Source organism: Streptomyces drozdowiczii (assembly GCF_026167665.1).
Lineage (GTDB): Bacteria > Actinomycetota > Actinomycetes > Streptomycetales > Streptomycetaceae > Streptomyces > Streptomyces drozdowiczii_A.
This window is the reverse complement of sequence record NZ_CP098740.1, coordinates 398,360-513,702: the sequence shown is the minus strand read 5'-3', so window position 1 is coordinate 513,702 and position 115,343 is coordinate 398,360. Positions and strand designations below refer to the sequence as shown.

Here is a 115,343-nt window from a genome sequence, read left to right as displayed (position 1 = left end):
ATGTTTCAGTAACGCCGCCTACAGCTGGGGCAGTTGGACGACTCACCTGGGTCGGTTCTCCAACAAGTGCCCCCACACCACCATTCGGTAGCGAGAGGTGAACTCGGGTGTGCAGGTGGTCAGGGTGAGGTAGCGCCCCGGCTCCCGGTAACCCGCCGAGCCAGGAGGGCGGACCGCGGCGCTGGTGGGGACAGGCTGGAGTACGGCGCTGTCGGCGGGAGAGGTCTGCGGCAGTACCGAGTCGATCTCGTACGTGAAGTCTTCTCCCGCGGTGGACAGGGTCACCACGTCCCCCGGTCGCACCCGGTCCAGATGACGAAAGGGTTCGCCGTGGGCGTTGCGGTGCCCGGCGAGCGCGACGTTGCCCATCTCGCCGGGCATCGCGGTACCCGGGTAGTGGCCGACGAACCCCCGGTCGAGGACACGGTGGTTGTCTATGCCCTCGGCGACGGGAACCGTCAGCCCGAGGCGGGGGATGCGGAGCACGGCGAACGACTGGGACGGCGCCGGGGGCCGCGCCCTGGCGGGGGAAGTGCCGCGTGGTTCTTCGGCGTGGCGCTCTCCGTCCCGCGCCGCAGGGGCAGCCGGGCTGTCTTCCGCCGGCGAACCGCGCGTCGCCTCACCTGGCCCGGGCCGCTCCCACCGCTGTTCCAGGCGGTGCACCTCGTCCCGCGCCTCGGCACGGGCGGTGTGGTTGGTCCACCACAGGAGGTGGACGGCGAAGAGCAGCATCACCGCGCCCAGAGTCGCCGTCAACTCGCACACCACAGCGAGAAGCCGCCGCATCCGGTTCACACCCCCGGTGACTGCTCGGCCGGAGCGGTGCCGCGAACGCTCCCGGGACGCCCGGACGCCTCGGCCTCCTGGTTCCGTTCCGCGAGCACATCACCGGAGCGCCTGCGCCACCGGGCCGTCACGAGACCGTGCCCGGGCGCGAACAGCCAGCACACCACGAACACGCCGGTGACCACGAGAACGATCAGACCGCCCGCGGCGAGGTTGTACGCGTACGAGAGGTACAGGCCCACGACCGCGCTGCCGGCGCCGATCGCCGGAGCGAGGAGCATCATGACGCCGATGCGGTCGGTCAGGAGGCGGGCGCAGGCGGCGGGGGTGATCAGCAGGGCCAGGACCAGGATGTTGCCGACCGCTTGCAGCGAGATGACCACGGTGACGGTCACCAGCGCATACAGGACTATGTCCAGGGCGAATACGGGCAGTCCGGCGGCTCTGGCCGTCTCCCGGTCCAGGCTGACGGTGACCAGCTCCTTGTGGACCGCGCCTGCGACGAGGAGCAGCAGCAGTCCCATCACGGCCACCGTGATCACGTCGCCGTCGCTGATGCCGAGGATCTGGCCGAAGAGGAAGGACTCGAGCGAGCCGCTGTAGCCGGGTGCGGTGCTGAGGACGACGATGCCCAGACCGAAGGCGGCGGCGAAGAAGACGCCGATGACGGTGTCCTCCTTGAGCCGCCTGTTCTGCGAGAACACCGCCACGGCCAGCGCGGTGAGGAGACCTGCGACGGCCCCGCCGAGGACGAGGTTGAACTGGAAGACGAAGGCGATCGCCACGCCGGGGAAGACCGAGTGCGAGACGGCGTCGCCGATGAAGGCCATGCCGCGCAGGACGACGTGGGCGCCGACCACCCCGGAGACCACACCGCACATCACGGCGACCGCGAAGGCCCGCTGCATGAACAGGTGCTCCCACGGGCCGGTGAGGAAGTCGAGGATCCCGCTCATCGGGTCACTCCCAGGGAGGTCAGCAGCTGGTCGGACCTGGCGACGCCGAACGCCCGCAGCCAGACGGCCGGGTCGCGCAGGGTCTCGGGCGGCCCGTCGGCGATGACCGTCCTGTTGAGGAGACAGATCCGGCCGGCCATGTCGGCGGCGGCGGGCAGGTCGTGCGTGGTCATCAGGAGGGCCCTGCCGTTGCCGCGCAGCTGAAGGAAGAGGGCGGTGAGCAGTTCCTGGGTGGGGACGTCGAGGCCGGTGAACGGTTCGTCCAGCAGCAGCAGGGTCGGGCGGAGGGCAAGGGCTCGGGCGACCAGGACACGCTGGCGCTGCCCGCCGGACAGCTCGCCGATGGGACGGTGGCGCAGCGCGGTCATGGCGACCAGTTCCAGTGCCTCTTCGACCGCCTCCCGGTCGGCCGCACCGGGGCGGCGTAGCCAGCCGATCCGGTGCGTACGGCCGGTGAGCACAGCGCTCTCGACGGAGAGGGGGAAGTCCCAGGCGAATTCATGGCGTTGTGGTACGTAGCCGATCGTGCCGCGCTGCCTGGCCGCCGGGCGGCCGTCCAGGAGGACAGTGCCGGTCTGCGGTGTCAGCAGGCCGAGGACGGCACGCAGCAGCGTGGTCTTGCCGGCGCCGTTCGGACCGATGAGGCCGACGAGTTCGCCGGTGCCGACGGTGAGGTCGATGTCGACGAGGGCGAGCCTGCCCCCGAGTTCGACCGTGAGCCCCCGCACGTCCAGCGCGGGTATCGGGGTGATGGACGCGGTCACTGCTCGGTCCCTTCCTGATGTGCGGTGGGTACGGGGGCGGGGCGACGGTTGCGGCGCCACAGCAGCGTGCCGCCGATGACCGCGACGGCGACGCCTGCGGCGGCTCCCCACCCCATGAGGGCGGAGCCGTCACGGGCGGTGGTGCTGGTGGCCGGGGCCTTCGCGGCGAATGCCTTCCGCGGGTCCTGCGGGCCGACCGAGAACCGCAGGGTGCGCTTGCTGTCGTGGCTCTTGCCGTCCTTGGTCCGCGCGCTCATCGAGACGTCGAGGAGGTAGGTGCCGGGTGCGGTGAACGCCCAGTTGCCGTGGACGTGGGTGTTCACCTCGATGCCGGTCTCCTGCGGGAGCTTCTTCCGCCCGTCGAAGAGCACGGTGGGGGTGCCGAAGCTGCCGTTGAGGAAGAGGACGAAGTCGCCCGGCCCCTTGACGTCGGTGAGCTTCCAGGTCACCTCCCGCTCCACCGCGGCGGCGACCTTCGGCTCCTGGCTGTTCCAGCCCGGCCAGAGCACGCCGTCCTGCTGGACCTGGGGGAGCAGCCACGCCTTGTCGCCGGGTTTCCCCAGAAAAGCGAAGGTCTTGTCCTCGGGGACCTCGATCTTCGCGGTGTCCCTCACCTGGAGGACGACGTCCTCGGTGTCGCGCCATACAGGCGGGCGGACCGTGTCGTCGCGGATCTGTACGGTCCACCCGCCGCCGCCGAAACGCGGTCCTATGTCGAGGTGACCGGCGCCGATGACGGTGTGGCCCCGGCCGGTCTCCGGGGCGGCGTCGGACTCGGCCCCGGGGGAGGGTGAGCTGTCGGCGGGGGCCGGGAGGGCGGAGGCCGTTGAAAGGAGGAGAGCGGCGAGGACCGTGGCGGAACCGCGCAGGAGTCTGCTGTTCACTTCTTCGTGCCTCCGAGGCAGGAGCGGAGCTCGTCGGCGTTGTGCCGCATCATGTCGGTGTAGTGCCGGGTGTCCTTGTCGAAGGCGTCGCCGTAGAGCATGCAGACATCCACGCCCTGGTCCTCGGCGACCTGGGTGAGCACGGTTGCGCGCTGGACCAGGTTCGGCTCCATGAAGACGGCTGGAACATCGAGGTTCTTGATGGTCCGCGAGAGCTTCTCCACGTCGTCGGCGCTCGGCTCCTGGGCAGGATTGGGTACGACGAAGCCGGCGACGGTCATGCCGTAGGCGTCCGCCAGGTACCCGAAGGCGTCATGGGTGGTGATCAACTGCCTTCTGTCCGCGAGTATCGCGGCGATCTGCTCGCGTACATAGGCGTCCACCTCGTCCAGCTCGTTCTCGTACTTCCGGCTGGATGCGTCGTACGACTCGGCACCCTCCGGGTCGGCCTTCTTCAAGGTGTCGCGGATCAACTGCACGTACGACTTGGCGTTCTGTACGTCCTGCCACAGGTGCGGGTCGATCTCACCGTGCACATGCTTGCCGAGGACCGCCTGGGGGAGCTGGTGGATGTCGGCGCCCGGTTTGCCGAGGAAGGAGAACCGCTTCTCCTTCGGTACCTTCACCAGCGCCCGGTTGGGCACATCGATGACGACGTCGCCCGGCGGTATCTCCTCCTGCCGCTCGCCCTTCGCGCGCAGGTCCGTGAAGGCGGACATCTTCCCGGAGTCGATGTTGACGGTCAGGTCGGTGTGCCCGTCGTCGAGGATCGTGTCCCCGGGGCCGGCGACGGTGTGGGGGTCGACGCCCACGGCGAAGGTGAAGGTGCCCTCGCCGACCGGCTGCGGGGCGGCGTCGCCGTTCTTCAGCTTCGCCGAGAGGCTGAGCCTGTACACACCGGGTTCGGTGAAGGCCCAGTTGAGGTGGGTGTGGGCTGCGGGCGGCAGACTCGTGGTGTCCTTGTCGGAGAAGCCGTCCGCCGAGTTGAAATAGATGTTCGGCCGGCCCAGCGACTCCGTGAGGTAGGCGACCAGTTCGCCGGGGCCTTCGACGCCCGTGGCGGAGAGGAGGATGTCCGAGGAGCGCGTCGCTCCCCGTGCCTCGCCCTCACCGCGGACCCGCAGGCCGAGCCAGAGAACGTCCAGGCCGATGTCCTCCACGAGCGGGATGACGTTCGCCCCGTACGTCTCCGACGCCTCTGCGAGGGAGACGTTCGGTGCCCCTTTGCGGGCGTTGGAGTCGACGGTCTTGATGAGGGCGTGCTCCTCCAGGAGCACGTGGTTGGTGAAGGTGACGTCGGCCTTGGACACCGCGTCGGCGTCCTTGGGGTGGGTTCGTAGGAGTGCGGGTCGCCGCCGGGCGGCACGATCGAGTCGACCTGAACGCGGTCGCCTCCGACCTGACGGACCAGATCGGCGAGGATCTCGGTGGTGGTCACCACCCGCAGCGCCGCGTCCGGATTCTCGGAGTCGGCTGCCGGGCGGGCATGCCCGGTGCAACCGGTGACGGCGGTGGCGAGGACGGCGGTCGCGGCCAGTGTCCGGAAGACGGTTCTGGGCACACGCATGAGGGGACTCCCAGGAGCAGGGGCGCGGCGCCGGACGAGAGAGCGTCCGGCGCCGCGCCGAGGAAGAGTTGAGGGCACCTACGGCTACAGGGAGGCGCCGGTCGGTACGGTGCGGCGCCTGCGCCGGCCGAGGACGACGGCGGCACCGCCCGCGACCACCAGCGCGCCCGCGCCGGCGGCCAGGGGCAGCGCCGGTCCGCCGCCGGTGTGCGCCAGGCTTCCGCCGGGCTTGTCGCCGCCTGAGGCCGAACCGCTGTCGTCGGATCCGGCGGCGCCACTCGCGGGGCTGCCGGAGCTGTCGTCGGACCCACCGCCGCTTCCCGCGCCACCGGTGGAGCCGCCGTCTCCCGAACCGCCGCCGGGCTTGACCGTGTCCGGGTCGACATCTCCCACCGCGAAGGTGTAGGTCCGGGTGTCCGATGCGGATCGACCGTTGGCCAGCACGCCGCTGAGCCTGAAGGTCACCTGGTAGACGCCCTGCTTGGTGAACCCCCAGTTGCCGTGCGCGTGCACACCGAGGTTCACCTTCTGGGAGTCGGGGAGGCCGTCGGCGCTGTTGTAGAGAACCTGAGCACCGCCCAGTCCCGCGGTCTCCCAGACGGCCAGGGAGCCGGGCCCGCTGACCTTGGTCAGCTTCATGTCGATCGGACCCTTGAGGTCGCCGGAGTCCAGCGCCTCGGTGTTCCAACCGGCCCAGACGACACCCGACTTCTGCACCTGCGGGATCAGCCAGAAGTCGCTGCCGGTCTTGCCCAGGAAGGAGTAGACGCTGCCGGACGGCACCTTCTCCTTGGCGTCCTGGTCGACGTGGAGGACAACGGACGAGGGCTCGCGCCAGACGATGTTCGCGGGGTTGCGACTGTCCTTGAACAGGGCGCGCAGCTTTCCGTCGACCATCTTGCCGGCGATGGCGTCGACGTGGCCGTCGTCGATGACGACCTTCTGGGTCGCGATGCCGTCTGCCGCCGCGGATGCGGCCGCGGGTGCCTGGACCGGGGCGGTCAGCACGCGGGCGGTCTCCGGCCCACTCGTGGGCTCCTCGGGGGAGGTGGCGGTCGGCGGCCGGGGGATTGGGGTGGGCACGACTGTCTCCGGGGGACCGTGTCCTCCACCCGGACGGTCCACTCGGTGTCGGCGACGGTGGTACGGCCCGTGGCCAGGTGTGCGGTCGCCCGAGACGTGAGCCGGTACTCTCCCGGCCGGGTGAAGGCCCAGGTGACCTCGCCGTTCTGAGCGGCCGGCAGTGAACGGGTGTCGGGGAGCCCGTCAGCGCTGTCGAAGAGCACGTCGGGCGTCGGCGGTCCCGTCTCCGTCGCGGCGGTCGCCTGCGAGGTCCGGAAGACCTTGACATCACCTGGACCGTCGATTCCGGTGAGTGCCCAGTCGACGGAGCCGTCGACGAGCTCGTGCGCAGATATGTCACTGGTGTCCCAGTGCGGCATCGGTGTGCCCGTCCGACGTCCGTCCAGAATCCAGACTCGGCTTCCCGGCTCACCCAGGAAGGCGTACTCCTGCCCGGCCGGAACAGTGGTGGCGGCTTCCGCACCGACCACGAGATCCGCGTCGGGAGCGGCGTTCTCCTGCGGGGGGCGCAGGTCCAGTGCCAGCTGACCGTCTCGCAGGCTCAGGACCACGTCGGCCTCGAGCGCCGTACGAACGGTCTCCTGTTGGGCACCGTTGTCACCGGTCTCGGCGAAAGCCGCTGGCGACAGTCCTGCGGCGAGGGCTACGGAGCCGACGGCTCCGGCCACCGCCCACCGTGCGTTGTGGTGTGAAGTCATGAGGTGGGTGATCCCTCTCCAGCGACAGCCCTCGGGTCGGACACCGGCTTGTTCGGCGTCCTACGCCGGTGCAGGTAGACGGCCGCTCCGGCGCCCGCGACGAGGAGAGCCGCGCCGGAAGCACCCAGGGGCAGTGCGACACCGGCACCGGTCTGCGCCAGCTCGCCGTGGGGTGAGGTGCCGCCGCCGGTGCCTGCGTCCGTGGCTGAGCCCGCGGTGTCTTGGCCTCCGCCGGTTTGGCCTCCGCCGGTGGTGCCTCCGTCGGTTTGGCCTCCGCCGGTGGTGCCTCCGTCGCTTTGGCCCCCGTCCGTGGTGCCTCCGTCGGTCTGGCCTTCCTCGTCTCCAGGCAAGGTGATGGAGTCGACATCGACGTCGCCCACGGCCATGGTGAAGGTCTGCGTGTCGGAGACGTCCTCGCCCGAGGCGAGGGTCGCCTTGAAAGTGAACCCGAGGCGGTAGACGCCTGGTTGGGTAAAGGCCCAGTTGGAGTGCTCGTGGGTGCGAGCCGGCACGGTGTACGCGTCGGGGAGGCCGTCACGCGAGTCGAACTTCATCTCGGGCTCGCCGAACGGCGACCACCCGAAGAGAAGCAGCGCCCCCGGCCCTCGACCGTACGCAGAGTCAGCTCGAACGGCCCCCGGAGGTCGCTCTCCCCGAAGGCCTCGGTGCTCCAACCCGCCCAGAGCACGTCCGGGTTCTGGGTCTGAGGGATCATATGCACCACGTCGCCAGGGGCTCCCAGGAAGTCGTAGCCCTCCTCCGGAATGGTCAGTGCGCCCTTGTCGGTGAGATGCATGATCACCGACGAAGGCTCGCGCCACACGACGTCGGTGGTCCTGCTGTCCTTGAACAGAGTGCGGAAGCTTCCGTCGACCATGCGTGGAGCGATGGCGTCCACATGTCCGTTGTCGATGACGATTCGCTCGCCGCGCACGTCGTCGGTGGCTGAATCGGCATCAACTCCCGCCGTGTAGGCCGCAGGAGCGGCGGTGGCCGTTGCGCCCGCACCGGATGCCGTGCCCAGGGAGACCACCCCGGTCAAGGACAGAGCGAGCACCCCCACTATGTGCACATAACGCCTATTCGATGTCATCGCCCCTCATTCGCTGATCGCGCTCGTTGCCGGGGAGGGGCGGCATGGGCGGGAAGCTTCCCCAGCTCCGCTCGGCCCGTCACTCGGCAGCCCCCTGGGCGCACTCGCCCCCTCCATGCGGCGGTGGTCCGGTACTTGCCGACCCGCATGGACGTGGCGAATCTACTGGATACGGTAATCATTTTCAACAAGATGCACCCCCGGTCAACCGGGGGTGCATCAAGGTGCTGCCGACTTTTGCTCGCAGGCGATCTGCTTATCGGCTGGAGTAGGGCAGCAGTGCCATTTCCCGGGCGTTCTTGATCGCCGTGGTGATCTGCCGCTGCTGCTGGGCGGTGACGCGGGTGACGCGGCGGCTGCGAATCTTGCCGCGGTCGGAAATGAACTTCCGCAGCAGATCGGTGTCCTTGTAGTCGATGTAGGTGATCCCGGCGGCGTCGAGCGGGTTGGGGCGGGGCTTCGGCGGCTTACGGGGGCCTTGGCGGGGAGGCATGGGTACTCCTTCGGTAAGGGCGGGCGGGCCGCATTACGCGGCGGGGTCGAGCAGGGCGTCGAAGGGGGCCGGGAGGTGCTTCCATGCCGCTGGACCCGCGGTGTACTCGGCATCGGTGAGCAGGCAGGATTCGAGGACCTGCTCGAGCCCGTGGTGGTCGAGGCCGGGCGAGGTGAAGACGAGGTGCTGGCAGCGGTCACCGTGCTCCGGGTGCCAGTCGAGGGCTGCGGCCGCTCGGCGGACGGGCGGCTCCAACTCCCAGGCGGCGTCCGGCAGTGCGGCGAGCCAGGGGCCGGCGCTCTCGACACACAGGGCTCCGCCCGCCGCGTCCCAGGAGAGCAGGGTGTCGGGGCGGTCGGCGAGCCAGAACCGTCCGCGGCTGCGGGCGGCGGCGCAGCAGAGGTCTTCCAGCGCCTGGTAGAGGCGCTCGGGATGGAACGGCCGGTGGCGGCGCCACACGAAGGTGGTCACGCCCGCTTCCTCGGCCTCCTGCGGGAGGAGGGCGCAGGCCGGGTGCTGGGCCGCCGCGGCGGCCTCGATGTCGAAGCCGTCGAAGGCCAGCACCGCCAGTTCGGGGGAGTCCGCCCGTACCCGGCGGGCGGTGGGGTGGAGCTGGGTGAGGATCGCGTGGTCCTCGTCGTCGGCGTCGGGACTCTCCGCAAGGGCGAGGACGGGGGCGTACTCCAACTGCCTGGCCCAGGTGTCACCGACGGTGCGCTGGTCACGCGCAGCGGCTGCGAGGCCCGCTTCGGCCAGATCGTCGCCGTTGGCGAGGGAAGGGAGTACGAGCGCCGGGTCCACCGCCGTGATCACGTTGGTGAGCCGGATCGCATCGCCACCGTGGTGGAAGACGACCTCGGCCATGCTCCTCGGTTCGACGGAGTCCCACAGTTCGACGACGGCCAGCCGCGTCGGACCGGCGTCGGCGAGCCGTCGCAGCTCGGGCACCAAGTCCTCGCGAAGGGCGCAGCAGGCGCAGTCGTTGACCAGGGGAACCTCATGCCGGGACCGCTCGCCCGATGCGTCGCGTACGTGACGCAGGACGGTGCCGTGTGCGGCGGCCGTGGACAGGTCGTGGTGCAGGACGACGCTGCCGGGGACCGAGCGCAGCAGGTGTTCCACGACCTGCCGGCGCGCCTCGGAGTGGAGCCCGCCGACGATGACCATGGGCAACCGGGCTTCCGCCGACATCACTTGGCCCCGTGTCGACCGTAACGGCGCTCGAAGCGCTCGACCCGTCCGGCCGTGTCCAGGACGCGGGCGGTGCCCGTGTAGAAGGGGTGGCTGACGTTGGAGATCTCGACGTCGACCACCGGGTAGGTGTTGCCGTCCTCCCAGTCGATGGTCTTCTCGCTGGTCATGGTGGAGCGGGTGAGGAACGCGTGGTTCGCGGCGCGGTCACGGAAGACGACGGGGCCGTAGGAGGGGTGGATTGCGGGCTTCATGGGGCTTTCCTCGGTGCTGAGTTCGGAAGGGGTGGCCGACGGCGGTGACGAATCAGCGTTCCTCGCGGAAGTCGACGTGGCGTCGGGCGACGGGGTCGAACTTGCGCAGGACCAGTCGGTCGGGATCGTTGCGGCGGTTCTTGCGGGTGACGTACGTGTAGCCGGTTCCCGCGGTGGAGCGGAGCTTGATGATCGGGCGGACCTCGTTGCGTGCCATGGGGGGTACTATATGCAAATGGTTTCCATTATCAAAAGGGACCATCGACGAGAGGAAGCAGAACCTTGTCCGCTCACTGCCAACTGACCGGCACCCAGCCGGGCTTCGGCAACTCCATCTCCCACTCGCACCGGCGCACCTCGCGCCGTTTCGACCCCAACATCCAGCGCAAGCGCTACTGGCTGCCGAGCGAGGGGCGGTTCGTCCGGCTGACGCTCAGCGCGAAGGCGATCAAGACCATCGACAGCATCGGTATCGAAGCCGCCGTCGTCCGTATCCGCGCCCGAGGAGGGAAGGTCTGATGGCCAAGAAGAGCAAGATCGCGCAGAACGAGAAGCGCAAGGTGATCGTCGCGAGGTACGCGGCCCGCCGTGCGGAGCTGAAGGAGGTCATCCGCCGGCCGTCCTCCACCGACGCCGAGCGGCAGGCCGCTTCGGAGGAGCTGCGGCGCCAGCCGCGCGACGCGAGCGCCACCCGGGTGCGCAACCGGGACAGCGTGGACGGGCGTCCGCGAGGACACCTGCGGAAGTTCGGTCTGTCACGGGTCAACCTGCGCCGGCAGGCGCACGCCGGTTTCCTGCCGGGGGTCACCAAGTCCTCCTGGTGAGACCGGAGTTCGCCAGGCAGCGTGAGTGTCGGCTGTGACCCGGGGCGGGTCGCGGCCGACACCGGCATACCGAAAGGTGTGCCGTATGGCGGGGGCGGCTATCGCCTTATTGCCCGTATATTGCAACTACTGTATATGTGCAAAAGGAGCCTGGAGTGAGCGCACCGATGGTGCTGGGGATCGAGTCGTCGTGCGACGAGACCGGCGCGGGCATCGTGCAGGACGGAAGACTGCTGGCCCACGTCGTGGCGTCGAGCATGGACGAGCACGCCCGCTTCGGCGGGGTCGTGCCCGAGATCGCCTCCCGTGCCCACCTCCAGGCGTTCGTCCCGGTTGTACGAGAGGCCCTTTCGCAGGCCGGGATTCGGCTCGGGCAGCTCGATGCGGTCGCCGTCACCACCGGGCCCGGCCTCTCGGGCGCCTTGCAGGTCGGCCTGGCCGGGGCCAAGACCCTTGCCTACACCGCCGGCGTTCCGCTGTACGGCGTGCACCACCTGGCCGGGCATGTCGCCGCGGACACCCTGGAGCACGGCCCCCTGCCCGAACCCTGCGTCGTCCTGATCGTCTCCGGCGGCCACACGTCCCTGCTTCTGGTCCGGGATCTGGTGCGCGAACCGATCCTGCACCTGGGCGACACCCTCGACGACGCCGCCGGAGAGTGCTTCGACAAGGTCGCCCGCATCCTCGGCCTGCCCTATCCGGGCGGGCCTGCCATCGACGGGGCCGCGAGGACGGGCAATCCGGACGCGATCGCCTTCCCCCGGCCGCTGACCAAGGGAGGTGACGACCCGTACGCGTTCTCCTTCTCCGGCCTCAAGACCGCCGCCGCCCGCTGGGTGGAGCAGCACCGCTTGCGCGGCGAAGAGCTTTTGATCGCCGACGGCGCGGCCGCGCTCCAGGAGGCTGTTGCCGACGTCCTCACACGCAAGGCGCTGCGCGCGTGCCGCGATCACGACGTGCGCACGCTGATCGTGGTCGGCGGTGTGGCCGCGAACTCCCGGGTGCGGGCGCTGGCGGAGCAGCGATGTGCCGCGGCCGGCATCGAACTTCGGGTGCCGTCGATGACGCTGTGCACGGACAACGGAGCCATGATCGCCGCCGTCGGCGACCTGCTGGTCCGCTCCGGCGCCGAACCGGCGCCGCTCGACGTGTCCATCGATCCCTCCGCACCGCTGGAGTACGCGTCGCTGACCCCGCTCCCCGCCACCGCTGCCCGGGCCGCCTGATGACCGCGGCGGGCGACGTACCGGTGGACGAGGTCGTGGAGGCGCTGCGCGACGTGGCACGGCTGGGAGGTTTCTTCGCCCTTGACACGGCCCCGGGCCCCGCGCGCGGCGGGGCGCGTCTCACGGGGGAGGGGTTCGCGGCGCGGGCCAGGACCGTCAACGAACGCTACGGGACCGGCGAAGCCCGTATCGGCGTCTCCATCGCCCATCTCGGGCTTGCGGCACGGCTGTGGTCGCCGGTCCTGGCCTGCGCGCTGGTCCACGGCATCGTGCCCGTGATGGCCACCGCGGAATGGGGCGGCGACGGCTCGGCCCTCCGGCTCGCCGGGCCGCGCGGCAGCCGCGCCCCGCGAGCGGCGTCGCCACTGGCGGACGCCGTGGCCGCCCAGGCCGACGGTGTCCTTCAGCGTCTGGAGAGCCACCTGCCCGTCAAGATGGCGCCGCGGCTCCTCGCCGGGAACTCCGCCTCCGCGCTGGTCGGCTCGGCGGCACAGCTGCTGAGGGTCCGGCCCGGTCTGCGGGCTCCGCTCACCGAGCTGACGCGCGAACTCCTGGAGACGGGACGGCTGCCCGGGACCGGCCGCATCACCGGCCCCGGGCTCACCTTCCGCCGCCGCAGCTGCTGCCTGTACTACCGGGCACCCAACGGCTCGAAGTGCGGGGACTGCTGCCTGGCCCGGTGACCGGGTCCGGTGCCGGTCACCCCGCCGCGCCGGGCAACGGCCCGTCCGCCGGCAGGAACGTCACCTGGGGACGGCCCGTGCGGGGGTGCACCGCCACCTCGGCGGCCACCTCGTAGACCTCCGCCAGCAGGCGCGGAGTGAGCACCTGGTGCGGTGGTCCGGACGCGACGACACCGCCGTCGCGCAGCACGTACAGGCGATCGCAGTAGTGCGCTGCCAGGTTGAGGTCGTGCAGGGCGACGAGAACCGTCGCGGGCAGTCGGCGCAGCACGGCCAGGACCTCCAACTGGTGCCGGATGTCCAGGTGGTTGGTCGGTTCGTCCAGGACGAGCAGCGACGGCTCCTGGGCCAGGGCGCGGGCGATCAGCACCCGCTGGCGCTCGCCGCCGGAGAGACGGTCGAAGGGGCGGTCGGCCAAGGGGACGGCGTCGACCGAGGCGAGTGCCGTCTCGATCGTCGCGGCGTCCTCGGTCGTGTCACCGGACAGGAGCCGCTTGTGCGGGGTCCGCCCCATCGCGACGACTTCCCGCACACTCAGCTCCAGGCCGGACGGGGCGTCCTGCACCACCGCCGCCAGCGTGCGCGCGAGCCGGCGCGGGGACAGGGACCAGGCGTCGGCACCGTCGACGCGGACGGTTCCGGCTTCCGGGCGCAGGACCCGGTAGACGGAGCGCAACAGACTGGATTTGCCACTGCCGTTCGGGCCGACGAGGCCGACCGTCTCGCCCGGACGGGCCGTGAGCGTGACGTCGTGGACCAGCCGCCGGGCACCGGCCGTGAGCGTGACGCCCTCGACGTGCAGTTCGGCCGCCGTCATGCCGTGCCTCCTGCCTTCTTGCGCGCGTCGTGCCGCATCAGCCACAGGAAGAACGGCCCGCCGCACAGGGCGGTGAGCACGCCGACCGGGATCTCCTCCGGCGCCGTCACGGTCCGCGCCACGATGTCCGAGAGGACCAGGAAGGACGCACCGCCCAGCGCGGCGGTCGGCAGCACGCGCCGGTGGTCGCCGCCGACGAGCAGCCGCACGATGTGCGGGAGCATCAGGCCCACGAAGCCGATCGGTCCGGCCGCGGCGACCAGCACACCGGTGACCAGCGACACGAGCACGAACATCCGGGCCCGGAACCGCGCGACGTCCAGGCCCATGGTGGCGGCGGCCTCCTCCCCGGCCAGCAGCAGGTTCAGATTCGGGGCCTGCACCATGAGGACCGCGATGCCGAGGAGCAGCGCCAGACCCGGCAGCCAGAGCGACCCCCAGGACACACCGCCGAGACCGCCCATGGTCCAGGCGAGGACCGTGCGCGCCTCGTTGCCGTTGTCCGTCGTCAGGAGGAGCAGGTTCAGCAGCGCGTTGAGCACCGACGCCACGGCGACCCCTGCCAGGACGAGTCGCATCGAGGTGATGCGGCCACCGGTGCGGGCGGCCGCGTAGACGAGGACGAGCGCGCCCAGTGCCCCCGCGAACGCGGCCGCCGACAGGGACACCGTCCCGAAGAGGCTCGACCCGAACACGATCACCGAGACCGCGCCGAGCGAGGCGCCGGAGGACGCGCCGAGGAGGTACGGCTCGGCGAGGGGGTTGCGCACCAGCGCCTGGAGCGCCGTACCGACGACGGCGAGGCCCGCGCCGGTGACCGCGCCGAGCAGGACGCGGGGGCCCCGCACGTCGAGCACGATCGTCTCCCGCGCCCGGGTCCAGGTGGGCTCCGTCCAGTCGGCGCCGAGCGCGTGCGTCACGATGTGCCACACCTGGGCGGGCGGCACCCGCACCGAGCCGAGGGCGAGCCCCGCGGTCATGCAGGCGGCCAGCAGCACGGTGAGCCCGACCAGGACGACGGCGAACGCGGCCCGGCGGCGCGGCTCGACCGCGGTGGTGTGCCCGGCGTCCGTGGCGAGCGCCGTCACTCGAAGCTGTCCGGGTGCAGCCCGCGCGCCAGGTCGCCCACGGCGTCCGCCGAGCGGACGCCGACGAGGGTGTCGGTCAGCGGCAGGACCACGAAGCGCTTGTTCCTGATCGCGGGCACGTCGGCGAGGGCGGGCTGGGAGAGCAGGAACTTCTTCTTCTGCGCGACGGTGGTGCCCGCGTAGTCGTAGATGGCGATGACTTCCGGCTTGCGGTCGACGACCTGTTCCCATGAGGCGTCGCCGAACACGTCGTCCAGGTCGGAGAAGACGTTCCTGCCGCCCGCCAGCTCGATCAGTTCGTTGCCCAGGCCCTTGCCCCCGGCCGTGAAGGCGGACTTGTCGCCGCTGTCGTAGACGAACACGGAGACATCACGCGCGCCCTTCACGGCCGCGCTCGCCTTGTCCACGCGGGTGCGCAGCTCGGAGACGAGAGCCGACGCGCGGTCGGGGACGCCGAAGATCTTGCCGATCGTGCGTATCTCGGCGTACGTGTCCTCCATCGTCACCCCCTCCTTCCCGGCGCAGTTCTCCCGGTTGAGGTAGGTGTCGATGCCCGCGTCCCGGAACGCCTTGCGCGAGCGCCCCTCCTTCTCCGCGAACGCGCTGGCGTACCCGCCGTAGACGAAGTCGGGATCGGTGTCGAGGACCTTCTCGAACGACGGCGCCTCCTTCGACAACTGCGGGATCGACGCGAAGTCCTTGCGCAGAGCGGGCAGCACCGCCGAGTCGGGGTACGACGTACCGGCCATACGGTCCTTCAGCCCCAGCGAGAGCATCAGTTCGGCCGGGTGCTGGTGGATGGTCACCGCGCGGGACGGCGGTTCGGTGTACGTCGTCCTGACCCCGCAGTTGTCGATGGTGACGGGGAAGCCCTTCGCCGCCGAGGCACTCGCCTTCGGGGAGTCGTCGGTGGTGCCGGACGAGCCGCAGCCGGCCGTCAGCAGGATCGCCGACAGCGCTGTGACGGCCGCGGCGAGGCGCGCCGGACCGCGCCGACGTGAAATCGCGGACACCACGGGCGACGGGGAGAACGAGAAAAGGGGACGGCTGTGACCGTCGTGCATGGGAAGCCTCCTGCGGAGTCCGCGCTCCTCGGATCGGGCCCGCGGCAGGTCAGTGACCTGACTTCCGCGGACACCCGTGGGGACGTGCGCGGTCACAGTGGCGGGACCGTGCCGGATTCGCACCGGCTTCCTGGCTCCTGCCGCGGCTTTGACCTGGTGATCGTACGTAATGACCGGGCGCACCCGGACACCGGGTCGGACGCGAGCCGGGCGTCCCGGCGCCGGCCGAGGAGAGGCCCCTGGAAGACTGTCCGCATGAGCACGGAACAGCGCGCGATCCTCGTCATCGGCATCGGGGCCGGCAACCCCGACCATCTGACCCTTCAGGCCGTGAAGGCGATCCGCCGCGCCGACGTCTTCTTCATCGTCGGCAAGGGCCCCGACAAGGCGTCGCTGACCGACCTGCGCCACCGGATGATCGAGGAGCACGCGCGGGGCCCGTACCGCGTGGTGGAGGTCGAGGACCCCAGCCGCGACCGGCGCCCGATGGACCGTTCCGATTACACGGCGGCCGTCCAGGACTGGCGTGAGCGGCGCGGCGAGATCTTCGAGCGGGCGATGCGCGACGAGATGACGGCCGGCGAGACGGGGGCCTTCCTCGTCTGGGGCGACCCGTCCCTGTACGACAGCACGCTCGGCATCCTCGGGGACATCGAGGACCGCGGCGCGCTCTCCGTGAGCGTCGAGGTCATCCCCGGAATCACGAGCGTCGCCGCCCTGACCGCCCGTCACCGCATCCCGCTCAACCAGGTGGGACGCCCGGTGCACATCACCCCGGCCCGCCGTCTCGCCGACGTCGGCCAGAACGACGACGGCGACATCGTCGTCATGCTCGACGCCCACGAGTCGTTCACCCAGGTCGCGGGCGACAGCGTATGGATCTACTGGGGCGCCTACCTCGGCACCCCGGACGAACTCCTCGTTGCCGGGCCGATCCGTGAAGTCTCCGACCGCATCCGACGGGTCCGCGCCGAGGCACGCGAGCGGCACGGCTGGATCATGGACACGTATCTGCTGCGCATCGCGGAAGGACCGTCGCGGGGGGCTGCGGACCTCCATCGCATGTGACGTAGGTCTCACCCTGGTGGTGGGAACTCGCGCGCCATTCGCTCCGACTCCTCTACGTGCACGTCACCGTCCCCACCGGTCCACGCACGAGGAGCAGCCGATGACCGAGACCACGCCTGCCGCGCCACCACCGCTCCGACCACACACGACCGAGGAGGCCGCCGCCACCGAGGACTTCGCCACGCCGACGACGAGGAGCGGTGGAGGCATGTGGAGCGGGCTGCGGCCCCTCCTTCTGCGCCTGCACTTCTACGCGGGCGTCCTCATCGGTCCGTTCCTGCTCGTCGCCGCCGTGACCGGACTGCTCTACACGGCGACGCCGCAGATCGAGTCCGTCGTCTACCACCACGAACTGAAGGTCACCCCGCACGGCGAACCGAAGCCGCTGGCCGCCCAGGTGGACTCGGCCCGCGAGGCGACACCCGGCGGGCGGCTCGTCTCCGTCACCAAGGGAGCGGGCGACGAGGACACCACGCGCGTCACCTTCGACGTGAAGGGGCTGCCCGAGGGATACACGCAGACCGCTTTCGTCGATCCCTACACGGCGGAGGTGCGCGGCTCGCTGCGTACGTTCGGCGAGTGGCTGCCCGTACGGGCGTGGTTCGACAGCCTGCACCGCACGCTGCATCTCGGGGAGTTCGGCCGCAACTACAGCGAGATCGCAGCGAGTTGGTTGTGGGTCGAGGTGCTGGGCGGGCTCGCCCTGTGGCTCGGGGCGCCGCGCGGGCGGGAGAGGATGCGTCGGCTGTTCGTACCGCGCCGGGGCGTGCAGGGGCGCAAGCGCACGCTGTCCTGGCACGGGGCCGTGGGCTTGTGGGTGTCGGCCGGTTTCCTCGCCCTCTCGGCAACCGGACTGACGTGGTCCGCGCACGCGGGCGTGAACATCGGCACGATCCAGGACGCGCTGGGCGGGGCGACGCCGTCCGTCTCCTCGACCCTGGGCGGGGCGGCGTCGAAGCAGCCCGCGCCCGGCACTTCCGCCGTCCAGACCGACCTGGACGAGGCCGTCCGCATCGCCCGTGCCGAAGGTCTGCGCGGCAAGCTCGTCATCACTCCACCCGCCGACAGCAGGAGCGGGTACGTCGTCAAGGAGAACACGCGGCACTGGCCGGAGCAGCAGGACTCGGTGGCCATCGACCCCGCCACCGGCAAGGTCACGGACAAGGTGGTCTTCGACGACTTCCCCGTCCTCGCCAAACTCACCCGCTGGGGCATCGACGCCCACATGGGCCTGCTCTTCGGCCTCGCCAACCAGATCGCCCTCGCGGCCATCGCCCTCGCGCTCATCGGCATGCTCTTCTGGGGCTACCGCATGTGGTGGCTCCGTAGGCCCACCCGGGGAGGCGGGACACGGCTCGGACGTCCGCCGGTCCGGGGGGCCTGGCGGCGGGTGCCGGGGAGGGCCATGGCCCCGCTCGTCGTCGTGACCGCCGTCCTCGCGTACTACCTGCCGCTGTTCGGGCTGCCCCTGGTCTGCTTCCTGCTCGCGGACCTGGCAGTCGCCGAAGTGCGCCGACGCGGGCGTACACACCCGGAAGCGCGATCCGAGAAGCCGAAGGAGATGGCCCGATGATCGCCGCCAACGGGCTGCGCTGGATTCTGACGCTGCTCTTCTGCGGACTTGCCGTCCACGGTCTTTGGCGTGCCTTCACGGCCCGCTCCCATCCGTGGGCCGTACGGCTGGCGCACGGACTGCACGCGGTGATGGCCCTCGCGATGTTCGCGATGGCCTGGTCCTGGGGCCTGGACCTGCCCGCCACCCCGCAGGTGATCTTCTTCTCGGCCGCGGCGGCCTGGTTCGTGGTGGCCGCCCTCGCTCTTCCCGTCGGCCCCGAGCCGCGGGGACGGGCTCTCGCGGGCGCGCTGCCGCACGCCCTGATGACCGGCGCGATGGCATGGATGGCCGCCGCGATGGCGTCGGGCATGTCCATGGGTGCGATGGGTGGCGGCCAGGCACACGACATGCCGGGGATGGACATGGCCGCGCCCGGAGCGCTCGCGACGATGACGCTCAGCGGCACCGGCGATCGCTGGGGCGCGGGTCTGCTCGCACTGCTTCTGCTCGCGCTCGCGCTGGTTTGGCTCGCGAGGGGCTTCGACACGGGCCGTCCGGCGCCGCGTGCTCCGGGCGACGCGGGCTCGGGCGGTGCGGTCCGGGCCGCGTGGGACCTGGGCTGTCACGGGCTGATGGCGCTGGGCATGGCGGTGATGTTCGCCGTCATGGTGTGAGACGTCGGGCGAATGTCTGATGCGTGACGCACGCCACCCGGGGGATGGGGAACTCGCGTCCCCGGGCGGCCGACCACTGGTGCGTACGACTCGCACTCTCGCCCGGAGCCTGCCCCATGGACCACTCGGTGACGCCCCGCACCCAACGGCGTCCGTCTCCTGCCCCGTACGCGCTGCTCGGAGGCTTCGTCCTCCTGCTCTCCGCGCTCTTCGCCGTGTCGTACGGGGCCGGCCGTCTCGCCGGACCCGTCGCCCCGGACATGCGCGGCGTCACGCATCCCGACGAGCCGGGTTCGCACGACATGGGCGGCATGAGCGGGATGGCCCACTGATGGGCCGGGAAGCCGCGCCGCGCACCCTCGCCACGACGGATCTGCTGGTCGCCTCCCTGCGCCGCCCTCCTCGCCCGAGGAGGGGGCGAGCGGGGAGACCGGACCCGCGCCTACGCAACGGCTCGTGGTGACCGCGCTCCTCGCCGCCCCCGTCGCGGCCTGGGGCGCGTGGCCCTTCCACGAACGGGCGTGGCGCGGGCTGCGGCACGGTACGGCCACGATGGACACGCTCATCTCGCTCGGCGTCCTCGCCTCCTTCGGCTGGTCCGCGTACGCGCTCTTCGTGCTCCTCGGCCGTCACTTGGAGGCCCGGGCCCGGCGAGGCACCTCGGCCGCCCTGCGGGCCCTCGCCCAACTCGGCGTGAGGGAAGTGACGGTGCGGGACGGGGAGACCGAACGGACCGTTCCGGCCGCGAGCCTGGTCGCCGGAGAGAACTTCCTCGTGAGGCCGGGGGAACGCGTCGCGACCGACGGGGAGGTCGTGGCGGGCACGTCCGCCGTGGATCTCTCCCTCGTGACCGGTGAGACGCGGCCCGTCGAGGTCGAGGCGGGCTCCGCTGTCACAGGGGGCTCGGTCAACGTCGGCGGACTGCTGGCCGTACGCGCGACGGCGATCGGCGCCGACACCCAACTGGCCCGCATCACGGCGCTCGTCACCGAGGCCCAGGCGGGGAAGGCCCGCGCCCAGCGGCTCGCGGACACCGTGGCCGGGGGTTAAGTGGTGTCGTTAACCCTCCACTTCCCACGGGAAGCCCTTGAGGGTCGACGCGGCCGTGGTGCGGCCCGGGGCCGAGCAGAACCGTCCCTTCCGCCCGTAGCGCCATGTCCGCACCACGACCCGCCTGCACGGCATATGCCGAAACCCCGCCCCGGCGATCACTTGTCGGGTATGGGCGGCAAGCCGGATACCCTCCCATGTCGTGCAGCCCTCCGCGATGGGAGGATGAGGCGCCATGGAGGCCGGACCGGTCGGGCGTGCGGTGAGGGCGGCGATGTTCGCCGTCGTCTCCGTCGCCCTTGCCGCGACCGGGCACGTCCTGATGTCCGAAACGCCGCTCCCCTTCTGGGTGCTGGCCACGGGTTTCCTCGTGCTCGCGGTTCCGGGCTGGTGGTTCGCCGCATGCGAGCGCGGGCCCTGGCTCGTCACCGCCGTAGCCGTCGTGACGCAGGGCGTGTTGCACAGCGCCTTTGCAGCCGCGCAGTCCGCACCGGGCACAGCCGGGGACGGAGCTTCGGCCGCGGCCACGAGCGGCATGGGCCGAATGACGGGCATGCGTCACGCGCCCCTGGGCGATGCGATGGCAGGCATGCACCACATGGCCGGTATGGATCACATGGCAGGCATGGAGCATGCCTCCGCCATGGCGGCGCTGAACTCTGGCCCGATGGCGCACGCGAGCCACGACATGGCCGGAATGTCCTCTACGGGCATGCTCGCCGCGCACTTCGTGGCCGCGTTCGTCTGTGGGATCTGGCTGGCCCGGGGCGAGCGCGCCGCCTTCCAGGTCCTGCGCGCCTTCGCGGCCCGGCTGCTGGCTCCGCTCCAACTCCCGCGTACGGCACCGCTGCCCGCCCCGCGCCGCCGCCTGCGACCCCGTCGGGGCCTGAGCGACCGGCCGACCCGTGGACTGCGGTGCGCACGAGCCCGGGACCGGCGGGGCCCGCCGGGGGTGGCCGCCGCGTCGTGAGGACGCGGCAGGCGATCCGGAGGACGTGAAAGCAGGCTTGCGACCGGTCGCCGACCGGTGCCCAGCCGTACCCGCATGCGGCGGAAGTCCTCCGGCACACCCGGCCCCGCAGGGCCCGGGTGCCCCATTCACCGGAACCCGGACTGTCCCGTCCGCGCCGCCGCGCGCCTTGGCCGCGGCGTGCGCGCGGACCGGACGCCCGGCGCCGGACCTCTCCGTGAAGGACATCCCTGGCGATGAACACCACCCTGCCCATCCCACGCGCGCCGCGGCGCGCCTCCGTCCCCCGCGACAGAACGGCCGAGGACGCCGTCGCGACCGCCTGGGCGCTGGCAGCCCGAAGCGGGGACCGCGAGGCCGCCGACGCCTTCATCCGGTGCCTGCACCGCGATGTCGTGCGGTACGTCGCCCACCTGTCCGCCGACCCGCAGTCGGCCGAGGACCTCGCACAGGACACGTTCCTGCGAGCGCTGCGCACGCTGCACCGCTTCGAAGGCCGCTCCTCGGCCCGCACCTGGCTCCTGACCATCGCCCGCCGCGCCGTCGTCGACGACTTCCGCCGGGCCGCGGCACGCCCGCTGCTCTCCGACACCGACGACTGGGGCGCGACCGTCGAGCGCGCTCAGCCGACCGGACTGCCCGGATTCGAGGACGGAGTCGTCGTCCGACAACTCCTGGCGGCACTTCCCCGCGAACGCCGCCAGGCGTTCGTCCTCACGCAGATGCTCGGGCTCTCCTACGCCGAGGCCGCCCGTCTCACGGGATGCCCGGTCGGCACCGTCCGCTCCCGGGTGGCGCGGGCGCGCACCGTCCTGACCGCGCAACTGCAAGGCGGTGAACCGCAGCCGCTCACTCGCGCTGCCTGACGCAGGGGCCGGGGCCACCCTGCCAGGGGCGGCCCCGGCACTCGGGGGGCGCGCAGGACACCGCGGTGCCCGAGGTCGGCGAGGACCCTCTCGGTGGGCTGGTTGAAGCCGGCGGTCACGGAGAGTGCTGCGGTGCCTGGTGGGCCTCGCGCGTGGCCGCCCAGGAGGCGAGGAGGCGTAGTCCTTCCTCCGAGGGAGAGCCGGGCTCCGCGGTGTAGACGGTGACGGTGAGGCCGGGTTCGGCGGTCATTTCCAGGTCCTCGAAGGCGAGGGTGAGCTCTCCGACGGCTTGGTGGTGGAAGCGCTTGGTGCCGGTTCCGTGGTGGCGGACGTTGTGGGCGCCCCAGCGGGTGCGGAATTCCTCGCTGCGGGTGGACAGCTCGCCCACCAGGTCGTGCAGGTCCTTGTCGTGGGGATTGCGGCCGGCCTCGGTCCGCAGTATCGGCACGCACATGTCGGCGAAGCGCTCCCAGTCGGGGTAGAAGCGCCGGGCGGCCGGGTCGAGGAACTGGAAGCGGGCGAGGTTGGCCTGGTTGCCGGGGTCCGCGTGGAGGTCGGCGTAGAACGCCCGGGCGAGCGGGTTGGCGGCCAGGACGTCCATGCGGCCGTTGCGGACGAGCGCGGGACCCGCGGTGACGGCGTCCAGCATCCACTGGAGGCTGCGGTGCGGCGTCCACTGGCCCTTGGCGCGTCGGCGCTTGGGGCGGGTCAGGACGTCGGAGCCGTCGGCGGCCCGGGCCAGGTTCAGCAGGTGCGCGCGCTCGGCGTCGTCCAGCTGGAGCGCGCGGGCGACGGCTTCCAGGACGGGCGGGGAGACGCCCGCGAGCTGGCCGCGTTCGAGTTTCGAGTAGTACTCCACGCTCACATCGGCCAGGGCGGCGACCTCGCTGCGCCGCAGCCCGGGGACCCGCCGGCGAGAGCCGGCGGGCAGGCCCGCCCGCTCGGGGCTGATCTTCGCGCGCCGCGAGGTCAGGAATTCGCGGACCTCTTCACGGTTGTCCATGCCTTCGACGGTACGGCCCGCGCGGGGCGGAAGGGATGTACTGCCGGTACACCCTTCATCGGTAACTCGCTACCCGCGCGAGATGGCGGTTACCTGGATGACGTGGCGCTCACCGCCCCCTCGGACCGGGGCGGGCACAGCGCCCGGCCCCGGTGGCACACCGTTCGTGTGCCGGCCGCCACCGTACGTAAGGAGTCATTCTCATGCGTGGAGCAGTGATCCATGCCCCCGGCGACATCCGCTTCGAGACCGTGGACGACGCCAGGGTCCTCAAGCCGACCGACGCCGTCATCCGTACGGCGGTCACCTGCGTCTGCGGCTCGGACCTGTGGCCCTACCGCGGCGCGGAGCCGACCGAGCAGGCCCACCCGATGGGCCACGAATACGTGGGCTTCGTGGAGGAGGTCGGCTCCGAGGTGACCGCGGTCGAGCCCGGCCAGTTCGTCGTCGGCTCGTTCGCCACTTCGGACAACGTCTGCGCGAACTGCCGGAACGGCTTCCAGTCGAGCTGCCTGAACCGCGAGTTCATGTCCACCTGCCAGGCCGAATACGTGCGCATCCCCAACGCCCAGGGCACGCTGGTCGCCACCGACGGCATACCGGACGAGAAGTTCTGGCCGGGCCTGCTCGCCGTCTCCGACGTCATGGGCACCGGCTGGTGGGCCGCCGACGCCGCCGAGGTGCGGCCCGGCTCGACGGCCGTGGTCGTCGGCGACGGCGCGGTGGGCCTGTGCGCGGTGATCGCCGCCAAGGAGATGGGCGCCGAGCGGATCATCGCCATGTCGCGGCACGAGTCCCGCCAGAAGCTGGCCCGCGCGTTCGGCGCGACCGACATCGTCACCGAGCGCGGCGAGGAGGGCGTGGCCCGGATCAAGGACCTGACGAACGGAATCGGCGCCGACTCGGTTCTGGAGTGCGTGGGCACCGCCCAGGCCATGAGCCAGGCCCTGCACTCCGCCCGGCCCGGCGGGAACGTCGGTTTCGTCGGCGTCCCGCACGAGGTCGCGCTCGACGGCCAGGAACTGTTCTTCTCCCACGTCGGCCTGCGCGGCGGCCCCGCCCCCGTACGCCGCTACCTGCCCGATCTGATCGACCGCGTCCTGACCGGCGCGATCGACCCGGGCAAGGTCTTCGACCTCACCCTCCCGCTGGACCAGGTCGCCGAGGGCTACAAGGCGATGGACGAGCGCCGCGCCATCAAGACCCTCCTGAAGCCCTGAACCGTCTCACCGCACAAGGAGCGACCATGCAGATCACCCGCAGTTCGATCGCCACCGCCAAGGGCCCCGCCGACTGGTTCACCGGCGACGTCTACATCGACGCCGTCGCCGCGGCCCCCGAACCGTCCCGGGTCACCGCCAACCTGGTGCACTTCATGCCCGGCGCCCGTACCCACTGGCACCGCCACCCGCTCGGCCAGACCGTCTTCGTCACCGAAGGCGTCGGCCTGTGCCAGCGGCGCGGCGGCCCGGTGGAGGTCATCCGGCCGGGCGACCGCGTCCTGTTCGAGGCCGGCGAGGAGCACTGGCACGGCGCCGCACCCGACCGGCTCATGGTCCACCTCGCCATCAACGAGGGCGACGCGGACCACGACGTCGTGCACTGGCTGACTCCCGTCACCGACGAGGAATACGCCGCCGCCCCGCCCACCGACTGACGCCCCGGCCCCACCGCCTCTCCGGTTGCCGGTGACCGCCGATATGATCCCTCCGACCGTCCCGCGAGCAGAGCGCCAGGATCGGCGGCGATTCCCGCTGCGACCTCTCCGAGAAGTCGCGGTGACGGGTCCATGTGGTGTGAGTGCCGCGTCTCTGGCATCGCGCCTTCTGACGTTGCCCGGGAACGAAGTGAGGTAGGGCAGTGATCTGCGTCGGCGGGATGATCGGGATCGGCAAGACGAGTGTGGCCGAACTGATCGCCAAGGAGCTGGGGAGCAAGGTCTTCTACGAGAGCGTGGAGGACAATCCGATCCTGCCGCTCTTCTACACCGCCGGCCCCGAGGAGATAGCGGCGAAGCGCTACCCCTTCCTCCTCCAGCTCTACTTCCTGCAGACGCGATTCGCTGCGATCAAGGAGGCGTACCTGCAGGACGACAACGTCCTCGACCGGTCGATCTACGAGGACTGGTACTTCGCCAAGGTCAACCACGACCTCGGCAGGATCAGCTCCCTGGAGATGCGGGTGTACGAGGGACTGCTCACCGAGATGATGCGCGAGATCGACGGCCTCCCGTACCGCAAGGCGCCGGATCTCATGGTGTACCTCCGTGCGGACTTCGAGACGGTGCTGCACCGCATCGGGCTGCGGGGGCGCGATTTCGAGCAGGACGAGGGCCTCGTGGAGTACTACCGGACGCTCTGGTCCGGCTACGACGACTGGGTACGCGAGCACTACTCCGCCAGCGACGTCCTGGTGATCGACATGAACCGGACCGATGTCGTGAACAACCCCGAGGACGCCGAGCGCGTCGTACGGGAAGTTGTGGACGCCCTGTCCCTCGCGAGGGTCCGGCGTCTCTGATCCGGCCCTCCGGCCGGCCGGGCCACGGGATGCAGGGCCGTGTGAGCGTAACCGCTCTCGCTTGTTCCTTAGATCGATCATTCGATCAATGAGCGGTTGTCTTGAACGAATCTATTGACCTGATCAATCGAGACCTCTAATTTCGGGCCACCCACCCCAGGAGGTTCTCGCATGAGCAGCAGAGCCAGTCGTGTGCTCTTCGCCGCGTCCGTCGCCCTCATCGGCACCGTTGTTCTGCCGAACCAGTCGGCGATGGCGGCCGGTTCCACCACCTACGTCGACTGCTCGCGGTCCACCGCGGGGACCGGCACCGAGGCCAGCCCCTTCAACAGCGTCGCCCAGGCCAACGCGAAGACGTACGGCGCGGGTGACACGCTCGCCTTCGCCTCCGGCACCACCTGCAAGGGTGCGCTGGCGCCCAAGGGCAGCGGCACCGCGAGCCTGCCCATCACGCTCACCCGCTACGGCTCGGGCGCACTGCCCGTCCTGAACGGCGACGGGGCCGCGGACACCGTCTCGCTGACCAACCAGGACCACTGGACGATCGGTTACCTGAAGATCACCAACCCGGCCGGCTCCCTCGCCCGGCGCACCGGCCTCCGCGTCTCCGCCACCGACGGCAAGGCCCACACCGGGTTCGACATCGGCAACCTCGTCATCGACCGGGTGGCCGGGCAGACCGACAAGACCGGCTCCCTCACCGAGGACTACGTCCAGTCGGGAAGCGTCGTCACGGGTGCCACCGGGGCGAACTCCACGCTCAACGACGTGCATGTGCACCACAACACTGTGAGCAACTCGGGCGGCGGCGGCCTGAAGATCCGTACCGGCTCCATGGCCACCAAGGGCGGCGGTGTTCTCGTGGAGCACAACACCGTCAAGGACGTCGGCGGGGACGGCATCATCGTCAGCTACGCCGACGCGCCGATGATCCAGTACAACGACGCGTCCGGCGTCGGCAACGGCGCATACCCGTTCTCCGGCGGCAACTTCGCCGGGATCTGGGTGCTCGGCGACCACAATCCGACCATCCAGAAGAACGCGGTGTACGACACCACCAGGATGTCCGTCGCCGACAGTCAGGCGTTCGACTGCGACTGGGGGAACACCGGCTACTGCACGATCCAGTACAACTACAGCCGTGACAACATCGGCGGCTTCTTCCTCGACTGCGACGGCTGCGGCACGATCGGCGGGGCCAAGCAGGTCATCCGCTACAACATTTCCGAGAACGACTGCCGGATGAGCAGCAACAGCGCGGGCCGGTCGGCGCTGCACCTGTACAACAACGTCCTCTACTGCACGGACAAGAAGTTCGACGTCACGCTCCCCGACGAAAGCGTGGTCGAGAACAACATCTTCGTCGGTACGGCCGACTCCCGGCTGCCCGCCAAGACCGGGATCCAGTGGTACTGGAACGTCTTCCAGGGCGTGCCCCGGCCCACCGCCAACGGCATCGCCGGCGACCCGAAGTTCGTCGCTCCCGGAACCGGCGGCAGCTCGATCCACGAGGTGGACGGCTACCGGCTGAAGTCCACCTCGCCCGCCCTCGGCAACGGCGCGGTCATCACCGACAACGGCGGCCGTGACTACTGGGGCAACGCAGTCCCGACGGCCACCAAGCCCAACCGGGGCGCCTACCAGGGCCCGGGTCTGTAGCCAACCGCCGTGTCAACCTTCAGGAGTGTCATGCGCAAGCCAAATCGACGTGACTTCATCGCTCTCACCGCGGCGACGGCGGCGGCAGCGGCCGGAGTGAGCGGCCCCCAGGCGGTCCGGGCGTCCGCCGCCGAGCCCCGGAAGGCCCCGGCCGGGAAGACGGCCGCGACCGGGACGCTCAAGGATGCGAAACACATCGTGATCCTCATGCAGGAGAACCGCAGCTTCGACCACTACTTCGGGCTCCTGAAGGGCGTACGGGGCTTCTCCGACCGCAGCACCGTCGAACTCGCGGGCGGCCACGGCGTCTTCGACCAGCCGAACGGCACCGGCCGCCACTACCCGTGGCAGCTCAGCGCGACGCAGGCGTCCGGCGGCGCCGACCCCGAGCGGCTGGCCCAGTGCAGCGGGGACCTCGCCCACGACTGGGCCAGCCAGCACGCGGCCTGGAACCACGGGAAGATGGACTCCTGGGTCGCGGCCAAGGGGCTGCGCTCCCTGGGCTACCTGACCCGCGAGGACATCCCCTTCCACTATGCCCTGGCCGACACCTGGACGGTCTGCGACGCCTACCACGCCTCCGGGATGAGCGCGACCGGCCCCAACCGCACCTACCTGTGGAGCGGGAAGATCAGCGAGTCGTCCAAGGACGGCGGCAGCGAGTCCGGGCTGACCTGGGAGACGTACGCGGAGGCGCTGGAGAAGGCCGCGGTCAGCTGGAAGGTCTACCAGTCGACCGACAACTACGGCGACAACGGGCTCGCGTACTTCGCGCAGTTCACCTCGGCACCGGCCAGTAGCCCCCTGCGGCGCAAGGGCATGTCCACGGTTCCCCGGGGCACCACCGAGCCCGGCGATGTGGCCGCCGACATCTGTGACGCGATCGCCGCCGACGTACGGGCGGGCACACTGCCGCAGGTGTCGTGGATCGTGCCCGACCAGAACTACTCCGAGCACCCCATGGCCACACCGGCCAACGGGGCGCACTTCGTGCACCAGGTCATCAACGCCCTCAACGCCGACCCGGACGTCTTCAACTCCACGATCCTCTTCCTCAACTACGACGAGAACGACGGCTACTTCGACCACGTACCGCCGCCCACCCCGCCGACCGGCACCGCCGACGAGTTCATCGGCGGGACGAGCATCGGCCTCGGCTTCCGCGTGCCCCTGATCGCGATATCCCCCTGGAGCCGCGGCGGTTACGTCAACTCCCAGACCAGCGACCACACATCGGTGCTGCGGTTCCTGGAGAAGTGGACGGCCGCGATCGGCAAGCCGGCCACCTGCCCCAACATCAGCGCCTGGCGGCGCGCGGTGTGCGGCGATCTCACCAGCATGTTCGACTTCACCAGCCCGGTCTACGGCCTGCCCGCCCTGCCGGCCACCGGAACCACGGTGGACATGGGCCAGTGCGCCGGGCTGCCCAACCCCACGCCGGTCGACAACAAACCGCCCACCCAGGAAGCGGGCACCCGTAAGGCGCGGCCCCTGCCCTACCAGCCCGCGGCCGACCTGACCGCGTTCACCACCTCCGGCACGTCCGTCCAGGCCAACATCAGGACGGCCAACGGCGGCAGCGCGGCCTGCCACTTCGCCGTCCACACCAACGGGACGCAGCGCGCGGGAGGTCCCTGGCCGTACACCGTCGCCGCCGGCGGCAGCGCCACCGACTTCTACAATTGCGGGCCCGGCTACGGCGACGGCGTGTACGACCTCACCGTGCTCGGCCCCAACCGGTTCATGCGCCGCTTCAAGGGCAACGCCACCCGGCCCGGCAAGGACCTCCTCGTGGCCGCGTCCGCCGTCACCGTCTCCGGGGCCGTCAAGCTCCGTTTCACCCTGACCAACAACAGCGCCGCCGCCGTGACGTTCACCATCAAGGCGAACGCGTACCGCACCGGCGGGCCCTGGACGTACACCGTGCCGGCCGGCAGGACCGTCACGGACGACTTCTCGGTGCAGACCTACGGTTCCGGCTGGTACGACCACACCGTCACCGTCTCCTCGGACACCACCTGGTCGCAGCGGTTCGTCGGCCACCTGGAGAACGGCCTGCCCAGCGTCAGCGGCTGACACCGGGCGGCGGCGCGGCGGGGAGGGCCCGAGCACTCCTCCGCCGCGGTTCCCAGTTCTTTCAGTCCCGGCGCTGGTCGTGGAGCCAGTCGAGTGCCGACTGCTTGATCTCCTTCTCCAGCTCGCTGTTCTTGGTGGCGAAGGTGCGTCCCACAGGAAATCCGCTGGCGTCGAGCAGGTACGCCAGGGCGGCGTATTCACGGGGGTGGCGGGCGACGGCCTGCTGATCGATGTCCACGATGCCGAGCGGGAAGGTGAAGGTCGCGAAGTCGTACACGCTCTTGCGGTCCGCGATCCGCCACTCGCCGTCGCGGCGCTCCAGACGGTCGATGAACCGGTTGTGTCCGTTGCAGCCGAGCCCCAGACGGACGTTCTCGCCGATGATGACCGCGTTCGTCTCGGCGACGGCGCGGCGCGCGTCCGAGGAGAACGTGATGCTCGGCGCGGTGATGAGGTGTTTTGTACGGAAGTCGGACGTACCCATCTGCGCGGACGCGTCCACGAAATCGGTGGCGAGGCCCTCGAACCAGGTGATCTCGATCCGGGCATCCGGGTGGAACAGATCGCGCAGCCGGTCCCATTCGCCCAGGTCACGGTGGATCCAGCCGGTCATCAGGGCGGAGATGTCGTAGCGGTCCTGAAGTGCTGTGGTCATGAATGCAGTGTCCGGCCTGGCTGATCAATCGGGCAAATCGACCGTTATGATGAATGAATTGCCCAAACCGGTCAGTCGGGCCTTACGTGCGGTCACCGGACCGGGCGAACGGCCCGGTCCGGTTCGCGCGTTCCCGGCCTGCCAAGGCTCCCTTGGATGATCAGGCCGGGAGCGGATACGCGTCGCTGCCCGCGAGCCGTTCGTAGGCGCGGCGTACCGCCGGTACCAGGCGGGCGGCGGCCTCGGGGTCCGCGCGTTCCGTCCGTAGGCGGAGGATGTCGCCGCTGCGGCGGTCCGCGGGGACCTGTTCGTCACGGGCGGTGACGAGCGCGTGGAAGTGCGGATGGTTCTCACCGAAGACCATCAAGTACGTCGCCGGCGCACCGGTCACCTCGGTGACCGCCGCGACGAGGTCGCGCGCCCGTCGGCCGAAGGACGCCAGCTCGGCGTCGTCCAGCCCGGTGATGCGCTCGGCGTGCCGCCGGGCCCGCAGGACGAACCAGCCGGGCACGTCGTAGCCGGGCACCAGCTCCCCCGACCACAGGGGGTCCTGGAAGACGACGGCGGTTTCCTCGCTCTGTTCCAGGCCGCACATGAAGCAGTCGGCGTGGAGGCTGGACGGGTTCAAGGGTTCCCCTCGGCGGTGGATACGGGCATCGTGCTCAGGCGGTCCCCGTGAGGACCAGCATCGGGTCGGGCATGGGGCTCCGCAGGGCCCAGGACCGGTGGATCAGTTCGTCCACCGCCGCTCCGGAACGGCGCGCCGCCAGCATGGCCTCCGGGTCGAAGGCGGGACCGACGGCGTCGGCGCCGTACTCCGGTCCCTCCATGTAGCCGGTGGCCTCGTCCGGGTCGGCGAAGTTGTCGATCTGCATCTCCACGAAACCGCCGTCGGGGTCCTGGTAGTACATGGAGGTAGTGACCCCGTGGGCGATGCACACCGCCGGCACCACGCCCTTGTCGCGCAGCAGTTCGTAGCGGGCGAGCAGGGAGTCGAGGTGGTCGAAGGTGTACGCGACATGGTGGGCCGAGGCCGTCGTGGGCTTCTTGCGCTCCAGCGGAACCGGGGGAGTGAGCAGTGCGACGCGGTGGTGCTCCTCGTCGTAGGTGATGAAGCACAGGCTGTCGTTCTGGAACACCACATGCCCGTCGAGAACGGCGCAGTACCAGTCCCGCATGGCGCTGGGGTTGCTGGTCTGGAACACGACGTGGGCGAATTTCGGTGTGGCGGTCATCCGAGCCTCCTCGATCGAACGTGCGGGGTGTGCATGTGCGGTCTCGCGGGGACGTGGTCGCCGGCGTGTCAGCTCTGCGCGACGAAGCGCTGGCGAAGCTCGCCGATGCCCTCGATGGTGCTGACCAGCTCGTCTCCGGGAGCGAGCCAGCGCTGCGGTTCACGGCCCAGGCCGACGCCGGCCGGGGTCCCGGTGAAGACGATGTCGCCGGGCAGCAGGGGGATCACCGAGGACAGCCGGGAGACCAGCTCCGGTACGGAGAAGATCAGGTCGCTGGTGCGGCTCTTCTGGACCTCCTCGCCGTTCACGGTGCAGCGCAGGCCCAGGTCGTCGGGGTTGTCGAGCGCGTCGGGAGTGACCACGTACGGCCCGATCGGGGCGAAGCCCGGGAAGGATTTGCCCAGGCTGAACTGCGGAGCTGGCCCTTCGAGTTGGGTGATGCGCTCCGAGATGTCCTGGCCCACGGTCAGCCCGGCCACATGGTCCCAGGCCGACTCGGCGGAGACGCGGTGGGCGCGGGTGCCGATGACGACGACGAGTTCGATCTCCCAGTCGGTGTGACCGCCCGGCGGAAGGGTGACCTCGGTGACGGGGCCCGTGATGCTGCTGGCGAACTTGGTGAAGACCGGCGGCATGGTCTCGGGGAGGGCGAAGCCCGACTCGGCCGCGTGGTCGCGGTAGTTGAGGCCGGCGGCGACGATCTGCCGAGGCGCCGGTACGGGCGCGCCCAGGAGGGAGGGGTCGAAGGGGCGCCCCTCGGGCAGATCGGCCCGCGCCGCCCACCGGCGGAACTCCTCCCACTGCTCGTAGACGGCCTGCGGGTCCGCGGCGAAACGGCCGCCGCTCGCCTCCTCGACGTCGACGGCGAGACCGTCCACGACGAGGACCAGGCGGCCGGAAAGGTTGGCGATGCGCACGGAGTTGCTCCTGAGTTCCTGGGGTTGTTCCGAGGGGTGTCCCTGGGGTGCGGGCGACGCCCGGCCCTCCGACGGGCCGGCATCGGGGGCTGCGGTGCTGGTCACACAGTAGGTCGCTATATGTGATAACAGCAAGGGCGCGAGGCCACCTTCTTCTTCACGGAACGACTCGGCGGGCGGCGGTCCGGCGCAGCAGCGGGGCGAGCCGGTAGGGGACCAGTTGGCGCATGACGAGCGATGTGGCGGTGCGTTCCACCCCGGGTATGCCGAGGATGTGGCCGGCCACCCGGTACAGGTCCTCGGCGTCCGTCGCCGCCACCTGGACCAGCAGGTCGGTGTCACCGGTCAGCCCGTGCACCTGGAGGACTTCGGGGATCGCCGCGAGCGCGTGGGCGACCTCGTCCAGCCTGCGCTGGGCCACCCGGGTGGTGACGAAGGCGGTGAGCGGATAGCCGAGGGCCGCCGGCTCGACACGCCGCTCGAAGGACGCCACGGCGCCGTCGCGGTCCAGGGCCGCCAGCCGTGCCTGGACGGTGTTGCGGCTCAGCCCGCTCGCCTCGGCGAGCGCCACCGCGGTGGCGCGGGGATGAGCGGCGAGGGCCAGCAGCAGGCGGGCGTCGGTGGGGTCGATCCGCTCGGAACTGGGCACGATGCACACCTTCTCGGGTTCAGGGGGCGGGTGATTGGGCATTCTGCGTGATTTCTCCGCTGGTTCTTGTGCGGCGTTCGGACCCGGTGGTGTGCTCCTGGCAACGATCCCGCCCCTGGCAGCACGCCGCCGACCGTGACCCGGTCGGGAGCCGGCCGATGTGCGCCGGGGCACACCCGGTGCGCTCCGCAGGCGCCCGTGGTACGTCCCACGTCACGGCCGCCGCACGTCCGCGCGCGCTCCGGCCGTGCCCAGCGCGAGGAGACCGTTTCCGCCATGACCACCGCACCGACCGCCCCCCGGCGGACCCCGGACACGACCCTCGACGTGCTGCACAGGATCGAGGACCGCGTGCTGTGGCTGTCCAGCGCGATCGTGCACCACGCCAACCGGGTGCGCCCCAACCCCTCCGGGCTCAAGGTGGGCGGCCACCAGGCGTCCTGCGCCTCGATGGTGTCCATCATGACCGCCCTCTGGTTCCGCCATCTGCGCCCCGAGGACCGCGTCTCCGTCAAACCGCACGCCTCGCCCGTGCTGCACGCCATCAACCACCTGCTCGGTGACCTGGACGCGTCCTACCTGCCCACGCTGCGCGCCTTCGGCGGCCTCCAGAGCTACCCGAGCCGCTCCAAGGACCCCGACACCGTCGACTACTCCACCGGCTCGGTCGGCATCGGCGCCACGGCGACGATCTGGGGTGCGCTGGCCCGCCGTTACGCGGACCGGAGCGCCGGCGAGGGCTTCAAGGGCCGCCAGTACGCGCTGGTCGGCGACGCCGAACTGGACGAGGGCGCGGTGTGGGAGGCGGTGCTCGACCCGCAGGTCGCCGACCTCGGCGAGCTGGTCTGGATCGTCGACCTCAACCGGCAGTCCCTCGACCGCGTGGTGCCGAACATGGCGGCCGGCCGGCTGCACGGCATGTTCGCAGCGGCCGGCTGGCAGGTCCTCACCCTCAAATACGGCCACCTGCTGGAGCGGCTGTTCGAGCGTCCGGGCGGCGCCGCGCTGCGGGCCCGTATCGACGGGATGGCCAACCCGGAGTACCAGCGGCTGCTGCGCTGCTCGGCCGGGCACCTGCGCGAACGGCTGCCCGGCACCGGCGCCGAGGCCCCCGCGATCGCCGCCCTGCTCGCGGAGACCGACGACGCCACCCTCATGGAGGCGGTCCGCAACCTCGGCGGCCACGACCTGACCGCCCTCGACGCCGCGCTCTCCGAGGTGGACGACCACCGGCCCACGGTCGTCTTCGCGTACACCGTGAAAGGCCACGGCCTGCCCACCCAGGGGCACCCGCAGAACCACTCCTCCCTGCTGACGGAGGGCCAGATGCGGCAGCTCGCCGCCGAAGTGGGCGCCGATCCCGACGACCCCTGGCAGGGCTTCCCCGCGGACTCGGCGGCCGCCCGCCTGTGCGCCGAGACCGGCGCGCGGCTGCGCCGGGACCCCGTCCGGATGACGGCGCCCCCGGCGATGCCCACCGACACGGGCCGGACCCCGACGGGCGTCGCGACCACCCAGGCGGCGCTCGGCCGTACGCTGCTCGACCTGACCCGCACCGCGCCCGAGGCGGCCCGCCGCGTGGTCACCGTCAGCCCCGACGTCAGCTCCTCGACCAATCTGGGCGGCTGGGTCAACAAGGTCGGCGTCTGGTCGCCCACGGAGCGCGTGGACTGGTTCGCCGACGACGCGGAGACCATCCTGCACTGGCGGGAACGGCCGACCGGCCAGCACATCGAGCTGGGTATCGCCGAGACCAACCTGGTCGGAATCCTGGGCGAGTTGGGCGCCACCTGGAGCCGCTGGGGCGAGCCGCTGCTGCCGATCGGGGTGATGTACGACCCCTTCGTGAACCGCGCCCTGGAGCCCTGGTCCTACGGCATCTACGCGGGCGGCCAGTCGATCCTGGTCGGAACCCCTTCCGGCGTCACCCTGGCGCCCGAGGGCGGGGCCCACCAGTCCATCACCACGCCCTCCCTCGGCATCGAGCAGCCCGGCTGCACGACCTGGGAGCCCGCCTTCGCCCTCGACACCGAGTGGACGCTGCTGGCGGCGCTGTCCCGCCTCGGCCGGCCCGACGGGGGCTCCGCCTACCTGCGGCTGTCCACCCGGCCCGTCGACCAGACCCTCGCCCGGGTGCCGTCCGACCCGGCGGCCCGGGAACGCCGCCGCCGCCAGGTCGTGGCCGGGGCGTATCCGCTGCGCAGGCGGAGCGGGGCGAAGGTGACCATCGCGGCCATGGGGGCCATGGTGCCCGAGGCCCTGGCCGCCGCCGACCGGTTGCAGGGCCTCGGCGTCCCGGCCGACGTGGTGTGCGTGGTCAGCCCGGGGCTGCTCTACCAGGCGATGGACGCCCGCGCGGGCAACGGCGAGGCGCCGGACTGGATCCTGGACCAGGTCTTCCCCGCGGAGCGGGCCACGCCCCTGGTCACCGTGCTGGACGGTCACCCGCACACGCTGGCGTTCCTGTCCGCCCTCCACGGCGTGCCCGCGCGCAGGCTGGGCGTCACCCGCTTCGGGCAGTCCGGCTCCCTGGAGGAGGTCTACCGCCACCACGGCATCGACACCGACGGCATCGTCGCCGCGGCCCTGGACCTGACGGAGTGACCCACCGTGAACGGCCGTGCGGGGACGACGTGTTGTCGCCCCCGCACGGCCCGGTCGGCCGAAGCCGGGGATCACGCGGCGGTGGGGGCGTACTCGACCCCACCGATCCAGACGCGCCGCACGGCGCGCGTCGCGGTGATGTCGGTGAGCGGATTCCCGTCGATCAGGACGAGGTCGGCGCGGTTCCCGACCCGGATGGTGCCGCGGTCCCACAGGCCGAACGCCTGCGCGGGGAGCTTCGTCGCCGCCCGCAGCGCCTCGCGGTGGGTGAGGCCCGCGTGGACCAGCAGCTCCAACTCGTGGTGCAGCGCGGCGCCGTACGGCGGGTGCACGGGAATGCCCGGCGTGAGGTTCGCGTCCGTGCCCGCCAGGATCCGTGCCCCGGCCCGGCGCAGCGCGGCGACGCTGCCTTCGGCGGCCGCGTAGTCCATGCCGGGTATCCCGAGGTTTCCGAAGCCCTCCATCATCGTCAAGGTGGGCACCGCGACGGTGCCCGACGAGACGTACCGGGCCGCGACCGCGGCCGACAGCGCGCTGTCCATGGGGACGTGGTGGATCATGTCGACCTTCGCGTCAAGTGCGCGTACCACCGCGGCCGTTGAGGTCGCGTGGGCCATGACGAGCCGGCCGGCGGAGTGCGCGGCCGACGTCACGGCCTTGATGGTCTCCGGCGAGAGCCCCGGCTCATCGATGATGATCTTGATGTAGTCCGAACCCTCGGCGATCCGGCTGCGTACGAAGGGGGCGGCCTGCTCGGGGCCGGTCAGCACCGCGTCCGCCGGGAAGGTGGGGATCTGGCTCTGCGGGCTCCCGGGTGCCACCGCGGGCGTGCCCGCGCTGCGGATGTCGGTCAGGCCGGGCAGTCCGCGCAGCGAGTCGACCAGCGACGGCGGGAACGAGGCCATGTCCAGGCCGGTGGTCACTCCGGCACCGGCCAGCGCGTGCAGCGTGTCGACATCCCGCAGATGGATGTGCGCGTCGGTCAGGCCGGGGAGCAGCACCGCCCCTCCGCAGTCGATCCGGCGCGCGCCGAGCGCGCTGATGCCGATGCGTCCGTTGTCGATGACCACGGTGCGGGGCGAGGTCACCTGGTCGCCGTCGAAGACCCGGACGTTCGTCAGGGCGATCCGTTCGCCGAGGAAGCCGGTGCGTTCCGGTGCGTGGGCGGAGGCGGGGCCGGCCAGGGCCGGCACTCCCGCGACGGCGATGCCGGCCGCTGCGGCCGTCTTGAAGAAGTCACGTCGGTTCGTGTCGCTGACACACATCGTTGTGCCTTTCTGCCGGGCGGGTCGGAAGGAGCGTCGTGCGAGACCCGGATTCCGCGGAGTGCCGGGGGTGGCCGGCAGTCGACGCGACGGGTCCGAAGAGGCGGCGGCCCGGGCCCCTGGGGCGCGCGCGGGCGGCCTGAATGGTGGCGGCGGGTGGGGCCGCTCACGGGAGAGCGGTTCGACCGTAGCCGCTATATGTGATAACAGCAACCCTCGCGGCATCCCCGGCTACGGCCCCGGCGCGCTTCCGGCGGCCGGATTCAGGACAGGGCGGAGAAGGCGATCTTCTCGTTACGGGCGAGGTGCTGCTCGACCGCGTCGCCGACGGTGCCCGGGTCCCGGGTACGGAAGGCGGCCACGAGGTCCGCATGGGCCTGGCCGCGCCGCTGGTGCTCGGCCGGGTCGGGGTCGAGCCTGCCGAAGCCGATCCGGATGTAGCGCTCGCCGGCCCGCCACAGGGTGGTCAGGACACGGATGTCCCAGGCGGTGGCGGCCGGCGCCAACAGGGCCAGGTGGAAGGCGTGGTGGTCGTCGTAGATATCGGCCATGCCCTGCTCCCGGGCGCCGAAATCGGTCGCCTGGAACTCCAGCCGGTCCAGGTCCTCGTCCCGCAGCAGGACGCAGGAACGCCGCGCGATGTCCGGTTCCAGAGCACGCCGCAGCCGGTAGATCCCGCGCAGGTCGTCCAGGTCGAGCGGGGCCACGACGGCGCTGCGGCCGGGCCGCATGATGACCAGGCCCTCGCTCTCCAGGCTGCGCAGCGCCTCCCGGATGGGGATGAAGCTGATGTCGAGCATTCCGGCCAGCTCGCGCAGCGAGTACTCGCCGCCGGGAGCCAGCTGTCCGGCCAGGATCGCGCGGCGCAGTTCCTCGGTGGCCTGCTCCACCACGGACCGCGACGTGATGGGCTGGAGAGCCCCTCGGGATGTCGCCACGCTCTGTCCCTCGTTTCGGCCGTCCGGTGGTTGATATCAACTATATCTACGCTCCGGGGCGGACCGGCCGGGGGATCAGAGCTTCAGGATGCGCTCGGCGTTGCCGGCGGCGATCTTCCGCCGGTGACCGGCCGAGAGGCTCGCGCCGCGCAGGAAGCCGACGGCCTGCTCACTCCTCTCGAAGGGGTAGTCGATGGCGAAGAGCACGTTGTCGATGCCCACCGACCGGATGGCGGCCTGGAGCATGTTGTCGTCCATCACACCCGACGTGGTGATGGCGATGTTCCGCGTCAGGTATTCGGAGGGCTTCCTCCTCAGCGGCACCTTGGTGTTGATGTTCCGGATCTGCACATCGAGCCGGGGGATCATGTACGGCAGGAACTCGCCCATGTGGCCCACGATGAGCCTGGCGCCCGGGAAGTCGTCGAAGACCCCGCCGAGCACGACGCGCAGGGCGTGCCCGCCGGTCTCCGCCGCCCAGCTGTACAGCGGGCCGACCAGCTCCGGACGGTCCTTCAGCAGACCCCAGTCGCCGGTGGGCGCCGGTGTCGGGTGCAGGTAGAGGGCGGCGCCCAGCTCCTCCAACTCCGCCCATACGGGCCGGAACTGCGGCTCGTCCAGATAGTGCCCGTTGGTGTGCCCGTTGACCAGGAACCCGGCCATCCCCAGGTCCCGGATCGCGCGCCGGGCCTCGCGCACGGCCGCCCGGGGGTCCTGGAGCGGCAGCGCGGCCAGCCCGCCGAACCGGGTCGGGTGTGCGGCGATGACGGCGGCCAGCGCGTCGTTGGCCACCTGCGCATCCCGTACGGCGATGGCCGCGTCGGGCTGCATCTGGACACCGGGCGGGGTGAGGGACAGCACCTGCATGGTTACCCCGTTGGCGTCCATGTCGGCGAGCCGGTACTCGGTGACGTCCGGCAGCCGCTTGAACCACTCGGCGGTGACCTCGGGCTTGAAGGGGATCGCGCCGTTCAGGGCCGTGCCCTGGGTGATGAGGCCGGGGAGGATGATGGCCTCCTCGATCGCGATGATCCGCAGCCGGTCGTGCGGGCCGGGCCTGCCGCCGTGGGCCTCGGCGACACCCGGGGCCGCCAGCGCCGACGCGCCGGCCAGTGCCGCCGTACCCGCCGCGGTGTTGAGGACCTTGCGTCTCGTCCACTGGGCAGCGTTCATACGTGGTGCTTCCTTTCCTGGGAGGTGTGCACCGGCCGGGGCGCGCCGCCGCCGACCGTGTCGATCAGGGAAACGGCATCCTCGGGAGCCTCGTCGCCCAGCCAGGCCACCACCTGGTCCGGACGGACCAGGACGAGGCGGGCGCCCAACTTCGCGGCGTACCCGGCGGCCAACGGCTCCGGCAGCCGGACCACGCCGAGCGGTACGCCCCGCAGCCGCGCGGCCTCCTCGACGGCCGCCACCGGCGCGTCCTCCGTGAGCGCGAGGAGCGTCAGGCCCGCACCGAGCACGTCGTACAGGGACCGGCCGTCCGCCAGGAACAAGTGGGGCAGCCGGGCCCCCGCCCACAGGGTGCGCGCGGCGGGGACGACGGGGGAGTCCGCGACGCGGAGACCGAGCACCAGGTCGAGGGAGTGGAACTCCGCCTTCTTGGTCTCCTGGATCCGGACGCCCGCCGCCCGCCGGGCCCGCGCGCCCGCCTCGTCGTCCGCGTCGAGGTCGTCCGCGTACAACTCGGTGGACAGCACCCGCATGTTGGCGGTCGCCTCGCGGATGACGCGCTCCTGCACGGGGCGGCGTTCGCTCTCGTAGCTGTCGAGGATGCCGGGCCCGCCCCAGCCGTCCAGCACGGCGGCGAGCTTCCAGCCCAGGTCCACCGCGTCCCCGATGCCCGTGTTGAGCCCGTGCCCGCCGAACGGCGGGTTGAGGTGCGCGGCGTCACCGGCGAGGAAGACCCGGCCGTCGCGCATCCGGTCGACGGTCATCATCCGGGCCGTCCACGGGTCGGTGGACAGCACCTTCGCCCGCACCGGCCGCCCCGCCACGCCGTCGATGATCCGGCGGGCCTCGCGCTCCCCGGTCTCCCGGTCGACGCCGAAGCCGATCGCCCACCAGGTGTCCGTCCGGTCCAGCGGCCCGACCAGCGCCGGAGCCGCCGCGTTGACCACCCAGTACTGCACCGCGGGCCCGTGCGCGACGTGCTCCCACAGGCCGGGGCTCTCGAAGACCATGCCGAAGTTGGGGCGCAGGGCCTCCCCGCCCACGTAACGCGCACCGATCTCGTCCCGCACCACGCTGCGCGGGCCGTCGCACCCGATCACGTAGTCGGCGGTCACGACGACGCGCCGGCCGGTGCCGTTATCGACGGTCACGGCCACCGACTCGTCGTCCTGGTACACACCGACGACCTTCGAGCCGAGGACGAGCCGCCCCGGGGCGATCTCCTCGACCGCCTCGCGCAGCACCTCCTCCAGCACGTACTGCGGGGCCTGCTGCCCGGTCTCCGGGAAGCGGTCGCCCTCCGGCACGAGGCCGAGGACACCGGTGAACCGCGACAGCTCCCGGCCGGACAGCGAGGTGCAGAACACCACGTCCTGCGACCAGGAAGGAGGCAGCGGGGCACGCGCGCGCAACCGCTCGGCGAGGCTCCAGCGGCGCAGGTGCTCCATCGTGCGCACATTGAGGGTCTTGCAGCGCGGGCGCGCGTGGGACACGGCGGCGCGCGGCTCGACCACCAGGACGTCGATGCCCCGTCGGCCCAGTTCGACGGCGGCGGCCAGGCCGACCGGCCCGCCACCGGCGACGAGCACCTGCACGCGCCCGGGGACGCGCATGGGGGAGACGGAAGGCATCAGCTCACGCTCTCGCTCTTCTGCCGCGCGGCCCAGTGCGCACACTCCTCGGCGAACGCGAGCTGCCGCAGCTGAGTGGCGAGGCCGAGGAGGTGGTGGTCGATGCAGTGGCCCGTCCCGCGGGCGACACTCGCGTCCACGAAGGGCGCCGCCGTGAAGAGCGCCGCGAACCTCGCGACGTTCTCCGCGCCGCTGCTCCACAGCGCGTCGTACTCGGCGAGCGCGTTGTGCACCGGCACGCGGACTTCGGGGGCCAGGGCGGGAAGGTGCTCCTTCGGCCACCGCGGTGCCTGGATCAACTCCCTTACCGGCGTGGGGGCGTACGACTCGTGCGCCTGGCGTATCCCCTCCGCCCGATAGGTGTGCTCGGGGCCGAACATCACCTGGTCGCGCTGGTCGTACGGCAGATCCACCGTCGAGTCCGCCGGCAGGGAGCCCAGGGCCTCGGCCGCGCCGCCGCTCGGGATGACGGCGCCCATGCCGGTCGCCGAGACACCGATCAGCGGGATCTCCGGCCGGCCGGCGGCGATCATCAGCGCGATCATGCCGCCGATCGAATGGCCGACGAGGAACACGCTGTCTGCCGCGAGCCGTTCGACAGCCTGCGTCAGGGCGGCGTCCAGCAACTCCCCATGCCGCGCGAAGGTGTTGGCGTCCGGGGTCAGCGCGGTGCTGCCGCCGTAGCCGGGGCGGTCGAAGGCCACCACCGTATGGCCGTGCGCGACGGCGACGTCCAGGAAGGACCCGGCGGGAGAACCCGCCACGTCCCAGTACCGCGCTGTGTACGTGCCGCCGTGGAGGGCGGCGATCAGGGGCTTGCCGGTGGGCTCGGCGGGTGCCGCGAGAAGCGCCGTGATCGTGTGTCCGTCGACCTCGAAGGTCAGAAGGTCGCGCTGCTTGGCCATGTATGGCCTCCTGCCAGGGGTGGGTTCCGGCGTGCGGGGGAGCGTGGGCGTTATATGTAATAACAGCAACGGTGCGCGAGAGGAAGGGGTGGCGCCCGAGCCCGTCAGTGCTGCTGCGGCGCGTAGTCCTGAGTGATCTGCTTGTACTCCAGGAAGTCCTCCATGGACGCCAGGCCGCCGAGCCGCCCCACGCCACTGGACTTGAAGCCGCCCTCCTCGAATTCGACGGTCAGGTTCGCCCAGCTGTTGATGGAGACGAGGCCGGCGTCGAGCTGCCGTGCGACCCGCATCGGACGGTCGGCGTCGCGGCTCCAGACACAGGCGCTCAGCCCGTACTCGGTGTCGTTGGCGAGGGCGATCGCCTCCTCCTCGGTGTCGAAGACCTGGACGGTCTGGACGGGGCCGAAGGTCTCCTCCTGGACGATCGGCAGCGAGGAGTCGGTGACCGCGAGCAGCGTCGGGTGGTAGAAGGCGCCCCCGGCCAGCTCGGGGCGGGTGCTCGGGCCACCCCGCACGACCGGCTTGGCACCGGTGGCGATGGCCGCCTCCACCGCCGCGTCGACACGGGCGACCGACGCCTTGTCGATCAGGGGGCCGATCCGGCTCCCGGGGTCGGCGGCGGGGCCGGGCCGTATCCCTTCCAGGCGGGCCGCCAGCGCGGCCGTGAACTCGTCCGCGATCTCCCGCTGGACCAGAACCCGGCTGCCCGTCATGCAGAACTGCCCGGCGAAGACGGTGCACGAGGCGACGGCCGTGGCGAGCGCGGCCTCCATGTCCGCGTCCGCGAAGACCAAGTGCGGGGTCTTGCCGCCGAGTTCGAGGCCGACCCGCTTGAAGCGGGCCGCCGCGCCCTGGGCGATGAGCCGTCCGGTGGCGCTGCTGCCCGTGAAGCTGATGACGGGCACCTGCGGGGAGTCCACCAGCAGGCGGGCGACCTCCGAGCCCGACTCGACGACGACGTTCACCACGCCCTTCGGCAACTCGGGTACGGAACCGAGGATCTCGCTCATCAGGGCGGCGGTACGGGCGGCCTGCCCCGGCATCTTCACCACGGGCGTACAGCCCGCGGCGAGAGCCGGGGCCAACGCGCGGATGCACAGGTAGGCGGGAGAGTTCCAGGGCACGACGATGCCGGCGACGCCGACCGGCTGCCGGATGGACATGGCCTGGCGGCCCGGCTGGGTGTCGGTGACCCGGCCGTGCGGCTGGACCGCGAGACCCGCCGCGAAGCGCAGCGCGCGCAGGATGAAGTGCGACTCGAAGCCCGCCTCCGGGCGGAGCTTGCCGTTCTCCAGGCACAGTGTGTCGACGACCTCGTCCATGCGTGCGGCGTACGCGTCGGCGAGGTGGCTGAGGGCGGTGGCGCGCACCATCGGGTCGAGCCGCCAGTCGCCCTCCTTGAAGGCGCGGCCGGCCGCGTCGATGGCCCGCTGCCCCGTCTCCGCGTCGCCGTCCGCGTATGTGCCGATCACCTCACCGGTGGCCGGGTTGATGCTGTCGGAGGTCCGGGCCGAACCGACCCACTCGCCGTCGATCCAGTGCCGTACGGAGGTCTCTTGTGCCATGTCGGGGCTCCATGTTCGGGAGGGAGGGGAAAGAAGGGGGCCTCAGAGGCCGAGGAGCCGTTCGGCGTTGCCGTGGGCGATCTTCGCGCGGTCGGCCTCGCTGATCGGGGCCGTACGCAGGAACTCGGTGGCCGCGCCCATCTCCTCGAAGGGATAGTCGGTGCCGAAGAGGATGTGATCCGCGCCCAGGGCCAGCAGCGCGCACAGCAGCGGCGCAGCCGAACACACGCCGCTCGTCGTGATGTACAGGTTGTGGCGGACGTACTCCGAGGGGTTCTTCCGGGCTAGCTCCACACCGTGGTGGTTGTGGTACTCCCAGCGGGAGTCCAGCCGCCACAGCGTGTACGGCAGCCCCTCACCCATGTGGCCCAGCAGCATCTTGGCGTCCGGGAAGTCGTCGAAGACGCCCCCGAACACGCACCGCAGGAAGTGCGTCGCGGTCTCCGAACCCCAGCTCCACATCGGGCCGATCAGCTCGGGATGGCCCTGGATGACGTCCGGGACGTCGACGCCGTTGGCCGGGTGGAGGTACAGCGGCACGTCCAGGCCCGCGGCGCGCTCCCAGACGACGCGCAGTTCCGGGTGGTCGAGGTAGCGGCCCTGGGTGTGCGCGTTCACCAGGGCGCCGTACATGCCCAACTCCGAGACGGCGCGCTCCAGTTCGTCGGCAGCCGCCTTCGGGTCCTGCAACGGCAGTGCGGCGAAACCGGCGAAGCGCTCGGGGTGGTCGGTGACCACGCCGGCCAGCAGGTTGTTCACCGCCTTCGCCCGGGCGACCGCGATGCCCGCGTCCTTCTCGGCCTGGATTCCGGGGGAGTTGAGGGACAGCACCTGCATGTCCAGGCCCGCCGCGTCCATCTCGGCCAGCCGCTCACCGGTGATGTCCAGGAGCCGCCGGGACGCCTCGCGCCACTTCTCCGGCTGAATGATGGCGGCCGCCGAGGCGCCGTAACCCTCCAACTCCGGGGTGACGAAGTGTTCCTCGAGACCGATGGTCCGCATCCCGCGCCTCATTTCACTTATATGCATTGACTTCAGCGATGGTGAAACGTACGTTCCGTCGGTGTCAACCCTTGGGAACGGCCGAGTAAAACGGAGGTGCTCGATGACGGGTACGGATGGCGCCGAGGGGAGCCGGGGCCCGGACGGGACCGCGGTGGACGTGATCGTGGTGGGATACGGCCCGGTCGGCATGGCCGCCGCCGCCCTGCTCGGCCGGGCGGGCCACCGGGTCCTGGTCCTGGAGCGCTACGCCGGCCTCTACAACCTCCCGCGCGCGGCCAGCTTCGACGACGAGACCATGCGCACCCTGGCGACGCTCGGCGTGGCGGAGACCTTGCTGCCCAAGGTGCGCGTACAGCCCACGTACGAGTGGCGCAACGGCAGCGGCGACCTGCTGATCGAGCAGACCTTCGCCGCGACCGGGCGCAGCGGCTGGCCGGAGTGGAACATGATGTACCAGCCCGACCTCGAAGAGGCGCTGGACGCCGTGTGCCGCTCCATGCCCCGGGTGGAGGTGCGGCACTCCAGCTCCGTCGTCGGCCTGGAGCAGCACGAGGACCGGGTCACGGTCACCGTCGAAGACCCCGGGGGAAGCCGCGCGATCGAGGCCCGCTACGTCGTGGGCTGCGACGGCGGCAACAGCTTCGTGCGGTCCGCGCTCGGCGTCGGGCTGCACGACTACGGCTTCTCCGAGCCGTGGATGGTGTGCGACTTCCGCTTCCGCCGCCCCACCGACGTCCCCCGCGCCCTCCAGCTCGGCGACCCCCTGGGCCCCACCTCGATCATCTCGCTCGGCCCGCGCACCACCGGTTCAGCTTCATGCTCGACTCGGCCGGCGACTTCGGAACCGAGAGCGACCCGATCCGCGTCTGGAAGCGCGTGGCCGCCTACCTCGGCCCCGACGACGCCGACCTCATCCGGGTCGCCACGTACACCTTCCGCTCCCTCATCGCGCACGAGTGGCGCCGAGGCGGTGTCCTGCTGGCCGGTGACGCCGCCCACCAGATGCCCCCGTTCCTCGGCCAGGGCATGTGCTCCGGCTTCCGCGACGCGCAGAACCTCGCGTTCAAGCTGGACCTGGTGCTCCGGGGCACCGCGCCGGACCGCATCCTCGACACGTACCAGACCGAACGCGAGCCGCATGTGCGCGCGGTGACCGAGAAGGGCATCGAGCTGGGCCACCTCCAGACCCTGCGCGACCCCGAACGCGCCGCCGAACGGGACCGCACGCTGCTCGCCCGCCGCGCCGAGTCCGCCGCACCCGAACCCATGCGCTTCCCGGACCTGGCCGACGGACTGCTCGCACGGGGCGCCGGGGCCGGCCGGGGCCACCTGTCGGTGCAGGGCGTCGTGGACGACGGCACCCACCGCGACCGCCTCGACCAGGTCGTGGGCGCGGGCTTCCACCTGCTCGTCGACGAAGGACACCTGGCCGCCCTCGAACACGGCCGGCTGCTCGACGACCTGGCCGAAGCCGGGGTCCGCGTCGTCGTCCCCGGCGAACGCGCCGCCGACCACGGGGGCGCGGCCGTCGTCCGGGACGTGGACGGCACCTACCGCGCGTGGATGGCCGAGCTGGGCTGCTCGGCCGTCGCGGTCCGCCCCGACTTCTACGTGTACGGGACGGCGCGCGGCTCCGACGCGGTGGCCGGGCTGGTGGCCGAACTCCTGGACGCGATCCGCGGCGGCGTGACCGCCCGGGACGCGGGGGCGGACGCCTGAGACGGCGGGGAGGACGGCTCAACGCCGGGGCGGAGGGGCCGGTCACTATGATCGCGTCCGTGAACACACAGCGCCCCTCCGACTCCGCGCCGCCCGGCGAGGCGCCGCCGGCCCGGCAGGGAATCCAGTCCGTCGAACTGGCGATGACGGTCCTGCAAGCCCTCGAGGAGGGGCGCGGCCCGATGACGCTGACGCAGATCTCCGCCGCCAGCGGCATGCAGCCCAGCAAGGCCCACCGCTATCTGGTCAGCCTCGCCCGGGTCGGCCTCGTGGCCCAGTCGCCCAGCTCCGGCCGGTACGACATGGGCCCCGCCATGCGCCGGCTCGGCGTCGAGTCGCTGCGCAGGATGGACGAGGTGGCGCTCGTGAGCGAGCATCTGCCCGCACTGCGGGACAGCACCTCGCACGCGGTCAACCTGTCGGTGTGGGGCGACCACGGACCGGTCGTGGTGCGCTGGGAGTACGGTGCTCACGCCCTCCCGATCACCGTCCGGGTCGGTGCCACCATGCCCCTGCTGACCTCGGCGATGGGAGGCGCGTTCCTCGCGCACCTGCCCGACCAGCTCACCGAGCCGGTGCTCCGCGGACAACTGGAGGTGGCGGCGCTGGACGCGGCCACCCGGGACCGTATCGACCGGATCAGGGCCGGAGTACGACGAGAAGGCGTGGCGTCCACCGTCGGGGGCGTCATCCCCGGCATCACCTCGGTGGCCGCCCCCGTCTTCACCGCCGGTGAGTCCTTCCCGCTCGTCGTCACCCTGGTGATGCCCGCGCGGGGCCTCACGGAGCAGGAGATCGCACGCGTCTCGGCCGAACTCCTGCGCTCGACCCGAGCCATGTCCGAAGTCCTGGGCCACGCCGTCGGCGGGCCCTAGGCCCCGTCAGGCGTGACGCAGGCAGAGGCTGCCCCACTGGAAGCCCGCGCCGATGGCGGACAGCACATAGACGTCCCCCGGACGCAGGGCGCCCTGGGCCGCCGTGGTGTGCAGCGCGGTGAACACGCCCGCCGAACCGGTGTTGCCCAGCCGGTCGATGGTGACGGCGGCGCGCTCGCGGGGGACGCCGAGGGTGGCCAGGGTCTCGTTGAGGATGTTCAGGTTGGCCTGGTGCAGGAAGAAGTGCCGGACCCGGTCGACGGGCACCCCGGCCCGGTGCGCGGCGCTGCGGATGCTCTCGGGGAGCCGTGTCGTCGCGGTGTTCCACACGGCACGCCCGTCCATGCGCAGGTAGTGCTCCCCGGCGGCGACGGTGGCGCTGCTCGCCGGCAGCCGGGAGCCCCCGGCGGGGATCTGGACGTCGTACGAGAGCCGGGAGCCCAGGTCGTAGGAGAGCAGCCCCGCCCCGGGCGTCTCGCTGCGGGTGAGGACGACGGCTGCCGCGGCGTCCCCGAAGAAGACGCGCGTCGTGCGGTCGGCGGGGTCGGTGATCCTGGACGCGCAGTCGGCCGCGAGGAGCAGGATCGTCCCGATGGACGGGTTCTGGAGGAGGTGCGCGGCAAGCAGCATGGCCTGGATTCCCGAGGCGCAGGCGGCCTGGGTGACGTCCAGCGACAGGGCGCGGTGGGCGCCGAGGGCGTCCTTGACGATCAGCGCGGTCGACACGAGCGGCTGGTCGCCCGTGTAACTGGCGACGATGACAGCGTCCAGCTCGGCCGGCTCCACCCCGGCCGACTCCAACGCCGGACGCGCGGCGGCGACGCACATGTCGGAGGTCGCCGAGTCCGGTGCCAGGCAGCGGCGTTCACGGATTCCGGTGCGGCTGGTGATCCACGCGTCGCTGGTGTCCAGGGTGCGCGTCAGCTCCTCGTTGGTGACGACCGTCGGAGGCAGGTGCAGCCCGGTCCCGGCGACCGCGAACGGCACGGACAGGCCGGCGCCGGTCTGATGGAACGGCCTCTGGTGGGGCAGGGTCTGGCCGGGCGCGAGAACTCCCATATTCCGTACCTTTCGAAAGCGGTTCGAGAAAGGCCCCGTCGCATTCCGAAGCCGCCGCATCGTCTCACGGAAAACACGCACGAATAGCGTGCGGTAATCCTTGAGCGTGAATGATCCGGCGGCTTGACATCGGAATGGCGGAAATTCGTCCCCGGCGGCGGTCAGGGGTTCTTTTCACCGGCCGGGGGAGTGCGCAGGACCGGTACGGATTCCAGGAGCGTCCGGGTGTACGGGTGCGCCGGTGCCCGCAGAAGCGTCCCGGTGGGCGCGCTCTCCACGATCCGGCCGTTCCGCATGACCGCCACCGTGTCGGAGACATGGCAGACCGCCGGCAGATTGTGGCCGATGAACAGCATGGACAGACCGAGCTCCTGCTGGAGCCGGCGGACCGTGTTCAGGACGGACGCCTGCACCGAGACGTCCAGCGCCGAGGTGATCTCGTCGGCGATCAGCAGGCCCGGCTCGACGGCCAGCGCCCGGGCCAGGGCGACCCGCTGACGCTGACCGCCGGACAGCTGCCGGGGCAGGCGGTCCGCGAGCCGGCCGTCCAGGCCGACCAGGTCCAGCAGCTCGGCGACACGCTCCGCGCGCCCCGCCCGGTCGAGCCGGCGGAACACCGTGGCTGCCTCGGCCAGTGCCTGACGGACGGTCATACGGGGATCGAGCGCGGTGTCCGGGTCCTGGAGGACCACCTGGACCCGGCGGCCCAGCCGGCGACGGTCCCGGACGGTGCGGGTGCGGACCTCCTCGCCGTCGACCAGGATCCGGCCGGCCCGCACCGGCACCAGGCCGACGATCGCACCCGCCAGAGTGGACTTCCCGGAGCCCGACTCCCCGACGAGACCCAGCGTCGTGCCCGGCGCGATCTCCAGCGAAACCCCGTCCACGGCGGCGAAGGAGCCGCGCGGGCCGGTGCGCCGGACGGTGAGGCCGTCCACCCGAAGGGCCGTCACGACGCGGTCACCGTCTCCGGGGCCGCCGTCACCGGCAGCGGGTACCAGCAGGCGACCCGGTGGCCGGTGCCCAGGTCGTCCAGCGGCGGGGCCTGCTCGGCGCAGCGGTCCCGGCGGCGCGGACAGCGGGCCTCGAACGCACAGCCGGTGGGGAGCGCGAGCGGATCGGGCGGGGCGCCCTCGATCGTCGGCAGCGGGCGGTCGCGGTCGGCGGTGAGGTCCGGGACCGACGCGACGAGCTGCCGGGTGTAGGGGTGCCGGGCGCTCGCGGCGAGCCGGCCGACGGGCAGGGCCTCGACCAGCGTGCCCGCGTACATGACCAGCACCCGTTCGCAGAACTCGGCGACCAGCGCGACATCGTGGCTGATGAACAGGATGGCGGCGGAGGTGTCCCGCCGGATGTCCACGAGCAGCCGTGTGATCTGCCGCTGCACGGTGACATCGAGCGCGGTCGTCGGCTCGTCCGCGATGATCAGCCCCGGCCGCACCATCAGCCCGGCGGCGATCATCACCCGTTGGCGCTGGCCGCCGGAGAGTTCGTACGGGCGTGAGCGCAGCAACGAAGGGGGGAGGCCGACGCGGCGCAGCGCCTCGGCGGCCTGCGCGGTGGCCTCGGCCCGGCTGGCGCCGCGATGGGCCCTCACCGCCTCGGTGAGCTGGGTGCCGATCCGCAGGGACGGGTTGAGCGCCGATGCCGGGTTCTGGAAGATCATCGACAGGCCCGTCGCGAGGTGCCGGTCCCGCTCCTTCCGCGTCAGCGCGCCGAGGTCGGTCCCGAGCAGCCGCAGCGTACGCCGGGAGACACGGGCGCCGTACGGGAGCAGGTCGGCGACGGCGAGCGCCGTCAGCGACTTGCCCGACCCCGACTCGCCGACCAGCCCGACGATCTCGCCCCGCCCCAGCGACAGGCTCACCCCGCGCACCGGGCGGACCGGCCCGGCCGGGGTCGGCAGCTCGACGGTGAGGCCGTCGACCTGGAGGACCTGCCCCTCCTCGGCGGGGCCGCCCGACCTCTCCTCGGCCGGGCCGCGCGACGCCGACCGCTGCCCCGGGATGTGCGCGAGCGGGCCGCGCCGGGCGGCGCTCCCGGCCAGGACCTCGCCCAGCAGCTGGAACGTCAGCGCCGCGTACAGCAGGGCCAGGCCGGGGGCGAGCGCGGGCAGCGGGGCGGCGTAGATCCGGTCGAGCCCCTGGCTGAGCAGCTGCCCCCAGTCGTATCCCGGCGGCTGGACGCCGAGCCCGAGGAAGCTCAGGCCGGAGAGCGCGACCAGGGCGGTGCCGGCCGCCGTGGTGACGCTCAGGAGCAGCGGCTCGGCGATGTTCGGCAGGACATGGCGCCCCAGCAGCCGGAGGCGGCCGAGACCGAGCACCCGCGCGGCGGCCAGGTGGTCGGTGCCCGCCACACCCGCCGCGAGCGTCTGGGCCAGCCGCGCGAACCCGGGCACACTCGCGGCGGCGAGCGCCGCCACCGCCCCTGCCGTGCCCGCGCCGAACACCACCGCGAGGAACATCGCGACCAGCAGCGCCGGGAACGCGAGCAGCAGGCTGATCAGCCCGGCGACCAGTCGGCGGACGCGCCGGCCGACGACCGCCGTGCAGGCCCCGAGGAGTACCCCTGCGGTCGCCCCGAGCAGGACCGCCGCCAGCGCGAGCAGCAGCGAGGGCCGGGCGGCTGTCAGGATGCGCGCCAGCAGGTCCCGGCCGAGGCCGTCCGTGCCGACCGGATGCGCCGCGGAAGGCCCCTGGAGCACGGCCGAGGGGTCCGGACGGTCGGCCGCCGCGCCGCAGAACAGCGGCCCGGCCACGGCGAGCACCACGAGCGACGCCAGCATGAACCCGGTGATCCAGGCCATGGGGGAGCGCCGGAGTCCGGCGGGAAGGCTCATGATCACATCTCCCGGATCGCCGAGCGGGGGTCGAGCAGGGCGAGCAGCACATCGACCAGGAGTCCGGCGAGCAGCACGGTGGTGCCGAGCACCAGCACCATGGCCTGGACCACCGGGTAGTCCTGCGCGACCACGGACTGGGCCATCGCGGCGCCGATGCCGGGCCAGGCGAAGACCTTCTCGACCAGGACCGTGCCCGCGATCAGGGCGGGCAGCAGGCTCCCCGCGACGGTGAGCGCGGCGGACGCCATGTTGGGTGCCGCGTGCCGCAGATAGCGGCGTGCGGCGGACAGCCGTCTGCTCCGGGCGGTACGCAGATAGTCCTCGTCCAGCACTTTGAGCGCCTCGACCCGGACGATGCGCAGGAGTACGGCGGTGGGTGTGAGGGAGAGCGCGAGGACGGGCAGGACGAGGGAGGCGGCGCCCGCCGCACCGGCCACCGGGAACAGCTGGAGCCCGACGGCGAGCAGGGCGGTGAGCCCGGCGGCCAGCACGAAGTCCGGCACCCCGGTCAGACCGGCGGTGACCGTGGTGAACGCCAGCTCGGTGCGCGGGCGGCGGCCGTCGCGAGTGCGGACGGCGGCGAGCAGGCCGCCGGGCAGGGCGACGGCGAGCGCGGCGACGAAGGCGAGCCCGGCGATCTCCAGGGTGGCCGGGAGCCGGGTGCGGACCAGCTCCGCGACCGGCGCCCCGGTGACCAGCGAGGTCCCGAGGTCGCCGTGCAGCAGGCCGCCGACGTACTGCCGGTACTGGGCGAGGAACGGCAGGTCGAGCCCGAGCGCGTGCCGCCGGGCGGCGACCAGGTCGGGGGCGGCGTCCACCCCGAGCGCCGCCCGTACCGGGTCGCCGGGGATGAGGCGGATCATCGCGAACGACGCGGTGAGGACCAGGCCGAGCGAGACGAGGAGCCGGAGGCCGCGGCGGCCCAGGAACACCGTCCAGGGGTGCCGCAGCAGTGCGGGAACGGTCATGGTGAGCCCCGGGATCACTGGTGGAGGCGGATGCTCGTGGGGACGAGCCGACCGCCGAACGTGGTGGTGAACGTGGTGCGGTGGCCGTAGACGCCGCTCCGGCCCTCGGCGATCGGCAGCGCGTCGGCCGAGCGGAGGAGCGCGGCGGCGGCCCTGTTCCAGGTGGCGCATCCCGTCGTGTCCGGCTCCCGGAGGGCCCGGGCGACCAGGGCGTCGTACTCCGGGTTGACCACCCCGGCGAAGTTCAGGCCCCCGGCGGGGGCGGGGCCCGAGAAGAAGGGGATGAAGCCCGCGGGCAGGGCGAAGCCCGGCGTGCTGCCGACCACCACGTCGAAGTCGGCCGTCGTGTACATCGCGTTGACCAGGGCGGGCAGGCTCTCGGTGACCAGCTCGACCTTCGCGCCGAGCGCCGTCCACCGCCGGGCCATCAGCTCGGCCACGGACGCCAGGGTCGGGCCGAGATCGGGGCTGGTGATCAGGCGGAGCCGCAGCGTCCGGCCGTCCTTGGTCCGCGCACCGCCGGCCGAGCGGGTCCAGCCCGCTTCCCGCAGGGCCTCGTCGGCGTCCCGCGTGGGCAGGTGGGCGTCGGCGAGGTCTCCATGGCAGACGGACCCCTCGGCGCCGAAGTCCGCGGCGGGCCTGCCGGTGCCGCCCACGGCGACGTTGGCGAGCCCCCGGCGGTCCAGGGCGGAGACCAGGGCGCGGCGCACGGCCCGGTCGGCGAGGACCCGGCCGGGGCGCTGGTTGAAGAAGGTCATCCCGACGACGGTGGCGACCTCGGTGGTGGCCAGGCCGTGGCCGGTGAGCCGGGCGCGGTCGGGTCCGCTCACCGGCGCGATGTCGACGCCCCCGGTCAGCAGGAGGTTCGCCGCCGTGGAGGTCTGGGGCACCACCGAGAGCCGGATGCGCTCGGGGAGGCCGCGGGCGGCGGTCGTCGCGCCGTCGGGCCCCCAGGTGTAGCCGTCGCGGACGGTGAACTCGTACGGCCCGCCGGGGGAAAAGCGGGTCAGCACATAGGGGCCGGTGCCCTGGGTGGCGCGGGCGAGCGAGCCGGGCCGGTCCAGTCCGGCCGGGCAGACGATCGGCAGCAGGCCGACGGTGCGGATCAGGAACGGAAAGGGGGCGTCGGCGGACACCGACACGGTGCGGGTGCGGTCGTCGGCGCGCGCCGTGAAGGGGACGTTCGGCAGGACCGTACGGGCTCCGGCGAGCTGGTTGTCCGGGTCGGCCGCGTAGGTCAGCGATCGGGCGACCGCCGAGGCGGTGAGGGGGGTGCCGTCGGAGCAGGTGACGCCCGCGCGGAGCGTGAACACCGCCGTGGTCGCCGTGGCCCGCCAGGACGTGGCCAGGCCGGTGGCCAGGCCGCCGCCCGGGGTGGGGTTCACCAGGGAGTCGTAGGCGTAATGGGCCTGGGAGGCACCGAAGGTGGAGTACGGGTCGAAGCTCGGCGTCTCGCCCGCCTCGGCGATCCGGACGGTGCCGCGGTCCACCAGGGGAGTGGTCGTCGAGGAGCGGGCGACGCCGCCGCAGCCGCTCAGCGCGAGGGCCGTGGCGGTGAGCGCGGCCGTCAGGACGGCCGGCGGGGTGCGTCGGAGCATGGCGCCATGGTGGCCGGGCGCGGTCGCGGCCATGGGGGCGGCCGGTCCCGATTCACCCGTACGGGTCGGGGCGGGGGCGCCGGGGCATGTGCCGGCCGGCATGTTTCAAAAGAGATAGTCGGATAATCGTTCTCAAGGTGTGCCGGGGTGCGCTTAATTCCGGACACGAGAAATGGCCACGGACACTCACACGAGTGAACCCGGGGAATCCATTTGGCCCAGGTGGGCGTCGTTCGACTACCGTGATCAAGGGATCGGACGGCGTGTTCCCGCGTCCGGGAATTCGATTTCCGGCTCGGTACCGGATTCTCCGGGACCGCACCGGATTCCGAAACGGAATTCCTTTTTCCACCCGGCCGTGCGTCGCTCCCCTTCTCGTCGTGCCCGGGTTCCCTGTCATACGTATGCGTGGAGAGGATGGAGCGTCATGCCGCCTGTAGTACCGCCGTTTCTCGTCGGACTCATCGTCGCGCCGCTGGCCAAGCGCCTGCTGAAGCCACTGGTGGGTGGAGTCGTCAAAGCGTCCGTCGGAATCGCGATGGAGGTGAAGAAGGCGGCCCACGAGGCCGGGGAGAACATCCATGACCTCGCGGCCGAGGTCGCCGCCGACGTGGTCGCCGCCCAGATCGCCGCCGGCGAGACCGAGGGCCACTCCGTGCCCGGTCAGCACGCGACCGGAGCCGGTGCCAAGGGGGACCGGAGGGCCCCCAAGATCCGCGCGACCGCAGAGAGCGCCGCCGGAAAGACGCACTGACGGCCTGTGCGACCCGCGGCCGCCACCCGGTGCGCCCGCCGACCGACTGCGGCGAAACGCGCCAGGGTGGCGGCCGTTCGCGGGCCGCCCCGCCCGCGTACCCCTCCCGCCCCGCCCCGTATCTCATTTCCCGCTCCGTCGCCCCGGTCCGTCGACTCCGTGACGGCCTTCCGCGACCTCCGCAAACAGGTGAACGTACACATGCCATCGCTACTGGGAGCCGCATCCGGATTCCGCTCCGTGGAACCGGCCGCGAGCCCTCGCTCGGTCACTCCGGGCCGCCAGCGCTGGGACGTCGGGCTCGTCGTCGGACGCCCACGGACGGCCGAGATCCTCGCCGCCGCGCTGCGCCACATCCCCGGGATCACCGAGGCCCAGGCCAGCCCGGTCACCGGCGGGGTGCTCGTCCGGCACGACGGGCGGCTGTGCGCCGCGGACGTGGGCCGCGTCATCAGCCGCACCGTCGCCCGGCTCGCGCGGGAAGCGGCCGGCACGGGGCGAGCGGCAACGGACCGGTCCGTGCCGGCCCCCCAGGTGGACCGCGGCCTGGTCGTCCGGCCGGTGCTCGCCGTCGGCGGTGGAGTCGCGGCGGGGACCGCGCTGGTCAAGGGGTCGGCCCTGACACGGCAGTTGGTGGCCGTCGGCGGAGTGGCCGCGGCGACCGCGGTCGTCCTGCGCAAGGCGTGGCGCGGCGCGGCCGAGGCGGCCGGGCCCGAGGGAGAGGGCCACCCGCTGCTCGAGATTGTCGGACCGCACCGCCCCCGCCTCTACCGGGCCGCCGCCCTGTCCGTCGCCTGCCAGGCCGCCGAGATGGCGCTCGGCACCTTCCTCGGATGGACCGGCCTGGTCCTCATCAAGGGCGAGGCGGCACCGCTGGCCGGCCTCGGCCTGACCACGGCATCCGCCCAACTCCTGGGCCTGGCAGGGCTGGTGGCCGCCGCCTGCGCCGCCGTCGCCGGGCTCTCGTACGCCTCGAACCTCCAGTGGCGCCGACTCGGCCAGGACATCGAGCACGACTGGCGGGCCCGCACCTACCGCCACGTCCAGCACCTCGAACTCAGTCGGCTGGAAGGCGAGCGGACCAGCAGGGTGGCCGGCACCCTCACCCACGACGTCGGCCAGCTCGGCGCCTTCTTCGCGGGACCCGCCAACGACGTGCTGCAACTCGGCACCAGCCTCGCCCTGCTCGTACCGGCGTTCCTCCTCCTGGCCCCGCAGATCGCCTGGATCGCCTTCCTCCCGATCCCGGTTATCGCCTGGCTGTCGCTGCGCCACCAGGAGAGAGCCGCGACGGACTACGCCGCCACCGGCGAGGACCGCGCCAGGCTCGGCAGCCAGGTGATCAACTCGCTCGAAGCCGGCGCGACCGTCAAGAGCTTCTGCACCGAGACGTACGAGGCCGAGCGCGTCGACCGGTTGAGCGACACGGTCCAGGAGAGCAGCCACCGCACGGACCGCAGCACCCTCCGGCACGGCGAGACCGTCCGGGCCTGCACCACCGCGTCGATGGCCGGCACCCTGCTCATCGGCGGCCGCGCGGTCCTCGACGGCACCCTCCGCTTCGAGGTGTTCAGCCCCCTGATCGGGCTCCCGCAGATGCTGCTCATGCGGATGAGCCGACTCGGTGGCATCGCCGACCAGTACCAGCGCACCCTTGCCTCCTACGACCGGGTCCAGCGCCTCCGCGAGCTGCCCGTCGAGACCGACAGCGGTGAGGGGACGCTCGATCTCCCCACCGTGCGCGGCGAGATCGTCCTCGACGAGGTCACCTTCGCCTACCCCGGCCGCCCGGCGACCCTGGACAACCTGTCCCTGACCATCCCGGCCGGACAGGTCACCGCCCTGGTCGGCGCCACCGGCTCCGGCAAGACGACGATCGCCAAACTGCTCATGCGCTTCCAGGACGCGGAGTCCGGCCGGGTCCTGCTCGACGGCCGCGACGTCCAGGACCTGCGCCGCCACGCCCTGCGCCACGCCATCGGCTTCGTCGCCCAGGACCCGTTCCTCTTCGACGGCAGCATCGCCGACAACATCCGCTACGGCAGCTTCGGCGCCTCCGACGAGGCCGTCGTCCGCGCCGCCGCCATGGCCGAGGCCCACACCTTCATCACGACCCTGCCGAACGGCTACGACACCCTCATCGGCGAACGCGGCGCCGCGCTCTCCGGCGGCCAGCGGCAGCGCATCGCCCTGGCCCGCGCGATCCTCAAGGACTCGCCCGTCGTCATCCTGGACGAGGCCACCTCCGCCGTGGACAACGAGACGGAGGCCGCCATCCAGCGCACGCTGCACACCTTCGCGGCCGGCCGGACCATGATCGTCATCGCCCACCGCCTCTCCACGGTCCGCAACGCCGACCGCATCTTCGTCCTGGACAAGGGCGGCATCGTCGCCGAGCAGGGCACCCACGACGAACTCCTCGCCCAGCACGGGCTCTACGCATCCCTCTGGCAGCTCCAGTCCGGCGAACTCGCCGCCTGACCGCAGGAATCCGCCCCACCGCCCGGCCGCGTGACGCCACCGCGGCCGGTGCGCCCTGCGCGCATGCCCTCTCATACCTCTGGAGGTACCCCCATGTCCCGTCGTGACGGCGACGTCCTTCCCCTGACCGCGGCCCAACGGGAGATCTGGCTCGCTGAACAGAGTGCGCCGACGCCGATCCCGGGTTACCGCGTCGGTGAGTGCCTGGAGATCCATGGGCCCATCGATCCGGAGCTGTTCGAAGCGGCGCTGCGCCGGGTGGTGGACGAGGTCGACGCCCTCCACGTCACCTTCACCGACGACGGGGCCGGCCCCCGCCAGATCCTCCGCGCGACCTGGGACTGGGCCCCGGCGCACCTCGACCTCGGGGCGGAGCCGGACCCCCGGGCGGCCGCCCGGGAGTGGATGGAGCGCGACCTCGCCCGCCCGCTGGACCTGTCCCGCGATCCGCTGTTCGGCCACGCGCTGATCCGGATTTCACCCACGGAGTACTTCTGGTACCTGAGGTACCACCATGTGGTCCTGGACGCGATCAGCGCCTCGATGGTGCGGCAGCGGGTCGGCGAGGTGTATTCGGCGCTGGCGGAGGGCGCCGCCGTCGCCCCCTCCCCGTTCGGCACCCTGCGGGAGCTGGTCGACAGCGACGCCGACTACCGGGCCTCCGACGCCTTCACGGCGGACCGCGCCTACTGGACCGGCCGCTTCACCGACCTGCCCGCCCCGACCCGGCTGACCGACGCCTCCGCGACCGACCCGCACCAGGTCCTGCGCGTGGCCGGGGAGCGGGAGCTGCGGGACCCGGAGGCGCTGCGGGCGGCGGCGAACCGGGCCGGGGTCAGGTGGTCCCGGGTGGTGATCGCGGCGACCGCGCTCTACGCCCACCGGCTGAGCGGCACCCGGGACGTGGTCCTCGCCCTGCCCGTCACCGCGCGCCGGGGCTCCGGCCGCGACCTGATGTCCGTGCCCGGCACGATGTCCAACGTGGTGCCGCTCCGGCTGACCGTGCGGCCGGACATGCCGTGGGGCGAGCTGGTGGCCCAGGTGGCGCGCGAGGTCGAGGCGGTCGTCGCGCACGAGCGGTACCGCGGCGAGGACCTGCTGCGCGACCTCGGCGCGTCGGGCGGCATCGGCACGGCGTTCCCGCTGATCGTCAACATCATGGCCTTCCACGCCAGGCCCGGCTTCGCCGGACACCCCGCGTCCGTGCACCACTTCGTGTCCGGCTCGACCACCGACCTGGCCGTCTGGCTCTTCGACTACCGGGACGGCAACCCTCCGCTGCTGCGGCTGCACGGGGCGCCGGACGCGTACGGCGACGACGACCTCGCCGCACACCAGGAACGGCTGCTCGCCCTGCTCGACGCCGTCGCGGACCTCGACGCGGACGCGACGGTGGGCGGTGTCGACCTCCTCACGGGCGAGGAGCACGCCGCGCTCGCGCGGCTGGGCACCGGGCCGACCGCCACGCCCTCGGCCGCGAGCCTGCCGGAGCTGTTCCGGGAGCAGGTGCGGAGGGCTCCGGATCTGACGGCGCTCGTGTGTGGCGATGTGTCGTTGTCGTATGCGGAGTTGGATGCGCGGGCGAACCGGCTGGCGCGCGTGCTGATCGCGCGGGGTGCGGGTCCGGAGCGGTTGGTCGCGGTGGCGTTGCCGAGGTCGGCTGAGCTGGTGGTGGCGATTCTCGCGGTGCTGAGGTCGGGGGCTGCGTATGTGCCGGTGGACCCGGAGTACCCGGCCGCTCGGATCGCGTACCTCCTGGACGACGCCCGGCCCGTGCTCACCGTGACCGACACGCGTACCGGGCAGAGCCTTCCGGGGGTGGCCGACGACCGGTTGGTGCTCGACGCCCCGGAGACCTCCGGGCTGATCGAAGGGTGCCCCGCCACCGACCCGATGGTGCCGGTCGATGCCGGTCACCCCGCCTACGTCATCTACACCTCGGGGTCCACCGGCCGTCCCAAGGGCGTCGTCGTCACGCACGGCGGCCTGGCCGACCTGCTCACGGACCACCGGCACGCACTGTTCGCCCCTCTGCTGAAGGACCGGCAGCGGCTGCGGGTGGCGCTCACCACCTCGGTGTCCTTCGACGCCTCCTGGAACCAGCTCATGGCCCCCTTCGCGGGCCATGAGCTGCACGTCCTGGACCATGCGACCTGGACGGACCCGGAGGCGTTCGTCGCCTACGCGGGTGACCACGAGCTGGATTACGTCGAGGCCACACCCTCGTACCTCCACGACCTCGTATCGCAGGGCCTGTTGAGCGACGAGCGACGCAGTCCCGCGATGCTCGCGGCCGGCGGTGAGGCCGTCCCGCAGCAGCTGTGGGAGCGGTTGCGGGCGGCCGAGGGCACGCACTGCGTCAATCTGTACGGACCCTCCGAGTGCACGGTCAACTCGGTGACCGCGACCGTGGCGTCGAGCCCGCGCCCCGTCATCGGCCGGCCCGTCGGCAACGCCCGGCTCCATGTGCTGGACGGTGCGTTGCGGCCGGTGCCGGGTGGTGTGGCGGGCGAGCTGTACATCGCGGGTGCGGGATTGGCGCGCGGCTACCTCAACCGGCCTGGCCTGACGGCTGGGCGGTTTGTGGCTGACCCTTACGGCCCGGACGGTACGCGCATGTACCGCACCGGTGACCTGGTGCGCTGGAACTCCGAGGGCGACCTCGAATTCCTGGGGCGTACGGACGATCAGGTGAAGGTACGCGGCTTCCGCATCGAGCTGGGCGAGATCGAGGCCGTCCTCGCCGAGCACCCGGACATCGCACGCACCGCCGTCACCGTGCGCACCGACGAGGAGCCCCGCCTCGTCGCCTACGTCGTACCCACCGCCGGACACGACGCCCGACAGGACACACTGCGGACCTGGCTCCGCGATCGGCTCCCGGCGCACATGGTGCCTTCGGTGATCGTGGTGCTGGACGCTCTGCCGCTGACCCCCAACGGCAAGCTGGACCGACGCGCGCTCCCGGCCCCGACCACCGGCCCGCCGCACCGGGCCGCGCCCCGCGCAGCGCGGTCGAGCACCTGCTCGCCGGGCTCTTCGCCGAAGTGCTGGGCGTCGGCCAAGTCGGCCTGGACGACGGCTTCTTCGACCTCGGCGGACACTCCCTGCTCGGCACCCGGCTCATCGCCCGGGCCCGGTCCGTGCTGGGCGTGGAGCTGCGCCTCAGCGACCTGTTCGACGCGCCGACGGTGGCCGGGCTGGCGGCCAGGGTGGACGCGGCAGGACAGGCGCGCCCGGCGCTGGGCCGGCGGGATCGGCCCGAGACCGTGCCGCTCTCCTTCGCGCAGCGCCGGCTCTGGTTCCTGCACCGCATGGAGGGCCCGAGCGCCACGTACAACATCCCCCTCGCCCTGCGGCTGACCGGGAGCCTGGACGGGCGCGCCCTCGAAGCCGCCCTGGCGGACGTGGTCGAACGCCACGAGAGCCTGCGCACCGTCTTCCCCTCGGTCGCCGGAGTGCCGTGCCAGCGGGTGCTGGACCCCGACGCGGCCCGGCCCCGGCTGCGGGTGACCGAGACCGGCGAGCGCGAACTGCCCGACCGGCTGGCCGAGGCGGCCCGGCAGGGCTTCGATCTCTCCGGCGAACCGCCCCTGCGCGCCGAGCTGTTCCGCCTCGGCGACGAGGAGCACGTACTCCTGCTTGTCGTCCACCACATCGCCGGTGACGGCTGGTCGACGGGCCCGCTCTCGCAGGACCTGACGACCGCCTACGCGGCCCGGACCGAGGGCGCGAAGCCGCAGTGGTCCCCGCTGCCGGTCCAGTACGCCGACTACACGTTGTGGCAGCGCGAACTGCTGGGCGACGGGAGCGACCCGGACAGCCTGCTGGGTGCCCAGCTCGCCCACTGGCGCGAGCGGCTGGCGGGCCTGCCCGACCAGGTCGAGCTGCCCTTCGACCGGCCCAGGCCCGAGGTGATGTCCTACCGGGGCGCCCAGCTGCCGGTCAGCGTGGACGCGGAGCTGTGCGAGGACCTGCGCGCGGTCGCCCGTGACGGCGGCGCCAGCCTCTTCATGGTGCTCCAGGCCGGTCTTGCCGCGCTGCTCGGCAAGTTGGGAGCCGGGATCGACATCCCGATCGGCACGCCCGTGGCGGGGCGCACCGATGAGGCCCTGGACGATCTGGTGGGCTTCTTCGTCAACACACTGGTGCTGCGCACCGACCTGTCCGGCGACCCGACGTTCACCGAACTCCTCGCCCGGGTGCGCTCCGAGGCACTGAGCGCCTACGCCCACCAGGACGTGCCGTTCGAGCACCTGGTCGAGGCGCTGAACCCGGCGCGGACCCTCGCGCACCACCCGCTGTTCCAGACGATGCTCACCCTTCAGAACGCGCCCTCCGGCACCTTCGACCTGCCCCGGCTGCGCGTGGCGTCCGACCTGGTCCCCACCGGCACGGCCAAGTGCGACCTGACCTTCGTCCTGGCCGAACAGCCCGGCAACGAAGGGCTGTCGGGCGTGGTGGAGTACAGCACGGACCTGTTCGACGCGGCCACCGTCACCGGCATCGTCGAGCGCTGGCTGCGGCTGCTGCGCGCCGTCGCCGCCGATCCCGGACGGCGCATCGGCCAGGTGGACGTGCTGTCCGCCGACGAACTCCGGGCACTGCTGCCAGCCGGCCGGAGTGCGGAACCTCCCCGGCACAGCCTGCCCGAGCTGTTCGAGCGCCAGGTGCGGGCCACCCCCGACGCCATCGCCCTCACGGACGGCGCGACCACACTCACGTACGGGGCGCTGAACGCCCGCGCCAACCGGCTGGCGCACGCCCTGATCGAACGGGGCGTCGTGCCGGAGCAGTTGGTGGCGCTGGCGCTTCCGCGCTCGGCGGAGCAGGTCGTGGCGGTGCTCGCGGTACTCAAGGCGGGAGCGGCGTACGTTCCGGTGGACCCGGAGTACCCGGCGGCCCGGATCGCCTACCTGCTCCAGGACACCCGGCCGTCACTGGTGCTGACGACCAGTCAGGTCGACGTGTGGGGCGTGGAGCGGCTGCTGCTGGACACCGCCGACCTCGACGGACTGCCCGACTCCGACCCGGGGATCACCGTCGACCCGGCCCACGCCGCCTATGTCATCCACACCTCCGGCTCCACCGGTGAGCCGAAGGGCGTCGTGATCCCGCACCGCAATGTGGTGCGTCTCTTCGACACCACACGCGAGCGGTTCGGTTTCGGCGCCGACGACGTGTGGACCCTCTTCCACTCCTACTCCTTCGACTTCTCGGTCTGGGAGCTGTGGGGTCCCCTGCTGCACGGCGGCCGCCTGGTCGTCGTGGACCACGAGACCAGCCGTTCGCCCGGCCGGTTCCTGGACCTGCTCGCCCGCGAGCGGGTGACCGTGCTCAACCAGACGCCGTCCGCCTTCTACCAGCTGATGCGGGCCGACGCCGAGGCCCCGGACACCGGCCGTCGGCTCGCCCTGCGCACGGTGGTCTTCGGCGGCGAGGCGCTGGAACACGCCCGGCTCACCAGCTGGTACGAGCGCCACCCCGAGGACGCGCCGCGCCTGGTCAACATGTACGGCATCACCGAGACCACGGTGCACGTCACCTACGCGGAACTCGGCCGGACCGCCACCGCCCCCGGCGACATCGGCACCGCCCTCCCCGACCTCCGGGCCTACGTACTCGACGCCGGCCTGCGCCCGGTCGCCCCGGGCGTCCCCGGCGAGCTGTACGTCGCGGGCCCCTGCCTGGCACGCGGCTACCTGAACCGGCCCGGCCTCACCGCAGGGCGCTTCGTGGCCGACCCCTACGGACCCGCGGGCTCACGCATGTACCGCAGCGGCGACGTGGTGCGCCGTACCCCGGACGGCACCCTGCGCTACGTCGGCCGGGCCGACCAGCAGGTGAAGGTGCGCGGTTTCCGCATCGAGCTGGGCGAGATCGAAGCGGTCCTGGCCGCGCATCCGGACATCGCGCAGGTCGCCGTCCTCGCCCGCCAGGACAGGGCCGACGACACCCGGCTCGTCGCGTACCTCGTACCGGCAGCCGAGCTGCGGGCAGCCGACGTACGGGCAGCCGATGCCGCCGCGCTGCGCGCGTACCTGCGCGAGCGGCTGCCCGAGCACATGGTGCCCGCCGCGTTCGTCACGCTCGACGCCCTGCCGCTCACCGTCAACGGCAAGCTCGACCACCGCGCCCTACCCGTCCCCGACCTCACCCCGGCGGCCACGTCCCGCGCGCCGCGCACCGCCCAGGAGCAAATTCTCTGCCAGCTGTTCGCGGAGGTCCTGGGCATTCCGTCGGCCGGCGTGGACGACGGCTTCTTCGAGCTCGGCGGGCACTCCCTGCTCGCCACCCGACTCGCCGCCCGGATCCGCGCCACGCTCGGCGTGGAGATGCCGCTGCGTACGCTCTTCGAGGCGCCGACCCCCGCAGCCCTGGCCGCCGCCCTGCCCGCCGCCGGACCGGCACAGGCAGCATTGGCGCGCCGCGAGCGCCCCGAGATGATCCCGCTGTCGTTCGCGCAGCGCCGGCTGTGGTTCCTCCACCAGCTGGAAGGCGCGGGCGCCAACTACCACATCTCCCTCGCCTGGCGGCTCTCCGGCGACCTGGACCTGCGGGCCCTGGAAGCCGCCCTGGCCGACGTCGTCGCCCGGCACGAGAGCCTGCGCACCGTGTTCCCGGCGGTCGACGGCGTCCCGCACCAGCGCGTGCTGGCCGCGGCCGAAGCTCGCCCCGGTCTGCCCGTGCACCACACCACCGAGGCCGGGCTGCCCGCCCTGATGGCGGCGGTGCGGGACCGGCGCTTCGACCTGGCAACCGACCTGCCGCTGCGCGCCGAGCTGTTCGCCCTCGCACCGGACGACCACGTCCTCCACCTGGTGCTCCACCACATCGCGGGCGACGGCTGGTCGCTGAGCCCCCTCGCCCAGGGCCTGACCGACGCCTACGCGGCGCGCGTCCGTGGCGAGGCCCCGCAGTGGGCGCCGCTTCCCGTCCAGTACGCCGACTACACCCTCTGGCAGCACGAACTCCTCGGCGACTCCGCCGACCGGGGCAGCCTGCTCGCCGCCCAGGCCGACTACTGGACCCGGCAGCTCGCCGGGCTCCCCGAGCTGATCGAGCTGCCCGCCGACCGGCCCCGCCCGGCGGTCGCCTCGCACCGGGGCGGTTCCGTGCGCGCCGGCCTGGACGCCGACCTGCACCGGGGGCTCCGCGAGCTGGCCCGCGCCCACGGGACGAGCCTGTTCATGGTGCTCCAGGCGGGGTTGGCCGCCCTGCTGAGCAAGCTGGGGGCCGGCGACGACATCCCGGTCGGCAGCCCGGTTGCCGGCCGCACCGACCAGGCGCAGGACGAGCTGATCGGCTACTTCGTCAACACCCTGGTCTTCCGCACCGACACCTCGGGCGACCCGACCTTCGCCGAGCTGCTGGAACGGGTCCGGGACACCGCGCTCGCCGGGTATGCCCACCAGGACGTGCCGTTCGAATACCTGGTCGAGGTGCTGAACCCGTCCCGGTCACTCGCGCACCACCCGTTGTTCCAGGTCATGCTGGCGCTCCAGAACGCGCCCCGAGCCGACTTCGCTCCGCCCGGCCTGCGCGTCGAGGACATGCCGTCCGCGTCGGCCACGGCCAAGCTGGACCTCATCTTCACGATGTCCGAACGGCACGCGGAGGACGGCTCCCCGGACGGGCTCGAAGGGTCCGTCGAGTACGCCGAAGACCTGTACGACCCGGCCACCGTCGAGACGATGCTCGCCCGGTGGGAGCGGCTGCTCCGCATCGCGGTCGCGGACCCCCGGCAGCGGCTCAGCCGGCTCGACCTGCTCACTGCCGACGAGCACGCAGCACTTGCGGCGCTGGGCACCGGACCGTCGGCCCAGACCGGCACCGAAACGGTGCCGGAGCTGTTCCGGGAACATGTCCGGCAGCACCCGGACCTGACGGCGCTCGTGTGCGGCGATGCCTTCCTGTCGTATGCGGAGTTGGATGCGCGGGCGAACCGGCTGGCGCGTGTGCTGATCGCGCGGGGTGCGGGTCCGGAGCGGTTGGTCGCGGTGGCGTTGCCGAGGTCGGCGGAGCTGGTGGTGGCGATTCTCGCGGTGCTGAAGTCGGGGGCGGCGTATGTGCCGGTGGATCCGGAGTACCCGGCCGCTCGGATCGCGTACCTCCTGGACGACGCCCGGCCCGTGCTCACCGTGACCGATACGCGTACCGGGCAGAGCCTTCCGGGGGTGGCCGACGACCGGTTGGTGCTCGACGACCCGGAGACCTCCGCGCTGATCGAAGGGTGCCCCGCCACCGACCCGATGGTGCCGGTCGATCCGGCCCAGCCGGTCTACGTCATCTACACCTCGGGGTCCACCGGCCGCCCCAAGGGCGTCGTCGTCACGCACACCGGTCTGGTCAACCTGTACGCGCACCACGGCCTGCTGGTCTCGCCGACGGGGGAGCGGCTGCGCGTCGGGCTCACCACGTCCGTGTCGTTCGACGCCTCTCTGGACCAGCTGTTCGCCGTGTTCGCCGGGCATGAGCTGCACGTCCTGGACGAGGCGACGTGGACCGATCCGCAGGCTTACCTCGACTACGCGGCGCGCCGCGGTCTGGACTATGTCGAGGCGACCCCCTCCTACCTCGCGGTGCTGGTCGAGCAAGGGCTGCTGGACGGTTCCCGGCGTCGTCCGTCGCTGGTCGCGGCTGGCGGTGAGGCCGTCCCGCAGCAGCTGTGGGAGCGGCTGAGGGACGCCGAGGGGACGGTGTGCCACAACCTGTACGGGCCCTCCGAGTGCACGGTCAACTCGGTGACCGCGCCCGTGGCATCGAGCCCGCGCCCGGTCATCGGCAGGCCCGTCGCCAACGCCCGACTCCATGTGCTGGACGGCGCCTTGCGACCGGTGCCGACCGGTGTGGCGGGCGAGCTGTACATCGCGGGCTCCGGGCTGGCGCGCGGCTACCTGAACCGGCCGGGCCTGACGGCAGGACGGTTCGTCGCCGACCCGTACGGCCCGGACGGTACGCGCATGTACCGCACGGGTGACCTGGTGCGCTGGAACGCGGACGGGAACCTCGAGTTCCTGGGGCGTACGGACGATCAGGTGAAGGTACGCGGTTTCCGCATCGAGCTGGGCGAGATCGAGGCCGTCCTCGGCGAGCACGAGGACATCGCACGTACCGCCGTGGTCGCCCGGCAGGACGGCGCGCAGGGCTCCAGGCTGATCGCGTACGTGCAACCCGCCGCCGGTGCCGCGCCGCAGACCGAGGGGCTGCGGGCGCACCTGCGTGAGCGGCTGCCGGAGTACATGGTGCCCGCCGCCTTCGTTCCGCTCGACGCGCTGCCGCTGACCCCCAACGGCAAGCTGGACCGGCGCGCCCTGCCCGAGCCCGACGCCGCCACGACGGCCGGCCGGGCGCCGCGTACGCCCGAGGAACACGTACTGGCCGGGCTGTTCGCCGAGGTGCTGGGGGTGCCCCGGGTCGGCGCCGACGACGACTTCTTCGACCTCGGCGGGCACTCCCTGCTCGCCACCCGGCTCGTCGCCCGCGTCCGCGCGACGCTCAACGTGGAGCTGGCCCTCCCCACCCTCTTCCGTACGCCGACCGTGGCCGGACTGGCCGCGGGGCTGGGCGCCGCCGGCCGGGCCCGGCCCGCACTGGCACCGGCGGAGCTGCCCGAGCGGGTGCCGCTGTCCTCCGCTCAGCGCCGCCTCTGGTTCCTGCGCCAGCTGGAGGGCGCCGCATCCGTCTACAACATGCCCCTCGGCTGGCGGCTCACCGGCCCGCTGGACCCCGCCGCCCTCGCAGCGGCGCTCGGTGACCTCGTGGACCGGCACGAAACTCTGCGTACGGTGTTCCCCGCCGAGGAAGGGGTGCCGTACCAGCACGTCCTGCCGGTCGGAGAAGCACACCCGGCCCTGGCGGTGACCCCGGCCGACACGCAGACACTGCCGGAACTGCTCACGGCCGCCGCCGCGCGCGGTTTCGACCTGGCCGCCGAACCTCCCCTGCGCGCCGAGGTGTTCGAGGTCGCGGCGGACGAGCACGTACTGCTCCTCGTGATGCACCACATCGCCGGGGACGGCTGGTCGCTCGGACCGCTCGCCGCCGACCTGGCCACCGCGTACGCGGCACGCGTCCGTGGCGAGGCCCCGCAGTGGGCACCGCTTCCCGTTCAGTACGCCGACTACACCCTCTGGCAGCACCAACTCCTCGGTGACGCGTCCGACGAGGACAGCCTGCTCGCCCGGCAGACCGACTACTGGACCCGGACGCTCGCGGGCCTGCCGGAACAGATCCGGCTCCCCGCCGACCGCCCCCGCCCCGCAACCCCTTCCAGTGCCGGCGGCCGGCTCGCGATCGAGCTGGACGCGGAACTCCACGCCGGGCTGGTCCGCCTCGGCCGCGAGCACGGCGCCAGCGTGTACATGGTGCTCCAGGCCGCCCTGGCCTCCCTGCTCGACAAACTCGGGGCGGGCAAGGACATCCCGGTCGGCAGCCTCATCGCCGGCCGCACCGACCAGGCCCTCGACGACCTCATCGGGTTCTTCGTCAACACGCTGGTCCTGCGCACCGACACCTCGGGCGACCCCACGTTCGCCGAACTGCTGGGCCGCGTCCGGGAGAACGCGCTCGGCGCGTACGCCCACCAGGACCTGCCGTTCGAGCAGGTCGTGGAGGCGCTGAACCCGGCCCGCTCGCTCACCCGCCAGCCGCTGTTCCAGGTGCTGCTGGCCCTCCAGAACGTGCCCCGCACCGATTTCGCCCTGAGCGGTCTCGCCACCGAACCCGTCCTGGTGGGGACGCCGACGACGATGTTCGACCTCGGCTTCCACCTCCTGGAGCGCGGCGGCCCCGGCGCCGCCGAGGGCATCGTCGGGCGCGTCGAGTACAGCACCGACCTGTTCGACCCCGCCACCGTGGAGTCGTTGGTCGCCCGCTGGCTGCGGCTGCTCGCGGCGGTCGTCGCCGATCCGGGGCTCCCGCTGAGCCGGATCGACGTCCTCACCGCCGCCGAACGGCACGAGCTGCTGGCCGCCCGCAACGACACCGCCCGCCCGGCCGCCGACACCACCCTCCCCGCACTCTTCGAGCAGCGGGTCCGGGCCACCCCCGACGCCCCGGCCGTGGTTTTCGAGGACACCGTGCTGTCGTACGGGGAGCTGAACCGCCGGGCCAACCGCCTCGCCCACGCCCTGACGGCCCGAGGGGCGGGCCCCGAGCAGGTCGTCGCCCTGCGGCTGCCGCGCTCCGCCGAGCTGGTGGTCGCCGTGCTCGCGGTACTGAAGACCGGCGCGGCGTACCTGCCGGTGGACCCGGACTACCCGGCCGCCCGCATCGCGTACATGATGGAGGACGCGCGCCCGGCCGTGGTGCTCGACGACCTCGCCGCCGTGACGCCGTCCGGCACACTGCCCGAGCACGACCCGGGCGTGCGCGCGGACACCCGCCACCCGGCCTACGTCATCTACACCTCCGGCTCCACCGGCCGGCCCAAGGCCGTCGTCATGCCCGCCGCCGCCCTGCTCAACCTGCTGGCCTGGCACCACCGCGCCGTCGGCGGCGAACCCGGCACGCGCACCGCGCAGTTCACCGCGATCAGCTTCGACGTCTCCGTGCAGGAGATGCTGTCCGCCCTGCTGTACGGGAAGACCCTGGTGGTGCCCACCGAGGAGCAGCGCCGCAGCGCCGAACTGTTCGCCCACTGGCTGGACCGCCACCGCGTCCAGGAGCTGTTCGCACCGAACCTGGTGGTCGAGGCACTGGCCGAGGCCGTCGAGGAAGCCGGTCTCGAACTGCCGCACCTGCGGCTCGTCGCCCAGGCCGGGGAGGCGATGCGCCTGGGCGGTGCCGTACGCCGCTTCGCCGCCCGGCCCGGCCGGGTGCTGCACAACCACTACGGCCCCGCCGAGACCCACGTCGTCACCGCCTACGCCCTCCCCGGCGACCCGGCCGACTGCCCGCGGCCCGTGCCGATCGGCCGTCCCGTCGACAACTGCCGGGTGTACGTCCTGGACGAGGCCCTGCGACCGGTCGCCCCCGGCGTCCTGGGCGAGCTGTACCTCGCCGGCACCGGGCTCGCCCGGGGCTACCTCGACCGGCCCGGGCTGACCGCCGGCCGTTTCGTCGCCGATCCGTACGGGCCGGCCGGCGCGCGCATGTACCGCACCGGAGACCTGGTGCGCTGGGGAGCCCACGGCGAGCTGGAGTTCGCCGGCCGGGCCGACCACCAGGTCAAGGTGCGCGGCTTCCGCATCGAACCCGGCGAGATCGAGGCCGAGCTCACCGCCCACGCAGGCGTTGCCCAGGTCGCGGTGCTCGCCCGGGAGGACCGGATCGTCGCCTACGTCGTCCCGTCGGACCCGGCCGGGACGACCCCGGCGGCACTCGCCGCACACCTGGGCGACCGGCTGCCGGAGTACCTGGTTCCGTCCGGGTTCGTGCTGCTCGACGCGTTGCCGTTGACGCCGAACGGGAAGCTGGACCGGGCGGCGCTGCCCGCGCCGGACGTCGCGTCCACGGGGGCGGCCGGGCGCCGCGCACCCCGCAGGAACAGATCCTGTGCGAGCTGTTCGCCGACGTCCTGGGCCTCTCCCGGGTCGGGGCCGACGACGACTTCTTCGCGCTGGGCGGGCACTCCCTACTCGCCACCCGGCTCGTCTCGCGGGTCCGGGCGACCCTCGGTATCGAACTGGAACTGCGCGCCCTGTTCCGCGACCCGACCCCCGCCGGGCTGGCGGCCGGGCTGCACGACGCCGGCACCGCGCGCCGCGCACTCGTGCCCCGGCCTCGGCGCGAGATGCTGCCGCTGTCGTTCGCCCAGCGCCGCCTCTGGTTCCTCCAGCAGTTCGGCGCGCCGAGCGCCACCTACCACATGCCGCTGGCCCTGCGGCTCTCCGGCGACCTCGACCGGGACGCGCTCGGCGCCGCCCTGGCCGACGTGATGACCCGCCACGAGACCCTGCGCACGGTGTTCCCGCACACCGGCGGCATCCCGCACCAGCGCGTGCTGGACACCGCCGAGGCCGGCGTCCCGCTGACCGTGCGCCCGGCCGGCGCGTCCGAGGTGCCCGCGCTGCTGCGGGACGCGGCCGTGCGCGGCTTCGACCTGACCACCGAAATCCCCGTGCGGGCCGAGCTGTTCGCGGTCGCACCGGACGAGCACGTGCTGCTCCTCGTCATGCACCACATCGTCGGGGACGGCTGGTCCATGGGCCCGCTCGCCCGCGACCTGGCCGCCGCTTACACCACCCGGCGGAGCGGCGGAGCACCGGAGTGGCCGCCGCTGCCGGTGACGTACGCGGATTACACCTTGTGGCAGCACGAACTCCTCGGCGACGAGGACGACCCCGACAGCCTCTTCTCCCGTCAAGTCGCCTACTGGGAACGGACGCTGGCGGGCATGCCCGAACAGCTCCACCTCCCCGCCGACCGACCGCGCCCGGCCGTCATGTCGTACGCCGGGGATGTGCTGGAACTCCGCATCGACGCCGAACTGCACGCGCGGCTCGTAGAGTTGGCCCGGCGATCCGGCGCCACCCTCTTCATGGTGTTGCAGGCGGGTCTGGCCGCGCTGTACACACGGTTGGGCGCGGGGACGGACATCGCGATCGGGAGTCCGATCGCGGGGCGTACCGACGAGGCGCTGGACGATCTGGTCGGGTTCTTCGTGAACACCTTGGTGCTCCGGACGGACACCAGTGGTGACCCGAGCTTCGGTGAGCTGCTGGGCCGGGTGCGGGAGACGGCGTTGTCGGCGTACGCGCATCAGGACGTGCCGTTCGAGCATCTGGTGGAGGCGCTGAACCCCTCCCGGTCGCTGTCCCACCACCCCCTCTTCCAGACCGGCCTGGCCGTGCAGAACGCGCCGGGCGGCGCCTTCGACCTCCCCGGCCTCCAGGTCTCCGCGCTGCCCGTGCTCACGGGGACCGCGCGGCTCGACCTGACCTTCGGGTTCGCCGAGGAGTACGGCCCCGACGGCGAGCCGGCCGGCCTCAGCGGCGCCGTGGAATACAGCACCGACCTGTTCGACCGCGCGACGGTCGAGGCGCTGGCCGCCAGGTGGACCAGGCTGCTGGCCGAGGTCGTCGCCGCTCCGGAGCGCCCGATCGGTGCCATCGATCTGCTGTCCGCCGCGGAGCGCGGCGCGCTGCTGCCCGCCGTCGCGGACGAGGCGGCCGGGACGAGCCTTCCGGAACTGTTCGCGGGGCGGGTGGCGGCGACACCGGACGCGGTCGCCCTCGTCTGCGGCGACGAGGAGTTGACGTACCGACAACTCGACGTGCGCGCCAACCGGTTCGCTCATGCGTTGATCGCGCGTGGGGTGGGCCCGGAGCAGGTGGTGGCGGTGGCTCTGCCGAGGTCGGTGGAGTCGGTGGTCGCCGTGCTCGGTGTGCTGAAGGCCGGTGCGGCGTATCTGCCGGTGGACCCGGCGTACCCCGAGGCCCGTATCGCGTACATGCTCGATGACGCTCGTCCGGCCCTCGTGGTGGACGACCCCGCGATGGTGTCGCAGGGCGACCGGCCCGAGAGCGACCCGCAGGTCGCGCTCGATGTGCGGCACCCGGCCTACGTCATCTACACCTCCGGCTCGACCGGCCGCCCCAAGGGCGTCGTCGTGAGCCACGCCGGTGTGTCGCGTCTGGCAGCGGTGCAGGCCGACCGGCTCGGCGTGGCGGCGGGGAGCCGGGTGCTCCAGTTCGCCTCGCCCAGCTTCGACGCGTCCTTCTGGGACCTGTGCGGCGCGCTGCTGACCGGCGCCGCGCTCGTCCTCGCCCCCGCCGACACCCCGCTGGACGCCCTCGCGGACCCGGACCTCGGCGTCACCCATGTGACACTGCCGCCCTCCGCCCTCGCCGCACTGGGCGATGCCGGACTCACCGCCTCCACCCTGGTGGTCGCGGGCGAGGCGTGCCCGCCGGAACTGGTCGAGCGGTGGGCCCCCGGACGCCGCATGATCAACGCGTACGGCCCGACCGAGACCACGGTCTGCGCCACCATGAGCGATCCGCTCGTCCCGGGCACCGGTGTGCCCCCGATCGGCCGCCCGGTCGCGGACTTCCGGACCTACGTCCTGGACGAACGGCTGCGCGCCGTACCGCCGGGCGTGACCGGTGAGTTGTACGTTGCCGGGCCCGGCCTGGCCCGCGGCTACCTGGGCCGCCCCGGCCTCACGGCGGGACGGTTCACGGCCTGCCCCTTCGGTCCGGCGGGCGCGCGGATGTACCGCACCGGCGACCTGGTCCGGCGCCGCGCCGACGGCGAGCTGGAGTATGCCGGCCGCGCCGACCAGCAGGTGAAGGTGCGCGGCTTCCGGATCGAGCCGGGCGAGGTCGAGGCCGCGCTCGCCGCGCACCCCGGCGTGGCCCAGGCCGCCGTCGTGGCCCGGGACGACCGGCTCGTCGGCTACGTGGTGCCGCGTCCCGGTGCGGCCGTGCGCCCCGTGGAGCTGGCCGCCCACCTGCGCGACCGGCTGCCGGACTACCTGGTGCCGTCCGCGTTCGCGCTGCTCGACGCGTTGCCGTTGACGCCGAACGGGAAGCTGGACCGGGCGGCGCTGCCCGCGCCGGACCCCGCGTCCACGGACGGCGGCCGGGCGCCGCGCACCCCGCGTGAGCAGATCCTCGCCGAACTGTTCGCGGAGGTGCTCGACGTGCCCCGGGTCTCCGTGGACGACGACTTCTTCGACCTGGGCGGGCACTCCCTGCTCGCCACCAGGCTGGTCGCCCGGGTGCGCTCGGTGCTCGGCGTGGAACTCGGGCTGCGCGCCCTCTTCCAGGCACCCACCGTGGCCGGCCTGGCCGGGGCACTGGCGGCGGCCGACGGGGTGCGCCCGGCGCTCACCGCGTACGAGCGGCCCGAAACGGTGCCGCTGTCCTTCGCGCAGCGCCGCCTGTGGTTCCTGCACCGCATGGACGCCACCGCCGCCACATACCACATCCCGCTGGCGCTCCAGCTGACCGGAACGCTCGACCGGGGCGCGCTCGACCAGGCGCTGGCCGATGTGGTGGCCCGGCACGAGAGCCTGCGGACGGTGTTCCCGGAGGTCGACGGCGTACCCTGCCAGCGGCTGCTGGAACCGGCAGCCGTCCGGCTCCGGGCCCGCGCGCCCGAGGTGCCGGCGGACGAACTGCCGCACCTCCTCGCCGAGTCCGCCCGGCAGCCCTTCGACCTGTCGGCCGAACCGCCCTTGCGCGCCGAGTTGTTCACGGTCGCACCCGACGAGTACGTGCTGCTCCTCGTCATGCACCACATCGTCGCCGACGGCTGGTCCACCGGCCCGCTGGCCCGCGACCTCGCCGAGGCGTACGCGGCACGCTGCGAAGGCCGGCCTGCGGCCAGGCCGGAACTGCCGGTCCAGTACGCCGACTACACGCTCTGGCAGCGCGAACTCCTCGGTGACGCCGCTGACCCGGAGAGCCGCTTCGCCGAACAACTCGGCTACTGGAAGCGGCAACTTGCCGACCTGCCGGAACTGCTTCCCCTGCCCACCGACCGCCCCCGCCCCGCCGTCGCCGGCCGGCAGGGCGACCACATCGGCCTGGAACTCGACACCGAACTGCACACCTCACTGGCCGAGCTGGCCAGGCGGACGGGCACCAGCCTGTTCATGGTGTTGCAGGCGGGTCTGGCCGCGCTGTACACGCGGTTGGGCGCGGGGACCGATATCCCGATCGGGAGTCCGATCGCGGGGCGTACCGACGAGGCGCTGGACGATCTGGTCGGGTTCTTCGTGAACACCTTGGTGCTCCGGACGGACACGAGCGGCGATCCGAGTTTCGGTGAGCTGCTGGGTCGGGTGCGGGAGACGGCGTTGTCGGCGTACGCGCATCAGGACGTGCCGTTCGAGCATCTGGTGGAGGCGCTGAACCCGTCCAGGTCGCTGTCCCACCACCCTCTCTTCCAGACCATCCTGGCCGTGCAGAACGCCCCGACCGGCCGGTTCTCGCTGCCCGGCCTGGACGTCACGACCTACGCGGTCGCGACCGGCACCGCCAAGTTCGACCTCGGCGTGAGCATGGTGGAGCGGTTCTCTCCGGACGGCGCCCCGGCCGGCATCGTCGGAGCCGTCGAGTACGCCACCGACCTGTTCGACCGCACGACGGTCGAGACGCTGGTCCGCCGTTGGACGCTCCTGCTGAAGGCCGTCACCGCAGACCCGGAACAGCCGATCGGCGGGATCGACCTCCTCGACGCCGACGAGCGGCACCGGCTGCTGGAACGGGACAACGCCACCACCCGAGACGTCGGCGCGGTCCCGCTTCCCCGGGCCTTCGCGGCCCAGGTGGAGGCGACACCCGACGCGCTCGCACTCGTCTGCGGCGACGACGAACTGACATATCGACAACTCGACAGCCGTGCCAACCGCTTCGCCCACGCCCTGATCGCGCGTGGGGTGGGTCCGGAGCAGGTGGTGGCGGTGGCTCTGCCGAAGTCGGTGGAGTCGGTGGTCGCGGTCCTGGGGGTACTGAAGGCCGGTGCGGCGTATCTGCCGGTGGACCCGGCGTATCCGCGGGCGCGGATCGCGTACATGCTGGACGATGCCCGTCCGGCGTTGGTGGTCGACGACCCCGCGACGGTGTCGGAGGGCGACTGGCCGGAGACCGACCCGCGGGTCGCGCTCGATGTGCGGCACCCGGCCTACGTCATCTACACCTCCGGCTCGACCGGTCGGCCCAAGGGTGTCATCGTCGGACACGGTGGTCTGGCGAGCCTGGTCGCCGGGCAGATCGAACGCTTCGCGGTCCGACCCGACAGCCGGGTCCTCCAGTTCGCCTCGCCCAGCTTCGACGCCTCGGTCTCGGAGATCTGCACCGCCCTGCTCAGCGGCGCCGCCCTCGTGCTGCCCCCGGCGACCGAGCCCGTCGCCGCACTCACCGACCCGGACCTCGGCATCACCCATGTCACGGTGCCGCCGTCGGTCCTGGCCGCCGTGCCGGACGGGACCGTGCGCGCGTCCACGCTGGTCGTGGCCGGGGAGGCGTGCCCGCCCGAGCTGGTGGCGCGGTGGGCGCCCGGACGCCGCATGATCAACGCGTACGGCCCGACCGAGACCACCGTCTGCGCGACCATGAGCGACCCGCTGACCCCCGGCCACGGTGTGCCACCGATCGGCCGGCCCATCGCCAACGCCCGGGTGTACGTCCTGGACGACCGGCTCGGGCCCGTGCCGCCCGGCGTCACCGGCGAGCTGTACGTGGCAGGCGCGGGCCTCGCCCGGGGCTACCTCAACCGGCCCGGGCTGACGGCGGGCAGGTTCGTCGCCTGCCCATTCGTCCCCGGTGAGCGCATGTACCGCACCGGCGACCTCGTCCGCCGACTCGGCGACGGACAGCTGGAGTACGCCGGCCGCGCCGACGACCAGGTGAAGGTGCGCGGCTTCCGTGTCGAACCCGGCGAGATCGAGGCCGCACTCACCGCACACCCCGCCGTCGCGCAGACCGCCGTCCTCGCTCAGGACGACCGGCTCGTCGGCTACGTCGTCCCGCACCAGGACCCGGCCAGGGACAGCGGCCTCGAAGCGGACCAGGTGGGGGAGTGGCAGGACATCTACGACGCCCTGCCCATCGCTCCCGACACGGCACCCTTCGGCGACAACTTCGTCGGCTGGAACAGCAGTTACGACGCACAGCCCATCCCCGAGGAGCAGATGCGCGAATGGCGGGACGCCACCGTGGCCCGCATCCTCGGCCTCGCCCCCCGCCGGGTGCTCGAAGTCGGCGTCGGCACCGGCCTGCTGCTCTCCCGGATCGCGCCCCACTGCGAGACCTACTGGGCGACCGACTTCTCCGCCACCGCCATCGACGCCCTGACCGCCCAGGTGGCCGACGAGGAACGGCTCATCGGGCGGGTGGTCCTCCAGACCCGTCCGGCGCACGACACCGAGGGACTGCCGGCCGGGGCGTTCGACACCATCGTCATCAACTCGGTGGTGCAGTACTTCCCGTCCGCCAACTACCTCGCCGACGTCATCGGCAAGCTCATGGGGCTGCTCGCCCCAGGTGGCGCCCTGTTCATCGGAGACGTACGCAATCTGCGCCTGCTGCGCCCGTTCGCGACCGCCGTCCAGCTGCACCGGACGGGTGACGACGCCGACCCCGCCGCCGTACGCCGTGCGGTGGAGCAGGCGGTCAGGGTGGAGAAGGAACTCCTGGTCGACCCGGACTTCTTCGCCGCCCTGCGGGAGCACGGCACGGACATCGGCACGGTGTCCGTCGAGGTCAAGCGCGGCCGCCACCACAACGAACTGAGCCGCTACCGCTACGACGTCACCCTGCACAAGGCACCCGCCGCCCCGGAGCCCGCGCCCCGGACCGCAGAGTTGGCCTGGGGCCGGGACATCGCAGGCCCCGACGCCCTGCGCGGCCTCCTCGCGGAGCCGCCCGCCGACGTCCTGCGGATCACCGGCGTCCCCAACCGCCGTGTCGTGCGGGAATCAGCCCTCGCCCGCGCGCTGCACGAAGACACCGCCGCCCTCGCGGAGCTGCGGGAACGGCTGCACGCCCCGGACGAGGAGCACGGCCTCCCCGACCCCGAGGACTTCCACGCCCTCGGCCGGGAGCACGGCCGCGCGGTGTCCGTCACCTGGTCGGCCACTTCGGACGACGCCCTGGACGTCGTCTTCGCGGACCCGGGCGTGCTCCACGGCTCCCCGGTCGCCTACCGCCCCACGCGGCCCGTCGGCCGGCCGCTGTCCTCGCTGACCAACCGCCCCACCGGCGGCCGGAGCACCGGCGCCCTCCTCGGCGAACTCCGCGACTGGCTGCGTGAACGGCTCCCCGACCACCTGGTCCCGTCGGCGTTCGTGGCGCTGGACGCCCTGCCGCTGACGGCCAGCGGGAAGCTGGACCGGCGCGCGCTGCCCGCGCCCGACCTCGGCCCCGCCGTGGGCGGACGGGCACCCCGCACCCCGCAGGAGCAGCTGCTCGCGGAGCTGTACGCCGAAGTCCTCGGACTCGCCCAGGTCGGGGTGGACGACAGCTTTTTCGACCTCGGCGGGCACTCGCTGCTCGCGACCCGCCTGGCCTCCCGGGTCCGAGCGACCCTCGGCGCGGAGCTGGAGGTCCGCACCCTCTTCGAGACCCCCACCGTGGCCGGTCTGGCGGCCCGCCTCGACGGGGCCGGAGCCGCCCGCCCCGCGCTGACCGCCCTGCCCCGCGCGGAGCGCGTGGAGCTGTCCTTCGCCCAGCGCCGCCTGTGGTTCCTGCACCGGATGGACGGGCCGAGCGCCACGTACAACATGCCGCTCGCGCTCGGCCTCACCGGCAGCCTCGACCGGCACGCGCTGCACGCCGCGCTCGCGGACGTCGTCGCCCGGCACGAGAGCCTGCGCACGGTGTTCCGCGAGACCGACGGCACCCCGCACCAGGTCGTGCTGACCCCGGCACAGGCGCACCCCGCGCTGCCCGTCGTGGATCTGGACGAGAGCGCGCTCCCCGGTCGCCTGGCCGAAGCGGCGCGGCGCGGCTTCGACCTCGCGGCGGAACCCCCGGTCCGGGCCGAGCTGTTCGCGCTCGCCCCCGACCGCCACGTACTGCTCGTCGTGGTCCACCACATCGCCGCCGACGGCTGGTCCATGGGCCCGCTCTCCGCCGACCTCGCGACCGCGTACGCCGCCCGCTGCCGCGACGAGGAACCGGGCTGGTCCCCGCTGCCCGTGCAGTACGCCGACTACACCCGCTGGCAGCGCGACCTGCTCGGTGACGCCGGCGACCCGGACAGTCTCTTCGCCCGGCAGCTCGCCTACTGGCGCGACGAGCTCGCGGGCATCCCGCAGCAGCTCCCGCTCCCCGCCGACCGGCCCCGGCCGCCCGTCGCCTCGCAGCGCGGCGACCGGGTCGTCGTCCGGCTCGACCCCGAGCTGCACCAGGCCCTGCGCGACCTGGCCGCCGAACGCGGCGCCAGCATGTTCATGGTGCTCCAGGCCGGACTCGCCGCCCTGCTCACCCGGCTCGGCGCCGGCACGGACATCCCCATCGGCAGCCCGATCGCCGGCCGCACCGACCAGGCGCTGGACGAGCTCGTCGGCTTCTTCGTCAACACCCTCGTCCTGCGCACCGACACCGGCGGCGACCCCGGCTTCGCGGAACTCCTGGGCCGCGTCCGGCAGAAGGCACTCACCGCGTACGACCACCAGGACGTGCCCTTCGAATACCTGGTGGAGGTGGCCAATCCGGTGCGGTCCCTGGCCCACCACCCGCTGTTCCAGGTCATGCTGGCCCTTCAGAACGCCCCGCTGGGCGACTTCGCCCTGCCCGGCCTCGACACGGACCACCTGGAGGCACCGACCGGGACATCCCGCGTCGACCTCACCTTCAGCCTCGCCGAGCAGTTCCGCCCGGACGGCGGCGCCGACGGACTCGTCGGCGCGGTGGAGTACGCCACCGACCTGTTCGACGCAGCCACCGTGGAGCTGCTGTTCGAGCGCTGGGCCCGGCTGCTGCGGGCGGCCGTCGCCGCACCGGACCGGCCGATCAGCCGGATCGGCCTCATGTCCGGCGCGGAACGCCACCGGCTGCTCCACGCGTTCAACGACACCGCCGCGGAACTGCCCCCGGACGCGCTGCCCGCGTTGTTCGCCCGCCAGGTGCGTGCCACCCCGGATGCCGTCGCCGTCGTGGCGGACGGCACCGAGCTGACGTACGCGGAACTCGACCGGCGGTCCGACACCCTGGCCCGGGCCCTGATCGGTCAGGGCGTCCGGCCCGAGAGCCCGGTCGCGGTCATGCTCGACCGCTCGGCCGAGCTGGTCGTGGCGATCCTGGCCGTCATCAAGGCGGGCGGCGCCTACGTCCCGCTCGACCCGCGTTTCCCGGCCTCCCGCATCGACCTGATCATGCGGGAGAGCGGCGCCGCGCTCGTCCTCACCCGGGAGGTGCTGGACGCGCTGGACAGTGCCGGACGCCATGGCCCGGACGCCGTGGAAGTGCCGTGCGAGCCGGGGCAGTTGGCGTACATCATGTACACCTCCGGCTCGACCGGGCGGCCGAAGGGCGTGGCCGTCACGCACCGGGACGTGGTGGGCCTCGCGCTCACTCCGGAGTGGCGGGGCGGCGGACACGAGCGGGTGCTCATGCACTCCCCGACCGCCTTCGACCTCTCCACGTACGAACTGTGGGTGCCGCTGCTCAGCGGCGGCCGGATCGTCGTCGCACCGCCCGGACAGCTCGACCTCGACCTGCTCCAGCACACCATCGACACGCACGGCGTCACCGGGCTCTGGCTGACCGCCGGGCTGTTCCGGCTCGTCGCGGAGGAGCGCCCCGGGCTGCTCGCCGGAGTGCGCGAGGTGTGGACCGGCGGCGACGTGGTCTCGCCGGCCGCCGTCGCCCGGGTGCTCGCCGCCTGCCCCGGCATCGAGGTCGTCAACGGCTACGGACCCACCGAGGCCACCACCCTCGCCACCCGCCACCAGGTACGCGGCCTCCCCGAGAACGCCGCCACCGTGCCGATCGGCGGCCCCATGGCGAACATGCGCGCCTACGTGCTGGACGACCGCCTGCGCCCGCTGCCGGCCGGCCTGGTCGGCGAGCTGTACCTCGCCGGGACGGGCGTCGCGCGCGGCTACTTCGGCCGGCCCGGCCTCACCGCGGAGCGCTTCACCGCCGACCTGTACGGGCCCGCCGGGAGCCGCATGTACCGCACCGGCGACCTCGCGTCGTGGCGCCCCGACGGCACGCTGGACTTCGCCGGGCGCGTCGACCACCAGGTCAAGCTGCGCGGCCAGCGCATCGAGCCCGGCGAGGTGGAAGCCGTCCTCGCGGGCTGCCCCGGCGTCGCCCAGGCGGCCGTCGTCGCCCGCGAGGACCGGCCCGGGGACAAGCGCCTCGTCGCCTACCTGGTGCCCGCGCCCGACGCCGTGCCGGAGACCGCCGAGCTGTCCGGCCGGCTGCGCCGCGAACTGCCCGACTTCATGGTCCCGGCCGCCTTCGTCACCGTGGACGCGCTGCCGCTCACCGCCAACGGCAAACTGGACCGGGCCGCGCTGCCCGCCCCGGAGTACGGCGTCTCGGGTGTGGGGCGCGGACCCCGGACCCCGCAGGAGCAGATGCTGTGCGGGCTCTTCGCCGAAGTGCTCGGCCGCGAACACATGGGCATCGACGACGGCTTCTTCGACCTGGGCGGACACTCGCTGCTGGCCGCCCGGCTGGCCGCCCGCATCCGCGAGACCCTGGGGCTGGAACTGGGGCTGCGGATGCTGTTCGAGGCGCCGACCGTCGCCGGGCTCACCGAACGCCTCGCCATGGACAACCCGGACGACGCGCTCGACGTACTGCTGCCGCTGCGGTCGACCGGCACCGAGACCCCGCTGTTCTGCGTGCACCCCGGCGGCGGCATCAGCTGGTCGTACAGCGGACTGCTCCACCACATCGACCCGCGGCACCCGGTCTACGCCCTCCAGGCGCGCGGTCTCGGACGCCCCGAGCCGCTGCCGGTGTCGTACGAGGACATGGCGGCCGACTACGCCGACCACATCCAGAAGATCCAGCCGCAGGGACCGTACCTGCTGCTCGGCTGGTCCGCGGGCGGACTGATCGCCCACGCACTCGCCTGCGAACTCCGGGCGCGCGGCGAACGGACCGCGCTGCTGGCCGTCCTCGACGCCTACCCCGTCAAGGACGTCCGGTTCGAGGACGAACCCGTGCCCACCGTGCGGGACGTGCTCGTCGGCGTGCTCGACGTGGACCCGGCCGAGCTGGGCGACCGCGACATCACCTACGCCGAGGTCGCCGAGGTGCTGAACCGGCGCGGCAGCGCGCTCGCCGGGCTCGACGAGCGGCAGGTGGAGGTCATCGTCGACATCATGATCAACAACGCGAAGCTGGCGGTCGACTTCGTCCCCGGCACGCACGACGGCGACCTGCTGCTGTTCAACTCCACGATCGACCGGGCCCAGGACGACGCCGGACCGGACGTCTGGCGGCCGTACCTCACGGGCCGGATCGAATCCCACGAGATCACCACCCGGCACGACCAGATGACCCGGGCCGGCTCGCTGGCCCAGATCGGACCGGTCCTGGCCGCCAGGATCGCCCAGGCCACCGGTGACATCGACGACACCGGTGACATCACCCTTTCCGCTCAGGAGGACTGACCCATGACCAACCCCTTCGACGACCAGGACGGCACCTTCCTCGTCCTCGTCAACGACGAGAACCAGCACTCGCTCTGGCCGCAGTTCGCCGACGTCCCCGCCGGCTGGACCGTCGCCCACGGCCCGGACACCCACGCCGCCTGCCTGGAGCACATCGAGCGGAACTGGACCGACATGCGGCCCAAGAGCCTCGCCGACGCCATGGACACCCGGCGGTAGCGCGGCCGTCATGACCTCCACCGACACCCTGGCCGGGGCCCGCGACACCGCGGGCCCCGCCCCGGTCCGCGACCTCGGCGCCGCCCTGCTCACCCCCGAGGCCCGGCGCGACCCCTACCCGCTCTACGCCCGCATGCGGCGCGAGGACCCGGTCCACCGCAGCACCCAGGGCGTCTGGTACCTCACCCGGTACGCCGACGTCGAGGCGGCCCTCGGCGACCTGCGGCTGTCCAACGACCGGTCCAGGATGACCCGGGCCTACACCGCGCTCGGCGGCGACCTCAAGGAGTTCAGCCGGCTCACCGACCGACTCGGCCGGGTGATGAGCAACACCGACCCGCCGGACCACGCCCGGCTGCGCAAACTCGCCAACCGGGCCTTCACCGCCCGCCGCGTCGAGGCCCTGCGCGGCCGCGTCCAGCACCTCGTGGACCGGCTCATCGACGCGGCGGTCGCCGCCGGTCCCGAGATGGAGCTGATCGAGGCGGTCGCCTCGCCGCTGCCCATGGCCGTCGTCTGCGAGCTGTTCGGCATCCCCGAGGAGGACCGGCCGCAGGTCAAGGAGTGGTTCCGCCGCTTCGGCCGGCTCAGCGAGGACCTGGCCAAGTCCGAGGCGGCGATCGACCAGTACGAGGACTACCTGTCCGGGCTCATCCGGCAGCGCCGGAGCGAACCGGGCGACGACCTGATCAGCGCCCTGGTCGCCACCCAGGCCCACGACGACCGGCTCACCGACTCCGAACTCCTCTCCACCTGCTTCGTCCTCATCACCGCGGGCGACGAGACCACCACCCACCTCATCACCAACGCCGTGCACGCCCTGCTGCGCCACCCGGACCAGCTGGCCCGGCTGCGCGAGGACCCCGGCCTCATGCGCGGCGCCGTCGAGGAGCTGGCCCGCTACGACACGGTGACCCAGGCCATCGTCCGGGTCGTCGCGCGGGACCTGGAGATCGGCGGACGGGCCCTGCGCGAGGGCGAGTTGGTGTACCTCTTCCTCGGCGCCACCAACCGCGACCCGGCACGCTTCGAGGACCCCGACCGGCTCGACCTGGCCCGCCCCGGCAACCGTCACCTCAGCTTCGGCCACGGCCCCCACTTCTGCCTCGGCGGGCCGCTCGCCCGGCTCCAGACCGAGCTGGCCGTCGGCACGCTGGTGCGCAGGCTGCCGGAACTGCGGCTGGCCGAGGGCGCGGAACTCGACTGGCGGCCCAACCCGCTGCAACGCAGGCTGCACGCCCTCCCGCTCACCCACCGACCATGAACGACGACGAAGGAGCAGCACCGACCATGGCCCGAGAATTCCAGGTCCGCAGGCAGCAGGAGCTGCCCGTCGCACCCCAGCAGGTCTGGGACGCGGTCGCCACCGGCGCCGGCAACCTCGGCTGGCTCTACCCGATGGAGATCGAACCCCGGGTCGGCGGAAAGGCGACCCGGGGCGACGCCACCGTGGTGACCTGGGAGCCGCCGCACCGCCTCGCGCTGCGGGCCACCCAGGACGGCGGCTTCTCCAACACGCTCAGCTACCACGTCGAGCCGGCCGACGACGGCACGAGCCAGCTGCGCATGGGCATCCACTGGGTGCACACGGGCGTCGTGGACGACGCCTGGAACTGGGACGCCAAGACGGACGTGGCCGAGAAGTACGTCGACTTCCACCAGCACGCCCTGACCGAATACCTCCGCCACTTCGCCGGACGCCCCGCCGTGTACGTACGGGCCCACCGCCCCGAACCGACCGCCGACCCGGCCGACTTCACCGAGCTGCGCCGCCGCCTCGGCCTCGCCGACGACGCCGCCGTCGGCGACCGTCTCACCCTCCTGGCCCCCGAGCCGGTGGAGGTGACCGTCGACTGGCTCAGCCCCGACTTCGTCGGCCTGCGCGGTCCGGACGCCCTGTACCGGTTCTTCAACGGCAGCACCTGGAACGTACCGATCTGGCTCGGCCACCACCTGTTCGCCGAGGACGCCGATGAGCAGCGGGCCACCGGGATGTGGTCGGCGTGGCTCAACGAGCCCTCCCGGGAGCGCTGATGGAAACCTCGACGCAGACGTTGCTGTTCGCCGCCGAACTCATCGAGGAGAACGGCACCTACACCCTCGTCGTGGAGGACGTGGACAAGGGCACCGTCCAGTCCACCCCGGTCCCCAGGGCGATGGTCGACAGACTCCCGGTCTTCCTCGCGGCACTCACCGCCAGATTCGGCCCGGAGCAGCAGCGCCGCGGCTGGTGATCCCGGCCGTACTGCCCGTGACAGGTGCGCCCGCGCCCCCGGCGGGTGTGCCGGGGGCGCGGTTCGGGGGAGTGGTCAGCCGATCCTCAGGTGCTGGGCGATGACGTTGCCGTTGTAGGCGTTCACTCCGAACCGGCCGCTGCGGTAGGTGGCGTCGGTGGTGTCGATGACCGGCGCGGCGTCGTCGCCGAGCCACACCCGTATCCGGTCGCCGTCGGTCCGCACCTTCATGTGGTAGGTCCGGCCCTCGGTGACGGTGGTGTCGTGGGTGGCCAGGTCCTTGCCGGGCCGCCACAGTTTCACCTGGCCCTTGGTGTCGAGCGTGGCGGTGTAGCCCTGGCCCTTCTCGTCGGCCCGGAAGGTCAGACCGGTCGCGGTGCCGTTGGTGACGGAGAGGTCGCCCTCGTAGGTGAAGTCCTCACCCGTCCGCTCGCTCAGATAGAAGCCGTCGCCCGGGGAACTGCCGTGCAGGCCGTCCCCCGCCGTGGTCCAAGTGCCGCCACTGGTATTCCACTTGGCGGTCGAGAAGGCATCGAGGCCCGTATCGCCCGTGTTCAGGTTCTGGAGCGTCGCGGTGCCGTTGAAGACGTTCGCGCCGTACCGGCCTTCGGCGTAGGCGTCGTCGGTCGCGTCGATGACGGGGTCGGTGCCGTTGTCCAGGAAGACCCGGATGCGGTTGCCCTCGGTGGTCACCTTGAGGTGATGGGTGCTGTCCGCCGTGACGGGGGTGTTGTACGTGGCGATGTCCCGGCCGGGCCGCCACAGTTTGACCTTGCCCTCCTTGTCGATGTTGGCGGTGTATCCCTCGCCCCTGTCGTTGGCGCGGAAGGTGAGGCCGGCCGCCTGGGCGGTGTTCAGGGCGACGTCGCCCTGGTAGACGCCGTCGCCCGCCGTCCGCGTACTGAGGTAGAAGCCGTTGCCGGAGCCCCGGCCCTGCTTTCCGCCCGCCACATCGGTCCAGTTGCCGCTGACGGCGTTCCACCGGTCGCCCAGGTCGGTGTCGAGCGTCGACTGGCCGGTGCCCCAGCTGGAGTCGAGCCGGCGGAAGACCGCGCTGTCCAGCTTGGCCGTGCCGCCCTCGGCGTACAGCCGGATGCCCTGGCTGCCGGTGCCGGAGTCGAAGTTGACGTTGTCCGAGAGGGAGTACGTGCCGCCGTCGGCGAAGACCTCCAGCTGGCCGCGGTCCACCAGCAGGCGCAGCTTCAGCTTGCCCTTCTTCAGACCGACCGGGTGGCCGTCCAAAGTGCCCGCCGACTTGTCGTAGACCACCGTGCGGTCGGCGGTGTTGTCGCTGCGGACGTGCAGGCCGAACGCGATCCGCCGCGCCGTGGACTTGTCCACGTCGACCGTGGCGCTGATCTCGTACGTGTCGCCCCGGAGGCCCTTGAAGGGGTTGGCGCCGTTCTCCTTGACGTTCTGCTTGTCGAACTTCTTCTTGGCCGAGGCGAGGGAGGACAGCTCGTCCACCGGTGTACGGGTGATGCGCAGCCCGTCCGGTGTGCTGACCAGGCCCAGCTCCGCGGGGAAGGTGGCGTTGCCGGTCCAGGTGCTGCCGACGTTGCCGCCCTGCCAGGCCATCTGGACGACCCGCCCGTCCGGGGCGTTCTGGAAGGTCTCGGCCGCGTAGAACGTGCCGCCCGCGTAGCCGCTGCCGAAGTCCATCGGCCGGGGGGCGGGGTCGTCCGCGTGGAACGCCGTGCCGTCGAAGTCACCCACCACGTACTTGCCGGACGCGGTGCTCAGTACCCACTTCTTGCGGTTCGGGTCGCCGTCGACCGGGACCTGGAACAGGTCGGGGCACTCGAAGAGCCACTCCGCGGAGTACCGGCTGGAGTGTGTCCAGTCGAGCAGGTTGGGCGAGGTGTAGACCTCGACGCCGTTGCCGTGGTCGCCGGCGTCGTTCTCCGACCACACCACCATGACCCACCGCTTGTGCGCGGCGTCCCAGCTCACCTTGGGGTCGCGGCTCTGGACCGGAATGGTGATGCGCTTGCGGCCCTTGTCGTACGCCTGGAACGTCTTCCCGTTGTCGTTGCTGTAGTAGACGCTGACGCCGTCGGTGTTGGCGAAGACCACGATGGGGTCGTCGGCACCCGTCTTCAGGCCCGAGGTGTTGTCCTTGTCGACCACACCTCCGCCGGAGAACAGCGTGCCCGGGTGCACGTCCGGCTCCAGGGCGATCGGCTTCTGCGTCCAGTGGACCAGGTCCTTGCTGGTCGCGTGGCCCCAGTGCATGGTGTCCCAGGCCAGCCCGTGCGGGTTGTGCTGGTAGAAGAAGTGGTACTCGCCGTTGGCGTACACCAGGCCGTTCGGGTCGTTCATCCAGCCCTGCTGGGAGCTGAAGTGGAACTGCCCGCGATACGCCTCGGTGTACGTCGTGGGCTGGTAGGGGAACTCGGGGTAGTTCCACACCTCGCCCGCGGCGGCCGGCGAGGCCGACAGCAGAGGGGTCAGGCCGAGCGCCAGGGCGATCACCAACGCCTGGGCTCTGCGGCGTACACGCATATCTCTCGCTCCGGTTCTGCCGCGACACAAGTGTCGAAGCTGCTGTGGCGTGGGGGCCAGCGGCGATGTCAACGCTGACACGGTGAGTCGCGACCGATGATGTGGGGACGGTATCCGGCGGTCAACACACCGGACACGAAACGGAATTAATCCGGTGCTCGGCCTCGGGTGGCCGGATGATTCGAGATGCGCCGATCGTGAGTTTTTCCGGGGCGCACTTGATGCGGTTGGGGCCGGTTCGGGCGCCGGTCACGCCGGGGCGGGACAGGTATCGCGCCTACGGGAGACGGGCCTTGCCGGAATTTTCGGCGGCTTCTCCATTGACGGCGGGCGCCCGGCCGTCCAACATCCTCCGTACGAGCCGCTGTCAGCGTTGACATTCCTTCCGCCGGGGCGGCTCGGTCCGAGGCCGCCATGGTCCACGTATCCCGTCACCCCTTCGCACGAGGAGCCGACATGCCCCGAAGAATGCTTTTTGCCGCCACTGCGACCGTCACGTTGTGTGTCTTGACGCTCACCTCCTGTGGCTCCGGCTCCGGCTCCTCGGGCAAGGGCGGCGGCAAGGTGAAGGTCGGCCTGATCACCAAGACCGACACCAACCCCTTCTTCGTCAAGATGCGGGAGGGCGCGCAGAAGGAGGCCGAGAAGAAGGGCGTCCAGCTCACCACGGCCGCCGGCAAGTACGACGGTGACAACGGCGGACAGGTCACCGCACTGGAGAACATGGTCTCCGCCGGCGTCAAGGGCATCCTGATCACCCCCAACGACTCCAAGGCCATCGTGCCCGCACTGGAGAAGGCCCGCGCCAAGGGCGTCCTGGTCATCGCGCTCGACACCCCGCCCGAGCCTCAGTCCGCCGCCGACGCCCTGTTCGCCACCGACAACGTCAAGGCGGGCAAGCTCATCGGCGCCTATGCGAAGGCCGCCATGCAGGGCAAGGAGGCCAAGATCGCCACCATGGACCTGTCACCCGGCGTCTCCGTCGGTGTCCAGCGCCACCAGGGGTTCATGGAGGGCTACGGCATCACCGACAAGGACCCCGCCCTGGTGTGTTCCCAGGACACCGGCGGGGACCGCGCCAAGGGCCAGACCGCGATGGAGAACTGCCTCCAGAAGGCCCCCGACATCAACCTCGTCTACGCCATCAACGAGCCGGCCGCCCTGGGCGCCTACACCGCCATCAAGGCCAAGGGCCGCGAGAAGGACGTCATGATCGTCACCATCGACGGCGGCTGCGAAGGCGTCGCCGCGGTCAAGGACGGCAGGATCGCCGCCACTTCGCAGCAGTACCCCCTCAAGATGGCCGCCGACGGAGTGGCCGCGATCGTCGACTACGCCAAGACCGGCAAGAAGGCCAGTGGCTACACCGACACGGGCGTCCAGCTGATCGCGGCCAAGGCGCAGCCGGGCGTCGAATCCGAGGACGCCGGCTTCGGCGTCGACAACTGCTGGGGGAAGTAACCCCGATGACCACCTCCACCGCCTCGGCGCTGTACTCCGGCGCCAAGGAACCCACCACCCTGCGCCGCATCCTGATGGCGCCCGCGGCAGGGCCGTTCGGCGCCCTGATCCTCGCCTCGGTCGTCTTCGCGCTCAGCAGCGACGAATTCCTGACCGGCGGCAACTTCTCGCTGATCCTGCAACAGGTGATGGTCGTCGGCACCCTGGCGATCGGCCAGACCCTGATCATCCTCACCGCCGGCATCGACCTGTCCGTCGGGGCCGTGATGGCTTTCGGTGGGATCGTCATGGCCAAGCTGGCCGTCAGCGGTCCACTGCCCGCACCGCTCGCGATCCTGGCCGGTGTCCTCGTCTGCGGCGCCTTCGGACTGGCCAACGGCCTGCTCGTACGGCTCGTGCCGCTCCCGCCGTTCATCGTCACCCTGGGCATGCTCAACGTGGCGTTCGCGCTGACGCACATCTTCTCCGAGGAGCAGACCGTCACCGGCCTGCCCGGCTCGCTCACCGCGCTCGGGGAGACCTTCCCCCTGGGCACCACCGACGTCACCTACGGCTCCCTGCTCACGGTCGTCCTCTTCCTGGCCTTCGCCTACGCGCTGGGCAACACCGCCTGGGGGCAGCACGTCTACGCCCTGGGCAACAGCGCCGAGAGCGCCCGCCTCAACGGCATCCGCGTCTCCCGGCTCACGATCTCCCTGTACACGGTCGCCGGTCTCGTCTACGGCATCGCGGCCCTGCTGCTCGTCTCCCGCACCGGCGTGGGCGACCCGCAGGCCGGCCAGACGGAGAACCTGGACAGCATCACCGCCGTGGTGCTCGGCGGCACCAGCCTGTTCGGCGGGCGCGGCACGGTCCTCGGCACGTTCGTCGGCGTCCTCATCGTCGGCGTCTTCCGCAACGGCCTCCAGCTGCTCGGCGTCTCCTCCGTCTACCAGACCCTGGTCACCGGCGTGCTGGTGATCCTCGCCGTGACGATCGACCAGTTCTCCCGGAAGAAGGGCCGATGAACACCCCCGACAAGAGCGCGGCCCCGGACACCCCGGTGCTCAGCGCCCGCAACCTGGTCAAGCGCTACGGACACGTCACCGCCATCGACGGCGCCGACTTCGACCTGATGCCCGGCGAGGTCCTGGCCGTCATCGGGGACAACGGAGCCGGCAAGTCCAGCCTCATCAAGGCCCTGACCGGCGCGGTGATCCCGGACTCCGGGGAGATCCGCCTGCACGGCGAGCCCATCCGCTTCACCGGCCCCCAGGACGCCCACGGCCACGGGATCGAGACCGTCTACCAGGACCTCGCCGTCGCGCCGTCCATGGACATCGCGTCCAACATGTTCCTGGGCCGCGAACTGCGCCGCAAGGACCTCCTCGGCCGGGCGCTGCGCATGCTCGACAAGAAGGCCATGCGGGCCCGGGCCGCCGAGCACATGGCGGAGCTGAAGATCGGGCTCGGCTCGCTGACCCAGCCCGTCGAAACGCTCTCCGGAGGCCAGCGCCAGGCCGTCGCGGTCGCCCGGGCGGCCGCCTGGGCCAGGAGCGTCGTGGTCATGGACGAACCCACCGCGGCGCTCGGCGTCAAGGAGTCGGCCCAGGTCCTCGACCTGATCCGCCGGGTACGCGACAAGGGCATCCCGGTCATCCTGATCAGCCACAACATGCCGCACGTCTTCGAGATCGCCGACCGCATCCATGTGCACCGGCTGGGCCGCCGGGCGGCGGTGATCAGACCGTCGGACCACTCCATGGCGGAGGTCGTGGCGATCATGACCGGCGCCCTGCGGGTGGAGGCCGACGGGGCGACGTCGGTGGCCGACCACCGTGCGGTGGACGCCGTCGGGGTCGGGCACGACGACGGCTGAATCCGCCGTCACACCCGCACCGTATTCTGTCGACCTGTCCTCGGTCGGCCGGGTCGACCACCCTCCCGGCCGAAGAGCCTCAACATGGAGAAGCCAGGCCATGGTCTCACCCCGCCGCCCGACTCTCGCCGATGTCGCCCAGGAGGTGGGCGTGAGCGCCAAGACCGTCTCCCGGGTGCTCAACGGGAACGGCCCCACATCGGAGTCCACCCGGGAGCGTGTCCTCGAAGCGGTGGGCAGGCTCGGCTTCCAGCTCAACCCCATGGCGCAGAGCATCCGCAGCGGCGGACCGGACACCACCGTCGGCCTCGTCATCCCCGACCTGGCCAACCCCTTCTTCGGCTCGGTCGCAAGCGGGATCGAGGCCACCGTCCGCGATCACGGGCTGACCCTCGTCATGGGCTCGTCCGGGGACGACCCGGAGCGCGAGACGGACCTGACCCGGTCCTTCCTCGCCCGCCGGGTGAGTGCGCTGATGGTCGTGCCCTCGGTGGGCGCCGACCACAGCCACCTCAAGCGGCACCTGGCCCAGGGGCTGCCGGTCGTGTTCATCGACCGCCCGGGCCACGGCCTGCCCACCGATACGGTCGTCAGCTCCAACCGCAAGGGCGCCCGCGAGGGCACCGCCCACCTGATCGCCCACGGCCACCGCCGCATCGGGTTCATCGGCGACCTCCCCCGGGGCCTGTACACGCGCCGGGAACGCCAGGCGGGATACCGGGCGGCCCTGGCCGAGGCCGGCATTCCGTACGACCGCGCCCTGGTCGGCGAGGCGCACGACGAACACGGCGCGGCGAAGGCCCTCGCCCGCCTGCTGGCCCTCCAGAGCCCGCCCACCGCCGTGGTCAGCGGGAACAACGTGATGACGCTCGGAGCCATGGCGGAGCTGGGACGCAGCGGCGAACCGGTGGCCGTGGTCGCCATCGACGACGTGCCGATGGCGGAACTGCTCACCCCCGCGCTCACCGTGGTCGCCCAGGACCCGGTCACCATCGGGCGCGAGGCGGGGGCCACCGCGCTGCGGCGGCTGGCGGGGGACCGGTCGCGCCCGCGCACCGTCGTCGTACAGAACAGGCTGATCCAGCGCGGCTCGGGCGAGCGCCGGTCCGCCGCCGACCAGGAGCTGCCCGCCTGAGCGGCCGGAGCGGCCCGCGGCCGTTCCCGTACCCGCGGGCATTCCGCCCGCGCACCAACCACCGGCACCCGGGGGGCGGTTCGGCATGCCGTCCCTCCCGCCGGCACGCACAGACAAGGAAGACCGAGCGTGATCGTAGTAGGCGGAGAAGCACTGATCGACCTGGTACCCGCGCCCGACCAGGGCCGCGCGGACGGGGGGCTGCCGCTGATGCTGCCCAGACGCGGCGGCGGCCCGTACAACACCGCCGTCGCGCTGGGACGGCTCGGAGCGCCGGTGGCGTTCTGCTCCCGCGTCTCGACCGACGCCTACGGAACCGCGCTGGTCGAGGGCCTCCAGAAGGCGGGCGTCGACACCGCACTCGTCCAGCGCGGTCCCGAGCCCACCATGCTCGCCGTGACGGCCATCAGCGAGGAGGGCTCGGCCGCCTACACCTTCTACCACCAAGGCACCGCAGACCGGCTCTTCACTGCCCCGGCTCCCTGCCGCCCCGGACCCGTGCCCTCGCCCTGGGGACGTGCTCCCTCGCCCTGGAGCCCACGGCGAGCGCGTACGAGCACATGCTCCTGCGCGAGGCCGGAAGGGGACTCTTCACCGCCCTCGACCCCAACATCCGGCCGAACGTCATCCCCGACCCCGACGCCTACCGGGCCCGTTTCCGCAGCTGGCTGCCCCATCTCTCGCTGCTCAAGGTGTCGTTCGAGGACACGGCCTGGCTGTCCGGCCGCCCGGCCGACCAGGACGCGGTGCTCGTCGCCGCACGCGCGTGGGCGCGTACCGGGCCGTCCGCGGTCGTCCTCACCGGCGGCGGCGCCGGACTCTGGGCGGTCACCGCCACCGGCGACACCGTGCACGTACCCGCCGCCGCCTGCGAGGTGGCCGACACCATCGGCGCCGGCGACACGGTCTACGCGGCGCTGCTCGACGGTCTCCACCGCAAGGACGCGCTGCGGGCCGACGCTCGCCTCACGCGCGACGAGTGGCGCGAACTGCTGGCCTTCGCCGCCCGGGCCGCGGCCGTCACCTGCTCCCGGCGGGGAGCGGACTCGCCCCACCGGGCCGAACTCCTCGACTGACCAGGAGCGCACCGACGTGACCGCCTCCCGAAGGACGTGCTGACAGGATGCCGGACCCCGAGAGTTCACCGGCGCCCGCGCGCAGGAAGCCCAGCAGCAAGGAGATGGTCCTGCGGCTGGTGTCGCACCACGGCTCGGTGACCCGGGCCCAGTTGATGGCCCTGAGCGGGCTGCCGCGGACCACCGTGTACGACGCGGTGGCCGCCCTCGTCGACAGCGGCGCGATCACCACCGCGCCGCGGGACGAGGACGGCCGGGGCCGCGGCCGTCCGGTCGAGCGGCTGACCCTCAACCCCGGACGCGGGCAGTTCGTCGGCATCGAGTTCACCCGGCGCAGCACCCGGGTGGCCCTCGCCAACGACGCCTGTCAGCTGATGGGCGTCCGCAGCGCCGAGGAGCCGAGCACGGCCGGGCGGCGGGAACGCGTCCTGACGGCGCACCGCCTCGCCGCCGCGCTGGCCGGTGGCTCCCTCGTACCCGGGGCGGTCAAGGGCGTGGGGGTCGGCATCGGCGGCCCGGACCCCGGTGTGGAGGTGGCCCACCTGGTACGCGAGCGTTTCGCGGCCCCGGTCCGGGTGGAGCGCGGCCCCCGCCTCGCCGCCCTGGGCGAGGCCACCTGGGGCGCGGCGGCGGGCGAGCCGGACCTGCTGTCCGTCTCCCTGTCCCGCGAGGTCGGCGGCGGGCTGATCCAGTCGGGCGCGCTGGTGCGCGGGCCCTACGCCACCGCGGGCGAGCTGGGCCATGTGAACGTCGAGCGCGAGCGCGGCAGGCCGTGCCACTGCGGCGGACACGGCTGCCTGGACACCGTGGCCTCCAGCCGGGCGGTCCTCGACCGGTACCACGCCCGCGGCGGACTGGCGGCCGGCATCGCCGACCTGGCCGCGGCGGCCCGCGACGACGACGAGGCGGCCCGCCGGGTCCTGGCCGAGACGGGGCGCGCCGTGGGCGGTGTCCTGGCCGCCCTCGCGAACACCTTCGCGCCCGCCGTCATCGTGGTCGGCGGCGAGCTGACCCGCACCGGGGCGGCCCTCATGGACCCGCTGAAGCAGGAGCTGAACGAGCTGGTCGTGCCCGCCGTACGCGCCCATCTCAGTCTGCGGGCGGCCACCCTGGGCACCACGGCGACCGCCTGCGGAGCCGTCGCCCTCGTGGCCGGCGCGACGGGCGCGCGTACGGCCTCGCGATCCGTGGACGCGCCCGCCCCCGACGATCTAGCGTCAGGAGCGGCAACGACAGCGCGGAGCGGGAACACGGGGAGACCATGACCAACGGCAACAACACGTCCACCGGGGGCACCGAAGCACCCGTCACCTTCATCACCGGCGGTTCCAGCGGCATCGGCGCGGAGAGCGTCCGACGGCTCCTCGGCCTCGGGCACCGGGTCGCCGCGACCGGGCGCAGCGCGAGCAAACTGGCCGTGCTGGCCGAGGAGTTGAAGGCGGGCGAGCGGCTGCTGACCTTCGAGGGGGACGCGGGGGACTGGGAGCACGTATCGGCGGCGGTCGAGGAGACCGTGCGCACCTTCGGCCGGCTCGACCACGCCATCGCCAACGCCGGGTACTCGGCCGACGCCCACGTCGAGACCGGCGACCCCGAGAAATGGCGCGGCATGGTCCTGACGAACGTGCTGGGCCCCGCGCTGCTCGTCAAGGCGGCGCTCCCGGCGCTGAAGGAGTCGCAGGGGCGGATCGTCCTCATCGGCAGCGTGGCCGGGTACAAGAACACGCCCGGCAACCTCTACTCGATGACCAAGTGGGCGGTGACCGGTCTCGCCGAGAACGTGCGCATGCTGGCCACCGGCTACGGCGTCGGCACGACGCTGATCGCACCGGGCCGTGTGCTCACTCCGTTCTGGGACGAGCGCCCGGGCGGCGCGGCGGCGGCCGGCCCGATGATTTCCGCGGAGCAGCTGGTGGACACGCTCGTCTGGGCGATCTCGCAGCCGCGCGGGGTGGACGTGAACACGCTGGTGGTCCGGCCGGTCGGCCAGTCGAACTGACGCGGCGGCCGTCAGCGCAGGAGTGAGCGCCGGCGCTCGGCGGCCGCCCTGCCGGCGGGGGACAGGCACCACGTCCACCACGCGTCGAGCGCCCGCGCGGTCAGCGTCTCGCCCGGGATCACCGCGGGCCAGCGCACCACCCTCGCCTGCGCGGACACCTTGGCCCCGCCGCGCACCGGATCCACCACCAGAGCCGGTACGCCCATGCTCAGCGCCAGGACCATCCCGTGCAGGCGGTCCGTGACCACGAGGTCCAGCCGCCCGAGCAGGGAGAGGAACTGGTCGCCGGTCCGGCACAGCCGCCAGTCGTCGCGGGCCAGCCGGGTCTCCGCCTCGACCGGCGCGCAGTCCTTGGTGGGCAGCCAGGCGTACAGCGCCTCGGCGACCCGGTCGTGCTCGCGCCGCCGCGCGTACTCGCCCTGGCCGTGCGTGAGGGCGACGCCCACCACGGGCTTGTCCGGCCGGGTGCGCGCGGAGAGCGCCAGGTCGGCCAGGAGCCCGTTGCCGTCGCGGTCGCGGGCCACGATCCGGTCGAACCCGCGTACCGCCGGGGACTCCGGGTCCACCACGCTCACCCCGACGGCGGTCCGCCGGCACGAGGCATAGCGCTCGTGCAGCCGGGCGAGCTGGTCCCCGTGCACAGGACCGCAGACGAAGAGCACCTGTTCGTACCGGTCGGGGGCCGCGGCCTCCAGGGTCAGGGCCCCGGGGGCGAAGTGCGGGCTCCAGGCGGATTCGTGCGGGACACCCGAACGGCCCAGCGCGTCGGAGACCGCACGCTCCGCGAGGAAGTCACCGGCGGTCACCTCACCGTCCGGGAAACTGAACCATCCGGTGACCAGCACACGCCCCGCCGCAGTGCGCGGACGCAGGAGCGCGTCGAGAACGCCGTCCAGGCTCTGCCCCATGATCGCCTCCTGTTCCCGGATTCATTCCAACGGTAGTCCCGAGGATGCGCGGGTGGATTACTCCGGCAGGATCCATGGGGGGAGAAGCGGATCTCTGAAAGGAGATGGGGCACATGGCGTCCTCAGCACCCGATCGGTTTCCCTGGCGGCACGCCCTGGTGACGGGCGGTGCCGGATTCCTCGGCTCGCATTTGTGCGAACGCCTGCTGGCCGGGGGAGTGACGGTCGACTGCGCCGACAACCTGGCCTCCGGATCGCCGCGGAACATCGCACACCTCGAAGGCGAGAACGGGTTCCGGTTCCTCCGCCTCGACATCTCCGATCCGTCGTGCGCAAGTGAATTGGGCGGCCCCTACGACCTCGTTCTGCATTTCGCCTGCCCCGCCTCGCCCGCCGACTATCTGCGCATGCCGCTGGAAACGCTGGACGTCGGCAGCCTCGGCACCCGCAACATGCTCGGCATCGCCGCCCGGGACGGGGCGCGCCTGCTGCTCGCCTCCACCTCCGAGGTCTACGGCGACCCGCTGGTGCACCCGCAGCGCGAGGACTACTGGGGCAATGTGAACCCCGTGGGACCGCGCAGCGTGTACGACGAATCGAAACGGTTCTCCGAGGCGCTGGTGACCGCGCACGCCGCCGCCAGGGGCACGAATGCCGGAATCGTGCGGCTGTTCAACACGTACGGCCCCCGCATGCGCGCCCACGACGGCCGTGCCGTGCCGACTTTCATCAGCCAGGCCCTCGCCGGAGAACCGCTCACCGTCGCCGGGGACGGCAGCCAGACCAGGTCCCTCTGTTATGTGGACGACACCATCGACGGCGTACTGAGCGTCGCGGCGAGCAAATCCGTACGGCCGGTGAACATCGGCGGCAGCGACGAGACGACCGTACGGGAAATCGCCCGCCGGATCGTCAAACTGACCAGCTCCGCAAGCCGGATCGACTACATCGACCGGCCCGTGGACGACCCCGAGCGGCGGCGTCCCGACACCACCCTGGTGCGGGAGATGTTCGGCTGGGAACCCCGCGTCTCCTGGGAAGAGGGACTGGAACGCACCATCGCGTTTTTCGCCTCGCTCCCCGGCGCGCCGGACGATTCCCCCGCCGCGTTCCCGGCCCGCGAATTCTGAAGGAGCCCAGCGCATGCGCGTGCTCGGAATCAACGCCCTTTTCCACGACCCCTCGGCCGCTCTGGTCATCGACGGCACGACCGTCGCCGCGGCCGAGGAGGAACGCTTCAGCCGGCGCAAGCACGGCAAGCGCCCCGTACCGTTCTCCGCCTGGGAACTGCCCGAGCTCTCCGCCCGGTGGTGCCTGGAGAGCGCCGGCCTCGACCCCGCCGACCTGGACGCGGTCGCGTACTCGTACGACCCCGAACTGGCGCTGCCCGCCGAGCGGATGGGGCTCCACGACCCCTGGGACGAGCTGCGCCAGACCTACGCCCGGCGGGCCCCCGAATTCCTCGCCGAGGCCCTGCCCGGCCTCGACCCGGACAAGGTCCGCTTCGTCCCCCACCACGTCGCCCACGCCGCCTCCGCCGGACTCGCCGCCCCACCGGGCGACCGCGCGGTCCTGGTCCTCGACGGGCGCGGCGAGTGCGCCTCCCAGCTCGCCGGGCACTACAAGGGCGGTGCCCTGGAGATCCTCAACACACAGCCGCTGCCCGAATCACTCGGCCTGTTCTACGAGGAGCTGACCGAGCACCTCGGATTCCTGCGCAGCAGCGACGAGTTCAAGGTGATGGCCCTCGCCTCCTACGGGAAGCCGGTCTTCGCGCAGCGGCTCGCCGAGTACGTCCACCACACCGACGGCGGCGGCTTCCGCGCCTCCGGCGTCCCGTGGAGCGAGTTCGCACCGGCCCGCCGGCCGGGCGGCCCCTACACCGAGCAGCACGCGGACCTCGCGGCCAGCGCCCAGCGGTGCCTGGAGGAGACCGTCCTCCACCTGGCCTCCTGGCTCCACGAACGGACCGGGGCCACCCGCCTCGCGCTCGCCGGCGGGGTGGCCCTCAACTGTGTGGCCAACGCCCGCATCCACCGCGAGGGGCCCTTCGAGGAGGTGTGGGTCCAGCCGGCCGCCGGTGACGCGGGCACCTCGCTGGGCGCCGCCCTCCACGTATCCGCCGAGCACGGACCGGTCACCCCGATGACCACCGCCGCCCTCGGCCGGGGCTGGAGCGACGAGGAACTGCGCCGCATGCTCGAAACGGCGGCCCTGCCCTTCGAGGAGCCCGAGGACGTCGCCGCGGCCGTCGCCGAGGAGCTGGCGCAGGACGGCGTCGTCGCCTGGTTCCAGGGGCGCAGCGAGTTCGGCCCCCGGGCGCTCGGCCACCGCTCCCTGCTCGCCCACCCCGGGCGCGCCGAGAACCTGGAACGGCTGAACGCGGTCAAGGGGCGCGAGGAGTTCCGCCCGGTGGCCCCCATGGTGCTGGCCGAACGGGCCGCGGAACTGTTCGACGGCCCGATGCCCAGCCCGTACATGCTCTTCGTGCACGAGGTCGCCGAGGAGTGGAAACCCCGCATCCCCGCCGTCGTCCATGTGGACGGCACCGCCCGCATCCAGACCGTGGACGCGGCCTCGGAGCCGCTGGTCGCCCGGATGCTCGCGGCGTTCGAGGAACGCACCGGGCTGCCGGTCGTCGTCAACACCAGCCTCAACACCGCGGGCCGGCCCATGGTCGACCACCCGCGCGAGGCGCTGGAGTGCTTCGGGTCCGCGCCCGTCGACCTGCTGGCCATCGGGCCCTTCATCGTCCGCCGCTCGAAGGCGTTCACATGACGGCCGGAGACGCGGAACAGCGCGTGACGACCACCGCGCCGGACGGGACACGGGACGCGCCGACCGCCGACCCCTACTCCGTGGTCATCCCCACCATCGGCCGCCCCTGCCTCGGCGCCTGCCTCTCCGCCCTCGCCGAGGCCGCCGTCCCCCCGCCGCGCGCGATCTTCCTCGTGGACGACCGCCCAGCCCCGGACACCCCGCTCGACCTCACCCCGGCCGGGCCGCTCGCGGACCGCGTCACCGTCCTCACCACGGGCGGCCGGGGCCCGGCGGCGGCCCGCAACACCGGGCTGCGCCAGGTCGCCACGCCCTGGGTGGTCTTCCTGGACGACGACGTCCAGGTGCGCCCCGGCTGGGGAGCGCTGCTCGCCCACGACCTGGGGCAGGCCGGACCCGGCATGGCCGGAGTCCAGGGCCGGCTGACCGTTCCGCTGCCCGACGACCGCAGACCCACCGACTGGGAGCGCTGCACGGCGGGCCTGGAGGACGCCGCCTGGGCCACCGCCGACATGGCCTACCGCACGGAGACCGTGCGCCGGGCCGGCGGGTTCGACGAGCGCTTCCCGCGCGCCTTCCGGGAGGACGCCGATCTCGCCCTGCGCCTCATGAGCGGCGGCTGGACGCTGGCCCGGGGCACCCGCTCCACCCTGCACCCCGTCCGCCCCGCCGACCGCTGGGTCTCCGTGCGCACCCAGCGCGGCAACGCGGACGACGCCCTGATGAACCGCCTCCACGGACCGGACTGGTGGACCAGGGCCGACGCCCCCCGGGGCAGGCTGCCCGCCCACTTCGCCGTCACCGCCGCCGGACTGGCCGCCGCCGCGCTGGCCCTGTCCGGACGGCGCCGGGCGGCGGCGGTCGTCGGCGCGCTGTGGGCCGCCGGGACCGCCGAGTTCGCCTGGGCCCGCATCGCACCGGGACCCCGGACCGGCGCCGAGGTCGCCACCATGCTCTCCACCAGCGTCGTCATCCCGCCGCTGGCCGTACTGCACCGGGGCCTGGGCGGCATACGCCACCGCCGGGCCGCCGCCTGGGGAGGCACCGGATGAGCTCCCGGCCCTGCCGCACCGCCCCGCCCGGCGGACCGTCGCCCACCCGGCCGGGCGCCGTGCTCTTCGACCGGGACGGCACCCTCGTCCACGACGTCCCGTACAACGGCGACCCGGAGCTGGTCAGGCCCGTGGCCGGGGCGGCCGACGCGGTACGGCTGCTGCGCGAGGCCGGCATACCCACCGGCGTCGTCAGCAACCAGTCCGGCATCGGACGCGGACTGCTCACCCACGACGAGGTCCGCCGGGTCAACGCCCGCGTGGACGAGCTGACCGGCCCCTTCGACGTCTGGGTCTACTGCCCGCACCGCCCCGACGAGGGCTGCCCCTGCCGCAAGCCCCTGCCCGGCCTGGTCGTCGAGGCCGCCGGGCGGCTCGGCGTCCGCCCCGGCGACTGCGCCGTCATCGGCGACATCGCGGCGGACGTGCTCGCCGCCAGGGCCGCCGGCGCCGAAGGCATTCTCGTACCGAACGCGCGGACCAGGCCCGAGGAGACCCGGGCGGAGACGGACCCCGCGCCGGACCTCCTCACCGCCGTCCGCAGGCTCCTCGCCCGCCCCCACCCCGCCGGGACGGCCGCCCGCGTGCAGGGGCGGACCGCATGAGGGCGCTCGTCGTACGACTCGACAGCTTCGGCGACGTGCTGCTCGCCGGGCCCGCCGTCCGGGCGGTGGCCGCGCACGCCGCGCACGTCACCATGGTCTGCGGGCCGCTGGGCGAACCCGCCGCCCGGCTGCTCCCCGGCGTGGACGAGGTCGTCGTCTGGCAGGCCCCCTGGGAGGGCACCCACCCGCCGCCGGTGGACGAGGCGGACATCCCCGGCCTGCTCACCACCCTGCGCGGCAACGCGTACGACACCGCACTCGTCCTGACCTCGTTCCACCAGAGCCCGCTGCCGACGGCGCTGCTGCTGCGCATGGCCGGAGTGGCCCGGATCGGCGCCGACAGCGTGGACCATCCCGGACGGCTGCTCGACGTACGCCACCAGCGGCTTCCCGATCGGCACGAGGCCGAGGCGGCCCTCGACCTCGCCCTCGCCATGGGCTTCACCCTCCCCGCCGGCGACGACGGACGGCTGCGCGTCCTCCCCCCGCCCGACACCGCCGCGCTCACCGGCAACGGCCCCTACGTCGTCGTCCACCCCGGCGCCAGCGCCCCCGCCAGGGCCTGGGACCCCGGCAGGCACGCCGAAGCCGTCCAGGAGCTGGCCGACGCCGGGCACCGCGTCGTCGTCACCGGAGGACCGGACGAGACCGGCCTCACCCGCTTCGTCAGCGGCGATGTGGCCGTGGACCTCGGAGGGCGTACCAGCCCCCGGACCCTCGCCGGGGTGCTGCGCCACGCCGACGCCGTGGTCAGCGGCAACACCGGACCCGCCCACCTCGCCGCCGCCGTGGGCACCCCGGTCGTCTCGCTCTTCGCGCCCGTCGTGCCCGCGTCGCGCTGGGCGCCCTTCGGCGTGCCCTTCGTCCTCCTCGGCGACCAGCGCGCCCCCTGCGCCGACACCAGGGCCCTGCACTGCCCGGTGCCGGGCCACCCCTGCCTCAACGACGTCACCGCGCACGACGTGGTGAGCGCGGTGCACAAGCTCCGGAAGGAGAGAGCGTGAACATCCTCATCTGGCACGTCCACGGTTCGTGGCTGACCTCCTTCGTGCAGGGCCCGCACACCTATCTGGTGCCGGTCACCCCCGACCGGGGGCCCGACGGGCTCGGCCGCGCCCGCACCTGGGACTGGCCCGCATCCGTCCAGGAGCGCACCCCCGCCCAACTCCGCGACGCCGACATCGACCTCGTCGTCCTGCAACGCCCGCACGAGATCGAGCTCGCCCACGAGTGGACCGGCCGACGACCCGGCCGGGACGTGCCCGCGGTGTACGTGGAGCACAACAGCCCGCACGAGACGCCCGTGGGCACCCGGCACACGCTCGCCGACCGGTCCGACATCCCCGTCGTCCACGTCACCCACTTCAACCGCCTGATGTGGGACAACGGCCGCGCCCCGACCGGCGTCATCGAACACGGCATCATCGACCCCGGCCACCAGTGGACGGGCACCGAGCCCCGGGCCGCCGTGGTCGTCAACGAGCCCGTACGGCGCGCCCGTACGACCGGCACCGACCTGCTGCCCGCCTTCGCCGCCGCCGTTCCGCTGGACGTCTTCGGCATGCGTACGGAGGGACTTGCGGCCCACCTCGGCCTCACCGGAGCGCAGTGCCGCACCTTCGACCTCCCGCAGGACGAACTCCACCGGGCCATGGCCCACCGCCGGGTCTACCTGCACCCGGTGCGGTGGACCTCGCTCGGGCTCTCCCTGCTGGAAGCCATGTTCCTCGGCATGCCCGTGGTCGCCCTCGGCACCACGGAAGTGCGCGAAGCGGTGCCACCCGGCGCCGGGGTCGTCTCCAACCGGCCCGAGGTCCTCACCTACGCCCTGCGCCACTTCGCCGCCGACCACGCCCACGCCGAGCACACCGGCCGCCTGGCCCGGGAAGCGGCCCGGGCCAGGTACGGGGTCCAGCGCTTCCTGGACGACTGGGACCGACTCATGAAAGAGGTCACGCGATGACGCAGCCCATGGAGCGACCCGCCCGGATCGCCCTGGTGTCCGAGCACGCCAGCCCGCTCGCCGAACTCGGTGGCCCCGACGCCGGCGGACAGAACGTGTACGTGGCCCAGCTCGCCGCACGCCTGGCCCGCCGGGGACACGACGTCACCGTCTACACCCGCCGCGACCGGCCCGACAAACCGACCCTCGTCCGGACCGAATCCGGCGTGAAGGTCGTCCACGTACCGGCGGGCCCGCCGACGACCGTGCCCAAGGACGACCTGCTCGCCTGGATGCCGGAGTTCGGCGCCTACCTGGCCAGGCTGTGGCGGCTCAACCGCCCCGACGTCGTCCACGCCCACTTCTGGATGTCCGGCCTGGCCGCCCTCACCGGGGCCCGCGAGGCCGGGGTCCCCGTCGTGCAGACCTACCACGCCCTCGGCACGGTGAAGAGGCGTCACCAGGGGAGCGAGGACACCAGCCCTCCCGAGCGCGTCGACATCGAGACCCGGATCGGCCGCGAGGCCCACCGCATCATCGCCACCTGCGCGGACGAACTCAACGAGCTGACCGCCATGGGCATCCCCCGCTCCCGGATCAGCATCGTGCCCTGTGGCGTCGACACCGAGCACTTCGCCCCGGTGCCCCTCGCCGACCGGACGCCCGGCGCCCCGCACCGGCTGCTGTCCGTCGGCCGGCTCGTTCCCCGCAAGGGCTTCGACCGCGCCATCAAGGCCCTCGCCCGCATCCCCGGCACCGAACTCCTCATCGCCGGAGGCCCGGAGGCCCCGCTGCTGTTCGCCGACCCGGAGGCGGAACGCCTGCGCAAGGTCGCCGCCGAGTACGGGGTCGCCGAACGGGTGCGGCTCCTCGGCTGCGTACCGCAGGGTCTGATGCCCCCTCTCATGTCCAGCGCGGACCTGCTGCTGTCCCTGCCCCGCTACGAACCCTTCGGCATCGTCCCCATCGAGGCGATGGCCTGCGGCACCCCCGTCGTGGCCACCGCCGTCGGCGGGCAGCTGGACACCGTCGTGGACGGTGTCACCGGCACGCTCGTCCCGCCCGAGGAAGAGGGCCACGACCTCGCCGCCACCGTCCGCGACCTGCTCGCCGACCCCGGCCGGCGCGCCCGATACGGAGCGGCCGGCCGCACCCACGCGCTCGCCCGGTTCACCTGGGACGAGGTCACCGACGGCGTCTCCCGCGTCTACGCCGAACTCGTCCGCACCCCCCAGCCCTCGGAGGTGGCCCGATGAAGCTGATCGCCCCCGGCCAGCACTGCGACGACCTCGCCCGCGCCCTCCCCGCCTTCCGCCGCTCCGCAGGCGTCACCGAACGCTGGGGCAAGACCCTGGCCCGCGTCCTGTCCGACGGCGGCCGGCTCCTCGTCGCCGGGAACGGCGGCAGCGCCGCCCAGGCCCAGCACCTCACCGCCGAACTCGTCGGCCGCTACCGCGACGACCGCCCCGCCTACTCCGCGATCGCGCTGCACGCCGACACCTCCTCGACCACCGCCATCGCCAACGACTACGGCGTGCACGAGGTGTTCGCCCGGCAGACCTGCGCGCACGGCCGCCGGGGCGACATCCTCATGCTCCTGTCCACCAGCGGCGCCAGCGCCAACCTGCTGGAGGCCGCCCAGGAGGCCATGCGCATCGGCATGCCCGTCTGGTCCCTCACCGGGCCCGAGCCCAACCCGCTGGCCGCGACGAGCGACGAGTCGCTGTGCGTCGAGGCCGCCGGATCGGCCACCGTGCAGGAACTCCACCTCGTCGCCGTCCACATGATCTGCGAGAGCTTCGACCGCGAGATCGCCGCCCGCCCGGTGGCGGGCACCCCCGCCGAGGAGGACGCCTCGTGAAGCGCCCCGCACCCCTCGTGATCGTCGGCGACTCGCTGCTCGACCAGGACGTCTCGGGCCGTGCCGAACGCCTCGCCCCCGACGCGCCCGTCCCCGTCGTCGCGGACGCCGAGCACCGCACCCGGCCCGGCGGCGCCGCCCTGGCGGCCTGCCTCGCCGCCGCCGGCGGACGGGAGACCACCTTCGTCACCGCCCTCGGCGACGACGAGGCGTCCCAGGCGGTACGGGACCTGCTGGCGGACCGCGTCCACCTCGTGGAACTCCCGCTGGACGGCCCCCTGGCGCGGAAGACCAGGCTCATGGCGGACGGGCGGCCCCTGCTGCGCCTGGACGAGGGGCACGGGCGTGCGGCAGGCCCGTCGCCCGAAGCCGAGCAGGCGCTCGCGGACGCGGGGGCGGTGCTCGTCGCCGACTACGGGCGGGGCACCGCCGACGTCCTGCGCGAGGCGCTGACCGCACGGGCCGCCCGGATCCCGGTCGTCTGGGACCCGCACCCGGCCGGCGGCCCGCCCGTCCCCGGGACCCGGCTCGCCACCCCCGCCGCCGCCGAGGCCCGGCGCTTCGCTGCGGAGCCGGGGCCCGCCGCCCCGGCGCGCCCCGAGGGCCACCGCGATGTCCTGCGCCAAGCGTCGGCGGACGCGCGGACCCTGCTGGAGAAGTGGGGGATCGCCTCGGTCGCGGTGACCCTCGGCGAGCACGGCGCCCTGCTGTCGCGCGGCGGCCCCCCGCTGCTGGTGCCCGCCCCCTGGCGGGCGAGCGGCGACTGCTGCGGCGCCGGGGACAGCTTCGCCGTCGCCGTGGCCGGGCGGCTCGCCGACGGCGACCTCGTCGAACTCGCCGTCCGCGAGGCCGTCGAGGCCGCCGCCCGCTTCGTCTCCGCCGGTGGCGCCCACGCGGTGCTCCGGTCCGCGCGGCCCGCCGACGACCGGGGCACGCCCGGCGACGCCCGCGTACTCGTCCGCCGCGTCCGCGAACGCGGCGGCACCGTCGTCGCCGCGGGCGGCTGCTTCGACCTGCTGCACGCCGGACACGTCGAACTCCTCCAGGCCGCCCGCCGGGCCGGTGACTGCCTCGTCGTCTGCGTCAACTCCGACGCCTCCGTGCGGCGCCGCAAGGGCGGCGGCCGGCCCGTGGTGCCGGCCGAGGACCGGACCCGCGTCCTGCTGGCACTCGACTGCGTGGACGCCGTCGCCGTCTTCGACGAGGACACCCCGAACGCCTCCTGGACGAACTCCGCCCGGACATCTGGGCCAAGGGCGGCGACTACGCCCTCACCGACCTCCCCGAGACCGCCCTCGTGGAGAGCTGGGGCGGGCAGGTGGTGCTCCTGCCCTACCTCGACGGACGCTCCAGCACCCGCCTGGCCGAGCGGGCCGCCGGCCGACCCGGCGCCCCGACCCGGCGGTGAGCCGGGTGGCCGAGACCCGCCCGGCCGTCCTCGTCCTGCGCGCCCTCGGCCTCGGCGACCTGCTGGCGGCGGTGCCGGCGCTGCGGGGCGTACGACGCGCCTTCCCGGAGTACGAGACGGTGCTCGCCGCTCCGGGCAGCCTGGCGGCGGCGGTCCGGGCCACCGGAACCGTGGACGTCCACTTCGCCACGCCCGAGAACGGCCGCCAGGTCCCCTCCCTGGAGCACTGGCCGGGCCCGCCGCCCGCCGTCGCCATCGACCTGCACGGCAACGGGCCCCTGAGCCACGACGCCCTCGCCGCGCTCGGACCGGGCCGGACGCTCTCCTTCGCCCGCCCCGAGGCGGACCACCCCGACCCGCCCCGCTGGCGGCGCGACGAGCACGAGCGGCTGCGCTGGTGCCGCTTCCTGACCGCGTACGGCATCCCCGCCGACCCGGCGGACGTCCGCGTGCCGCCGCCCGCCGCGCCCTCCGCGGCACCGGGCGCCGTCGTCCTCCACCCCGGCGCCGACGCCCCGGCCCGCCGCTGGCCCGCCGAGCGCTACGCGGCCGTCGCGGCGGCGCTCCGGGACGCCGGACACCGCGTCGTCGTCAGCGGCGGCCCCGGTGAGGAGGAGCTGTGCGCCGAGGTCGCCGGACGCGCCGGACTCGGCCCCGCCGACGTGCTCGCGGGCACCCTCACCTTCGACGGCCTCTCCGCGCTCGTCGCCCACGCCGCGCTCCTCGTCAGCGGCGACACCGGGCCCGCCCACCTCGCCTACGCGCACGGCACCCGGTCCGTGACCCTGTTCGGCCCGGTCCCGCCCTCGCTCTGGGGCCCGCCCCCGGACCGCCGGCACACCGCGCTCCGGCACCCGGGCCCGCCCGGCGACCCCCACGCCGCCACCCCGGACCCGCTGCTCCTGCGCATCACCGTCGACGAGGTGCTGGGCAGTGCCCTCGCCGCGCTGCACCGGGGCGGGGCGGCGAAGGAGGCGGCCGGGCATGGCTGAGCCGACCCCGGAACCGTCCGGCCGGGAGGGAAGGACCACCGTCGCGATCATCACCCGGAACCGCCGGGAGAGCCTGCTCAGGACCCTGGACCGGCTGGCCGCCCTGCCGGAGAGACCGCCCGTACTCGTGGTCGACAACGGATCGACGGACGGCACCGGCGAGGCGGTACGGCGCCACCCCGGCGGAGCCCGGCTGCTCTCCCCGGGCCGCAACACCGGCGCCCTCGGCCGCAACCTCGCCGCGCGCCGGGCCACCACCCCCTACGTGGCCTTCAGCGACGACGACTCCTGGTGGGAGCCGGGCGCCCTCAAGACCGCCGAAGCCCTCTTCGACACCTACCCGAAGCTGGGCCTGCTGGCCTCCCGCACCCTGGTCCACCCCACGGGCGAACCGGACCCGCTCAACCACGTACTCGCCGCCTCGCCGCTCCCCGGCCGCGCCGATCTGCCCGGAACGCCGGTGCTGGGCTTCCTCGGCTGCGCGGCGGTCGTCCGCCGCTCCGCCTTCCTCGACGCGGGCGGCTACGACGGCCTCCTCTTCTTCGGCGCGGAGGAGACCCTGCTCGCCTACGACCTCACGGCCGCGGGCTGGGGCGTCGTCTACGAACCCACCCTGGTCGCCCACCACGGCCCCGACCCGGGGGAGCGGCCCGGTCGCACCATCGCCGTGCTCCGCAACTCGCTCCTCACGGCCTGGCTGCGACGGCCCCTCCCGGTCGCCCTGCGCGAGACCGCCCGGCTGGCCGGCGCCTGGGCCCGCGGCCGGCCCGGCGCCGGCCCCGCCCTGGGCCAGGCCCTGGCACGGCTCCCCGCGGCTCTGCGCCGGCGCAGCGAGCTGCCGCCCTGGGTCGAGAGCCAGATCCAGCTCCTGGAGAGCGCCCTGTCGAACGGAGACGGCCCATGAGCCCCGGCGCCCCGACCGCACCCGACCCCCGGGTCACGGTGGTGATCATCACCCGGGACCGCCGCGCCGAGCTGCTGCGTACCCTGCGCCTGCTGAGCCGGCTCCCGGAACGGCCGGCCGTCGTCGTCACGGACAACGCCTCACGGGACGGCACGGCCGAGGCCGTCGCACGGGACTTCCCGGACGTGCGGCTGCTCACCCCCGGCCGGAACCTGGGCGCCGTAGGCCGGAACTTGGCCGTCCGCCACGTCCGTACCCCGTACGTGGCCTTCTGCGACGACGACACCTGGTGGGACCCGGGCGCCCTGCGCATCGCGGCCGACCGGCTCGACGCCCACGAGCGCCTGGCGGCTGTCACCGCGCGGATCGTGGTCGAGCCCGCGGGCGAGGACGACCCCGTGGTCGCCGAGCTGCGCGACTCACCGCTGACCGGTCCGCCCTGGCTCCCCGGCCCCGCGATCGGCTCGTTCCTCGCGGCGGCGACCGTGATGCGCACCGAGGCGTTCCGGGAGGCCGGCGGCTTCCACCCGGGGCTCTGGCTCGGCGGCGAGGAGGAGCTGATGGCCACCGACCTGATGCGGGCCGGCTGGTGGCTCGCGTACGTCCCCGAGATGGTCATCCACCACGCCGCGTCCACCGTCCGCGACAGCACCGCCCGGCGCGTCCTCGGACTGCGGAACACGCTCTGGTTCACCTGGCTGCGCCGCCCGGCCGGCTCCGCGCTCCGCCGCACCCTCTACCTGCTGACCACCGTGCCCCGGGACCGTGCCTCGCTGCGCGCCTTCGCCCGTGCCGGGCGGGGCCTGCCCTGGGTGCTGCGCCAGCGCAGGCCCGTACCACCCGAGATCGAACGGCGGCTGGCGGCCCTGGAGCGGGCGCAGCGGCAGGGGACCGCGCGGCGCTACGTCGGCTGACCGGCCGTCTCCTGGAGCGCCTGCCTGCGCACCTCCGCGCAGCACTGGGCGATCAGCCGGGAGACGTGCATCTGCGAGAGGCCCAGCGTCTCGGCGATCCGGTCCTGGGTCATGTCGCGGAAGAACCGCAGGTAGAGGATGGTGCGCTCGCGCTCCGGCAGGCTGCGCAGCCCCGGCTTCACGGCCTCGCGGTCGACCGCCACGTCCAGCGCGTGGTCGCACAGCCCCAGGGTGTCGGCGAGGCAGGACCCGTCGTCGGCCCTGGGCATCTCGGCGTCCAGCGACAGCGTGCGGTAGCTGTCCAGGGCCTCCAGACCGGCCCGGACGTCCTCGGTGCAGAGCCCTGTCACGCCCGCGATCTCGGCCTCGGTCGGCAGCCGTCCGCCCAGCGTCTGGGCCAGGTCGCGGCGGGCCACCCGCACCTGGTTGCGCAGGTCCTGGACCCGGCGCGGCACATGGACGTCCCAGGTGTGGTCGCGGAAGTGGCGCTTGAGCTCGCCGACCACGGTGGGGATGGCGTACGTCTCGAACGCCTTGCCGCGCCCCGGGTCGTACCGGTCGACCGCCTTGACGAGGCCGATCGCCGCCACCTGGCGCAGATCGTCCAGCGGCTCACCGCGGTCGCGGAAGCGCGAGGCCAGCCGGTGGGCCATGGGGAGCCAGGCGCAGACGGTCGCGCGGCGCAGCTCGTCCTTCTCGGGGCCGTCGGGCAGGGCCCGCAGACGGTGGAAGGACGCCGATTCCGCCGGTACGTCCTGGTGTCGCGCGGGGACAGTCTGTCGGGCACCGGCCATGGTGTTCACTCCTCGGCGTCGCCTGTCAGAACCGCCGTGGAAGCCTCCGCCGGACAGGCGGCACCCGGAGCGAAGCTCCCACGGGCGCGCCTCTGGTCCGAAGCACCCCTGGCCCATTCCCGTACAAATCACCTTCAAACATGCGCGCGCCGCGCATCTGGCCGACGGCCTCCGGCTCAGGCGACCGGCGTCAGCGCGGGCACGGGCACCGGGGCGGCCACCGGCTCCTGGGGCAGGACGGGCCGGTCCGCCCCGGCCCGCTTCCGAGCGACCACGCGGCCGCGCAGCCCGCCGGCCGCGATGGCGCCGGCGATCAGCAGCCCGCCGGCGACCAGCGCGCCCCGGGCGCCCGCGAACTCGACCAGCAGCCCGAGCAGGGGAGGGCCCGCCAGCTGCCATCCCGTGCTCGCGCTGCGCCAGACGCCGAGCACGCGACCGCGCATCTCGGGCTCGGGCTCGGTCTGGAGCACGGTCGACCCGGCCGTGTCGGACACGGACTCCACGACCGCCATGGGGATGACCAGGGCGATGAGCACCATGAGCCCGGGGGAGAGGCCCGCTACGACCTGGAGGAGCCCGCCGCACGCGGCGAGGACGCCCACCAGGCGCACGGTCGGGTTGCGCAGCCGCCCGGCGACCACGGCGCCCAGGATGCCGCCGACGGCCAGCACGGTGGAGACCGTGCCGAAGTCGCTCTCGTCGGCGCCGAGCGGGCCGATGACCAGCACGGCGAGCGTCAGCTGGTAGTTCCGGCCGAAGATCGAACTCACCGCGGTGATCCCGGCCAGGGCGACCAGCCCCGGCTTCCCGAGGAAGTAGGCCACCCCGGCCCGTGCGTCCCCGCCGGCCGGTGGCCGTCGCGCGGGGGCCGGACGCTTCCCGGGGGACGGTCGCCGGACCGGCGCCGCCTCCCCGGCGGGCCGCAGGAAGGGGATGACCGCGGTGACGCAGAGGAAGGAGATGCCGTTGACCACGTACGCCGACCCGGTGCCGAGCGTTCCGACGGCCACGGCGGCCAGCGCGGTACCCGCCAGCCGGCCGGCGCTGTGCACCATCGAACCGAGCGCGATGGCCGAGGGCACATCCGTCCGGGGCACGAGATCGTTGCCGAGGAGTGAGGTCGCGGGCCCGTCGATGGTGTTCACGATGCCGGTGATCGCCGCGAGGACGAGCAGTACGGGCATGTTCAGCAGCCCGGCCCCGATCAGGGCGGCCGTCGAGAACGCGATCACGGCGAGCACCGCCTGACTGACCGCCGCGGTGACCTTGAGCGGCCAGCGGTCCACCACGGCACCGCCGAAGACCCCGAGCAGCAGTCCCGGACCGGCCTGGACGGCGAGGGACAGGCCCGTCGCCGCGGCCGAACCGGTGATCTGGAGCACCAGCAGGTTCTGCACGGTGAGCTGCATCCACGCCCCGGTGTTCGACACCAGGTTGGCGGCGGACCACCAGCGCATGCTGGGCACGGCCAGGCAGCGCCAGGGGCTGCTGTCGCGGCGGCGCGTCTTCCGGGCGGACTCGGTAACGGAGGCGGCAGGAGGCACGGGGGAGCACATTTCCGACGGGGGCGGTGGAGCAGCACGCGTCGGATTACGGAACGGTGTCTCGGTAATGCCTCGGCTGCGAAAGGCCGACGGACAACTGCCCGTCGGCGCGTTTCATCTTCACAAACATCGTGCCGAGGCACCGGCCGGGGCGCTCGCCCGCCCCGCTCCGAAGCCCCGGAAGCCCAGGCGCCGCAAGGGATTTCGGGTGCTGGTGGGTTTCCTCACACCGAGCCGGTCAGCGATCCGAGACCGTGAAGAGCGCGCCCTCCGGATCGCAGAGCACGAACGCCGTCCCCGGCAGCCCGTCCACCGGCGTCGCCTCGCCCCCGGCCGCCACCGCGGCCTCCGCCGCCCGCTCGCTGTCGGGGACCAGGAAGTCCACGATCCAGCGCGCCCGCACCCTGGGGTCCGTGGCGTTGTCCACCCCGCCGCCACGCAGCGTCACCACGGTGTGCCCGCCCGCCCGTACGAGGACGCGGTCCTCCGCGTAGTCCACGGCGCACCTGCTCCGCGGCTTCGCCCAGCCGAAGACCTCCGCGTAGAAGATGGCCGCCTCGAAGGCGTGGTGCGACTGGAGATCCACCCTGGCCGGGGCGCGCGGCCCGTCGGCCCAGACGGGGGCCGGGCCCTCCCAGAACCCGAAGACGGCACCCTCCCGGTCGGCGGCGATCGCCGCCCGCCCCTCGCCCAGCGGCAGCGGACCCACGGCGAGCGTGGCCCCGCGCTCCCGGATGCGGTCGGCCGTACCGTCCGCGCCCGCCACCGCGAAGTACGGAATCCAGGCCGGAGGCGGGCCACCGCCCGGGCAGCCGATGCCGGCGACCGGCCTGTCGTGCGCAGACGCCAGGACGAAATCGTCGCCCAGGCTGCTGTCGTGGAACTCCCAGCCCATCACCCGGGCGTAGAAGGTCCGCGCGGCCCGCAGATCGTGGGTCGTGAGACTCACCCAGCACGGCGCTCCCGCGACGGGTGTCTTCCAGTCCAGACTCGGCATGCGGCGCTCCTTCGCCAGGGTCCTCTAGAACGATGCGCCCGCGCCCCGGCCCGCGCACGCGCTCACCCGGACGTCCGCACCCGATTCCGCACCGGGCCGGCCGCCGGGGGAGCCGGTCAGCTGGTCAGGACCTGCGGCGAGACGACCTTGATCATGGCGTTGGCCCAGCGCTGCTGGCGCAGGGTCTGCGGGTGGCAGCGCTCCGTCAGGTCGAGCAGTTCCCGATCGCGGGCGGCCTGGGCCGTCTGGGCCAGCAGCTCCCAGTCGACGGAGACGGCCGCCGCCTTCAGATAGGTGTCGCGCAGGTCCCGCAGGAGCAGCAGCCCGGTCTCGGGACGCCGTCCGACGAGCTCGCCGCCCTTCTCCCGCAGCCAGGCGGCGGCCGGGGACTCCTCCTTTGGTTCGGGGTCCAGGTTCACGCCGTGGCCGGCGGCCGCCTCCGCCAGTTCCCGTACGTGCTGCCGCGACCAGGCGGCCAGATCGCGGGCGACATGGTGCACCTCGTGGTCGGTGGAGTGCGTGCTGGAGAGCCGCATCAGCCGCACCGCGAGCGCGTTCTCCCCGTGGTGCACCTCCTTGAGGACCAGGTCCAGCTTCATCGGATCTCCTCCCGGTACGCGTGCGGCTCCTCGTCCGCCCGGCCCGCGCCGCCGCCCGTGGTCGCGGGCACGGCCGCACCGGCCACCGGGGCCGATGCGGTGGTGGTGGGCGCCGGGGCGGGGGAGCCGGTGGGCCCGAGCCGGCGCAGCCGGGCGGCGGCCGTCTTGAACAGCGGCTGCTTGGAGACCGGGTCCCACGCCGTGGCAGTCAGTTCGTTGCCGGCGCGGCCGTCGCCCTTCGGCTCGAACCCGCCGTCGGTGTCCCAGTAGCCGTAGTGGAACGGCAGGAACAGCACCCCGTCCCGGATGCCGCTGACCCGCGCCGCCGCCCGGACCGTGCCGCGCGGCGTGGCGACCTCCACGAGGTCGCCCTCCTCGATACCGTACGAGGCCGCGTCATCGGCGGAGACCTCCACCCACACCTCCGGGGCGGCCGCCTGGAGCTGGGGCGCCCGGGCGGTCCTGGTCCGGGTGTGGAAGTGGTAGAGCGTCCGCCCGGTGATCAGGGAGAACGGATACTCCTCGCCGGGCGGCTCGTGCGGCGGCAGATATGCGGCGGCCTTGACGACCGCCTTCGCCGACGGGTTCATCGCTCGGTACTCGGTCTCCTCCACCGGCGCCCCGGTCACCAGATCCCGCCCGTAGCTCTCGCAGTGGTCCGCGTCGCTCCAGAACCGGCCGTCCGCGTACAGCCGCTCCGTACCGTACGGATGCCGCTCGTTGCACGGCCACTGGATGCCGCTCCCGCCGCGCAGTTTCGCGTACGTGATGCCCGTGTAGTCGCACGGACGCCCCCGGCTGCACTCCTTCCAGCCCTCGAACGCCGCCTCCGGGTCGCTCCACGGGACCAGCGGGCCGCCGTCCTTGTCCCGCAGGCCGAGCCGGCGCGCGAAGTCGCAGAAGATGTCCAGGTCCGGCTTGGCCTGCCCCGGCGGTTCGACCGCCTTCTCCGACAGGTGCACCGTGCGGTCCGCGTTGGTGAAGGTGCCCGTCTTCTCGCCCCACACCGCCGCCGGCAGGACCACGTCGGCCAGCTGCGCGGTCTCGGTCAGGAAGGCGTCCTGCACGACGAGGAACAGCCGTTCCTGCGCGAGCACCGAGCGGATGCGCCGCAGCTCCGGCAGCGACACCGCCGGGTTGGTGCCGCTGACCCACAGCATCCGGATGGAGCCCTCCTCCACGTACCGGAACATCTGCATCGCGTGCGTGGGCGGGCCGTAGTGCGGAACCTGGAGCGGGTCCAGGTTCCACAGGCGGGCCAGCTCGGCCATGTGCGCGTCGTTCTCCCAGTTGCGGAACCCCGGCATGTCGCCGTTGGCCCCGCACTCGCGGGTGTTCTGCGCGGTCGGCTGGCCGTTCATCTGGAGGATCCCGCAGCCCGGTTTGCCGAGCATGCCCCGCACCAGGTGCAGGTTGTTGACCTGGACCGAGGCCGCGGTGGCCTGGTGGGACTGGTAGAAGCCCTGGAGCACCGTCGACAGCAGCCGCTCGGCCGTGCCCAGCAGGCGGGCGGCCTCCCGGATCCGCTCGGCGGGGACCCCGCAGATGTCCGCCACACGCTCGGGCGTGTAGGCGTCCAGCCGCTTCGTCAACTCGTCGAAACCGACGACGTTGCGGTCCAGGTACTCCGGGTCGGTCCAGCCGTTCTCCACGATCTCCCGGAGCAGACCGTTCATCAGGGCCACGTTGGTCCCCGGCCGGGGCGCCAGGTGCACGGTCGCCGCCCGCGCCACCGGGGTGGGGCGCGGGTCGACGCAGATCACGGCCGGCGGGTTCGGCCCGGCCAGCCGGTCCAGCACACGCGTCCACAGCACGGTCTGCGTCTCCGCCATGTTGTGCCCGAACAGCGCGATCGTGTCCGCGTGGTCGATGTCGGTGTACGAGCCGGGCTGCCCGTCGCTGCCGAAGGACTCCTTCAGCGCCTCGGCCGCCGTCGACGTGCACAACCGGGTGTTGCCGTCCAGGTGGTTGGTGCCGATGCCGCCCCGGGCGATCAGCGTCAGCGTGTAGTACTCCTCCGAGAAGAGCTGGCCCGAGGTGTAGAACCCCACCGCCGACGGCCCCTGCTCATCGAGGAGTTCCTCGGTGCGCCGCACCACCCGGTCCATAGCGGTGTCCCAGTCGCTCTCCACGAGCCTGCCGCCGCGGTCGCGCACCAGGGGGCGGGTGAGCCGGTCGGGGGAGCCGTTGGCCTGCCAGCCGAACAGGTCCTTCGGGCCGAGCCGCCCGTGGTTGACCCGGTCCTCGGCCCGGCCGCGCACCCCGACGATCCGGCCGTCCTTCACGGCGATGTCGAGCCCGTCCCCGTTGGAGTGCAGGATCGCCGCCGACTGCACCCACCGCTCGACCTGATCCGGGGTGACCCCCTCCGCGAGCCGGGTGTCCACCCGTACGGGCCAGGGCTCACCGGGACCGTAGGGGGTCCGGGTGCCCCAGGGCTGGGCGATGCGGTCCGTGCGTGTCATGCGTACTCCTCAGATCCGGCCGGTGCGGGCGCCGCCGGCGAGCAGCGCCGAGCCGTCCTCGCCGGGTGTCAGGTCGTCCAGCAGGGCCTGGCAGCCGGCCACCAGGCTGCCCAGCGAGGCGCGGGCGTCGGGGCCCGGCCCGCGCAGATGCCGCTTGGCCTCGGCCAGGGCGCGCCGGGCCTCGGCGAGCTGGTCCGCGCGATGTTCCAGGCAGTCGTCGTCCGGCCCCTGCTCCATGATCGTCGCGTCGGCCGCGCACACCTCCGACGCGGCGGCCATGACGGCGCTCAGGTCGTCCAGCGACGGGCCCGGCGGGCGGGGCAGGCCGCGCTGCTCCGACGCGGTCTCCCAGAGCGTCAGCGTCAGGGCCAGCAGGCGGTTCACCACCTGCGCCCAGACGACGTCCCACCGCTCGGAGGGCGAGGGGGTGCTCCGGCGCATCCGGTGGCCCGGGTTGAAGCGGAAGCTCTCCGTCGCCCAGCCGCGCGCCGCGCGGAGGTCCGAGAGCGCGCCGGGCAGCTCCCCGGCGGCCCGGTGCCAGCGCTCCGCCCGCTCCTCGTCGTACTCCTCGACCAGCCCCTCGCTCAGCTCGCGCAGCAGCCGTGAGCAGTCCCTCGGCAGCGCGCACGCGAGGGTCCGCACATGCAGCGAGTGCACCGGCGGCAGGACGATCGCGTTCACCGCGATCCCGACGACGGCCCCCACCACCGTTTCCAGCAGCCGGTGTCCGACGGCGGACAGCGAGTACGTCCCGTAGGCCAGGACGAACAGGGCGGTGGTGGGTGCGTACAGACCCTGCTCGCCGACCGGCAGCCAGTTGCCGAGCAGCACGGTGAGCGGCAGGGCGATCAGCATGGCCGTCATGGTGTTGCCGGTGACCGCCGCGGCGCCCGCGGCGAGCAGGGTGCCGGCGGCCATCATCGCGATCAGTTCGACCGCCGAGCGCAGCGACCGGTAGACGGTCCCCTGCACGAGGGCGACGGCGGCCCAGGGGGCCATCAGTGCCATCGGCGCCGCCAGCCACCACCCCGTGAGCGCCCAGGCGAGGGCGGCAGCGGCGGCGGCCTTCAGGGACTGCACCAGCTGGTACCGGCCGGGAAGGCGTACATCGGAGGTCAGCGCCCCCCACCGCTCCCGCACGGCTGCCGCCTTCCCACTCCCCAGCACCGACAACCCTCCCTGTACGCGAATGATCCGGGCGAGCGGTGGGTCAGCCCTCGCGCCCCTGCTCCTCCTCCTCGTCCGTGGTGTGCACGGCTGCCTCCTCGGCCGAGGCCGCGCCGCCGTCGATGCCCACGTCGTCGGCGTAGACGTCGGTGCGCCGTCCCGGTACCTCGTCCGCCGCGCTCAGCCGGCCCGAGCGGGTCTCGCCCCCCTCCGGCTCCAGCGGTTCGCCCTCGCCGTCCTCCAGGTCACCGATGCCGTCGCCGTCCGGCGGCTCGACGTCCTCGACCTCCTGGGCCAGGCGCTGGTCGAGGGATTCGCCGCGGCGCTCCTCCTCGCCCGTGGTGCCGTACTTGTCGACGCCGAGGGGGCGCTCCGGCGGCGAGTAGCCCTCTTCCATCTGGTCGTCCAGGCCGCGCTCGCCCAGCGTGTTCTCCAGGTCGAGATCGTCGTTGGGCGGGTCCTGGCCGTCGTCCTGCGGCTGGTAGACGTCGTCGCCGCGTGCCTCTGTCGGCATGATTCGTCCTTCCGTCGGAGGCGTCATGGATGCCGGGGCGGCCGCGGACGGCCGCCCTTCGCACCCTGCGAGTGCCCTTCCGGGCACGGGGAAAACACGCCTTTTGTCACTCTATGTGCGCGGCTCGTCCGCGTCCTCCTGGGCCTCTTCGTTCGGGGTCAGCGCATCCCCGGCCTCGCTGTCCCCGCCGTGCCGCTCACGGGTGTCGGCCACGTCCGCCTCGGCCTCTTCCGCCTCCCGGACGACCTCCTCGGCGGCGGTCCGCGGCGGCTTCTCGTGCTCTCGGTCCTGGTGGTTCATGCGTCTCCTCGTGTCGGTGCCGGTCTCCCGGACTCCTCCCGCGCGTGCCCTGCGCCGGGCCGGCTACGCGCGCCGGCCCGGTGAGGTGTCAGAGCGCGGGCGTGAAGCGGTCCCAGGCGCGGTGACCTGCGAGGAGTTCCGTGACGCCGTCCAGCACCGTGGACGCGGCCCCGCCCGCCACGACGCCCGGGGCGTCCGAGGCGACACCGGCCTTCTCCAGCACCGTCGCCCCGTCGCCGCAGGCCCCGACGGCCTTGCCGTGCCGGAACGCCTCGGTGACCAGCAGCAGGACGCGCGGGTCCACACCGGTGGACCGGGCCCCGTCGTCGGTCTTGGCGTCACGCGCCCCGTAGGCGTCCGGGGCCGGGGCGGGCGCCCCCGCCAGCACGATCGCGTCGAACTCGATCGACCGGGCGGTGGTGAACGTGCGCTGCACGGTCACCGGGTCGTCGTCGGGGCCCAGCTTGCCGCCCGAGGGCGCGATGACCAGGGGGACCATCCCGGCGTCGAGGACCGCGCCGCGCGCCTGGCGTACGGCGTCCAGGCCGCTCTCGCCGTCCGTGACGATGCCGACGACCCGCCCGTCGACCGGCCAGGTGCGCCCCAGCTGGGACAGCGCGGCGCTCGGCTCCGGGGAGGCCAGCGGCACGGTCGCCTCCGGCGCCGGCAGACCCAGGCCCTGGGCGACGTGCGCGCACAGCTGCGGGTCGATGTTGGCGAGCACCCGGAGCCCGCGCTCCTTGACCGCCTGGTCCCAGCACTTGCCGAGCTCGAAGGTGTACGCGGCGGTGATGTGCTCCCGCTCGGTGGGCGTCATGCTCAGCCAGAACAGCCGGGCCTGGCTGAAGTGGTCGTCGAACGAGGCCGCCGCGTCCCGCACCTTCCGGGCCGCCGGGACCTCGACGGGCACCTCGATGTAGGCACCGGTGTCCGCGCCGGCGGTGAACGGGCAGCCGCCGTCCAGCGAGTTGGGCCGGTACGGGGCCACACCCCGGTGCACCGCCGTCTGGTGCATCCCGTCGCGCAGCATGTCGTTGACCGGCGCGTGGGTGCGGTTGATCGGCAGCTGGGCGAAGTTGGGCCCGCCGAGCCGGGTGATCTGGGTGTCGACGTACGAGAAGAGCCGCCCCTGCATCAGCGCGTCGTTGGTGACGTCGATGCCCGGCACCAGGTGGCCGACGTGGAAGGCGACCTGCTCCGTCTCGGCGAAGTAGTTCGACGGATTGGCGTTCAGCGTCATCAGCCCGATCGGCTTGACCGGTGCCAGCTCCTCCGGGACGATCTTCGTCGGGTCGAGCAGGTCGATGCCCTCGAACATCTGGTCCTCGGTG

85 protein-coding genes, 9 pseudogenes and 1 riboswitch (1 of these 95 cut by a window edge) are annotated in these 115,343 nt (G+C 72.7%); of the genes and pseudogenes, 49 read left to right on the top strand and 45 right to left on the bottom strand.

What is annotated here, in order from left to right; genetic code table 11:
• Nucleotides 1–42: 42 nt before the first annotated feature.
• The 13 genes and pseudogenes from NEH16_RS02325 to rpmG form a co-directional block, all read right to left on the bottom strand.
• On the bottom strand, nt 43–786 hold the full coding sequence (locus NEH16_RS02325; protein WP_265538802.1) for a class E sortase: 744 nt from the start codon (nt 784–786) through the stop codon (nt 43–45).
• 5 nt (nt 787–791) lie between these two features.
• Nucleotides 792–1,742, bottom strand: coding sequence for an anchored repeat-type ABC transporter permease subunit (locus NEH16_RS02320; RefSeq protein ID WP_265538800.1), 951 nt, complete (start codon nt 1,740–1,742; stop codon nt 792–794).
• Nucleotides 1,739–2,506, bottom strand: coding sequence for an anchored repeat-type ABC transporter ATP-binding subunit (locus NEH16_RS02315; RefSeq protein WP_265538798.1), 768 nt, complete (start codon nt 2,504–2,506; stop codon nt 1,739–1,741). Before NEH16_RS02315 ends, NEH16_RS02320 begins: the two co-directional genes overlap by 4 nt.
• A complete protein-coding gene (locus NEH16_RS02310; RefSeq protein WP_265538796.1) occupies nt 2,503–3,390 on the bottom strand; it encodes a TIGR03773 family transporter-associated surface protein in 888 nt (295 codons plus the stop codon). The genes NEH16_RS02315 and NEH16_RS02310 overlap by 4 nt, the downstream gene beginning before the upstream one ends.
• Nucleotides 3,387–4,700, bottom strand: coding sequence for an anchored repeat ABC transporter, substrate-binding protein (locus tag NEH16_RS02305; RefSeq protein WP_430523741.1), 1,314 nt, complete (start codon nt 4,698–4,700; stop codon nt 3,387–3,389). Before NEH16_RS02305 ends, NEH16_RS02310 begins: the two co-directional genes overlap by 4 nt.
• A 68-nt stretch (nt 4,701–4,768) precedes the next feature.
• Nucleotides 4,769–4,957: pseudogene (locus NEH16_RS33830) on the bottom strand (ABC transporter substrate-binding protein); the annotation flags it as partial.
• Between the two features lie 84 nt (nt 4,958–5,041).
• On the bottom strand, nt 5,042–6,040 hold the full coding sequence (locus NEH16_RS02300; protein WP_265538794.1) for a TIGR03773 family transporter-associated surface protein: 999 nt from the start codon (nt 6,038–6,040) through the stop codon (nt 5,042–5,044).
• Complete coding sequence (locus NEH16_RS02295) at nt 5,959–6,738, bottom strand: choice-of-anchor M domain-containing protein (protein WP_265538792.1); 780 nt, start codon at nt 6,736–6,738, stop codon at nt 5,959–5,961. Before NEH16_RS02295 ends, NEH16_RS02300 begins: the two co-directional genes overlap by 82 nt.
• Nucleotides 6,735–7,615, bottom strand: a pseudogene (locus tag NEH16_RS02290) (choice-of-anchor M domain-containing protein). Before NEH16_RS02290 ends, NEH16_RS02295 begins: the two are co-directional and overlap by 4 nt.
• A 472-nt stretch (nt 7,616–8,087) precedes the next feature.
• Complete coding sequence (rpsR, locus tag NEH16_RS02285) at nt 8,088–8,324, bottom strand: 30S ribosomal protein S18 (protein WP_265538791.1); 237 nt, start codon at nt 8,322–8,324, stop codon at nt 8,088–8,090.
• A 33-nt stretch (nt 8,325–8,357) separates the two neighbouring features.
• The gene (locus NEH16_RS02280; protein WP_265538789.1) at nt 8,358–9,515 is read right to left on the bottom strand and encodes a CobW family GTP-binding protein; all 1,158 of its coding nucleotides are present in this window, start codon (nt 9,513–9,515) and stop codon (nt 8,358–8,360) included.
• Entirely contained in the window at nt 9,515–9,769 is a 255-nt protein-coding gene (locus tag NEH16_RS02275; RefSeq protein WP_265538786.1) for a type B 50S ribosomal protein L31, read from the bottom strand. The genes NEH16_RS02280 and NEH16_RS02275 overlap by 1 nt, the downstream gene beginning before the upstream one ends.
• A 52-nt stretch (nt 9,770–9,821) precedes the next feature.
• Nucleotides 9,822–9,986 (bottom strand): 50S ribosomal protein L33, encoded by a 165-nt coding sequence (gene rpmG / locus NEH16_RS02270; RefSeq protein ID WP_265538784.1) that lies wholly within the window; start codon nt 9,984–9,986, stop codon nt 9,822–9,824.
• Between the two features lie 65 nt (nt 9,987–10,051).
• Here rpmG and rpmB point away from each other — a divergent pair, with 65 nt between their 5' ends.
• From rpmB to NEH16_RS02250, 4 genes are all read left to right on the top strand, one after another.
• On the top strand, nt 10,052–10,288 hold the full coding sequence (gene rpmB / locus NEH16_RS02265) for a 50S ribosomal protein L28 (RefSeq protein WP_265538782.1): 237 nt from the start codon (nt 10,052–10,054) through the stop codon (nt 10,286–10,288).
• On the top strand, nt 10,288–10,593 hold the full coding sequence (rpsN, locus tag NEH16_RS02260) for a 30S ribosomal protein S14 (protein ID WP_265538779.1): 306 nt from the start codon (nt 10,288–10,290) through the stop codon (nt 10,591–10,593). Before rpmB ends, rpsN begins: the two co-directional genes overlap by 1 nt.
• Before the next feature lie 167 nt (nt 10,594–10,760).
• Nucleotides 10,761–11,819 (top strand): tRNA (adenosine(37)-N6)-threonylcarbamoyltransferase complex transferase subunit TsaD, encoded by a 1,059-nt coding sequence (tsaD, locus tag NEH16_RS02255; RefSeq protein WP_265547033.1) that lies wholly within the window; start codon nt 10,761–10,763, stop codon nt 11,817–11,819.
• A complete protein-coding gene (locus tag NEH16_RS02250; protein ID WP_265538777.1) occupies nt 11,819–12,502 on the top strand; it encodes a (2Fe-2S)-binding protein in 684 nt (227 codons plus the stop codon). Before tsaD ends, NEH16_RS02250 begins: the two co-directional genes overlap by 1 nt.
• A 16-nt stretch (nt 12,503–12,518) precedes the next feature.
• Here NEH16_RS02250 and NEH16_RS02245 read toward each other — a convergent pair whose 3' ends face one another.
• Genes NEH16_RS02245 through NEH16_RS02235 form a run of 3 tightly spaced genes read right to left on the bottom strand, consistent with a single transcriptional unit; the run spans nt 12,519 to nt 15,471 of the window.
• Nucleotides 12,519–13,319: an ABC transporter ATP-binding protein gene (locus NEH16_RS02245; RefSeq protein ID WP_265538775.1), complete on the bottom strand. Its 801-nt coding sequence runs from the start codon at nt 13,317–13,319 to the stop codon at nt 12,519–12,521.
• Complete coding sequence (locus NEH16_RS02240; RefSeq protein ID WP_265538773.1) at nt 13,316–14,407, bottom strand: FecCD family ABC transporter permease; 1,092 nt, start codon at nt 14,405–14,407, stop codon at nt 13,316–13,318. The genes NEH16_RS02245 and NEH16_RS02240 overlap by 4 nt, the downstream gene beginning before the upstream one ends.
• A complete protein-coding gene (locus tag NEH16_RS02235; RefSeq protein ID WP_265538771.1) occupies nt 14,404–15,471 on the bottom strand; it encodes an ABC transporter substrate-binding protein in 1,068 nt (355 codons plus the stop codon). Before NEH16_RS02235 ends, NEH16_RS02240 begins: the two co-directional genes overlap by 4 nt.
• A gap of 30 nt (nt 15,472–15,501) precedes the next feature.
• Nucleotides 15,502–15,643, bottom strand: a riboswitch (cobalamin riboswitch).
• A gap of 83 nt (nt 15,644–15,726) precedes the next feature.
• Here NEH16_RS02235 and cobF point away from each other — a divergent pair.
• From cobF to NEH16_RS02200, 7 genes and pseudogenes are all read left to right on the top strand, one after another.
• The gene (gene cobF / locus NEH16_RS02230; protein ID WP_265538769.1) at nt 15,727–16,539 is read left to right on the top strand and encodes a precorrin-6A synthase (deacetylating); all 813 of its coding nucleotides are present in this window, start codon (nt 15,727–15,729) and stop codon (nt 16,537–16,539) included.
• A gap of 100 nt (nt 16,540–16,639) precedes the next feature.
• Entirely contained in the window at nt 16,640–18,112 is a 1,473-nt protein-coding gene (locus tag NEH16_RS02225; RefSeq protein ID WP_265538767.1) for a PepSY-associated TM helix domain-containing protein, read from the top strand.
• A complete protein-coding gene (locus tag NEH16_RS02220; RefSeq protein WP_265538765.1) occupies nt 18,109–18,768 on the top strand; it encodes a DUF5134 domain-containing protein in 660 nt (219 codons plus the stop codon). Before NEH16_RS02225 ends, NEH16_RS02220 begins: the two co-directional genes overlap by 4 nt.
• 116 nt (nt 18,769–18,884) lie before the next feature.
• The gene (locus tag NEH16_RS02215; protein WP_265538763.1) at nt 18,885–19,100 is read left to right on the top strand and encodes a hypothetical protein; all 216 of its coding nucleotides are present in this window, start codon (nt 18,885–18,887) and stop codon (nt 19,098–19,100) included.
• Between the two features lie 37 nt (nt 19,101–19,137).
• Nucleotides 19,138–19,812: pseudogene (locus tag NEH16_RS02210) on the top strand (heavy metal translocating P-type ATPase); the annotation flags it as partial.
• A gap of 241 nt (nt 19,813–20,053) precedes the next feature.
• A complete protein-coding gene (locus tag NEH16_RS02205) occupies nt 20,054–20,788 on the top strand; it encodes a hypothetical protein (RefSeq protein ID WP_265538762.1) in 735 nt (244 codons plus the stop codon).
• Between the two features lie 236 nt (nt 20,789–21,024).
• Nucleotides 21,025–21,654, top strand: coding sequence for a sigma-70 family RNA polymerase sigma factor (locus NEH16_RS02200; RefSeq protein WP_265538760.1), 630 nt, complete (start codon nt 21,025–21,027; stop codon nt 21,652–21,654).
• A 115-nt stretch (nt 21,655–21,769) separates the two neighbouring features.
• On the opposite strand, the gene NEH16_RS02195 is transcribed toward NEH16_RS02200, so the two are convergent.
• On the bottom strand, nt 21,770–22,657 hold the full coding sequence (locus NEH16_RS02195) for a helix-turn-helix transcriptional regulator (protein ID WP_265538758.1): 888 nt from the start codon (nt 22,655–22,657) through the stop codon (nt 21,770–21,772).
• Between the two features lie 203 nt (nt 22,658–22,860).
• Between NEH16_RS02195 and NEH16_RS02190 the strand changes: the two genes are divergently transcribed.
• The 5 genes from NEH16_RS02190 to NEH16_RS02170 all read left to right on the top strand — a co-directional run bounded on the left by NEH16_RS02190 (nt 22,861) and on the right by NEH16_RS02170 (nt 28,912).
• Nucleotides 22,861–23,877, top strand: coding sequence for a zinc-dependent alcohol dehydrogenase family protein (locus tag NEH16_RS02190; RefSeq protein WP_265538756.1), 1,017 nt, complete (start codon nt 22,861–22,863; stop codon nt 23,875–23,877).
• A gap of 26 nt (nt 23,878–23,903) precedes the next feature.
• Nucleotides 23,904–24,314, top strand: a complete 411-nt coding sequence (locus NEH16_RS02185; protein ID WP_265538754.1) for a (R)-mandelonitrile lyase — start codon at nt 23,904–23,906, stop codon at nt 24,312–24,314.
• A 203-nt stretch (nt 24,315–24,517) separates the two neighbouring features.
• Complete coding sequence (locus NEH16_RS02180) at nt 24,518–25,177, top strand: deoxynucleoside kinase (RefSeq protein ID WP_242442150.1); 660 nt, start codon at nt 24,518–24,520, stop codon at nt 25,175–25,177.
• Between the two features lie 192 nt (nt 25,178–25,369).
• Nucleotides 25,370–26,836 carry a right-handed parallel beta-helix repeat-containing protein gene (locus NEH16_RS02175; protein ID WP_308286049.1) on the top strand — a complete coding sequence of 489 codons (1,467 nt, stop codon included), beginning with the start codon at nt 25,370–25,372 and terminating at the stop codon, nt 26,834–26,836.
• Nucleotides 26,837–26,866: 30 nt separating this feature from the next.
• Entirely contained in the window at nt 26,867–28,912 is a 2,046-nt protein-coding gene (locus tag NEH16_RS02170) for a phosphocholine-specific phospholipase C (RefSeq protein WP_265538750.1), read from the top strand.
• A 61-nt stretch (nt 28,913–28,973) separates the two neighbouring features.
• Here the strand turns inward: NEH16_RS02170 and NEH16_RS02165 are convergent, their stop codons facing one another.
• The 5 genes from NEH16_RS02165 to NEH16_RS02145 all read right to left on the bottom strand — a co-directional run bounded on the left by NEH16_RS02165 (nt 28,974) and on the right by NEH16_RS02145 (nt 32,368).
• A complete protein-coding gene (locus NEH16_RS02165; protein WP_265538748.1) occupies nt 28,974–29,567 on the bottom strand; it encodes a nuclear transport factor 2 family protein in 594 nt (197 codons plus the stop codon).
• A gap of 160 nt (nt 29,568–29,727) precedes the next feature.
• Nucleotides 29,728–30,195: a hypothetical protein gene (locus tag NEH16_RS02160; protein WP_265538746.1), complete on the bottom strand. Its 468-nt coding sequence runs from the start codon at nt 30,193–30,195 to the stop codon at nt 29,728–29,730.
• Nucleotides 30,196–30,229: 34 nt separating this feature from the next.
• Nucleotides 30,230–30,802, bottom strand: a complete 573-nt coding sequence (locus NEH16_RS02155) for a VOC family protein (protein WP_073967177.1) — start codon at nt 30,800–30,802, stop codon at nt 30,230–30,232.
• A gap of 68 nt (nt 30,803–30,870) precedes the next feature.
• The gene (locus NEH16_RS02150) at nt 30,871–31,719 is read right to left on the bottom strand and encodes a fumarylacetoacetate hydrolase family protein (protein WP_265538744.1); all 849 of its coding nucleotides are present in this window, start codon (nt 31,717–31,719) and stop codon (nt 30,871–30,873) included.
• A gap of 157 nt (nt 31,720–31,876) precedes the next feature.
• Nucleotides 31,877–32,368: an Lrp/AsnC family transcriptional regulator gene (locus NEH16_RS02145; RefSeq protein ID WP_242442147.1), complete on the bottom strand. Its 492-nt coding sequence runs from the start codon at nt 32,366–32,368 to the stop codon at nt 31,877–31,879.
• Between the two features lie 276 nt (nt 32,369–32,644).
• Between NEH16_RS02145 and NEH16_RS02140 the strand changes: the two genes are divergently transcribed.
• Nucleotides 32,645–34,972: a transketolase-like TK C-terminal-containing protein gene (locus NEH16_RS02140; protein ID WP_265538741.1), complete on the top strand. Its 2,328-nt coding sequence runs from the start codon at nt 32,645–32,647 to the stop codon at nt 34,970–34,972.
• Between the two features lie 71 nt (nt 34,973–35,043).
• On the opposite strand, the gene NEH16_RS02135 is transcribed toward NEH16_RS02140, so the two are convergent.
• The 7 genes from NEH16_RS02135 to NEH16_RS02105 form a co-directional block, all read right to left on the bottom strand.
• Nucleotides 35,044–36,237: an amidohydrolase family protein gene (locus NEH16_RS02135; RefSeq protein WP_265538739.1), complete on the bottom strand. Its 1,194-nt coding sequence runs from the start codon at nt 36,235–36,237 to the stop codon at nt 35,044–35,046.
• A 263-nt stretch (nt 36,238–36,500) separates the two neighbouring features.
• Complete coding sequence (locus tag NEH16_RS02130; RefSeq protein WP_265538738.1) at nt 36,501–37,175, bottom strand: GntR family transcriptional regulator; 675 nt, start codon at nt 37,173–37,175, stop codon at nt 36,501–36,503.
• A 75-nt stretch (nt 37,176–37,250) separates the two neighbouring features.
• Nucleotides 37,251–38,348, bottom strand: coding sequence for an amidohydrolase family protein (locus NEH16_RS02125; RefSeq protein ID WP_079192963.1), 1,098 nt, complete (start codon nt 38,346–38,348; stop codon nt 37,251–37,253).
• A complete protein-coding gene (locus tag NEH16_RS02120; protein ID WP_265538735.1) occupies nt 38,345–39,979 on the bottom strand; it encodes an FAD-dependent monooxygenase in 1,635 nt (544 codons plus the stop codon). The genes NEH16_RS02125 and NEH16_RS02120 overlap by 4 nt, the downstream gene beginning before the upstream one ends.
• Nucleotides 39,979–40,884, bottom strand: a complete 906-nt coding sequence (locus NEH16_RS02115) for an alpha/beta hydrolase (RefSeq protein WP_265538733.1) — start codon at nt 40,882–40,884, stop codon at nt 39,979–39,981. Before NEH16_RS02115 ends, NEH16_RS02120 begins: the two co-directional genes overlap by 1 nt.
• A gap of 104 nt (nt 40,885–40,988) precedes the next feature.
• Complete coding sequence (locus NEH16_RS02110) at nt 40,989–42,449, bottom strand: aldehyde dehydrogenase family protein (RefSeq protein ID WP_265538731.1); 1,461 nt, start codon at nt 42,447–42,449, stop codon at nt 40,989–40,991.
• 42 nt (nt 42,450–42,491) lie between these two features.
• The gene (locus tag NEH16_RS02105) at nt 42,492–43,451 is read right to left on the bottom strand and encodes an amidohydrolase family protein (protein ID WP_265538730.1); all 960 of its coding nucleotides are present in this window, start codon (nt 43,449–43,451) and stop codon (nt 42,492–42,494) included.
• Between NEH16_RS02105 and NEH16_RS02100 the strand changes: the two are divergent.
• From NEH16_RS02100 to NEH16_RS02090, 3 genes and pseudogenes are all read left to right on the top strand, one after another.
• Nucleotides 43,441–44,118: pseudogene (locus tag NEH16_RS02100) on the top strand (FAD-dependent monooxygenase); the annotation flags it as partial. The gene NEH16_RS02105 and the pseudogene NEH16_RS02100 overlap by 11 nt on opposite strands.
• Before the next feature lie 152 nt (nt 44,119–44,270).
• On the top strand, nt 44,271–45,173 hold the full coding sequence (locus NEH16_RS02095; protein ID WP_265538728.1) for an FAD-dependent monooxygenase: 903 nt from the start codon (nt 44,271–44,273) through the stop codon (nt 45,171–45,173).
• 59 nt (nt 45,174–45,232) lie between these two features.
• Nucleotides 45,233–46,048 carry an IclR family transcriptional regulator gene (locus tag NEH16_RS02090; RefSeq protein ID WP_265538727.1) on the top strand — a complete coding sequence of 272 codons (816 nt, stop codon included), beginning with the start codon at nt 45,233–45,235 and terminating at the stop codon, nt 46,046–46,048.
• A 6-nt stretch (nt 46,049–46,054) separates the two neighbouring features.
• On the opposite strand, the gene NEH16_RS02085 is transcribed toward NEH16_RS02090, so the two are convergent.
• The 5 genes from NEH16_RS02085 to NEH16_RS02065 all read right to left on the bottom strand — a co-directional run bounded on the left by NEH16_RS02085 (nt 46,055) and on the right by NEH16_RS02065 (nt 52,515).
• Nucleotides 46,055–47,107 carry a 3-oxoacyl-ACP synthase III family protein gene (locus NEH16_RS02085; RefSeq protein WP_265538724.1) on the bottom strand — a complete coding sequence of 351 codons (1,053 nt, stop codon included), beginning with the start codon at nt 47,105–47,107 and terminating at the stop codon, nt 46,055–46,057.
• Between the two features lie 161 nt (nt 47,108–47,268).
• Nucleotides 47,269–48,060, bottom strand: a complete 792-nt coding sequence (locus NEH16_RS02080) for an ABC transporter ATP-binding protein (RefSeq protein ID WP_265538723.1) — start codon at nt 48,058–48,060, stop codon at nt 47,269–47,271.
• Entirely contained in the window at nt 48,057–49,946 is a 1,890-nt protein-coding gene (locus NEH16_RS02075) for a dipeptide/oligopeptide/nickel ABC transporter permease/ATP-binding protein (protein WP_265538721.1), read from the bottom strand. Before NEH16_RS02075 ends, NEH16_RS02080 begins: the two co-directional genes overlap by 4 nt.
• A 2-nt stretch (nt 49,947–49,948) precedes the next feature.
• Complete coding sequence (locus NEH16_RS02070; protein ID WP_265538718.1) at nt 49,949–50,917, bottom strand: ABC transporter permease; 969 nt, start codon at nt 50,915–50,917, stop codon at nt 49,949–49,951.
• A 14-nt stretch (nt 50,918–50,931) separates the two neighbouring features.
• A complete protein-coding gene (locus NEH16_RS02065; protein WP_265538717.1) occupies nt 50,932–52,515 on the bottom strand; it encodes an ABC transporter substrate-binding protein in 1,584 nt (527 codons plus the stop codon).
• A 427-nt stretch (nt 52,516–52,942) separates the two neighbouring features.
• Between NEH16_RS02065 and NEH16_RS02060 the strand changes: the two genes are divergently transcribed.
• The 10 genes and pseudogenes from NEH16_RS02060 (at nt 52,943) to NEH16_RS02015 (ending at nt 82,234) form a co-directional block, all read left to right on the top strand.
• Entirely contained in the window at nt 52,943–53,269 is a 327-nt protein-coding gene (locus NEH16_RS02060; RefSeq protein WP_073967165.1) for a DUF5132 domain-containing protein, read from the top strand.
• Nucleotides 53,270–53,470: 201 nt separating this feature from the next.
• The gene (locus tag NEH16_RS02055; protein WP_265538714.1) at nt 53,471–55,750 is read left to right on the top strand and encodes an ABC transporter ATP-binding protein/permease; all 2,280 of its coding nucleotides are present in this window, start codon (nt 53,471–53,473) and stop codon (nt 55,748–55,750) included.
• A 63-nt stretch (nt 55,751–55,813) separates the two neighbouring features.
• Nucleotides 55,814–56,806 (top strand): annotated as a pseudogene (locus NEH16_RS33825) (condensation domain-containing protein); the annotation flags it as partial.
• A gap of 102 nt (nt 56,807–56,908) precedes the next feature.
• Nucleotides 56,909–58,636 (top strand): annotated as a pseudogene (locus NEH16_RS33820) (amino acid adenylation domain-containing protein); the annotation flags it as partial.
• 161 nt (nt 58,637–58,797) lie between these two features.
• Nucleotides 58,798–68,441: pseudogene (locus tag NEH16_RS02045) on the top strand (amino acid adenylation domain-containing protein); the annotation flags it as partial.
• A gap of 24 nt (nt 68,442–68,465) precedes the next feature.
• Complete coding sequence (locus NEH16_RS02035; RefSeq protein ID WP_265538712.1) at nt 68,466–79,781, top strand: non-ribosomal peptide synthetase; 11,316 nt, start codon at nt 68,466–68,468, stop codon at nt 79,779–79,781.
• A 3-nt stretch (nt 79,782–79,784) separates the two neighbouring features.
• Nucleotides 79,785–80,000 carry an MbtH family protein gene (locus tag NEH16_RS02030; protein ID WP_265538711.1) on the top strand — a complete coding sequence of 72 codons (216 nt, stop codon included), beginning with the start codon at nt 79,785–79,787 and terminating at the stop codon, nt 79,998–80,000.
• Nucleotides 80,001–80,010: 10 nt separating this feature from the next.
• Complete coding sequence (locus NEH16_RS02025) at nt 80,011–81,264, top strand: cytochrome P450 (RefSeq protein WP_265538709.1); 1,254 nt, start codon at nt 80,011–80,013, stop codon at nt 81,262–81,264.
• 26 nt (nt 81,265–81,290) lie between these two features.
• Nucleotides 81,291–82,034, top strand: a complete 744-nt coding sequence (locus NEH16_RS02020) for an SRPBCC family protein (protein WP_265538707.1) — start codon at nt 81,291–81,293, stop codon at nt 82,032–82,034.
• Nucleotides 82,034–82,234 (top strand): hypothetical protein, encoded by a 201-nt coding sequence (locus NEH16_RS02015; protein ID WP_265538704.1) that lies wholly within the window; start codon nt 82,034–82,036, stop codon nt 82,232–82,234. The genes NEH16_RS02020 and NEH16_RS02015 overlap by 1 nt, the downstream gene beginning before the upstream one ends.
• Before the next feature lie 75 nt (nt 82,235–82,309).
• On the opposite strand, the gene NEH16_RS02010 is transcribed toward NEH16_RS02015, so the two are convergent.
• Entirely contained in the window at nt 82,310–84,739 is a 2,430-nt protein-coding gene (locus NEH16_RS02010) for a glycoside hydrolase family 32 protein (protein WP_265538703.1), read from the bottom strand.
• A gap of 468 nt (nt 84,740–85,207) precedes the next feature.
• Between NEH16_RS02010 and NEH16_RS02005 the strand changes: the two genes are divergently transcribed.
• From NEH16_RS02005 to NEH16_RS01975, 7 genes and pseudogenes are all read left to right on the top strand, one after another.
• Complete coding sequence (locus tag NEH16_RS02005; RefSeq protein ID WP_265547032.1) at nt 85,208–86,200, top strand: sugar ABC transporter substrate-binding protein; 993 nt, start codon at nt 85,208–85,210, stop codon at nt 86,198–86,200.
• A gap of 5 nt (nt 86,201–86,205) precedes the next feature.
• A complete protein-coding gene (locus NEH16_RS02000) occupies nt 86,206–87,207 on the top strand; it encodes an ABC transporter permease (RefSeq protein WP_073967156.1) in 1,002 nt (333 codons plus the stop codon).
• Nucleotides 87,204–88,058 carry an ATP-binding cassette domain-containing protein gene (locus tag NEH16_RS01995; RefSeq protein WP_265538699.1) on the top strand — a complete coding sequence of 285 codons (855 nt, stop codon included), beginning with the start codon at nt 87,204–87,206 and terminating at the stop codon, nt 88,056–88,058. Before NEH16_RS02000 ends, NEH16_RS01995 begins: the two co-directional genes overlap by 4 nt.
• Nucleotides 88,059–88,158: 100 nt before the next feature.
• Nucleotides 88,159–89,193 (top strand): LacI family DNA-binding transcriptional regulator, encoded by a 1,035-nt coding sequence (locus NEH16_RS01990; RefSeq protein ID WP_073967154.1) that lies wholly within the window; start codon nt 88,159–88,161, stop codon nt 89,191–89,193.
• A 129-nt stretch (nt 89,194–89,322) separates the two neighbouring features.
• Nucleotides 89,323–90,269, top strand: a pseudogene (locus NEH16_RS01985) (carbohydrate kinase family protein).
• A 47-nt stretch (nt 90,270–90,316) separates the two neighbouring features.
• Complete coding sequence (locus NEH16_RS01980; protein WP_265538697.1) at nt 90,317–91,534, top strand: ROK family transcriptional regulator; 1,218 nt, start codon at nt 90,317–90,319, stop codon at nt 91,532–91,534.
• Nucleotides 91,531–92,268 carry an SDR family oxidoreductase gene (locus NEH16_RS01975; RefSeq protein WP_265538694.1) on the top strand — a complete coding sequence of 246 codons (738 nt, stop codon included), beginning with the start codon at nt 91,531–91,533 and terminating at the stop codon, nt 92,266–92,268. The genes NEH16_RS01980 and NEH16_RS01975 overlap by 4 nt, the downstream gene beginning before the upstream one ends.
• An 11-nt stretch (nt 92,269–92,279) precedes the next feature.
• On the opposite strand, the gene NEH16_RS01970 is transcribed toward NEH16_RS01975, so the two are convergent.
• A complete protein-coding gene (locus tag NEH16_RS01970; protein ID WP_265538693.1) occupies nt 92,280–93,176 on the bottom strand; it encodes a polysaccharide pyruvyl transferase family protein in 897 nt (298 codons plus the stop codon).
• 113 nt (nt 93,177–93,289) lie between these two features.
• Here NEH16_RS01970 and NEH16_RS01965 point away from each other — a divergent pair, with 113 nt between their 5' ends.
• The 12 genes and pseudogenes from NEH16_RS01965 to NEH16_RS01910 all read left to right on the top strand — a co-directional run bounded on the left by NEH16_RS01965 (nt 93,290) and on the right by NEH16_RS01910 (nt 105,632).
• On the top strand, nt 93,290–94,306 hold the full coding sequence (locus NEH16_RS01965) for an NAD-dependent epimerase/dehydratase family protein (RefSeq protein WP_265538691.1): 1,017 nt from the start codon (nt 93,290–93,292) through the stop codon (nt 94,304–94,306).
• A 13-nt stretch (nt 94,307–94,319) separates the two neighbouring features.
• A complete protein-coding gene (locus tag NEH16_RS01960; protein WP_265538689.1) occupies nt 94,320–95,954 on the top strand; it encodes a carbamoyltransferase family protein in 1,635 nt (544 codons plus the stop codon).
• Nucleotides 95,951–97,006 carry a glycosyltransferase family 2 protein gene (locus NEH16_RS01955; protein WP_265538686.1) on the top strand — a complete coding sequence of 352 codons (1,056 nt, stop codon included), beginning with the start codon at nt 95,951–95,953 and terminating at the stop codon, nt 97,004–97,006. Before NEH16_RS01960 ends, NEH16_RS01955 begins: the two co-directional genes overlap by 4 nt.
• Nucleotides 97,003–97,611: a D-glycero-alpha-D-manno-heptose-1,7-bisphosphate 7-phosphatase gene (locus tag NEH16_RS01950; protein WP_265538684.1), complete on the top strand. Its 609-nt coding sequence runs from the start codon at nt 97,003–97,005 to the stop codon at nt 97,609–97,611. Before NEH16_RS01955 ends, NEH16_RS01950 begins: the two co-directional genes overlap by 4 nt.
• Nucleotides 97,608–98,615, top strand: a complete 1,008-nt coding sequence (locus tag NEH16_RS01945) for a glycosyltransferase family 9 protein (RefSeq protein WP_265538682.1) — start codon at nt 97,608–97,610, stop codon at nt 98,613–98,615. The genes NEH16_RS01950 and NEH16_RS01945 overlap by 4 nt, the downstream gene beginning before the upstream one ends.
• Nucleotides 98,612–99,574, top strand: coding sequence for a glycosyltransferase (locus NEH16_RS01940; RefSeq protein WP_265538679.1), 963 nt, complete (start codon nt 98,612–98,614; stop codon nt 99,572–99,574). The genes NEH16_RS01945 and NEH16_RS01940 overlap by 4 nt, the downstream gene beginning before the upstream one ends.
• Nucleotides 99,571–100,809: a glycosyltransferase gene (locus tag NEH16_RS01935; RefSeq protein ID WP_073967144.1), complete on the top strand. Its 1,239-nt coding sequence runs from the start codon at nt 99,571–99,573 to the stop codon at nt 100,807–100,809. Before NEH16_RS01940 ends, NEH16_RS01935 begins: the two co-directional genes overlap by 4 nt.
• Nucleotides 100,806–101,414, top strand: coding sequence for a D-sedoheptulose-7-phosphate isomerase (locus NEH16_RS01930; RefSeq protein ID WP_265538675.1), 609 nt, complete (start codon nt 100,806–100,808; stop codon nt 101,412–101,414). Before NEH16_RS01935 ends, NEH16_RS01930 begins: the two co-directional genes overlap by 4 nt.
• A pseudogene (rfaE2, locus tag NEH16_RS01925) lies at nt 101,411–102,822 on the top strand (D-glycero-beta-D-manno-heptose 1-phosphate adenylyltransferase). The gene NEH16_RS01930 and the pseudogene rfaE2 overlap by 4 nt, the downstream one beginning before the upstream one ends.
• A gap of 5 nt (nt 102,823–102,827) precedes the next feature.
• Nucleotides 102,828–103,814 carry a glycosyltransferase family 9 protein gene (locus NEH16_RS01920; RefSeq protein ID WP_343299503.1) on the top strand — a complete coding sequence of 329 codons (987 nt, stop codon included), beginning with the start codon at nt 102,828–102,830 and terminating at the stop codon, nt 103,812–103,814.
• A complete protein-coding gene (locus NEH16_RS01915; protein WP_265538670.1) occupies nt 103,807–104,718 on the top strand; it encodes a glycosyltransferase family 2 protein in 912 nt (303 codons plus the stop codon). The genes NEH16_RS01920 and NEH16_RS01915 overlap by 8 nt, the downstream gene beginning before the upstream one ends.
• Nucleotides 104,715–105,632, top strand: a complete 918-nt coding sequence (locus NEH16_RS01910; RefSeq protein WP_265538668.1) for a glycosyltransferase family 2 protein — start codon at nt 104,715–104,717, stop codon at nt 105,630–105,632. The genes NEH16_RS01915 and NEH16_RS01910 overlap by 4 nt, the downstream gene beginning before the upstream one ends.
• On the opposite strand, the gene NEH16_RS01905 is transcribed toward NEH16_RS01910, so the two are convergent.
• From NEH16_RS01905 to NEH16_RS01865, 9 genes are all read right to left on the bottom strand, one after another.
• Complete coding sequence (locus NEH16_RS01905; protein WP_265538666.1) at nt 105,620–106,426, bottom strand: SigB/SigF/SigG family RNA polymerase sigma factor; 807 nt, start codon at nt 106,424–106,426, stop codon at nt 105,620–105,622. The genes NEH16_RS01910 and NEH16_RS01905 overlap by 13 nt on opposite strands.
• Before the next feature lie 176 nt (nt 106,427–106,602).
• Nucleotides 106,603–107,883: an MFS transporter gene (locus tag NEH16_RS01900; protein ID WP_374215710.1), complete on the bottom strand. Its 1,281-nt coding sequence runs from the start codon at nt 107,881–107,883 to the stop codon at nt 106,603–106,605.
• 325 nt (nt 107,884–108,208) lie between these two features.
• A complete protein-coding gene (locus tag NEH16_RS01895; RefSeq protein ID WP_265538662.1) occupies nt 108,209–108,967 on the bottom strand; it encodes a VOC family protein in 759 nt (252 codons plus the stop codon).
• Nucleotides 108,968–109,083: 116 nt separating this feature from the next.
• Entirely contained in the window at nt 109,084–109,566 is a 483-nt protein-coding gene (locus NEH16_RS01890) for a hypothetical protein (protein ID WP_265538661.1), read from the bottom strand.
• Nucleotides 109,563–112,031: a molybdopterin oxidoreductase family protein gene (locus NEH16_RS01885; protein WP_265538659.1), complete on the bottom strand. Its 2,469-nt coding sequence runs from the start codon at nt 112,029–112,031 to the stop codon at nt 109,563–109,565. The genes NEH16_RS01890 and NEH16_RS01885 overlap by 4 nt, the downstream gene beginning before the upstream one ends.
• Nucleotides 112,032–112,040: 9 nt before the next feature.
• Nucleotides 112,041–113,171: an aromatic acid exporter family protein gene (locus tag NEH16_RS01880; RefSeq protein ID WP_265538657.1), complete on the bottom strand. Its 1,131-nt coding sequence runs from the start codon at nt 113,169–113,171 to the stop codon at nt 112,041–112,043.
• Between the two features lie 70 nt (nt 113,172–113,241).
• Nucleotides 113,242–113,712, bottom strand: a complete 471-nt coding sequence (locus NEH16_RS01875; protein WP_073967134.1) for a DUF5709 domain-containing protein — start codon at nt 113,710–113,712, stop codon at nt 113,242–113,244.
• A gap of 111 nt (nt 113,713–113,823) precedes the next feature.
• On the bottom strand, nt 113,824–114,012 hold the full coding sequence (locus tag NEH16_RS01870) for a hypothetical protein (RefSeq protein WP_073967133.1): 189 nt from the start codon (nt 114,010–114,012) through the stop codon (nt 113,824–113,826).
• Nucleotides 114,013–114,100: 88 nt separating this feature from the next.
• Nucleotides 114,101–115,343: the 3' portion of a catalase gene (locus NEH16_RS01865; RefSeq protein ID WP_265538651.1), read on the bottom strand. 965 nt of this gene lie beyond the right edge of the window; only the last 1,243 of its 2,208 coding nucleotides appear in the window; its start codon lies off the right edge, out of view; its stop codon occupies nt 114,101–114,103.

What these genes read in the sequence shown, in the direction of transcription:
- rpsN (WP_265538779.1), top strand. Translation starts at nt 10,288, where the DNA reads ATGGCCAAGAAGAGCAAGATCGCGCAGAACGAGAAGCGCAAGGTGATC.
- NEH16_RS02225 (WP_265538767.1), top strand. Translation starts at nt 16,640, where the DNA reads ATGACCGAGACCACGCCTGCCGCGCCACCACCGCTCCGACCACACACG.
- NEH16_RS02125 (WP_079192963.1), bottom strand. Translation starts at nt 38,348, where the DNA reads ATGAACGCTGCCCAGTGGACGAGACGCAAGGTCCTCAACACCGCGGCG.
- NEH16_RS01945 (WP_265538682.1), top strand. Translation starts at nt 97,608, where the DNA reads ATGAGGGCGCTCGTCGTACGACTCGACAGCTTCGGCGACGTGCTGCTC.
- NEH16_RS01910 (WP_265538668.1), top strand. Translation starts at nt 104,715, where the DNA reads ATGAGCCCCGGCGCCCCGACCGCACCCGACCCCCGGGTCACGGTGGTG.
- NEH16_RS02165 (WP_265538748.1), bottom strand. Translation starts at nt 29,567, where the DNA reads ATGACCACAGCACTTCAGGACCGCTACGACATCTCCGCCCTGATGACC.
- NEH16_RS02005 (WP_265547032.1), top strand. Translation starts at nt 85,208, where the DNA reads ATGCTTTTTGCCGCCACTGCGACCGTCACGTTGTGTGTCTTGACGCTC.
- NEH16_RS02030 (WP_265538711.1), top strand. Translation starts at nt 79,785, where the DNA reads ATGACCAACCCCTTCGACGACCAGGACGGCACCTTCCTCGTCCTCGTC.
- NEH16_RS02020 (WP_265538707.1), top strand. Translation starts at nt 81,291, where the DNA reads ATGGCCCGAGAATTCCAGGTCCGCAGGCAGCAGGAGCTGCCCGTCGCA.
- NEH16_RS02200 (WP_265538760.1), top strand. Translation starts at nt 21,025, where the DNA reads ATGAACACCACCCTGCCCATCCCACGCGCGCCGCGGCGCGCCTCCGTC.
- NEH16_RS01905 (WP_265538666.1), bottom strand. Translation starts at nt 106,426, where the DNA reads ATGGCCGGTGCCCGACAGACTGTCCCCGCGCGACACCAGGACGTACCG.
- NEH16_RS02295 (WP_265538792.1), bottom strand. Translation starts at nt 6,738, where the DNA reads ATGACTTCACACCACAACGCACGGTGGGCGGTGGCCGGAGCCGTCGGC.
- NEH16_RS02245 (WP_265538775.1), bottom strand. Translation starts at nt 13,319, where the DNA reads ATGACGGCGGCCGAACTGCACGTCGAGGGCGTCACGCTCACGGCCGGT.
- NEH16_RS01930 (WP_265538675.1), top strand. Translation starts at nt 100,806, where the DNA reads ATGAAGCTGATCGCCCCCGGCCAGCACTGCGACGACCTCGCCCGCGCC.
- NEH16_RS01915 (WP_265538670.1), top strand. Translation starts at nt 103,807, where the DNA reads ATGGCTGAGCCGACCCCGGAACCGTCCGGCCGGGAGGGAAGGACCACC.
- NEH16_RS02055 (WP_265538714.1), top strand. Translation starts at nt 53,471, where the DNA reads ATGCCATCGCTACTGGGAGCCGCATCCGGATTCCGCTCCGTGGAACCG.
- rpmG (WP_265538784.1), bottom strand. Translation starts at nt 9,986, where the DNA reads ATGGCACGCAACGAGGTCCGCCCGATCATCAAGCTCCGCTCCACCGCG.
- NEH16_RS01935 (WP_073967144.1), top strand. Translation starts at nt 99,571, where the DNA reads ATGACGCAGCCCATGGAGCGACCCGCCCGGATCGCCCTGGTGTCCGAG.
- NEH16_RS02155 (WP_073967177.1), bottom strand. Translation starts at nt 30,802, where the DNA reads ATGACCGCCACACCGAAATTCGCCCACGTCGTGTTCCAGACCAGCAAC.
- rpsR (WP_265538791.1), bottom strand. Translation starts at nt 8,324, where the DNA reads ATGCCTCCCCGCCAAGGCCCCCGTAAGCCGCCGAAGCCCCGCCCCAAC.
- NEH16_RS02135 (WP_265538739.1), bottom strand. Translation starts at nt 36,237, where the DNA reads ATGTGTGTCAGCGACACGAACCGACGTGACTTCTTCAAGACGGCCGCA.
- NEH16_RS01995 (WP_265538699.1), top strand. Translation starts at nt 87,204, where the DNA reads ATGAACACCCCCGACAAGAGCGCGGCCCCGGACACCCCGGTGCTCAGC.
- NEH16_RS02325 (WP_265538802.1), bottom strand. Translation starts at nt 786, where the DNA reads ATGCGGCGGCTTCTCGCTGTGGTGTGCGAGTTGACGGCGACTCTGGGC.
- NEH16_RS01990 (WP_073967154.1), top strand. Translation starts at nt 88,159, where the DNA reads ATGGTCTCACCCCGCCGCCCGACTCTCGCCGATGTCGCCCAGGAGGTG.
- NEH16_RS01970 (WP_265538693.1), bottom strand. Translation starts at nt 93,176, where the DNA reads ATGGGGCAGAGCCTGGACGGCGTTCTCGACGCGCTCCTGCGTCCGCGC.
- NEH16_RS01960 (WP_265538689.1), top strand. Translation starts at nt 94,320, where the DNA reads ATGCGCGTGCTCGGAATCAACGCCCTTTTCCACGACCCCTCGGCCGCT.
- NEH16_RS02170 (WP_265538750.1), top strand. Translation starts at nt 26,867, where the DNA reads ATGCGCAAGCCAAATCGACGTGACTTCATCGCTCTCACCGCGGCGACG.
- NEH16_RS01900 (WP_374215710.1), bottom strand. Translation starts at nt 107,883, where the DNA reads ATGCGCTGGTGGTCCGCCGCCAACCTGGTGTCGAACACCGGGGCGTGG.
- NEH16_RS01870 (WP_073967133.1), bottom strand. Translation starts at nt 114,012, where the DNA reads ATGAACCACCAGGACCGAGAGCACGAGAAGCCGCCGCGGACCGCCGCC.
- NEH16_RS02110 (WP_265538731.1), bottom strand. Translation starts at nt 42,449, where the DNA reads ATGGCACAAGAGACCTCCGTACGGCACTGGATCGACGGCGAGTGGGTC.
- NEH16_RS02010 (WP_265538703.1), bottom strand. Translation starts at nt 84,739, where the DNA reads ATGCGTGTACGCCGCAGAGCCCAGGCGTTGGTGATCGCCCTGGCGCTC.
- NEH16_RS01955 (WP_265538686.1), top strand. Translation starts at nt 95,951, where the DNA reads ATGACGGCCGGAGACGCGGAACAGCGCGTGACGACCACCGCGCCGGAC.
- NEH16_RS01885 (WP_265538659.1), bottom strand. Translation starts at nt 112,031, where the DNA reads ATGACACGCACGGACCGCATCGCCCAGCCCTGGGGCACCCGGACCCCC.
- NEH16_RS02060 (WP_073967165.1), top strand. Translation starts at nt 52,943, where the DNA reads ATGCCGCCTGTAGTACCGCCGTTTCTCGTCGGACTCATCGTCGCGCCG.
- NEH16_RS02275 (WP_265538786.1), bottom strand. Translation starts at nt 9,769, where the DNA reads ATGAAGCCCGCAATCCACCCCTCCTACGGCCCCGTCGTCTTCCGTGAC.
- NEH16_RS02235 (WP_265538771.1), bottom strand. Translation starts at nt 15,471, where the DNA reads ATGCACGACGGTCACAGCCGTCCCCTTTTCTCGTTCTCCCCGTCGCCC.
- NEH16_RS02070 (WP_265538718.1), bottom strand. Translation starts at nt 50,917, where the DNA reads ATGACCGTTCCCGCACTGCTGCGGCACCCCTGGACGGTGTTCCTGGGC.
- NEH16_RS02025 (WP_265538709.1), top strand. Translation starts at nt 80,011, where the DNA reads ATGACCTCCACCGACACCCTGGCCGGGGCCCGCGACACCGCGGGCCCC.
- tsaD (WP_265547033.1), top strand. Translation starts at nt 10,761, where the DNA reads ATGGTGCTGGGGATCGAGTCGTCGTGCGACGAGACCGGCGCGGGCATC.
- NEH16_RS02185 (WP_265538754.1), top strand. Translation starts at nt 23,904, where the DNA reads ATGCAGATCACCCGCAGTTCGATCGCCACCGCCAAGGGCCCCGCCGAC.
- NEH16_RS02320 (WP_265538800.1), bottom strand. Translation starts at nt 1,742, where the DNA reads ATGAGCGGGATCCTCGACTTCCTCACCGGCCCGTGGGAGCACCTGTTC.
- NEH16_RS02105 (WP_265538730.1), bottom strand. Translation starts at nt 43,451, where the DNA reads ATGCGGACCATCGGTCTCGAGGAACACTTCGTCACCCCGGAGTTGGAG.
- NEH16_RS01895 (WP_265538662.1), bottom strand. Translation starts at nt 108,967, where the DNA reads ATGCCGAGTCTGGACTGGAAGACACCCGTCGCGGGAGCGCCGTGCTGG.
- NEH16_RS01975 (WP_265538694.1), top strand. Translation starts at nt 91,531, where the DNA reads ATGACCAACGGCAACAACACGTCCACCGGGGGCACCGAAGCACCCGTC.
- NEH16_RS02205 (WP_265538762.1), top strand. Translation starts at nt 20,054, where the DNA reads ATGGAGGCCGGACCGGTCGGGCGTGCGGTGAGGGCGGCGATGTTCGCC.
- NEH16_RS02075 (WP_265538721.1), bottom strand. Translation starts at nt 49,946, where the DNA reads ATGAGCCTTCCCGCCGGACTCCGGCGCTCCCCCATGGCCTGGATCACC.
- NEH16_RS01980 (WP_265538697.1), top strand. Translation starts at nt 90,317, where the DNA reads ATGCCGGACCCCGAGAGTTCACCGGCGCCCGCGCGCAGGAAGCCCAGC.
- NEH16_RS02195 (WP_265538758.1), bottom strand. Translation starts at nt 22,657, where the DNA reads ATGGACAACCGTGAAGAGGTCCGCGAATTCCTGACCTCGCGGCGCGCG.
- NEH16_RS02065 (WP_265538717.1), bottom strand. Translation starts at nt 52,515, where the DNA reads ATGCTCCGACGCACCCCGCCGGCCGTCCTGACGGCCGCGCTCACCGCC.
- NEH16_RS02250 (WP_265538777.1), top strand. Translation starts at nt 11,819, where the DNA reads ATGACCGCGGCGGGCGACGTACCGGTGGACGAGGTCGTGGAGGCGCTG.
- NEH16_RS01965 (WP_265538691.1), top strand. Translation starts at nt 93,290, where the DNA reads ATGGCGTCCTCAGCACCCGATCGGTTTCCCTGGCGGCACGCCCTGGTG.
- NEH16_RS02190 (WP_265538756.1), top strand. Translation starts at nt 22,861, where the DNA reads ATGCGTGGAGCAGTGATCCATGCCCCCGGCGACATCCGCTTCGAGACC.
- NEH16_RS02115 (WP_265538733.1), bottom strand. Translation starts at nt 40,884, where the DNA reads ATGGCCAAGCAGCGCGACCTTCTGACCTTCGAGGTCGACGGACACACG.
- NEH16_RS02220 (WP_265538765.1), top strand. Translation starts at nt 18,109, where the DNA reads ATGATCGCCGCCAACGGGCTGCGCTGGATTCTGACGCTGCTCTTCTGC.
- NEH16_RS02015 (WP_265538704.1), top strand. Translation starts at nt 82,034, where the DNA reads ATGGAAACCTCGACGCAGACGTTGCTGTTCGCCGCCGAACTCATCGAG.
- NEH16_RS01950 (WP_265538684.1), top strand. Translation starts at nt 97,003, where the DNA reads ATGAGCTCCCGGCCCTGCCGCACCGCCCCGCCCGGCGGACCGTCGCCC.
- NEH16_RS02085 (WP_265538724.1), bottom strand. Translation starts at nt 47,107, where the DNA reads ATGGGAGTTCTCGCGCCCGGCCAGACCCTGCCCCACCAGAGGCCGTTC.
- NEH16_RS02215 (WP_265538763.1), top strand. Translation starts at nt 18,885, where the DNA reads ATGGACCACTCGGTGACGCCCCGCACCCAACGGCGTCCGTCTCCTGCC.
- NEH16_RS02140 (WP_265538741.1), top strand. Translation starts at nt 32,645, where the DNA reads ATGACCACCGCACCGACCGCCCCCCGGCGGACCCCGGACACGACCCTC.
- NEH16_RS01875 (WP_073967134.1), bottom strand. Translation starts at nt 113,712, where the DNA reads ATGCCGACAGAGGCACGCGGCGACGACGTCTACCAGCCGCAGGACGAC.
- NEH16_RS01890 (WP_265538661.1), bottom strand. Translation starts at nt 109,566, where the DNA reads ATGAAGCTGGACCTGGTCCTCAAGGAGGTGCACCACGGGGAGAACGCG.
- NEH16_RS02000 (WP_073967156.1), top strand. Translation starts at nt 86,206, where the DNA reads ATGACCACCTCCACCGCCTCGGCGCTGTACTCCGGCGCCAAGGAACCC.
- cobF (WP_265538769.1), top strand. Translation starts at nt 15,727, where the DNA reads ATGAGCACGGAACAGCGCGCGATCCTCGTCATCGGCATCGGGGCCGGC.
- NEH16_RS02095 (WP_265538728.1), top strand. Translation starts at nt 44,271, where the DNA reads ATGCTCGACTCGGCCGGCGACTTCGGAACCGAGAGCGACCCGATCCGC.
- NEH16_RS02280 (WP_265538789.1), bottom strand. Translation starts at nt 9,515, where the DNA reads ATGTCGGCGGAAGCCCGGTTGCCCATGGTCATCGTCGGCGGGCTCCAC.
- NEH16_RS02120 (WP_265538735.1), bottom strand. Translation starts at nt 39,979, where the DNA reads ATGCCTTCCGTCTCCCCCATGCGCGTCCCCGGGCGCGTGCAGGTGCTC.